At 54.4% G+C, this 115343-nt stretch carries 103 protein-coding genes and 6 tRNA genes (1 of these 109 running past the window's edge); 79 read left to right on the top strand and 30 right to left on the bottom strand.

The annotated features are described in order from the left end of the window. The 6 genes from radA to parE form a co-directional block, all read right to left on the bottom strand. Positions 1–869, bottom strand: the 5' portion of a protein-coding gene (radA, locus tag ACFO5Q_RS07675; protein ID WP_068149473.1) for a DNA repair protein RadA. Its footprint begins 508 nt before the window's first position; 869 of the gene's 1377 nt are visible here — the first part of the coding sequence; it begins with the start codon at positions 867–869; the stop codon falls past the left edge of the window. A 1-nt stretch (position 870) separates the two neighbouring features. Next, positions 871–1647: an ABC transporter ATP-binding protein gene (locus ACFO5Q_RS07670; RefSeq protein ID WP_068149471.1), complete on the bottom strand. Its 777-nt coding sequence runs from the start codon at positions 1645–1647 to the stop codon at positions 871–873. Then, on the bottom strand, positions 1644–2429 hold the full coding sequence (locus ACFO5Q_RS07665; protein WP_068149468.1) for an MlaE family ABC transporter permease: 786 nt from the start codon (positions 2427–2429) through the stop codon (positions 1644–1646). The genes ACFO5Q_RS07670 and ACFO5Q_RS07665 overlap by 4 nt, the downstream gene beginning before the upstream one ends. Before the next feature lie 113 nt (positions 2430–2542). After that, complete coding sequence (locus ACFO5Q_RS07660) at positions 2543–3328, bottom strand: enoyl-CoA hydratase-related protein (RefSeq protein WP_068149465.1); 786 nt, start codon at positions 3326–3328, stop codon at positions 2543–2545. A gap of 66 nt (positions 3329–3394) precedes the next feature. After that, positions 3395–4636: a DEAD/DEAH box helicase gene (locus ACFO5Q_RS07655; RefSeq protein WP_068149462.1), complete on the bottom strand. Its 1242-nt coding sequence runs from the start codon at positions 4634–4636 to the stop codon at positions 3395–3397. A 232-nt stretch (positions 4637–4868) separates the two neighbouring features. After that, positions 4869–6845 carry a DNA topoisomerase IV subunit B gene (parE, locus tag ACFO5Q_RS07650; protein WP_068149459.1) on the bottom strand — a complete coding sequence of 659 codons (1977 nt, stop codon included), beginning with the start codon at positions 6843–6845 and terminating at the stop codon, positions 4869–4871. A 211-nt stretch (positions 6846–7056) separates the two neighbouring features. Between parE and ACFO5Q_RS07645 the strand changes: the two genes are divergently transcribed. Then, a complete protein-coding gene (locus tag ACFO5Q_RS07645; RefSeq protein ID WP_068149456.1) occupies positions 7057–7320 on the top strand; it encodes a hypothetical protein in 264 nt (87 codons plus the stop codon). A gap of 126 nt (positions 7321–7446) precedes the next feature. Here the strand turns inward: ACFO5Q_RS07645 and ACFO5Q_RS07640 are convergent, their stop codons facing one another. The 3 genes from ACFO5Q_RS07640 to ACFO5Q_RS07630 all read right to left on the bottom strand — a co-directional run bounded on the left by ACFO5Q_RS07640 (position 7447) and on the right by ACFO5Q_RS07630 (position 10014). Then, positions 7447–7983 (bottom strand): hypothetical protein, encoded by a 537-nt coding sequence (locus tag ACFO5Q_RS07640; protein ID WP_068149453.1) that lies wholly within the window; start codon positions 7981–7983, stop codon positions 7447–7449. 172 nt (positions 7984–8155) lie between these two features. Next, positions 8156–9580 carry a type I glutamate--ammonia ligase gene (glnA, locus tag ACFO5Q_RS07635; RefSeq protein ID WP_068149557.1) on the bottom strand — a complete coding sequence of 475 codons (1425 nt, stop codon included), beginning with the start codon at positions 9578–9580 and terminating at the stop codon, positions 8156–8158. A gap of 95 nt (positions 9581–9675) precedes the next feature. Continuing rightward, positions 9676–10014, bottom strand: a complete 339-nt coding sequence (locus ACFO5Q_RS07630; protein WP_068149449.1) for a P-II family nitrogen regulator — start codon at positions 10012–10014, stop codon at positions 9676–9678. A 275-nt stretch (positions 10015–10289) separates the two neighbouring features. On the opposite strand from ACFO5Q_RS07630, the gene ACFO5Q_RS07625 reads away from it, so the two are divergent. The 8 genes from ACFO5Q_RS07625 to ACFO5Q_RS07590 all read left to right on the top strand — a co-directional run bounded on the left by ACFO5Q_RS07625 (position 10290) and on the right by ACFO5Q_RS07590 (position 19047). Continuing rightward, a tRNA-His gene (locus ACFO5Q_RS07625) sits at positions 10290–10366 on the top strand. A gap of 84 nt (positions 10367–10450) precedes the next feature. Next, positions 10451–11944, top strand: coding sequence for an NAD(P)H-hydrate dehydratase (locus tag ACFO5Q_RS07620; protein WP_082719950.1), 1494 nt, complete (start codon positions 10451–10453; stop codon positions 11942–11944). Between the two features lie 132 nt (positions 11945–12076). Then, positions 12077–12161 (top strand) — tRNA-Leu (locus ACFO5Q_RS07615). 49 nt (positions 12162–12210) lie between these two features. Further along, positions 12211–13773 (top strand): trigger factor, encoded by a 1563-nt coding sequence (gene tig / locus ACFO5Q_RS07610; RefSeq protein WP_068149445.1) that lies wholly within the window; start codon positions 12211–12213, stop codon positions 13771–13773. A 250-nt stretch (positions 13774–14023) separates the two neighbouring features. Then, the gene (gene clpP / locus ACFO5Q_RS07605; RefSeq protein ID WP_068149442.1) at positions 14024–14653 is read left to right on the top strand and encodes an ATP-dependent Clp endopeptidase proteolytic subunit ClpP; all 630 of its coding nucleotides are present in this window, start codon (positions 14024–14026) and stop codon (positions 14651–14653) included. Between the two features lie 99 nt (positions 14654–14752). Continuing rightward, positions 14753–16012, top strand: a complete 1260-nt coding sequence (gene clpX, locus ACFO5Q_RS07600; RefSeq protein ID WP_269448983.1) for an ATP-dependent Clp protease ATP-binding subunit ClpX — start codon at positions 14753–14755, stop codon at positions 16010–16012. Between the two features lie 180 nt (positions 16013–16192). Then, on the top strand, positions 16193–18610 hold the full coding sequence (lon, locus tag ACFO5Q_RS07595) for an endopeptidase La (protein ID WP_068149435.1): 2418 nt from the start codon (positions 16193–16195) through the stop codon (positions 18608–18610). Positions 18611–18771: 161 nt separating this feature from the next. Continuing rightward, entirely contained in the window at positions 18772–19047 is a 276-nt protein-coding gene (locus ACFO5Q_RS07590) for an HU family DNA-binding protein (RefSeq protein WP_068149431.1), read from the top strand. A gap of 78 nt (positions 19048–19125) precedes the next feature. On the opposite strand, the gene ACFO5Q_RS07585 is transcribed toward ACFO5Q_RS07590, so the two are convergent. Further along, positions 19126–20469: a DUF3703 domain-containing protein gene (locus ACFO5Q_RS07585; RefSeq protein ID WP_068149428.1), complete on the bottom strand. Its 1344-nt coding sequence runs from the start codon at positions 20467–20469 to the stop codon at positions 19126–19128. 107 nt (positions 20470–20576) lie between these two features. Here ACFO5Q_RS07585 and ACFO5Q_RS07580 point away from each other — a divergent pair, with 107 nt between their 5' ends. The 5 genes from ACFO5Q_RS07580 (at position 20577) to ACFO5Q_RS07560 (ending at position 22768) form a co-directional block, all read left to right on the top strand. Continuing rightward, positions 20577–21206 (top strand): TetR/AcrR family transcriptional regulator, encoded by a 630-nt coding sequence (locus ACFO5Q_RS07580; protein WP_068149425.1) that lies wholly within the window; start codon positions 20577–20579, stop codon positions 21204–21206. 98 nt (positions 21207–21304) lie between these two features. After that, positions 21305–21380 (top strand) — tRNA-Val (locus ACFO5Q_RS07575). Between the two features lie 64 nt (positions 21381–21444). Beyond that, positions 21445–21520, top strand: a tRNA-Val gene (locus ACFO5Q_RS07570). Between the two features lie 123 nt (positions 21521–21643). Beyond that, positions 21644–22486 carry an alpha/beta hydrolase gene (locus tag ACFO5Q_RS07565; protein WP_068149422.1) on the top strand — a complete coding sequence of 281 codons (843 nt, stop codon included), beginning with the start codon at positions 21644–21646 and terminating at the stop codon, positions 22484–22486. 9 nt (positions 22487–22495) lie between these two features. Continuing rightward, a complete protein-coding gene (locus ACFO5Q_RS07560; RefSeq protein WP_068149420.1) occupies positions 22496–22768 on the top strand; it encodes a hypothetical protein in 273 nt (90 codons plus the stop codon). A 10-nt stretch (positions 22769–22778) separates the two neighbouring features. Here ACFO5Q_RS07560 and ACFO5Q_RS07555 read toward each other — a convergent pair whose 3' ends face one another. Next, positions 22779–23327, bottom strand: coding sequence for a hypothetical protein (locus tag ACFO5Q_RS07555; protein ID WP_068149417.1), 549 nt, complete (start codon positions 23325–23327; stop codon positions 22779–22781). A gap of 226 nt (positions 23328–23553) precedes the next feature. Here ACFO5Q_RS07555 and ACFO5Q_RS07550 point away from each other — a divergent pair. From ACFO5Q_RS07550 to fabZ, 38 genes are all read left to right on the top strand, one after another. Further along, positions 23554–23630: transfer RNA gene (locus ACFO5Q_RS07550), tRNA-Asp, on the top strand. A 182-nt stretch (positions 23631–23812) separates the two neighbouring features. Beyond that, a tRNA-Asp gene (locus ACFO5Q_RS07545) sits at positions 23813–23889 on the top strand. 244 nt (positions 23890–24133) lie between these two features. Further along, positions 24134–24499 (top strand): NADH-quinone oxidoreductase subunit A, encoded by a 366-nt coding sequence (locus ACFO5Q_RS07540; protein WP_068149414.1) that lies wholly within the window; start codon positions 24134–24136, stop codon positions 24497–24499. Further along, positions 24490–25050 carry a NuoB/complex I 20 kDa subunit family protein gene (locus tag ACFO5Q_RS07535; RefSeq protein WP_156431992.1) on the top strand — a complete coding sequence of 187 codons (561 nt, stop codon included), beginning with the start codon at positions 24490–24492 and terminating at the stop codon, positions 25048–25050. Before ACFO5Q_RS07540 ends, ACFO5Q_RS07535 begins: the two co-directional genes overlap by 10 nt. Before the next feature lie 90 nt (positions 25051–25140). After that, positions 25141–25773, top strand: coding sequence for an NADH-quinone oxidoreductase subunit C (locus tag ACFO5Q_RS07530; RefSeq protein ID WP_068149412.1), 633 nt, complete (start codon positions 25141–25143; stop codon positions 25771–25773). After that, on the top strand, positions 25773–26951 hold the full coding sequence (locus ACFO5Q_RS07525; protein ID WP_068149409.1) for an NADH-quinone oxidoreductase subunit D: 1179 nt from the start codon (positions 25773–25775) through the stop codon (positions 26949–26951). Before ACFO5Q_RS07530 ends, ACFO5Q_RS07525 begins: the two co-directional genes overlap by 1 nt. Continuing rightward, complete coding sequence (nuoE, locus tag ACFO5Q_RS07520; protein ID WP_068149405.1) at positions 26948–27544, top strand: NADH-quinone oxidoreductase subunit NuoE; 597 nt, start codon at positions 26948–26950, stop codon at positions 27542–27544. The genes ACFO5Q_RS07525 and nuoE overlap by 4 nt, the downstream gene beginning before the upstream one ends. Next, on the top strand, positions 27544–28824 hold the full coding sequence (gene nuoF, locus ACFO5Q_RS07515) for an NADH-quinone oxidoreductase subunit NuoF (RefSeq protein WP_068149403.1): 1281 nt from the start codon (positions 27544–27546) through the stop codon (positions 28822–28824). Before nuoE ends, nuoF begins: the two co-directional genes overlap by 1 nt. Before the next feature lie 22 nt (positions 28825–28846). Beyond that, positions 28847–30898, top strand: a complete 2052-nt coding sequence (gene nuoG / locus ACFO5Q_RS07510) for an NADH-quinone oxidoreductase subunit NuoG (RefSeq protein ID WP_068149400.1) — start codon at positions 28847–28849, stop codon at positions 30896–30898. Then, on the top strand, positions 30891–31928 hold the full coding sequence (nuoH, locus tag ACFO5Q_RS07505; RefSeq protein ID WP_068149398.1) for an NADH-quinone oxidoreductase subunit NuoH: 1038 nt from the start codon (positions 30891–30893) through the stop codon (positions 31926–31928). The genes nuoG and nuoH overlap by 8 nt, the downstream gene beginning before the upstream one ends. Positions 31929–31942: 14 nt before the next feature. Next, a complete protein-coding gene (gene nuoI, locus ACFO5Q_RS07500; protein WP_068149395.1) occupies positions 31943–32431 on the top strand; it encodes an NADH-quinone oxidoreductase subunit NuoI in 489 nt (162 codons plus the stop codon). Between the two features lie 23 nt (positions 32432–32454). After that, positions 32455–33102 (top strand): NADH-quinone oxidoreductase subunit J, encoded by a 648-nt coding sequence (locus tag ACFO5Q_RS07495; RefSeq protein ID WP_197421174.1) that lies wholly within the window; start codon positions 32455–32457, stop codon positions 33100–33102. Positions 33103–33115: 13 nt separating this feature from the next. Then, positions 33116–33424 (top strand): NADH-quinone oxidoreductase subunit NuoK, encoded by a 309-nt coding sequence (gene nuoK, locus ACFO5Q_RS07490; RefSeq protein WP_068149391.1) that lies wholly within the window; start codon positions 33116–33118, stop codon positions 33422–33424. Between the two features lie 4 nt (positions 33425–33428). Then, a complete protein-coding gene (gene nuoL, locus ACFO5Q_RS07485; protein ID WP_068149388.1) occupies positions 33429–35546 on the top strand; it encodes an NADH-quinone oxidoreductase subunit L in 2118 nt (705 codons plus the stop codon). 18 nt (positions 35547–35564) lie between these two features. Further along, positions 35565–37094, top strand: coding sequence for an NADH-quinone oxidoreductase subunit M (locus ACFO5Q_RS07480; protein ID WP_068149385.1), 1530 nt, complete (start codon positions 35565–35567; stop codon positions 37092–37094). Positions 37095–37107: 13 nt separating this feature from the next. Continuing rightward, a complete protein-coding gene (gene nuoN / locus ACFO5Q_RS07475; RefSeq protein ID WP_068149382.1) occupies positions 37108–38562 on the top strand; it encodes an NADH-quinone oxidoreductase subunit NuoN in 1455 nt (484 codons plus the stop codon). Between the two features lie 35 nt (positions 38563–38597). After that, positions 38598–39347, top strand: coding sequence for a biotin--[acetyl-CoA-carboxylase] ligase (locus ACFO5Q_RS07470; RefSeq protein WP_068149377.1), 750 nt, complete (start codon positions 38598–38600; stop codon positions 39345–39347). 12 nt (positions 39348–39359) lie between these two features. Beyond that, a complete protein-coding gene (locus ACFO5Q_RS07465) occupies positions 39360–40148 on the top strand; it encodes a type III pantothenate kinase (protein WP_068149374.1) in 789 nt (262 codons plus the stop codon). Between the two features lie 10 nt (positions 40149–40158). Next, on the top strand, positions 40159–41829 hold the full coding sequence (locus ACFO5Q_RS07460) for a ribonuclease J (protein ID WP_068149545.1): 1671 nt from the start codon (positions 40159–40161) through the stop codon (positions 41827–41829). A gap of 10 nt (positions 41830–41839) precedes the next feature. Beyond that, a complete protein-coding gene (gene mce, locus ACFO5Q_RS07455; protein WP_068149370.1) occupies positions 41840–42244 on the top strand; it encodes a methylmalonyl-CoA epimerase in 405 nt (134 codons plus the stop codon). A gap of 3 nt (positions 42245–42247) precedes the next feature. After that, the gene (locus ACFO5Q_RS07450; RefSeq protein WP_082719948.1) at positions 42248–42502 is read left to right on the top strand and encodes a DUF1467 family protein; all 255 of its coding nucleotides are present in this window, start codon (positions 42248–42250) and stop codon (positions 42500–42502) included. 225 nt (positions 42503–42727) lie between these two features. After that, complete coding sequence (locus tag ACFO5Q_RS07445) at positions 42728–42910, top strand: hypothetical protein (RefSeq protein ID WP_197421172.1); 183 nt, start codon at positions 42728–42730, stop codon at positions 42908–42910. 30 nt (positions 42911–42940) lie between these two features. Next, the gene (gene proS / locus ACFO5Q_RS07440) at positions 42941–44251 is read left to right on the top strand and encodes a proline--tRNA ligase (protein WP_068149362.1); all 1311 of its coding nucleotides are present in this window, start codon (positions 42941–42943) and stop codon (positions 44249–44251) included. A gap of 26 nt (positions 44252–44277) precedes the next feature. Further along, the gene (locus ACFO5Q_RS07435; RefSeq protein WP_068149360.1) at positions 44278–45525 is read left to right on the top strand and encodes a lipoprotein-releasing ABC transporter permease subunit; all 1248 of its coding nucleotides are present in this window, start codon (positions 44278–44280) and stop codon (positions 45523–45525) included. Beyond that, on the top strand, positions 45518–46201 hold the full coding sequence (locus tag ACFO5Q_RS07430) for an ABC transporter ATP-binding protein (RefSeq protein ID WP_068149346.1): 684 nt from the start codon (positions 45518–45520) through the stop codon (positions 46199–46201). Before ACFO5Q_RS07435 ends, ACFO5Q_RS07430 begins: the two co-directional genes overlap by 8 nt. A gap of 103 nt (positions 46202–46304) precedes the next feature. Continuing rightward, entirely contained in the window at positions 46305–49817 is a 3513-nt protein-coding gene (gene dnaE / locus ACFO5Q_RS07425) for a DNA polymerase III subunit alpha (protein WP_068149343.1), read from the top strand. Position 49818: 1 nt separating this feature from the next. Continuing rightward, on the top strand, positions 49819–50589 hold the full coding sequence (locus tag ACFO5Q_RS07420; RefSeq protein ID WP_068149340.1) for an NUDIX hydrolase: 771 nt from the start codon (positions 49819–49821) through the stop codon (positions 50587–50589). A gap of 148 nt (positions 50590–50737) precedes the next feature. After that, complete coding sequence (gene rpsB / locus ACFO5Q_RS07415) at positions 50738–51637, top strand: 30S ribosomal protein S2 (RefSeq protein ID WP_082719947.1); 900 nt, start codon at positions 50738–50740, stop codon at positions 51635–51637. Positions 51638–51730: 93 nt separating this feature from the next. Further along, positions 51731–52657, top strand: a complete 927-nt coding sequence (tsf, locus tag ACFO5Q_RS07410) for a translation elongation factor Ts (RefSeq protein WP_068149330.1) — start codon at positions 51731–51733, stop codon at positions 52655–52657. 199 nt (positions 52658–52856) lie between these two features. Next, positions 52857–53579 (top strand): UMP kinase, encoded by a 723-nt coding sequence (gene pyrH, locus ACFO5Q_RS07405; RefSeq protein WP_068149328.1) that lies wholly within the window; start codon positions 52857–52859, stop codon positions 53577–53579. 2 nt (positions 53580–53581) lie between these two features. Next, entirely contained in the window at positions 53582–54145 is a 564-nt protein-coding gene (gene frr / locus ACFO5Q_RS07400) for a ribosome recycling factor (RefSeq protein WP_068149326.1), read from the top strand. 1 nt (position 54146) lies between these two features. Continuing rightward, on the top strand, positions 54147–54887 hold the full coding sequence (locus ACFO5Q_RS07395) for an isoprenyl transferase (protein WP_068149323.1): 741 nt from the start codon (positions 54147–54149) through the stop codon (positions 54885–54887). A 15-nt stretch (positions 54888–54902) separates the two neighbouring features. Then, the gene (locus ACFO5Q_RS07390) at positions 54903–55706 is read left to right on the top strand and encodes a phosphatidate cytidylyltransferase (protein WP_068149320.1); all 804 of its coding nucleotides are present in this window, start codon (positions 54903–54905) and stop codon (positions 55704–55706) included. Next, positions 55706–56878: a 1-deoxy-D-xylulose-5-phosphate reductoisomerase gene (locus ACFO5Q_RS07385; protein ID WP_068149317.1), complete on the top strand. Its 1173-nt coding sequence runs from the start codon at positions 55706–55708 to the stop codon at positions 56876–56878. Before ACFO5Q_RS07390 ends, ACFO5Q_RS07385 begins: the two co-directional genes overlap by 1 nt. A 10-nt stretch (positions 56879–56888) precedes the next feature. Next, a complete protein-coding gene (locus ACFO5Q_RS07380; protein ID WP_068149309.1) occupies positions 56889–58022 on the top strand; it encodes a M50 family metallopeptidase in 1134 nt (377 codons plus the stop codon). A 133-nt stretch (positions 58023–58155) separates the two neighbouring features. Beyond that, positions 58156–60654 carry an outer membrane protein assembly factor BamA gene (bamA, locus tag ACFO5Q_RS07375; RefSeq protein WP_197421170.1) on the top strand — a complete coding sequence of 833 codons (2499 nt, stop codon included), beginning with the start codon at positions 58156–58158 and terminating at the stop codon, positions 60652–60654. Between the two features lie 21 nt (positions 60655–60675). Further along, entirely contained in the window at positions 60676–61266 is a 591-nt protein-coding gene (locus ACFO5Q_RS07370; RefSeq protein ID WP_068149304.1) for an OmpH family outer membrane protein, read from the top strand. Between the two features lie 15 nt (positions 61267–61281). Next, entirely contained in the window at positions 61282–61719 is a 438-nt protein-coding gene (gene fabZ, locus ACFO5Q_RS07365; RefSeq protein ID WP_068149302.1) for a 3-hydroxyacyl-ACP dehydratase FabZ, read from the top strand. Between the two features lie 167 nt (positions 61720–61886). Here the strand turns inward: fabZ and gltA are convergent, their stop codons facing one another. After that, positions 61887–63173, bottom strand: a complete 1287-nt coding sequence (gene gltA, locus ACFO5Q_RS07360) for a citrate synthase (protein WP_068149300.1) — start codon at positions 63171–63173, stop codon at positions 61887–61889. 51 nt (positions 63174–63224) lie between these two features. Next, positions 63225–64631, bottom strand: a complete 1407-nt coding sequence (gltX, locus tag ACFO5Q_RS07355) for a glutamate--tRNA ligase (protein ID WP_068149298.1) — start codon at positions 64629–64631, stop codon at positions 63225–63227. Positions 64632–64819: 188 nt separating this feature from the next. Here gltX and ACFO5Q_RS07350 point away from each other — a divergent pair, with 188 nt between their 5' ends. Further along, positions 64820–66940 carry a ComEC/Rec2 family competence protein gene (locus ACFO5Q_RS07350; RefSeq protein ID WP_082719945.1) on the top strand — a complete coding sequence of 707 codons (2121 nt, stop codon included), beginning with the start codon at positions 64820–64822 and terminating at the stop codon, positions 66938–66940. 17 nt (positions 66941–66957) lie between these two features. Here ACFO5Q_RS07350 and lexA read toward each other — a convergent pair whose 3' ends face one another. From lexA to ACFO5Q_RS07320, 6 genes are all read right to left on the bottom strand, one after another. Next, on the bottom strand, positions 66958–67647 hold the full coding sequence (lexA, locus tag ACFO5Q_RS07345; RefSeq protein ID WP_068149292.1) for a transcriptional repressor LexA: 690 nt from the start codon (positions 67645–67647) through the stop codon (positions 66958–66960). An 81-nt stretch (positions 67648–67728) separates the two neighbouring features. Continuing rightward, complete coding sequence (locus ACFO5Q_RS07340; protein WP_068149290.1) at positions 67729–68925, bottom strand: molybdopterin molybdotransferase MoeA; 1197 nt, start codon at positions 68923–68925, stop codon at positions 67729–67731. Next, on the bottom strand, positions 68922–69395 hold the full coding sequence (gene moaC / locus ACFO5Q_RS07335; protein ID WP_068149286.1) for a cyclic pyranopterin monophosphate synthase MoaC: 474 nt from the start codon (positions 69393–69395) through the stop codon (positions 68922–68924). The genes ACFO5Q_RS07340 and moaC overlap by 4 nt, the downstream gene beginning before the upstream one ends. Before the next feature lie 24 nt (positions 69396–69419). Continuing rightward, on the bottom strand, positions 69420–70217 hold the full coding sequence (trpC, locus tag ACFO5Q_RS07330; RefSeq protein WP_068149283.1) for an indole-3-glycerol phosphate synthase TrpC: 798 nt from the start codon (positions 70215–70217) through the stop codon (positions 69420–69422). Continuing rightward, the gene (gene trpD, locus ACFO5Q_RS07325) at positions 70217–71248 is read right to left on the bottom strand and encodes an anthranilate phosphoribosyltransferase (RefSeq protein ID WP_068149281.1); all 1032 of its coding nucleotides are present in this window, start codon (positions 71246–71248) and stop codon (positions 70217–70219) included. Before trpD ends, trpC begins: the two co-directional genes overlap by 1 nt. Continuing rightward, positions 71245–71829: an anthranilate synthase component II gene (locus tag ACFO5Q_RS07320; RefSeq protein WP_068149276.1), complete on the bottom strand. Its 585-nt coding sequence runs from the start codon at positions 71827–71829 to the stop codon at positions 71245–71247. Before ACFO5Q_RS07320 ends, trpD begins: the two co-directional genes overlap by 4 nt. A gap of 175 nt (positions 71830–72004) precedes the next feature. Between ACFO5Q_RS07320 and ACFO5Q_RS07315 the strand changes: the two genes are divergently transcribed. Beyond that, positions 72005–73015, top strand: a complete 1011-nt coding sequence (locus tag ACFO5Q_RS07315; RefSeq protein ID WP_068149274.1) for a divergent polysaccharide deacetylase family protein — start codon at positions 72005–72007, stop codon at positions 73013–73015. A gap of 21 nt (positions 73016–73036) precedes the next feature. On the opposite strand, the gene trpE is transcribed toward ACFO5Q_RS07315, so the two are convergent. Together trpE and ACFO5Q_RS07305 are read right to left on the bottom strand one after the other, a co-directional pair. Continuing rightward, on the bottom strand, positions 73037–74554 hold the full coding sequence (gene trpE / locus ACFO5Q_RS07310) for an anthranilate synthase component I (RefSeq protein WP_380084317.1): 1518 nt from the start codon (positions 74552–74554) through the stop codon (positions 73037–73039). 23 nt (positions 74555–74577) lie between these two features. Continuing rightward, a complete protein-coding gene (locus ACFO5Q_RS07305) occupies positions 74578–76506 on the bottom strand; it encodes a SurA N-terminal domain-containing protein (RefSeq protein ID WP_068149272.1) in 1929 nt (642 codons plus the stop codon). Between the two features lie 242 nt (positions 76507–76748). Between ACFO5Q_RS07305 and tpiA the strand changes: the two genes are divergently transcribed. From tpiA to ACFO5Q_RS07240, 13 genes are all read left to right on the top strand, one after another. Then, entirely contained in the window at positions 76749–77501 is a 753-nt protein-coding gene (gene tpiA, locus ACFO5Q_RS07300) for a triose-phosphate isomerase (RefSeq protein ID WP_068149265.1), read from the top strand. A gap of 109 nt (positions 77502–77610) precedes the next feature. Then, positions 77611–77931 carry a preprotein translocase subunit SecG gene (gene secG, locus ACFO5Q_RS07295; protein WP_068149263.1) on the top strand — a complete coding sequence of 107 codons (321 nt, stop codon included), beginning with the start codon at positions 77611–77613 and terminating at the stop codon, positions 77929–77931. Positions 77932–78054: 123 nt separating this feature from the next. Continuing rightward, positions 78055–79686, top strand: coding sequence for a CTP synthase (locus ACFO5Q_RS07290; RefSeq protein ID WP_068149256.1), 1632 nt, complete (start codon positions 78055–78057; stop codon positions 79684–79686). Positions 79687–79798: 112 nt separating this feature from the next. Further along, the gene (locus ACFO5Q_RS07285) at positions 79799–80590 is read left to right on the top strand and encodes a hypothetical protein (RefSeq protein WP_068149254.1); all 792 of its coding nucleotides are present in this window, start codon (positions 79799–79801) and stop codon (positions 80588–80590) included. A gap of 141 nt (positions 80591–80731) precedes the next feature. Beyond that, positions 80732–82006 carry a phosphopyruvate hydratase gene (gene eno / locus ACFO5Q_RS07280; RefSeq protein WP_068149252.1) on the top strand — a complete coding sequence of 425 codons (1275 nt, stop codon included), beginning with the start codon at positions 80732–80734 and terminating at the stop codon, positions 82004–82006. Between the two features lie 210 nt (positions 82007–82216). Next, positions 82217–82474 (top strand): FtsB family cell division protein, encoded by a 258-nt coding sequence (locus tag ACFO5Q_RS07275; RefSeq protein WP_068149248.1) that lies wholly within the window; start codon positions 82217–82219, stop codon positions 82472–82474. 148 nt (positions 82475–82622) lie between these two features. After that, positions 82623–83654: a pyruvate dehydrogenase (acetyl-transferring) E1 component subunit alpha gene (pdhA, locus tag ACFO5Q_RS07270; RefSeq protein ID WP_068149244.1), complete on the top strand. Its 1032-nt coding sequence runs from the start codon at positions 82623–82625 to the stop codon at positions 83652–83654. A 14-nt stretch (positions 83655–83668) separates the two neighbouring features. Next, positions 83669–85057: a pyruvate dehydrogenase complex E1 component subunit beta gene (locus tag ACFO5Q_RS07265; protein WP_068149242.1), complete on the top strand. Its 1389-nt coding sequence runs from the start codon at positions 83669–83671 to the stop codon at positions 85055–85057. A gap of 237 nt (positions 85058–85294) precedes the next feature. Then, a complete protein-coding gene (locus tag ACFO5Q_RS07260; protein ID WP_068149237.1) occupies positions 85295–86626 on the top strand; it encodes a pyruvate dehydrogenase complex dihydrolipoamide acetyltransferase in 1332 nt (443 codons plus the stop codon). 19 nt (positions 86627–86645) lie between these two features. Then, positions 86646–88043, top strand: a complete 1398-nt coding sequence (gene lpdA / locus ACFO5Q_RS07255) for a dihydrolipoyl dehydrogenase (RefSeq protein ID WP_068149234.1) — start codon at positions 86646–86648, stop codon at positions 88041–88043. A 117-nt stretch (positions 88044–88160) separates the two neighbouring features. Further along, positions 88161–89090 carry a lipoyl synthase gene (lipA, locus tag ACFO5Q_RS07250; RefSeq protein WP_068149536.1) on the top strand — a complete coding sequence of 310 codons (930 nt, stop codon included), beginning with the start codon at positions 88161–88163 and terminating at the stop codon, positions 89088–89090. A 116-nt stretch (positions 89091–89206) separates the two neighbouring features. Then, on the top strand, positions 89207–89653 hold the full coding sequence (locus tag ACFO5Q_RS07245; protein ID WP_068149232.1) for a type II toxin-antitoxin system RatA family toxin: 447 nt from the start codon (positions 89207–89209) through the stop codon (positions 89651–89653). A 67-nt stretch (positions 89654–89720) separates the two neighbouring features. Next, positions 89721–89999, top strand: a complete 279-nt coding sequence (locus tag ACFO5Q_RS07240) for a hypothetical protein (RefSeq protein ID WP_068149230.1) — start codon at positions 89721–89723, stop codon at positions 89997–89999. Here ACFO5Q_RS07240 and ACFO5Q_RS07235 read toward each other — a convergent pair. The 4 genes from ACFO5Q_RS07235 to ACFO5Q_RS07220 are packed head-to-tail and all read right to left on the bottom strand — an operon-like array spanning position 89996 to position 93166. Beyond that, on the bottom strand, positions 89996–90496 hold the full coding sequence (locus ACFO5Q_RS07235; protein WP_068149533.1) for a CinA family protein: 501 nt from the start codon (positions 90494–90496) through the stop codon (positions 89996–89998). The genes ACFO5Q_RS07240 and ACFO5Q_RS07235 overlap by 4 nt on opposite strands. Continuing rightward, a complete protein-coding gene (locus tag ACFO5Q_RS07230) occupies positions 90493–91485 on the bottom strand; it encodes a YeiH family protein (protein ID WP_068149224.1) in 993 nt (330 codons plus the stop codon). Before ACFO5Q_RS07230 ends, ACFO5Q_RS07235 begins: the two co-directional genes overlap by 4 nt. Next, complete coding sequence (locus ACFO5Q_RS07225; protein ID WP_068149222.1) at positions 91485–92003, bottom strand: phosphatidylglycerophosphatase A family protein; 519 nt, start codon at positions 92001–92003, stop codon at positions 91485–91487. Before ACFO5Q_RS07225 ends, ACFO5Q_RS07230 begins: the two co-directional genes overlap by 1 nt. Further along, a complete protein-coding gene (locus ACFO5Q_RS07220; protein WP_068149531.1) occupies positions 92003–93166 on the bottom strand; it encodes a bifunctional 2-C-methyl-D-erythritol 4-phosphate cytidylyltransferase/2-C-methyl-D-erythritol 2,4-cyclodiphosphate synthase in 1164 nt (387 codons plus the stop codon). The genes ACFO5Q_RS07225 and ACFO5Q_RS07220 overlap by 1 nt, the downstream gene beginning before the upstream one ends. Positions 93167–93268: 102 nt before the next feature. Here ACFO5Q_RS07220 and dusB point away from each other — a divergent pair, with 102 nt between their 5' ends. The 9 genes from dusB (at position 93269) to hflX (ending at position 105310) form a co-directional block, all read left to right on the top strand. Further along, positions 93269–94255, top strand: coding sequence for a tRNA dihydrouridine synthase DusB (dusB, locus tag ACFO5Q_RS07215; protein ID WP_068149221.1), 987 nt, complete (start codon positions 93269–93271; stop codon positions 94253–94255). A 20-nt stretch (positions 94256–94275) separates the two neighbouring features. Next, positions 94276–95358 carry a two-component system sensor histidine kinase NtrB gene (locus ACFO5Q_RS07210; RefSeq protein ID WP_197421167.1) on the top strand — a complete coding sequence of 361 codons (1083 nt, stop codon included), beginning with the start codon at positions 94276–94278 and terminating at the stop codon, positions 95356–95358. Beyond that, the gene (gene ntrC, locus ACFO5Q_RS07205; protein ID WP_068149216.1) at positions 95358–96812 is read left to right on the top strand and encodes a nitrogen regulation protein NR(I); all 1455 of its coding nucleotides are present in this window, start codon (positions 95358–95360) and stop codon (positions 96810–96812) included. The genes ACFO5Q_RS07210 and ntrC overlap by 1 nt, the downstream gene beginning before the upstream one ends. Before the next feature lie 80 nt (positions 96813–96892). Further along, entirely contained in the window at positions 96893–99241 is a 2349-nt protein-coding gene (locus ACFO5Q_RS07200) for a sensor histidine kinase NtrY-like (protein ID WP_197421165.1), read from the top strand. A gap of 22 nt (positions 99242–99263) precedes the next feature. Further along, the gene (ntrX, locus tag ACFO5Q_RS07195) at positions 99264–100661 is read left to right on the top strand and encodes a nitrogen assimilation response regulator NtrX (RefSeq protein ID WP_068149208.1); all 1398 of its coding nucleotides are present in this window, start codon (positions 99264–99266) and stop codon (positions 100659–100661) included. A 36-nt stretch (positions 100662–100697) separates the two neighbouring features. After that, a complete protein-coding gene (gene trkA / locus ACFO5Q_RS07190) occupies positions 100698–102074 on the top strand; it encodes a Trk system potassium transporter TrkA (protein ID WP_068149204.1) in 1377 nt (458 codons plus the stop codon). A 9-nt stretch (positions 102075–102083) separates the two neighbouring features. After that, positions 102084–103526: a potassium transporter TrkG gene (locus ACFO5Q_RS07185; protein WP_068149201.1), complete on the top strand. Its 1443-nt coding sequence runs from the start codon at positions 102084–102086 to the stop codon at positions 103524–103526. Positions 103527–103690: 164 nt separating this feature from the next. Further along, a complete protein-coding gene (gene hfq, locus ACFO5Q_RS07180; RefSeq protein ID WP_068149198.1) occupies positions 103691–103936 on the top strand; it encodes an RNA chaperone Hfq in 246 nt (81 codons plus the stop codon). Continuing rightward, complete coding sequence (gene hflX / locus ACFO5Q_RS07175) at positions 103937–105310, top strand: GTPase HflX (protein WP_068149192.1); 1374 nt, start codon at positions 103937–103939, stop codon at positions 105308–105310. 10 nt (positions 105311–105320) lie between these two features. Here the strand turns inward: hflX and mazG are convergent, their stop codons facing one another. Beyond that, a complete protein-coding gene (gene mazG / locus ACFO5Q_RS07170) occupies positions 105321–106151 on the bottom strand; it encodes a nucleoside triphosphate pyrophosphohydrolase (protein ID WP_068149190.1) in 831 nt (276 codons plus the stop codon). 88 nt (positions 106152–106239) lie between these two features. Here mazG and ACFO5Q_RS07165 point away from each other — a divergent pair, with 88 nt between their 5' ends. From ACFO5Q_RS07165 to ACFO5Q_RS07155, 3 genes are all read left to right on the top strand, one after another. Beyond that, positions 106240–107193: a glycerophosphodiester phosphodiesterase family protein gene (locus tag ACFO5Q_RS07165; RefSeq protein ID WP_068149188.1), complete on the top strand. Its 954-nt coding sequence runs from the start codon at positions 106240–106242 to the stop codon at positions 107191–107193. Positions 107194–107223: 30 nt separating this feature from the next. Beyond that, positions 107224–107877, top strand: coding sequence for a phosphatase PAP2 family protein (locus ACFO5Q_RS07160; RefSeq protein ID WP_068149183.1), 654 nt, complete (start codon positions 107224–107226; stop codon positions 107875–107877). A gap of 191 nt (positions 107878–108068) precedes the next feature. After that, positions 108069–108986: an NTP transferase domain-containing protein gene (locus ACFO5Q_RS07155; RefSeq protein ID WP_068149180.1), complete on the top strand. Its 918-nt coding sequence runs from the start codon at positions 108069–108071 to the stop codon at positions 108984–108986. Positions 108987–109468: 482 nt separating this feature from the next. Here the strand turns inward: ACFO5Q_RS07155 and ACFO5Q_RS07150 are convergent, their stop codons facing one another. The 4 genes from ACFO5Q_RS07150 to ACFO5Q_RS07135 form a co-directional block, all read right to left on the bottom strand. Beyond that, positions 109469–112663 (bottom strand): error-prone DNA polymerase, encoded by a 3195-nt coding sequence (locus tag ACFO5Q_RS07150; protein WP_068149178.1) that lies wholly within the window; start codon positions 112661–112663, stop codon positions 109469–109471. Between the two features lie 8 nt (positions 112664–112671). Continuing rightward, positions 112672–114246, bottom strand: coding sequence for a Y-family DNA polymerase (locus ACFO5Q_RS07145; RefSeq protein ID WP_197421163.1), 1575 nt, complete (start codon positions 114244–114246; stop codon positions 112672–112674). Beyond that, a complete protein-coding gene (locus tag ACFO5Q_RS07140; RefSeq protein ID WP_068149172.1) occupies positions 114158–114955 on the bottom strand; it encodes an ImuA family protein in 798 nt (265 codons plus the stop codon). Before ACFO5Q_RS07140 ends, ACFO5Q_RS07145 begins: the two co-directional genes overlap by 89 nt. A 206-nt stretch (positions 114956–115161) precedes the next feature. Then, positions 115162–115343, bottom strand: a 182-nt coding sequence (locus ACFO5Q_RS07135) for a hypothetical protein (protein ID WP_380084314.1), incomplete at its 5' end; no start/stop codon positions are given.

The following is a 115343-nucleotide window of genomic DNA, read 5'->3' as shown; positions in this document are numbered from 1 at the left end:
CGGCTGTTGTGATCCGCAAGGAACAGGGCAGACGGATTGGTTACTTCATTGAGGCCCATGCCCGTCATCTCGAAGACGCCGATTTCGTCCGTGCCGCCAAAGCGGTTCTTTACCGCGCGCAGGATACGGAACTGGTGGCCGCGGTCACCTTCGAAATACAGCACAGTATCAACCATATGTTCGAGCACGCGTGGCCCGGCGATCTGGCCGTCTTTGGTAACGTGGCCGACAAGAAGCACAACGGTGCCCTTGCGCTTAGCGAAGCTGATCAGTTCATGGGCGCAGACGCGAACCTGGCTTACTGTGCCGGGCGCGCTTTCAACATTGTCGGCAAACAGCGTCTGTATACTGTCGATCACCACCACTTTGGGCGGCGTACCTTCATCCAGCGTTGTCAGGATATCACGCAGGCTGGTTTCACACCCCAGCTTCAGCGGCGCACCGGAAAGACCAAGGCGGTTCGCCCGCATCTGTACCTGTGCGGTTGCTTCCTCACCGGAAATATAGACACAGTCATGCCCCTTGAGCGCCAGTTGCCCCATGGCCTGCAACAGCAGCGTGGATTTGCCGATGCCCGGATCACCGCCAATCAGCACGGCGCTTCCGGCTACCATGCCGCCGCCAAGGGCGCGGTCAAGCTCGGCAATGCCGCTCATCAACCGCGGCTGTTCCTTGAGCGGCGTGTCAAGCGAGACAAGGTCGACCCGGCGGCCCTTCTTGCCGCTCAGGCCCTTTGGCGCGCCAGATGTGGTGCCACCCTTTGATTCCTCAATGGAGTTCCACTCGCCGCATTCGTCGCATTTGCCCTGCCAGCGGCGGTAAACAGCGCCGCAGTCGCGGCAATTATATGAGAGCTGAGCCTTTGCCATATCAGAGCTTCAACAATTCCATCTCAATTGGGCCCTGGGCGCGACCATGGATGAACTGGTCGACATGATCATTGCCTGAATGGTCGATCTGGTCTTTGGCGCCTTCCCAGATAATTTTGCCGTGATAGAGCATGGCGATGCGGTCCGCGATCTTGCGCGCGCTGGCCATATCGTGGGTGATTGAAAGCGTTGTTGCGCCAAGGTCCTTAACGCACTCCACGATCAGATCGTTGATCACATCCGCCATGATCGGGTCGAGGCCTGTGGTTGGCTCGTCGAAGAAGATGATTTCTGGCTCTGTCGCGATGGCACGCGCAAGGCCCACACGCTTCTGCATGCCGCCCGACAGTTCTGCTGGGGAAAGTACGCCTACGTCAGCACCAAGGCCAACGCGCCGCAGATTTTCGATCGCAATTTCCTTGGCGTCTTTCCGGTTCATGCCTTTACCCTGTATCAGGCCGAAGGCGACATTTTCCCAGACAGGCAGGCTATCGAACAAGGCACCGCCCTGAAATAGCATGCCGAATTTGCTCAATATCTTCTTGCGGGCACGGCCTGAGAATTTGGTGACATCCTCGCCGTCCACATATATTTCGCCCTGGTCCGGGTTCAGGATACCCAGAATGCATTTGAGCATTACAGACTTGCCTGTGCCCGAGCCGCCGATAATGACGACTGACTGGCCTTTTGGAACGTCCAGATTGATGCCCTGCAGGACCTTCTTTGGACCAAAGCCCTTATGTACGTTCTTCAGCTGGATCTTGAGGTCGGTACTCATACGCCGCGCCCCCCAAAGACAATCACTGTGATGATCAGGTTCGCAAGCAGGATGGCGATGAAGGCTGAGACCACGGCGTTTGTCGTGGCTTTACCCACGCCCTGGGCGCCGCCGCGGCTGTTGTATCCGTGATAGCTGCCCATCAGTGCGATGAAGAAGCCAAAGACAGCGGCCTTCACAAGCGACGAGATCACGTCTGCACGCTCAAGGAAGTCTACCGTGACCTGCAGGTAGGTGCCTTCATTTAGCCCCAGGCGGCCTGTACCGATCAGGTAACCGCCCAGCACGCCGATAATGTTGGCGATGATCACGAGTAAGGGCAGGGTGATGACCGCAGCGATCAGGCGCGGTGCCACCAGATATTTGAACGGGTCGGTCGAAAGGGTCACGAGTGCGTCGATCTGCTCTGTCACGCGCATGGTGCCAAGCTCGGCCGCCATGGCGGAAGAGACGCGCCCTGCCACCATCAGGCCGCCGAGCACAGGGCCCAGTTCACGCACGATGGCGATGACAACCACGCCAGGCACCACGGAAGCAGCATTGAAGCGGCTGCCGCCAACGTAAATTTGTTGTGCGAGCGCCGCGCCTGTGAAAAGAGCCGTAAGGCCAACAACGGGCAGGCTGTTATAGCCGATGAGCCACATTTGATTGAGGACGTGCCGCCAGTATACCGGGGGCATGACGATGCTGCTGATGGCGGTTGCCGAGAATTTCGACAGCCGACCGATTTCGGCCAGACTTGCCAAAACCACCTGACCAATGATCGCGAGCGGATTGCGCACGGATGCTCCCTTTGTTGCCTTTATGTTCTCAAACTACCAGAAGGATGTGTAGCGTCCTCTGATAGAAATGAAAAGTGGCGATTTAAGGATGCCGGATTTTGTGGCCGGATTGGCTATTTACCCTTGAAGGCAGCTTCGCGCTTCTCGATGAAGGCCATGACGCCCTCAATGCAGTCTTCCGTGCGGCCAGCGACACGCTGGGCGTTAGCTTCGGCTGCCAGTTGGCCGGGGTAGTCATTCGTCAAGGACTGTGCCAGCAGCTGCCGGATGGAGCCCAGCGCCACAGTGGGGCCGTTGGCCAGTTTCATCGCTTTGGCCTTGGCAGTGTCCAATAGTTTGTCATCGTCTACGACATCATAGACCAGTCCCCAATCAAGGGCGGTGTCAGCCGGGATAGGTTCGCCAAGCATCATCATGGCTCGGGCCCGGCTTAGGCCCACAAGGCGCGGTAAAATGAAGGTGCTGCCCGCATCCGGCACCAGCCCGATGTTGACAAATGCCTGCAGGAAGTAAGCGGATTTGGATGCAATGACGATATCCGCCGAGATTGCGATGCTCATGCCTGCGCCAGCAGCCACGCCGTTGACTGCGCTGATGACCGGAATTTTGAGGTTCGCGAGTTCTGTCAGGAACGGGTGGTAAGAGTCCGTCAGACTGGCGCCCATGTCTCGGTTCTCATTGCCGCCTTCAGCCAGATCAGCGCCAGAACAGAAGCCGCGCCCCGCGCCCGTGATCAAAAGGGCTCTGGCCTCGCTGTCTTCACGGTTAAGGGACCGTAGGGCGGTTAGAAACTCGGCTTTCAGCTTGGCGCTCAGAGCATTCAGCTGCTTTGGGCGATTGAAGGTGATGGTCGCCAGACCATTCTCTATGCTGAAGTCGATCGTCTCATATGTGGGCATGCTGGCCTCCCGCTTATTGTCCCCAGAAAGAAGACTTAGCGCAGGCCGGTGGTTTGGCAACCGCAATTAGCGGCTGCGCTTGATCTCTACTGGGCGTGCCAGGAAGGCCGGAACGTGTGGCCCCATGCCGACAAATGGCTTTTTCGGCATGTCATCCGCGGCAACCTTCGGCTTTGGTGGCGCGAGGTCGATCTTCTCGCCACGTGGGATTTTGTTGCCGATCATTTTTTCAATGGCTTCAACAAAGCGTGTGTCGGTCTTGCCGGTTGTGGTCAGCGTGAAGGCTTTGCCTTTGCGACCAGCGCGGCCAGTACGGCCGATGCGGTGAACATAGTCCTCAGCATGGCTTGGTACGTCGAAATTGAACACATGGCTTACGTCAGCAATGTCGAGACCGCGGGCTGCGACATCGGAAGCACAAAGAAGTTGAACTTCGTTGGCCTTGAACTGACGCAGTATTTCAAGGCGCTCGCTCTGCTCCATATCACCATGCAATTGGCCAACATTGAAACCATGACGCGCGAGGCTGTTATAAACCTCTTTTACGTCCTTCTTGCGGTTGCAGAAGATGATGCCGTTTTTCACGGGCTCATCCTTCAGAAGCTTACGCAGCGCTTTGCGCTTGTCGCGTGGGCCGACAACCACAAGCTTCTGTTCGATGGTCTGCGCTGTGCTGGATTTGCGCTCAACCGTGATCATCTTGGGATCGTCAAGGAAGCGTTTGGTCAGCTTTTCAATCACCGGCGGCATCGTGGCCGAAAAGAAAAGCGTCTGGTGGTTCTTGGTAATGCACTCGCAGATTTTCTCGACATCCGGGATAAAGCCCATGTCGAGCATCCGGTCAGCTTCATCAACCACGAGAATATCGATCCCGTTCAGGAGGAGCTTGCCGCGAGTGAAGTGGTCCAGCAGACGACCAGGGGTGGCAATCAGAACATCAACGCCGCGGTCCAGCAGCTTTTCCTGATCCGCGAAATTTACGCCGCCAATCAGAAGCGCCATCGTCAGCTTGTGCCCTTTGCCGTATTTTTCGAAGCTTTCAGCAACCTGTGCCGCCAGTTCGCGGGTGGGCTCAAGAATCAGGCACCGTGGCATCCGGGCGCGAGCGCGTCCTTCGGACAGAATATCGATAAGGGGCAAGGTGAAACCAGCCGTCTTGCCGGTACCGGTTTGGGCGATGCCCAGAACGTCGCGTCCCATTAAAACTTGCGGGATGGCTTGCGCCTGAATGGGCGTGGGCTCGGTATAACCGGCCTCACTTACAGCCTTTAATGTTGGTTCACTCAGTCCTAAGAGGTCGAAACCCATGCGTGTCCTACCAGTTGCTTCTTACATAATTTGCGCGCAGCATAGGAGGGCTTACGTCAATGTCAATGTTGGAAACGGGAATATGCCGCAGAAAACCCATGCTTTAGTCCCTTAACCGGCGCTTTTATGTGACAGTTGGCTTTCTGGCACCCGGATACAAGCGGCGGACGCCAGAAATCGATCGCACAGTTGATATTTGCGGTTTCCATCGTGGTTCGGCGACGTCGGAGTATTAGATGTCCAATTGATCAACACTTGCCGCATTATCGCGGATGAATTCGAAGCGTTTTTCAGGCTTTTTACCCATCAGGTCATCCACAAGCCGGTTGACCTCTGCCCGCTCGGCATACTCAGGCGGCAACGTGACGCGCTGAAGTGTACGGTTGGCTGGTGCCATGGTGGTTTCTTTCAGCTGTGCAGGGGGCATTTCACCCAGGCCCTTAAAGCGGCTGATCTCTACCTTCCCACGGCCTGAGAAATCAGTGGCCATCAGCTCGTCTTTGTGGGCGTCATCGCGTGCATAAGCGACTTTGCCTGACTGGGCCAGCCGGTAGAGCGGCGGCATGGCAAGATACAGGTGCCCGTCTTTAACCAGCCCAGGCATTTCCTGGAAGAAGAATGTCATGAGGAGCGTTGCGATATGGGCGCCGTCAACGTCCGCGTCACACATGATGACGACTTTCTCATAGCGAAGCGCATCGCCGTCATAGTGATCCCGCGTTCCGCAGCCCAGCGCCTGGATCAAATCTCGGATTTCCTGGTTGGCGGCTATCTTGTCACGCGTGGCGGAGGCCACGTTGAGGATTTTACCGCGGATCGGCAGGACAGCTTGCGTCTTCCGATCCCGCGCTTGTTTGGCGGAGCCACCTGCGGAGTCACCCTCCACGATATATATCTCAGTGCCTTCCGAAGAATCGCTGGAGCAATCGGTCAATTTGCCCGGCAAGCGGAGCTTACGTTTGCTGACAGCTGTTTTCCGGGTAATTTCGCGTTCCTGCTTGCGGCGCAGGCGATCTTCCAGCCGTTCCAGCGCCCAGGTCAGCAGGCTGCCGGCGCGGTCTGGGTGATCGCCCAGCCAATGGTCGAAGGCGTCACGGACAGCATTTTCGGTCAGGCGAAAGGCCTCGAGCGTTGACAGCTTGTCTTTTGTTTGCCCTTGGAACTGTGGGTCACGGATGAAGACCGAAAGCATGGCACAGAATGAGCCGCAGACATCGTCTGAAGTCAGCTGCGCTGCCTTCTTGTTATTTGTCAGTTCCCCGTAAGCCTTCAGGCCGCGGAGTATCGCACTGCGCATGCCATTTTCATGGGTGCCGCCCTGTGGTGTTGGGATGGTGTTACAGTAGCTGTTGCAGAAGCCGTCACCAAACTCAGGCCACTGAATGGCCCATTCCACCTGGCCGGCTTCATCCGGGAACTTCACAAAGCCGGAGAAGGGCTCATCGGTCACGCACGTGCGTTTCTTGAGTGTGTCCTTCAGGAAGTCCGCCAGGCCGCCAGGGAAGTGCAGGGTGGCTTCCTGTGGTGTATCGTCGCCTTCCACAATCAGCTCAGGTGCGCACTTGAACCGGATTTCAACACCGCGGAACAAGTATGCCTTTGAACGCGCCATCTTATACAGGCGGTTTGGCTTCAGTTTGGCGCTTTTGCCGAAGATTTCATGGTCAGGCAGGAAGGTTACCGTGGTGCCGCGTTTGTTCTGGACCGCGCCAAGGTCCTCAAGGCCTGTTGTGGTCTTGCCCCGGGCATAGCCTTGACGCCACATATTGCGGTCACGGGCGACTTCGATTGTCATCCATTCGCTGAGCGCGTTCACGACCGAAATACCAACACCATGCAAACCACCAGATGTTGCATAGGCATCGGACGAGAATTTACCGCCGGAGTGCAGCGTGGTGAGAATCACTTCAAGCGCCGATTTCCCGGGATATTTGGGGTGAGGGTCGGTTGGGATGCCGCGGCCATTGTCTGAAATGGTCAAGGAGCCATCTGCGTTGAGTGCCAGCGAGATACGGCTGGCATGGCCTGCAACGGCTTCGTCCATAGAGTTATCGAGAATTTCAGCGACCAGGTGATGGAGTGCACGCTCATCCGTTCCGCCGATATACATGCCCGGGCGCTGACGCACCGGTTCCAGGCCTTCAAGAACCTCAATGTCTTTTGCGGAATAGTCAGATTTAGTCTGTGTTACTTCAAACAGGTCGCTCATAACCCCACCCTATAAACTGGTCCAGATAACGGCGTAAACCAGGGATGACGCGGCGTCAAGCGATACAACATATTGTGCTAATTTTCACAAAAATTAGAAAATATAGTGGGCATTTCTGTTTTCTTCTTGTAAGTTTCATACTGGCTTAAAACTTATTTAAGGCCTTGTTGGTACCTTTTATGGGTGCATGTGTGCCTTTTGGAGAGAGCGAATGGCCAGTCAAAGTCGAAAAGGCTTGTTTAATTGGATGTTTAGCCCGGCACCGACCGGAGAATCACTGTCTGAGGTGACGATCGGTGATCGTTTTCAGCACCAGCATAGCCGCGCATCCGTTTGGGTGGTTGAGCGGATTAGCAAAGTAGGGTCAAGCAGCTATCCTCTTGTCAGTTTGGCAAGGGAGGGGCGACCAGACTTGAAGAAAATCGTCTCTATCGCTGTGCTGCAAGATGGTGAGGATTTCAAACCAGCGGCGTGACGCGCAGCGTTTGAATTGCCTTGGTTGCCCCTTGAGCTTGGGGGTTAGCAACAGCTTTTGTTGAATTGGTGGTGAAGGCGCAGCGAAGTGACGCGTAGCCGATTGCCGTCAGTTTTGATAGTCGACCTAATCGAACAGCTTGTCGATATCTTCCTGCGTCTGAGCGCTTTCGTCGGTTTTTTCTTCGACATCAGGCTGGTCTTCCGCGACCCATTTCCCGTGGATAATTTGGTTCAATTTCATCAACAGTTCCTGAACAGCTTCAATTCGCATGCGGATAAGCTGTTGAGCTTGCGGTGTAAAGCCGCGTTCCACAACATTTGTGGCCTTAAGCCCGTTCAGGGTTGATGTGATCAGGGAGTCCAATTCTGCGCAAATGCCCTCAAAGGGGGCTTTGAGTACTTCGGGAGCCATATCATAGGCTTCTATGGCGAGGTCTTTTGCCTGAAAGCCACTGTCTTCAAAATGCTGGATATAGCTCTTTGGTGCCCAGTCAAAAGCATCTTCAGCCAGCTCAGGCATATCCGGTACCATTTCCAGAAGCATGACAATCTCGTTGTAGTGATTGAGATAGTCCGTGGCCAGAAAGGTTTCAGGATGGATGTTTGCGCTTGCGAGAAGCGGGCGAAGGGCCGTTTGTTCTTTGGTGTATTCAATTTGCATCGGATGGCTGCCTGATTTTTCCTTGCGCGATGAAAACACGAGTTGGCTTACGACCGACCTTAAAGGCACCGGGTTGTTAAAACGTAAACAACTACAAATCTATAAAAATATTCGGCGCACAACAAAAAAGGGGGCGCTTAGGCCCCCTTTTCCAACATATTTGTCTTTGGAATTACGAGCTGTAGTACATCTCGAATTCAACCGGATGTGGCGCCAGCTCAAGACGGTTCACTTCTTCCATCTTCAGCTCAATGTAAGCGCTGATCTGGTCATCGGTGAACACATCGCCCTTTTTGAGGAACTCGCGGTCGTTATTGAGAGCTTCCAGGGCTTCGCGAAGCGAGCTTGCAACTGTTGGAACGCCGAGCAGTTCTTCCGCAGGCAGTGCATAAAGGTCTTTATCCATTGCATCGCCTGGGTGAATTTTGTTCTCGATACCGTCAAGGCCAGCCATCAGCATGGCTGCGAACGCAAGGTATGGGTTTGCAGTCGCATCAGGGAAGCGGATTTCAACACGCTTGGCTTTCGGGCTGGTGCCGTATGGAATACGACAGGACGCCGAACGGTTGCGTGCTGAGTAAGCCAGGAGAACAGGTGCCTCAAAGCCTGGCACCAGACGCTTGTAGCTGTTGGTGGACGGGTTTGAGAAGGCGTTGATCGCCTTGGCATGCTTGATGATACCGCCGATATAATAGAGAGCGGTTTCAGACAGGTCCGCGTAACCAGAGCCTGCGAACAGCGGTTTGCCGTCTTTCCAGATGGACTGGTGCACGTGCATACCCGAGCCGTTGTCCTGAGCAACCGGCTTTGGCATGAAGGTCGCGGTCTTGCCGTAAGTGTGCGCAACCTGGTGCACCGCATACTTGTAAACCTGTACGTTGTCGGCTGTGTCCACAAGAGTGGAGAACATCATGCCGAGTTCGTGCTGGGAAGCGGCCACTTCGTGGTGGTGCTTGTCCATTTTCAGGCCCATTTCCTTGGCAACTTTTACCATTTCGCCGCGGAGGTCGACACAGCTGTCAACCGGCGCCACTGGGAAGTAGCCGCCTTTTACGGCTGGGCGGTGACCATAGTTGCCTTCTTCGAAAGCCTTGTCGCTGTTGTAGGGGCCTTCGACATCATCGATGGAATACATGGCACCACGGTAGCCGCTGTTGAACTTTACGTCGTCGAAAACGAAGAACTCTGGCTCTGGGCCAAAGAACGCTGTGTCGCCAACGCCCGCGAACTTCACATAGGCTTCCGCCTTTTTGGCGATCGAGCGTGGGTCACGGTCGTAAGGCTGGCCAGTTGCAGGCTCAAGAATGTCACAGAAGACAATCGCTGTTACGTCGGCCGTAAATGGGTCGAAGGTAACACGGGAAAGGTCCGGCTTCAGGATCATGTCGGACTCGTTGATCGCTTTCCAACCAGAAATAGAGGAGCCGTCGAACATGAAGCCTTCGCTGATCATGTCTTCGTCAACAACATCTGCAGCCATGGTAAGGTGCTGCCATTTGCCTTTTGGGTCCGTAAAACGCAGATCGATCCATTCTGCGCCTTTCTCTTTTACCAGAGCGAGAAAGTCTTCAACACTCAGATCGGTATAATTGGACATTTCCATTTTTCCCTTCGAATTAAACGACTGTGTATGTTCCGGGGTTCCCGCCCGGATGAATGTTTGGCTGCGCTGCGGAGCAGGGCGGCCTGTGCCTAGATTGCGTCCTTACCGGTTTCGCCGGTACGGATGCGAATTGCTTCTTCAACGGCGCTGACAAAAATCTTGCCGTCTCCGATGCGCCCTGTGTGGGCTGCATTCTTGATTGCTTCAACAGCGCGCTCTGCGTCTGCTGAATCCACGACCACTTCCACTTTCACCTTCGGAACGAAGTCGACAACATACTCTGCGCCCCTATAGAGCTCGGTATGGCCTTTCTGACGTCCGAAGCCTTTGGCTTCAGTAACCGTAATCCCCGAAATCCCGACTTCGTGAAGGGCTTCCTTCACCTCATCAAGCTTGAAGGGTTTGATAATTGCTTCGATCTTCTTCATTTCCTGGTACCGTTTGTTATGGTTATTGCCCCTCTTTACGCACGGTTCATGCCAGAATCCTGTGTGGCGGATTCCCGCGGGTTTTCCCAATCAGTCAAAAGGGTTGACCGTTCTTTGTGCGCTGGAGTGCCTAATTATTGTGCAATTGCACGAGCTTTGGTCACTATTCGGAAAGGTCGGAAAAACATGAATTTGTAAGGGGGCAAAAAAAATGGCAAACTTCGGACTTGACGACTTGAAGTCTTGCGCATAAACAAGCGCCACATTCAGAGATGGCGGGTGTAGCTCAGTTGGTTAGAGCGCCAGTTTGTGGTACTGGATGTCGCCGGTTCAAATCCGGTCACTCGCCCCACTCTGAAGTTTTTTTGAATAAGCCCCTTCCGGGGCTTTTTTCTTTTGCTACACTGCGTCGATTCCTGAGGGGGAGCTTAAGACAGTGCAGACCAGTGGCAACACCCACATCCTTTTGACGCCGGAAGAGTCCAGGCAGGCTGATGCATGGGCTCTGAAAAACGGTACAAACGGCCTCACATTGATGGAGGCTGCCGGCAAGGCTGTTGCCGAAGTGATCGTTGATTATATTGGCACACCGCTTGAGGCGGGTGGTGAGATATTGATCCTTTGCGGCCCCGGCAACAATGGCGGCGATGGCTTCGTTGCGGCGCGCTATCTGGAAGAATGGGGCTATCCCGTTCGGGTGATGATGTCGGTTGAGACACGTGAGTTGAAAGGTGACGCAGCCATCATGGCGCGGCGTTGGCAGGGGGGTGTTGGCCCCATTGACCTTGCTCGCCTGAACGGGGCGACGGTCATAGTGGACGCCCTTTTTGGTACCGGGCTGACCCGAGCCATTGAGGGCGACATTGCCGATTTAATCGAAGCTGTGAACGAATTAGATGCGTTCCGCGTCGCAGTGGATATCCCAAGCGGTTTGGACGGCGATTCGGGCTTGCCCACCGGGCCATGCTTTCAGGCCGATATGACGGTGACATTCTTCACCAGAAAGCCTGGGCACTTGGTAGCACCCGGACGTTTCCTATGTGGCGGTGTGGAGCACATCCACGCTGTTGATATCGGTATTTCGAGCCGCTGCTTTGAAGAGATCAAACCAACGCTCTTTGAAAACACGCCTTCGCTTTGGGGCGGACATTACCCGTTTCCCGGGCCTGAGACGCATAAGTATCGTCGGGGCCACCTGCTGGTGCTGGGCGGCAAAGAACCGACATTGGGCGCCTGCCGGTTGGCGGCAACGGCTGGTTTGAGAGTGGGGGCCGGGCTGGTAACGCTGGCTGCCCCAAGCGAAACATATAGTATTCAGGCGACAGCACTGACTGATGTCATGGTGCGACGCTTCGACAGTGCGTTTGGTTTCCTGGGGATCATGGCCGATACCCGCATTAACACCATATTGCTTGGGCCGGGTGCCGGGGTTGGGGAGAAAACTGCTGAGCTTGTTCATGATGTAGCCCGCCGCGACAAGGCAATGGTGCTGGACGCTGATGCGTTGACGAGCCTTGTAGGGCGGCTGGATATATTCGCGCAGGAAGGGACAGACGACGTGGTGCTAACCCCCCACGAGGGCGAATTTGCGCGCCTGTTCCCTGGGCTGTCGAAAGAAGCCAACAAGATATCCGCAGCCAGATCAGCAGCTGTTTCATCAAAATGCCTGATTGTGCTGAAGGGTGTGTCTACCATTGTAGCCGCACCTGATGGGCGGGTTTCAATTGCCGCGAATGCGCCGGCTTGGTTGTCGGTCGCGGGCACCGGGGATGTGCTTTCCGGCGTGATTGCCGGATTGATGGCACAAGGCATGCCACCGTTTGAGGCTGCTTCAGCCGGTGTCTGGCTACATGGCGAGGCCGCAATGAAAGCGGGCAGGGGGCTGATTGCTTCAGACCTTGTCAGGACTTTGCCGCAAGTTTTGCTCTAGGAAAAATTGGGCTCGAAGTACAAAAATACTTGTACTCCGCAGTGCGCCTGTTATAAGCCCGTCAAATTCACGTTTTAATGAAACCGGACAGGTCGCGCGCCGCGCGGTTTTTCTAGTGTTTCCGAAGGTAACGCGGGCGTGGCGAAATTGGTAGACGCGCCAGATTTAGGTTCTGGTGTCTTCGGACGTGGGGGTTCAAGTCCCTCCGCCCGCACCACCTTCCGGAAAACCCTGTTTGGTAAAAGAAAAAGAGAGTTGGAAGACCCATGCAGATCGAAGAACTGCTGAATGAAGGACTGAAGCGCGAGTATAAGATTGTCGTGGCAGCGAAAGAGCTGGACGACCGTTTGGACGCGATCCTGGACGAATTCCGTGCCACTGCAAAAATCAAGGGTTTCCGCCCTGGTAAAGCTCCACTGTCGCTTCTGAAGCGTATGCATGGTGAGCGCGCTAAAGGGCAGGTTCTCTCCGAGACCATGCAGGAAACGTCTGCCAAGCTCTTTGAAGACAAGAATATCCGCCCGGCGACCCGTCCAGAAGTGGACATGGACGAATATGAAGACGGTAAGGACCTTGAGTACACGCTGAAGGTTGAGATTCTTCCTGAAATTTCTGTCGACGACTTTAAAGCGCCAGCGCTTGAGCGTTGGGTTGCAGAAGTTGACGACAAAACAGTTGAAGAATTCTGCGAGAAGATCGCTGCCCAACAGAAGACTTTCAAGAAAGCTGCGAAAACCACCAAGGCTGCTGAAGGCGACGCTGTCCTGATCGACTATGTTGGTTCCATCGACGGTGTTGAATTCGACGGCGGTAAGGGCGAAGACTTCCAGCTTGAGCTGGGCTCCGGCATGTTTATCCCAGGCTTTGAAGACCAACTGATTGGTTCCAAAGCAGGCGACGAGAAGACCGTAAAAGTTACCTTCCCTGAGCAGTATCAGGCGGATGACCTTGCCGGCAAAGAAGCTGAGTTCGCCGTAACGGTGAAAGAAGTCCGCAAGCCTGCTGAAGCCAAGGTTGATGAAGACATGGCCAAAAACATGGGCTTTGAAGACCTCGCGTCTCTCAAAGAGTCTGTGAAAGGCCAACTGGAAGCTGACAACAACAGCCTGACACGCGCTCATATGAAGCGTGGCCTGCTGGATGCGCTGGCTGACGAATACAGCTTTGATGTGCCAGCCGGCATGGTTGACATGGAATTCCGCCAGATCTGGGAACAGATCAAGCGTGATGCCGTGATGAGCGGTGAAGCCAAGGCTGAAGACTTCGAAGGCCAGGAAGGCCCCGAAGACGAAGCAGAAGCTGCTGAGTTCCGTGCAATTGCAGAGCGCCGCGTGCGCCTTGGTCTGCTGCTTTCCGAACTGGGTGTGAAAAACAACATCCAGGTCAACCAGGAAGAAGTGAACCGCAAGATCATCGAGGAAGCGCGTCGCTTCCCGGGTCAAGAAGCTCAGGTCTTCGAATTCTACCAGAAGAACGAAGAAGCCCGCGCTCAGCTGCGTGCTCCGATCTTTGAAGAGAAAGTCGTAGATTTCGTTCTCGAAATGGCTGACGTGACGGAAAAGACAGTTTCCCGTGACGAGCTGGAAGCTGCTGTTCGCGCAATCGACGAAGAAGAAGCCAACCCTGCCAAGGGCAAGAAGGCTGCTCCTAAGAAGAAAGCTGCTGCGAAAAAAGCGCCTGCGAAGAAAGCTGCACCTAAAAAGGCTGCCGCAAAAAAAGACGACGCAGAGAAGAAGGCCGAACCTAAAAAAGCGGCAGCGAAAAAAGCTCCAGCAAAGAAGGCTGCGCCTAAGAAAGCTGCTGCGAAAAAGCCAGCTGCCAAGAAATAGGCTGATAATGAATAATACCGGCATACAGTGCCGATAGAAAAGGGGCTTCCGGGCCCCTTTTTTTGTACCCCTCTTTAATTGATCTACCGAAGTCCTATCTAATTGCAGGAAGTGTTTCGTATTTCCTTGCCCGAGCCGACTTGGGTTTGCTACAGCTTCACAAAAGATAGAAACAAAAAGCCCTGAAATGCGGCCTGTCAGATATTCAGGCAGGTCCGTGGGCCACCCAGTACAACATTTGGAGTGCCTAATGCGCGATGATTTGATGGACCCTATCAGAGATGCTCTCGTCCCCATGGTTGTGGAGCAAACCAACAGGGGTGAACGGTCGTATGATATTTATTCCCGGCTTCTCAAGGAGCGCATCATCTTTTTGACGGGGGAAGTGAACGACCAGATTTCTAGCCTGATCGTTGCGCAACTTCTGTTCCTTGAGGCGGAAAACCCAAAGAAGGATATTTCCTTCTATATCAATTCGCCGGGCGGCATCGTGACCTCCGGGCTCGCGATGTATGACACGATGCAATATATCAAGCCGAAGGTGGCGACGATCTGTATCGGTCAGGCTTGCTCGATGGGGTCTCTCTTGCTGGCGGCAGGCGAACCCGGTATGCGTTACGCGCTTCCGAACGCCCGTATCATGATTCACCAGCCATCGGGCGGGGCCCGCGGCCAGGCTGCGGATATAGAAATTCAGGCGCGCGAGATTTTAAAGCTTCGTGAACGATTGAATAATATATATGTAAAACATACCGGCCAAAAGCTGGACAAAATTGAAGCGGCGATGGATCGCGACAACTTCATGGATGCGAATGAAGCCAAGAAGTTCGGTTTGATCGATCATGTGTATACCAGCCGCGAAGAGGCCGATGAGAAATAAGCAGGGTCGTATTATCCCGCAAATTTCTTGAAATTTGGGTGTACGAGCCATTTTAACCGGTCTACGATAGTAAGAAACGAGTTTATAGCGGTGACAGATTTGAGTAACAGCGATTCGAAAAACACGCTCTATTGTTCCTTTTGCGGCAAGAGCCAGCACGAGGTCAGAAAGCTTATCGCGGGGCCTACGGTCTTTATTTGCGATGAGTGCGTAGAGCTGTGTAACGACATCATCAAGGAAGAGAGCAAAAGTGCGCTTTCCAAGGGTACGGACGGCGTGCCTTCACCGCTTGAGATTCTTGAGGTGCTCAACGATTACGTGATCGGCCAGGGCTCTGCAAAGAAGGTGCTTTCGGTCGCCGTACACAACCACTATAAGCGCCTCAATCATGCGAATTCCAACGCTCCTGAAGTTGAACTGGCCAAGTCGAATATTCTGCTGGTTGGTCCGACCGGTTGCGGTAAGACGCTTCTGGCCCAGACACTGGCCCGCATTCTTGATGTGCCATTCACCATGGCTGATGCCACCACGCTGACTGAAGCTGGTTACGTGGGCGAGGACGTTGAAAACATTATCCTGAAACTCCTGCAGTCTGCTGACTATAATGTCGAACGCGCACAGCGCGGCATTGTCTATATTGACGAAGTCGACAAGATCAGCCGCAAGTCTGACAACCCGTCTATCACGCGTGATGTGTCGGGCGAAGGCGTCCAGCAGGCCCTTCTGAAGATCATGGAAGGCACGGTTGCAAGCGTACCGCCACAGGGTGGCCGCAAGCATCCACAGCAGGAATTTCTGCAGGTGGACACAACAAACATTCTGTTTATCTGTGGCGGTGCCTTTGCCGGTCTTGATAAAGTGATTGCCACCCGCCTGCAGGGCAAGTCTATCGGGTTTGGTGCGACGGTGAATTCACCTGATGATCGTAGCGCGGGGGAACTGTTCAAGGAAACAGAGCCAGAGGATCTGCTGAAGTTTGGCCTGATCCCGGAATTTGTTGGTCGCCTGCCTGTGATTGCCACGCTTGAGGATCTGGATGAGGATGCGCTGGTGCAAATCCTGTCCGAACCGAAGAATGCGCTTCTCAAGCAGTATCAGTGCCTGTTTGACATGGAAGATGTGAAGCTGACTTTCTCTGAAGACGCACTCTTTGCTGTCGCCAAGAAAGCCATCGAGCGCAAGACTGGCGCACGAGGCCTTCGTTCCATCATGGAAGACACGCTTCTTGATACCATGTTCGACTTGCCGAGCCTTGAGGGTGTCGAAGAGATCGTCATCAATGGTGAAGTGGTCGAAGGAAAGTCGAGTCCCTTGATGATTTATGCAGATCGGCGCGACGAAGCAGGGCAGCCAGCATAAAAAACCGATATTTGAGCTGAGTAAGGGTTGAAACGGAAGTTTCAGCCCTTATTTTTTATAGTGAAAGGCAGAAAAGTGCCTTTAAACCCTTTTTTCGACCTCTTTTCCTTTCTTGTCTCAACGGAAATGGCCTAAAATCAGGTCGATCAAGTAACACATTTAGTTCTGAAAGCTGTTCTCATGTCCGAATCCGCAGAAAACACGTCAAACATCGTTACTTTGCCAGTTTTGCCCCTCCGCGACATTGTGGTTTTCCCACATATGATCGTGCCGCTCTTTGTCGGTCGCGACAAATCCGTCCGGGCACTGGAAGAAGTGATGGCAAAAGACAAGCAAATCCTGCTTGTTGCGCAAAAGGAAGCGGGTGAAGACGATCCGAAGACAAAAGATGTTTTCGAGGTTGGCACGGTCGCTAGTGTGCTCCAGCTCCTGAAGCTGCCGGATGGAACCGTGAAAGTTCTTGTTGAAGGCTTCAACCGTGCAACAATCAAGAAATTCGTACGCGATGAAGATTATTTCGAAGCCGAAGCCGAACTGATGGCTGATGGGGAAGAAGACGATTCGGAGATTGAAGCGCTCAGCCGGTCTGTCATTGCCCAGTTCGAACAATATGTGAAGCTGAATAAGAAAATCCCTGCCGAAGTGTTGGTGACAGTCAACCAGATTGAAGAAGCCAGCAAACTTGCTGACACGGTTGCGAGCCACCTTGCGCTCAAGATCGATGATAAACAGGACCTTCTGGCGACAGTTTCCGTGGCTCAGCGGCTTGAGCGCATTTTCAGCTTCATGGAAGGCGAAATCGGCGTGCTGCAGGTCGAGAAAAAGATTCGCGGCCGCGTAAAACGTCAGATGGAGAAGACCCAGCGCGAATATTATCTGAACGAGCAACTCAAGGCTATTCAGAAGGAGTTGGGCGAGGGCGACGATGGTCGCGAGGAAATCCAGGAACTGGAAGACCGAATCGCCAAGACCAAGCTGACCAAGGAAGCCGAAGAAAAGTGCCTGGCTGAATTGAAGAAGCTGAAATCCATGAGCCCAATGTCTGCGGAAGCCACAGTTGTGCGGAACTTCCTCGATTGGATGCTGACCATTCCATGGGGCAAAAAAAGCCGCGTGAAGAAAGACATCAAGCTCGCACAGAAAATTCTGGATACCGACCACTATGGCCTTGAGAAGGTGAAAGAGCGGATTATCGAGTATCTTGCGGTGCAGCAGCGCGCGAAGAAACTCAAGGGTCCCATTCTTTGCCTGGTTGGCCCTCCTGGTGTTGGTAAAACATCCCTTGGCAAGTCGATCGCGAAGGCTACGGGCCGCGAATTTGTTCGCTTTTCGCTTGGCGGCGTGAGGGACGAAGCCGAGATTCGTGGTCACCGACGTACGTACATCGGTTCCATGCCTGGCAAGGTAATGCAGTCGATGAAAAAAGCGGGAACGACGAATCCACTGTTCCTGTTCGATGAAATCGACAAGATGGGTCAGGACTTCCGCGGTGATCCGGCGTCGGCACTTCTTGAAGTGTTGGACCCGGAACAAAACAGCAAGTTCAACGACCACTATCTCGAAGTGGACTATGATCTTTCAAACGTGATGTTCGTAACCACCGCCAACTCGCTTCGTATGCCGCGCCCACTTCTGGACCGGATGGAGATCATTCATCTGTCTGGCTATACCGAAGAAGAGAAGGTTGAGATCGCACGGCGTCACCTGATCCCGAAACAGGTGAAAGATCATGGCCTTAAGAAGGGTGAATGGTCGATTTCCGACGGCGCGCTCAAGGACGTGGTGCGTTATTACACTCGGGAGGCCGGTGTTCGGAGCCTGGAGCGTGAGATCGCCAAGCTGGTGCGTAAGGCGGTGAAAGAGATCGTTGAAGGGTCACGTGACAAGGTGGCCCTGACGTCTCGGAACCTCAATCAGTATGCCGGCGTGCGGAAATATCGCTACGGCCAGGCGGAAGAAACCGATCAGGTTGGCCTGACGACTGGGCTTGCCTGGACGGAAGTTGGCGGTGAGCTGTTGGCAATCGAGGCCGTGACCGTTGCGGGCAAAGGCCAGATCAAACAGACAGGCAAGCTTGGCGACGTGATGAAAGAATCGATTCAGGCGGCACGGTCTTATGTGCAGTCCCGCTGTGTTGAATTCGGCATTCATCCGAAAGTGTTTGAAAAGAAGGATATTCACATCCACGTGCCGGAAGGCGCAACACCGAAAGATGGCCCATCAGCCGGTGTAGCCATGTGTACGTCTATTGTTTCTGTCCTCACGGGAATCGCGGTGAGAAAAAATATCGCCATGACTGGCGAAGTGACACTGCGCGGCCGGGTGCTGCCGATTGGTGGCTTGAAGGAAAAACTGCTGGCGGCTCTCAGGGGCGGAATCACCAAGGTTCTCATCCCGAAAGATAACGAGAAAGACTTGGCTGAAATTCCTGACAATGTCACGAAAGGCCTTGAAATTGTTGCAGTTTCCAATGTGGATGAGGTGCTGGAGCATGCTCTCGCTGGTCCTATGGAACCAATCGAATGGCCGGACGAAGAAGAGCTCAACGAAGTGGCTTCTGCTGATGGTGCAGATGAGGCGGAACTTACGACTCATTAGCCCCTTTGAGCCTAATTGAATAAATTTCAAGGAAAAAAAAGCTCAAAACCGCAGTTTTCTGCGGTTTTTTGCTTTGACAAGCGGATTTTACCGTGCCTAAACTGCATTCGCATTTCGGAGCTAATAACGAAATCAAACTCTTCAACTCAGAGGGGGATACCTTGAATAAAAATGATCTGATCGCAAAGGTTGCTGAATCAGCAGACCTGTCCAAAGCTGACGCTGGTAAAGCAGTAGACGCTGTATTCGATTCCATCTCCGGCGCTCTCGCTGGCGGCGGCGAAGTTCGTCTCGTAGGCTTCGGTACTTTCGCAGTAGCACAGCGTGCTGCTACTAAAGGCCGTAACCCACGCACTGGCGAAGAAATTGACATCCCTGCTTCCAAGCAGCCTAAGTTCAAGGCTGGCAAGGGTCTCAAGGACGCTGTAAACAAGTAATCTGTTTACACTCTTGAAAAGAGAACGGCTGTGGATTTCCGCAGCCGTTTTTCTTTGGGCTGACTGCAGGTCAGTGGATCATTCGGTTAATTTGATTGTTTTACCGACTTCGACGCGTTGAAAACTGCCAGGAAATCTGCGAGCCGCCATTTCGAGAACGGTATCGCTTGTGTCGTGGCTACCCATGGCCAGTAGTTCCAGATCCAGCGATTGCAGCAGGTCGAAGTCTTCTTCGACGTCTGCCATTGTTAGTTGGGAAAAAAGCCCACCGCCAGATGCAAAAGTGCGCTGTAGATTGACGCCGGCCAAGGTCATTTGACCATCAGGCACCGGATAGTGAAGATCACCGACAATGGCGAAGATAGGGGCGTCAAAAACGGCTTTGGTACGGGATACTATCTTTCTCAGCGTCTGGTGGCCACACCCGATAACCAATAGTATTCCCTTGCCTTCGACATGAAGGGCCAATGCCTGCTCCTGAATCTGCCCCATCAGCAGCTGCCGCTTGATTGGGCCGATGCTGGCTATACCTGGGGCGATAACCTTCGGCGCGGTAATATGGGTTACCGGATGACCAGGGTACTCAAGCGGTATTGGGGCAAAAATTTCAATCTTTTCAGAAAGTTTCGGTTGGTGGACGCCGAATGAAAAAGTGTTCCGTGCCGCCCATTCTCGCCCGCCGACGTGATCGAAATGATGGTGGCTCAGAAATATTGAATCAATGGTGTCGACGGATATTTGAAACAAAGCCATATTTGCTTCCAGCGGGGAAGGGGCTTGTTTGCCTTTGTTGCTGCCCAAGTCGAACAAGATAGCTCTTCCGTCCGCTTGGAGCAGATAGGATACTCCTGCTTCGGTCGCATAGGTTGGGTCTGATGCGTGCCAGTTGACGAGAGGCTGGATCGTGACATCGCGAACAGCGCCGACATTGGCAAGCTGAGGCTCTTGCTGTTCTCGCCATTCCGCATCAATCAAAGCAACCTTCTGATTGTGGCGTAAAAGCCAGAGGGCAACGAATGCCAGGGAGGCAATCAGGGCAACAGCAATGATGCGGAATGCGAATCTGATCATGCTCGGGGCTCTTTCATCCTTCAGCAGACTTGCCAGATCATCCGGGATGGGCATTGGCTTGATAGGACTGACGTTTGCGCCGCCGGTGTTGCCTGCAGGCACCCAGCCCAGCAATGACCCCGCAGAGGCGATAATACGCATTAGTTGACCGAAGATTTCCCACAGGTCTGAACGCTTCAATCCGACCTTGAGCATCCACCAGTGACTGACAACATGAGGGACATAGAATCGTTGCCCCAGAATATGGGCGCGTTCAAGGTGATGGAAGGCAGCTGAAAGATCATCGGCACTATACAGGCGTTTTGCCTTTGTCATTTCCGATTCAAATGCCTCTCTAAGTTCTTTTTTCATAAATACCTCCCGACATCTGTTGGCGCCGTTTGACTTGGTGTTGTTGCCTTTTCTTAAAATATGAGAAATTATTCATATTTTCACCTCGCATTCGAAGGATAGGAAAAATGCCGCCTCAATTAAGCCAAAAGCCAAGAAAGCAGCCAAAACAGGCACGCTCTATTGCTACGGTAGAAGCCATCCTGGAGGCAGCAGCTCAGGTTTTTTGCGAGCAGGGATATACCGGCGGCACCACAGACAAGGTTGCGATTCGGGCAGGGGTATCGATAGGTTCACTATATCAATATTTTCCGAACAAGGAGGCCCTGCTGCTTGCTCTTGCGGAACGCCACATGGAAGAGGGGTTTTTGTTGATCCGTGAAAAACTGGCTGCCGCACTTATCACCCAACCGCCCCTCAAACAGCTTTTAAGACACTTTGTCGAGGCGCTGATTGCCCTTCACCAAGTTAACCCGGACTTGCACCGCGTGCTTTTCAATGAAGCGCCGCTACCCCCGTCATTCACTGCTGAAAAAGAGGCTGCAGAACGCAAATTTGCAGGGGAACTTGTCGCTCTTTTCCAGCAGTATCCGGAAGTAAAGGCTGAGGATATGAGCGTTTCCTGCTACCTTCTTGTGCAGGCAGTCGAAGGCTTGGTGCATGGCTATATCCTCTATCCGCCCAAGGATATTGAAGCTGACAAACTTGTGCATGAGATCGTCAGGATGCTTTATCGGTATCTTGTGCAAGAAAATTGAAAAAAAAGGGGTGGACAGAGGCTTCGTTTAATCTTAAAAGCGCGCTCACCACACTGNGGCTTCGTTTAATCTTAAAAGCGCGCTCACCACACTGGTATGGGCGATTAGCTCAGTTGGTAGAGCATCTCGTTTACACCGAGAGGGTCGGCAGTTCGAGCCTGTCATCGCCCACCATTCCTTCCAGTGTCGGTGCCTTTTGAGAGTGGGCGATTAGCTCAGTTGGTAGAGCATCTNGAGTGGGCGATTAGCTCAGTTGGTAGAGCATCTCGTTTACACCGAGAGGGTCGGCAGTTCGAGCCTGTCATCGCCCACCATTCTCACCTTCATTCCTTGAAAACCAGTTTCACCCAGGGCCCAAAGTCTTTCGTTTAGGGGGCTTGTATTTCCTTGGGGCAGGTCTTGCTGCTTGGTATCCTTATCGAAAAGGAGACAGGAATATGCGCTTGCTATGGATCGCCGTCGTACTTTTCGCAAATATTGACGTTTGGGCCGACGAACCTGCCAAACAACACTCCGTCCTGCATCCGCATGGCCTGAACGAGCCAGCTTACCATCTATTCCAGTCTGCCAGCCTTGCGCGGGATTTCCACATTCATGTGCGACTGCCCGTGGCCTATGGACAAGAAAAGAAAAAGTGGCCTGTGGCTTATTTGCTGGACGGAGGCCATACTTTTCCGATGCTGGCAGGCTATGGTTCATACCTAGTGTTCGCCAACGATATGCCGGACATGATAATTGTTGGAATTTCTTATGGCACCGATGATTGGCGACAAGGAAACCTGCGTAGTACAGACTTTACCGCCCCTGCAGAGAGTAGGGATCATTACGGGGGGGCTGGTCAGTTTTTGGAATTTCTGAAGCGGGAGCTCATCCCCTTTATTGAAAACAATTATGCGGCAGATGAAAACCAGCGGATATTATTTGGGCAATCGCTTGGCGGCCAATTTGTGTTATTTGCAGCGTTGCACGAGCCTGACCTGTTCTTTGGGTTAATAGCCAGCAATCCGGCGTTGCACCGGAATCTGGACTATTTTCTTTCTATGAAGGCGGCAGCAGGGCAAGGTAGCGCGCGGCTGTATGTTTCAAGCGGTACAGAAGACGATCCCCGTTTCCGCGTGCCGGCGGGCCGTTGGGGCGAAGCCTGGAAAGGCCGAAAGAATTTACCCTGGACATTGAAGGTTGCTGACCTGCCGGGGCAGAATCACTTTTCTGCGGCTCCAGAGGCTTATAGGCAAGGGATGCTTTGGATATTTAAGGAGGCCCGAGGCTCGGGCAGTTAGAGTGATCGAATGACCGAAGCAGTGAATTCCGAAAGTGGTAATCAAGACGGCGGAATAGTGGTTGAAGCCACTTGGGCGCCCAAAGATCCGCGCGACAAGCTCTATGACGAAGATGCGACCGCGCGTGAGCGCACCATGTCTTTGGTGAGGGTAATCGCGGCGTTTCATCCCGTGCTGAATGCGTTCCTGCTTGTATTTGAAATGACCCGTCGGCAACCTTTTTGGACTCTGACCATCGGAAGCGTGGTTGCAGCAGCTGCTTTTGCCTATTTTGCACTGTAACCCAGGCGCGTCAGGGAATATTTACGGGGATCGGAATCGTAGCTACATCTTCGTTCATCGGGGCATCAATGTTGGCGCACCAGCCATCATTTTCTGGATCATAGATATAGGCGGCGTACCCCAAGTCAAAATCATTGAAGTTCTGATCCAGATTGTTTTCTAGCTTGCCGACATCAGCGTTGACGCTTTCTGGTTGGAAGTCTGTCTTCAGTTCGAAAACGACATTGCGGGGGTCGTCATCATCATTATCGTAAGTGACCCAAATATCGGCTCTGTATGGGGTGTTTTGAGGCCCGCCACGATAAAAAATTTCCATTCTGATCAAATAGTGATCTTCGTTTTCATCATCACCTTGGGTCCATTCGTTCAAAACCAGAAACATGGCACCTTGCACAGTCGCTTCATTGAAATAATCAGGGTCAGGGTCCGGGCGCGGCGAGAAATAGTCTGCGACGTCGTGAAAGTTTGCGACTTTGTCATTGAGATAGGCAGCGACATCGGCAGCAAATCCGCCATCATCGGCGTTGTCCAGATAGTCGATCAATTCCTGATAGGGCATGACGCTCGAATCCTTCTTCTGCAATCCAAGCAAGACGGCTGAGCCTTTCTCGTGTGAAGTTTGAGATACTCGTTACAAAGAGACATCGTGAAGACAGGTATTTCTTGCTGAGGCCAACCGCTTTTAGCCAAATTCCGCCGGAAAAGCATTTGAAGGAAAAAATGTTTTAAAAAAGCCGTTGACAGGGGCAGGGGGTGGGCTTAAACACCCCTCACGCAAGAGACGCGCGGGTGTAGCTCAGTTGGTTAGAGTGTCGGCCTGTCACGCCGAAGGTCGCGGGTTCGAGCCCCGTCACTCGCGCCACTTGCGGCCCAAAGGGCCATGGTCCCTAGGGTAAAAGAAGAGACGCAGTTTGGTTCATCCAGCTGCGTCTTTTTTTGTGCCCGAGCGCCGGAATTTGGCGGTCAAAAAAAATCCAAAAAAGAAACATTCAGTGATTGACAAGGTAGGCATAAAAAGCCTAAACACCGTCCCGCAAGAGACGCGCGGGTGTAGCTCAGTTGGTTAGAGTGTCGGCCTGTCACGCCGAAGGTCGCGGGTTCGAGCCCCGTCACTCGCGCCACTTGCCTCCCTCCTAGAGGGCAGATCAGAAAACGCGTTCCGGTATCACCGGGCGCGTTTTTTTGTTGGCTCTGACAAAAATCCTGAAAATACGCCAAAAACCGCAGCGGATAAGCTTTTCATTAACCAAAAGCATGCCTATACTCACGCCCTCAGGCGCCTTGGGCAAATTCGCCCTTTACGGATCGAAAAACGGCCTTTAAAAGGGCGCTGTAATTAGGGCCAATAATCAAAAAGGGACTCCCATGGAGTCGTTGCTGATACAATATTTCCCGATCCTGATTTTCCTTGGGATCGCTATCGCTTTCTCACTGATTTTCGTTGGCGCAGCGATGCTGATCGCAAAGCAGCGCCCCGACAGTGAAAAACTGTCTGCGTACGAGTGTGGTTTTGAAGCATTTGAAGACAGCCGTCATCAATTCGACGTCCGCTTCTATCTCGTCGCTATCCTGTTCATTATCTTCGATCTTGAGATCGCCTTCCTCTTCCCTTGGGCCGTGTCCCTGGGCGAGATCGGCCTTTATGGTTTCTGGTCGATGATGATCTTCCTCGGCGTACTGACCGTAGGTTTTGTATACGAGTGGAATAAAGGAGCGCTGGAATGGGAGTAACACCTGCAAAAAATCCCGGTGCGTACAACACGCTGTCACCGATTCCGCCAGCAGGCGATGGGGACTTTCTCGAAGGCATCAACGAGGAGCTTACTGAAAAGGGCTTCGTTGTTACCAATCTTGAAGACCTGATCACCTGGGCCCGTACAGGGTCTCTGTGGTGGATGACGTTCGGTCTGGCATGTTGCGCCGTTGAAATGATGCATACCTCAATGCCGCGATACGACGTGGAGCGTTTTGGTTTTGCACCACGCGGCAGTCCGCGCCAGTCAGATGTGATGATTGTGGCAGGTACGCTTACGAACAAAATGGCGCCTGCCATGCGTAAGGTATATGACCAGATGTCAGAGCCTCGCTATGTGATCTCCATGGGGTCCTGCGCAAACGGCGGCGGTTATTACCACTATTCTTATTCGGTTGTTCGCGGCTGTGACCGCATTGTGCCGGTGGATATTTATATCCCTGGCTGTCCTCCTACGGCGGAAGCTCTTCTTTATGGTGTGCTGCAGTTGCAGCGCAAAATCCGCCGCACCGGGACCATCAACCGTTAGATCGAGTATGAGGCACCGCCACTTGTTGGGGGTGCTTCTCTGTGTGCCTGCGGCACCTCTGCCGCACATCAAAAAGGAGCGCGTCAGCGCATGACTGATAAGGCATTAAAGTCACTGGGCGAACACATCGCTACCAGTCTGGAAAATGAGGTCATTTCCACCAGTGTCGCTTTTGGCGAGCTGACGGTGGTAGCCCGCGCAGAGCATGTTCAGAAAGTGCTCACCTTCCTGCGCGATGACCAGGAATGTATGTTCAAGCAGCTGATCGACCTTTGCGGCGCCGACTATCCAGAGCGTATCCGCCGGTTCGATGTTGTGTATCACCTGCTGAGTGTGCAGCTGAACCAGCGTATCCGCGTGAAAGTGGAAACCGACGCTGACACACCGGTGCCATCGGCCATTGATGTGTTCCCGGCAGCAGGCTGGTTCGAGCGCGAGGCGTGGGACATGTATGGCATCTTCTTTGCGGATCACCCGGACCTTCGCCGCATGCTCACGGACTATGGCTTCCAAGGACATCCGCTCCGCAAGGACTTCCCGCTGACAGGCTTTGTTGAGTGCCGCTACTCCGAAGAAGAGAAGCGGATTGTCTATGAGCCTGTGAAGCTGAAGCAGGAATTCCGCAATTTCGATTTCATGAGCCCGTGGGAGAGCGCCAAGTACGTGCTGCCGGGTGATGAGAAAGCCGATGATGCCGCTGAGAGTAAAGAGGGGGCGAAATAATGGCTGAGGTTGATATCAAGAACTACTGCCTGAACTTCGGCCCGCAGCACCCTGCGGCACACGGCGTTCTGCGGATGGTGATGGAGCTGGACGGCGAGATCGTTGAGCGGGTAGACCCGCATATCGGTCTCTTGCACCGCGGCACCGAAAAGCTCATTGAAGCAAAACAATATTTGCAGGCGATGCCATATTTCGATCGTCTCGACTATGTGGCGCCGATGAACCAGGAACATGCCTTCGTGATGGCGATTGAGAAACTCGCTAATATCGAAGTGCCTGAGCGCGGCCAATATATCCGCGTTCTGTTTTCGGAAATCGGCCGGGTGCTGAACCACCTGCTGAACCTGACGACACATGCGATGGACGTTGGCGCACTGACCCCGATTCTGTGGGGCTTTGAAGAGCGCGAAATCCTGATGGAATTCTACGAGGCAGTATGCGGCGCGCGTCTGCACGCAGCTTACTTCCGTCCGGGTGGTGTGCACCAGGACCTGCCAGCAGGCCTTGCCGAACGCATCATGAAATGGACGGAAACATTCCCAAGCACGCTTGCGGATATGGAAGCATTGCTGATCGACAACCGTATCTTCAAGCAGCGTAACGTAGATATCGGCGTGTTTGACGCAGACGAGGCGCTGGCGTGGGGCTTTACCGGCCCGATGCTGCGCTCCACGGGCGTCGCCTGGGACCTGCGGAAGGCAGAGCCTTACGAGGTCTACGACAAGATGGACTTCCAGGTTGCCATCGGTAATTCCGGTGACTGCTATGATCGCTTCATGCTTCGAATCGCAGAGATTCGCGAGTCGCTGAAGATCATTCGCCAGTGCCTGAACGATATGCCGGAAGGCCCTGTGCTTTCCATGAATACGAAATTTGCGCCGCCACGCCGTGCCGAGATGAAGCGGTCAATGGAAGCGCTTATTCACCATTTCAAGCTCTACACTGAAGGTTTCAAAGTACCTGAAGGCGAAGTTTACGCCGCAGTGGAGGCGCCGAAGGGTGAATTTGGTGTGTATCTGGTATCCGACGGCTCAAACCGTCCGTACCGCTGTAAAATTCGGGCACCCGGGTTCGCACACCTTCAAGGCATGGATTATCTTCTTAAAGGTCACATGCTTGCTGACGCTCCGGCAGTTCTCGGGGCTATGGACATTGTATTTGGTGAGGTGGACCGATGAGTACGGCGCCAGAAAAATTTGTGTGGACCTCGGAAAACGAGAAAGCCGCGCAAGCGCACATCGCAAAATACCCGGACGGGCGGCAGCAAAGTGCTGTTATGCCACTTCTTGATCTGGCTCAGCGCCAGAACGGTGGCCATGTGACGCAGGAAATCATGGAATATATCGCTGACTATCTGGATATGCCGGCAATCCGGGTTCAGGAAGTTGCGACTTTCTACACCATGTATAACCACAAGCCGATCGGTAAGCACCATGTGCAAGTGTGTGGCACCACGCCATGCTGGTTGCGCGGTAGCGATGGCATCATGAAGGCTTGCAAGTCCAAGCTGGGCATCGAGAAGGGCCAGACCACGGAAGACGGCATGTTCACACTTTCTGAAGTGGAATGCGCTGGCGCCTGTGTAAACGCACCTGTGGTTGCCATTGATGACGATTACTTCGAGGACCTGACGCCTGAAACCATGACCGAGCTTTTAGAGAAGCTTGCGAAAGGAGAAGAGGTTAAGCCTGGTCCGCAGATCGATCGTCAAAACAGCGCACCGTTTGGTGGCCCAACCACGCTTAAGGGCGATAAAGGGGAGGATGCATAATGCTTGCAGATAAGGATCGCATCTTCACCAACCTTTATGGTTTTGAGAGCCCGGGCATTGAGGCCGCAATGAAGCGCGGTGACTGGGACGGTACCAAGGACATTATCGCCAAGGGTAAAGACTGGATCATCGGTGAGATGAAAGAGTCCGGCCTTCGCGGTCGCGGCGGCGCGGGCTTCCCAACTGGGCTTAAATGGTCCTTCATGCCGAAGGAAACTGATGGCCGCCCGTCTTACCTCGTGATCAATGCGGACGAGGGCGAACCCGGCACCTGTAAAGACCGCGACCTGATGCGCCACGATCCGCACAAGCTGATCGAAGGGTGCCTGATCGCCGGTTTCGCCATGAACGCTGTGGCTGCATACATCTATATTCGCGGTGAATTCTTCCGTGAGGCAGAAGCGCTGGAACGCGCCATCAAGGAAGCCTACGACAAAGGCTTCATTGGCAAGAACGCTTGCGGTACCGGCTATGATTTCGATGTTTATGTGCACCGCGGTGCTGGTGCCTACATCTGTGGCGAGGAAACAGCGCTTATTGAAAGCCTGGAAGGCAAGAAGGGCCAGCCACGCCTGAAACCACCGTTCCCTGCGAATGTTGGTGTCTGGGGCTGCCCAACTACGGTAAACAACGTAGAGTCGATTGCGGTTGCGCCAACCATCCTGCGCCGTGGCGGCGCATGGTTTGCTGGCCTTGGTCGTCCGAACAACACGGGTACTAAAGTCTTCTCCATCTCCGGTCACGTGAACAACCCATGTAACGTGGAAGAAGAGATGGGCATTCCGCTTAAGGAACTCATCGAAAAGCATGCCGGCGGCGTTCGCGGCGGTTGGGACAACCTGCTGGCCGTGATCCCGGGCGGATCTTCGGTGCCGGTTCTGCCGAAAGAGATTTGTGACACCGTGCTGATGGATTTCGACAGCCTTCGCGAAGTGCAATCCGGTCTTGGGACCGCTGCTGTTATCGTGATGGATAAGTCGACTGACATCGTAAAGGCGATTGCTCGTCTTTCCGAGTTCTACAAGCACGAAAGCTGCGGCCAGTGTACGCCGTGCCGTGAAGGTACAGGCTGGATGTGGCGCGTGATGGAGCGTCTGGTCGAAGGCCGGGCCGAGAAGTCCGAAATCGACACGCTTCTCGATGTCACGAAACAGATTGAAGGCCACACCATCTGCGCGCTTGGTGACGCAGCAGCTTGGCCGATCCAGGGTTTGATGCGCCACTTCCGCCATGAAGTGGAAGCGCGTATCGATGCATATCATGCCAAAGCGGCTGAATAGAGCGCATGGCAAGGAGAGTTAGATGCCCACGCTAACCATTGATGGAAAAGAAGTAACGGTAGAGCCGGGAACAACGGTTCTGCAGGCGTGTGAGGAAGTCGGCGTTGAAGTGCCGCGCTTCTGTTATCACGAGCGCCTGTCGATTGCCGGTAACTGCCGTATGTGTCTGGTAGACATGGAAAAAGCACCGAAGCCGATCGCAAGCTGCGCAATGCCTGCGGGTGACGGCATGGTGATACACACCAACACCGAGCGTGTGAAGAAAGCACGTGAAGGGGTGATGGAATTCCTGTTGATCAACCACCCGCTGGATTGCCCGATCTGCGACCAGGGCGGTGAATGTGATCTTCAGGACCAGGCGATGGCGTTTGGTGGCGGCGACAGCCGCTACGACGAAAACAAGCGCGCGGTCGAAGACAAATATATGGGGCCGCTGATTTCTACAACCATGACACGCTGCATTCACTGCATGCGTTGTGTGCGCTTCTCTTCTGAAGTTGCGGGTGTGGACGACATGGGCGCTTTGTGGCGCGGCGAACATACCGAGGTAACAACTTACCTTGAGAAATCGCTCGACAGCGAAATGTCCGGCAACGTGATTGACCTGTGTCCGGTTGGCGCGCTGACGAGCAAGCCTTATGCCTTCACGGCGCGCAGCTGGGAACTGAAGCACACCGAAAGCATCGATGTGATGGACGCCCTTGGCTCCAACATCAATGTGGATACACGCGGTGCTGCCGTGATGCGCATTCTGCCACGCCTCAATGAAGACGTGAACGAAGAGTGGATTTCGGACAAGACACGCTTTGTCTATGACGGCCTGAAGAAGCGCCGCCTGGACCGCCCATACGTTCGCAAGAACAAGAAGCTTGAAGAAGCGACTTGGGCTGAAGCGTTCGAGGCGATCAAGAAAAAGCTCAAGGGCGTTAAAGGCGATCAGATCGCAGGTATCGCTGGTGATCTTGCCGACATGGAAAGCATGCTGGCCCTGAAGGACCTTCTGGGCACGCTGGGTAGCACTCGCGTTGAAGGCCGCCAGGATGGTGCCGCGCTCGACGCCAGCGTTCGGGCAGGCTACCTGATGAACAGTGGCATCGCAGGCGTTGAAGAAGCCGATTACCTCCTGCTGGTAGGCTGTGACCCACGCGCCGAAGCGCCAGTGTTCAACAGCCGTATACGGAAGGCGGTTCGTCACATGGGCCTGAAGGTTGGCCGTATCGGTGCTGAAGCAGACCTGACATACAAGGTTGAAGACTTTGGTGACGATGCAAAGATCCTCAAGTCAGCTTCTACTGGCCGTCATGACGCTGCAAAAGCGCTTAAGGCCGCAGAAAAGCCGATGATCATTGTTGGCCAGGCTGCGCTTGCCCGTGAAGACGGCGCAGCGATCCTGAAAGCCGCGCGCGATATTGCAGACAAATACTGCATCAAGGAAGGCTGGAATGGCTTCAACGTGCTGCATACGGCGGCAAGCCGCGTTGGCGCGCTGGACCTGGGCCTGACCACTGAAGGCGGTGTGAATGCCATTCTGGATGACGCAGAAGCTGGCGCGCTGAAGGCTGTGTTCCTGTTGGGCGCAGACGAGATCGACAGTGCGAAGCTGAAGAAAGCTTTCACGGTGTATATTGGCACGCACGGGGACGAGGGCGTGAAGAACGCCGACGTGATCCTGCCGGCCGCTGCATATACTGAAAAGTCAGGTACTTACATCAACACTGAAGGCCGCGTGCAGCGTACCGAAAAGGCAGTCTTCGCACCGGGTGATGCCCGTGAGGATTGGACGATCCTGCGGGCGCTGTCGGACGTTGTTGGTGAAACGCTGCCATATAATACGCTTGGTGAACTGCGTGGCCGTCTGGCCGAAGTTGCACCAGCCACGGCAACGATTGACGAGGTGCCGACCGAAGCATGGGGCGACTTTGGTACCAAGGGCGACATCGCTGAAGGTGCTATCAAGCCAATTATCGATAATTTCTACATGACCAACCCGATCGCCCGTGCCAGCCAGATTATGGCTGACTGCGTTGCAGCCCGGGAAGGTGTAGCTGAGGAGGCGACAGGAACCCATGGTTGAGGCGCTTTACACACTGTTCGGCGGTGAGGGTCCTTTCCTCTATTTCCTTGCGATCCTCGCCTCCATCTTCGCGATTGTGCTGCCGCTTCTGATTGCGGTTGCCTTCGCTGTTTATTTCGATCGGAAAATCTGGGCTGCGGTTCAGATGCGTCGCGGCCCGAACGTGGTTGGCCCCTTTGGCCTGCTGCAATCCTTCGCTGACGGCCTGAAGCTGTTCCTGAAGGAAACCGTGATCCCGGCGGGCGCGAACAAGGTTATCTTCCTGATCGCCCCGATGATCACCTTCACGCTGGCGCTGATCAGTTGGGCTGTCGTGCCCTTCGCTGAAGGCGTGGCGATTGCAGACCTGAATGTGGGGATCCTTTACCTGCTGGCGATCTCAAGCCTGGGCGTTTACGGCATCATCATGTCCGGTTGGGCATCAAACAGCCGCTACGCGTTCCTGGGTGCGCTCCGTTCTGCAGCACAGATGGTATCCTATGAGGTATCCATCGGCTTCGTATTGGTGTGTATCCTGGTGTCTGTGGGAAGCTTGAACCTGAGTGACATTGTGGTGGCGCAAGCCGGTGGCATTCTGGATTGGAACATGTGGGTGTTCGCGCCAGTGTTCGTAATCTTCTTTATCTCGGCGCTTGCGGAAACCAACCGCCCACCGTTCGACCTTCCTGAAGCGGAAGCAGAACTTGTGGCCGGTTACCAGGTTGAATATTCATCCATGGCCTTCGCGCTGTTCTTCCTGGGTGAATATGCAAACATCCTGTTGATGTCCGCTGTAATGGCGATCCTCTTCATGGGTGGCTGGTATGCACCGTTCCCAGCGCTTGATGCCTATATTCCGGGCTTTGTTTGGCTGTTTATCAAAATCGCCTTCATGTTCTGGATGTTCGCGATGGTGAAGGCGTTCGTGCCGCGTTACCGCTACGACCAACTGATGCGTCTGGGCTGGAAAGTGTTCCTGCCGCTGTCGCTCGTGTTCGTGATCATTTACTCGGGCCTCGCCGTTTACGGCGTTATCGGCAACATCGGATAGGAAGGGCTTGAAGCATGAGTACATTTAAGCAAGCTGCCAAGACCTGGCTCCTTTGGGAGTTCGTTCAGGCGCTTATTCTGTCGGTGAGATATTTCTTCCGGCCGAAGGTAACGATCAACTATCCGTACGAAAAAGGCCCGTTGAGCCCGCGTTTCCGTGGGGAGCACGCGCTGCGCCGCTATCCCAACGGGGAAGAGCGCTGCATCGCCTGTAAACTTTGCGAAGCCATTTGCCCGGCGCAGGCCATCACGATTGAGGCTGAGCCACGCGAAGATGGCTCCCGCCGCACGACACGCTACGACATTGACATGACCAAATGCATCTACTGCGGGTTCTGTCAGGAAGCGTGCCCGGTGGATGCGATTGTTGAGGGGCCGAACTTCGAGTTCGCGACCGAAACACGTGAAGAACTGATGTACGACAAGAACAAGCTGCTTGCCAACGGTGAGCGCTGGGAGCGCGAAATAGCGGCGAACATCGCTGCTGACGCGCAGTATCGTTAAACGAAGGGCAGGGGACGATAATCATGGACTTTAGCTCAATGCTTCCAGTCGCCGCCTTCTGGCTGTTCGCTGGTATTACCATTCTATCGGGGTTGTTGGTCATTCTGGCCAAAAACCCGGTGCATTCCGTGCTGTGGCTCATCCTGGCCTTCTTCAGCGCTGCTGGCCTCTTTGTGCTCATGGGCGCAGAGTTCCTCGCGATGCTTCTGGTCATCGTTTATGTTGGCGCGGTTGCGGTGCTGTTCCTCTTTGTCGTGATGATGCTCGATATCAACTTTGTCGAACTGCGGCAGGGGATCATGCAGAACGCGCCGATCGGTGTTGTTGTCGGCCTGGTGCTTCTTGTTGAGCTGGGCACGCTGGGCGCCACCTGGCACTTTGGTGAAGACGTTGGCAAGAATGCCGCGGCACCGATGCCGGTTGCCGAGCAGGTTGAAAACACTGCAGCACTCGGGAACGTGATTTACACCGACTATATTTTCATCTTCCAGATGTCTGGCCTTATTCTCTTGGTTGCGATGATTGGTGCGATTGTACTGACTCACCGCACGCGTCCTGGTGTTCGTCGCCAGAATGTTTCCAAGCAGAATGCGCGCCGTCCGGAAGAAGCATATGAACTCGTAGATGTAGAAGTTGGCAAGGGCGTCGCTCTGCCAACGAAGAAAGGCTAGGGGACGATAGTCCATGACTATTGGGTTAGGACATTATCTGACGGTTGCCGCGATCCTCTTCGTATTTGGGGTTATCGGTATCTTCCTCAACCGGAAGAACGTCATCATCATTCTTATGTCGGTCGAACTGATGCTTCTGGCCGTCAACATCAACCTCGTGGCCTTCTCTACCTACCTGCAAGACATGGTAGGCCAGGTGTTCGCCATGTTCGTGTTGACGGTTGCTGCTGCTGAAGCAGCGATCGGTCTTGCGATCCTCGTGGTTTATTTCCGCGGCCGTGGTTCCATCGCGGTTGAAGACATCAACCAGATGAAGGGGTAGGAAAATGGAAACAGCTGCTAAGTTTATTGTATTCCTGCCGCTGGTCGGTTTCCTGATCGCAGGTATGTTCGGACGCCAGATTGGCGACCGCTTCAGCCAGGTCCTGACGGCCTCGCTTGTGACCATCGGCGCGATCCTCTCGTGGCTCGTGTTCGTTGATGTGGCGCTTGCGGGTAACAAATTCGTCGTGACGCTTCTTGACTGGGTAAAGTCCGGTGACCTCGAGTTCGCTTGGGCGCTCAAGGTTGATACGCTGACTGCGGTGATGCTGGTTGTGGTCAACTCTGTGTCCGCGCTCGTTCACTGGTATTCCATGGGCTACATGGAAGAAGACCCAGACAAGCCACGCTTCTTTGCCTACCTGTCGCTCTTCACGTTTGCGATGTTGATGCTGGTGACCTCCGATAACCTGGTTCAGATGTTCTTCGGTTGGGAAGGTGTTGGTCTGGCGTCCTATCTGCTGATCGGTTTCTGGTTCAAGAAACCAAGCGCGAACGCGGCGGCCATCAAGGCCTTCGTTGTGAACCGCGTGGGTGACTTCGGCTTTGCCCTTGGCATCTATGCTGTGTTCCTGCTGACCGGTTCGGTACAGTTTGACGTAATCTTCGGCTCGATTGGTAACTATCAGGAAGCGACGCTGAGCTTCCTTGGTCATGATTATCACGCGATTACAGTTGTTTGCCTGCTGTTGTTCGTGGGTGCCATGGGTAAATCCGCCCAGCTTGGCCTCCACACCTGGCTGCCAGATGCAATGGAAGGCCCGACGCCAGTGTCTGCGCTGATCCACGCTGCGACCATGGTAACAGCGGGCGTGTTCCTTGTGGCACGCTTCAGCCCGGTCTTCGAATATTCCGAATATGCGCTGCAGGTTGTTGCCATTGTTGGCGCGACAACCGCATTCTTCGCCGCAAGCGTGGGCCTGGTGCAGAATGATATCAAGCGTGTGATCGCTTATTCGACCTGTTCGCAGCTTGGCTACATGTTCTTCGCGCTGGGCATGGGGGCCTATGGCGGTGCGATCTTCCACCTGTTCACGCACGCTTTCTTCAAGGCACTGTTGTTCCTTGGCGCTGGTTCCGTGATCCATGCCCTGCATCACGAGCAGGACATGCGCAACATGGGTGGGCTCTTCAAGAAGATCCCGATGACCGGCACAGTTATGCTGATTGGTACATTGGCGATTACAGGCTTCCCGCTGCTGTCAGGTTACTATTCAAAAGACCTGATCATCGAAGCAGCCTTCGCCTCCGATAGTTCGGTTGCACAGTATGCCTTCGTTATGGGTGTGGCTGCGGCGCTGATGACCAGCTTCTATAGCTGGCGCCTGGTGTGGCTGACATTCTTCGGCGAGACCCGCGCGAAGCAGAAATACTTTGATGCGGCGCATGAAGGCCCGATCTTTATCAAGGCTCCGCTTGTGATCCTGGCACTTGGCGCAGTGTTCGCTGGTGCGGTCTTCAAAGAGTATTTCGTGGGCCATGAACGCGTCGCCTTCTGGAACGGTTCGCTTGTAACCCAAATGGGTGACGTGATCGATGCCGCACACAACGTGCCTATGGGCGTGACGTTGGCGCCGTTCGTTGTGATGGTATTGGGCTTCTTCATCTCCATGATGTTCTATGCCCCGCGGATTGCACTTCCGAAGCTTCCAGCGGCCGGGCTTGCCGTTCTGACACTTGCGCTCTTTATCGCAGCCAAGTTCACGGACCTGCACCATGTTGCCGGCATGACCTATGTGGGCTACTTCTCGGGCTTTGCATTCGCGATCTTCTTCTACGCATATCTCTATGCGGCTGGGAAGGTTACGAACGACCTGCCACAACGTACAGCTACGATGTGGAGCGGGCTATATGCCTTCCTGCTGAACAAATGGTACTGGGATGAGCTTTACGACTTCCTGTTCGTGCGCCCGGCCTTCTGGCTTGGTCGTGTGTTCTGGAAGCGCGGTGACGAGCAGACCATTGACGGCTTTGGCCCGAATGGTGTGTCGGCCACGGTTGCCCTTGTGGCAGCCAAGGCGCGCAAGCTTCAGACTGGTTACGTTTACCACTATGCCTTTGCCATGATCATTGGCCTGGCGCTCGTGGTGACATGGTTTATGGCCCAAAGTGGCGCACACTAAGGGCAGGGGATAAGTAAAATGGAATTTTTCTCGAATAACCTGCTCAGCCTGATGATGCTGATCCCGCTCTTGGGGTCCGCTCTTATTCTGATCATTCGGCATCAGGACAAAGAGATCGAAAAACGGAACATCCGTCAGGTTGCGCTTTTGGCAACAATCTCCACCTTTATCCTCAGCATTTTCCTGTGGGTCGGTTTCGACAGCTCCAGCGCGGACTTCCAGTTCGAGGAGCGTTACAACTGGGTAGGGGACATCAGCTACTATGTTGGCGTGGACGGTATTTCCATGCTGTTCGTGGTGCTGACGGCCTTCCTGATGCCAATCGTGATCCTGTCTAGCTGGGAAAGCATTGAGACGCGCGTGAAGGAATATATGATTGCCTTCCTGCTGCTTGAGACGCTGATGATCGGTGTGTTTACCGCACTCGACATCTTCCTCTTCTATGTCTTCTTCGAAGGCGGCTTGATCCCGATGTATCTGCTGATCGGTGTGTGGGGTGGTTTGAACCGGATTTATGCTGCGTTCAAGTTCTTCCTCTATACGCTTCTGGGCTCCGTTCTGATGCTGGTGGCTGTGTTCTACATGTATGTAGAAACCGGTACGACCGACATTCCGATGCTGATGAACCACGAGTTCGCAGCCGATGTTCAGAACTGGCTATGGCTTGCGTTCTTCGCGTCCTTCGCAGTGAAAATGCCGATGTGGCCGGTTCACACCTGGCTGCCGGACGCGCACGTACAGGCACCAACCGGTGGTTCTGTGATCCTGGCTGGTGTTCTTCTGAAGATGGGCGGATACGGCTTCCTGCGGTTCAGCCTCCCGATGTTCCCTGAGGCAAGCGAGCATTTCGCATGGCTTGTGTTTGCCCTGTCGATTGTTGCCATCGTCTACACATCGCTGGTGGCACTGGTGCAGGAAGACATCAAAAAGCTGATCGCTTACTCTTCAGTTGCTCATATGGGCTTTGTGACGATCGGTATCTTCATCCTGAATGCCAACGGCATTGAAGGCGCGATCTTCACCATGCTGAGCCACGGTATTGTGTCTGGTGCATTGTTCCTTTGTGTGGGCGTGATTTATGACCGCCTGCATACCCGCGAAATCAGCCGGTATGGCGGCCTGTCGGTCAATATGAAGATTTACGCCACGATTTTTGTGATCTTCTCGATGGCGTCTGTCGGCCTGCCTGGCACAAGCGGCTTCATTGGCGAATTCCTGGTGCTGAACGGGGCATATGCGTACAACAGCTGGGTTGCCTTTGGCGCTGCCACAGGCGTTGTGCTCGGCGCTGCCTATATGCTTTACCTGGTTCGCCGCCTTGTATTCGGTGAGTTGGACAAAGACGATGTGAAGGCTATGCCCGACCTGACGCTGCGGGAGAAATTGATCTTCCTGCCGCTTCTGATTGTGGTGTTCTGGATGGGTATTTACCCGAACAGCTTCCTGGAGCCGATCCACGCGTCTGTCGAGCACCTCATCCAAACTGATTTTTCATCTGCAGCCGAGCATGCGGAAGGTGTGACCACCTCTGCTGCTGCAGCACGTTAAGGAGTACAAACCGATGACCGGTGAAATTCCAACCCTCGTACCCGTGATGCCGGAAATTCTGCTGGCAATTGGCGCGATGGTGCTGCTGATGCTTGGCGTGTTTCAGGGCGACAAAAGCTATGGCCAGGTCTCTAACCTCGCCATCCTGCTTCTGGTGGCTGCGGCAGCAGTGATGCTGACCCAGGTTGGTGGTGAACGCCAACTGACATTCGGCGGTATGTTTGTGACTGACAGCTTCGCTGTGTTCACCAAGCTATTGGTGTTGGCAGGTTCAGTCGTCGCGATCCTGATGTCTGGCGGCTTCATGAAGAGCCACAACATCGCCAAGTTCGAGTATCCGATCCTGATCCTTCTTGCCACGCTTGGCATGATGGTGATGATCTCCTCGAATAACATGATGACGCTTTATGTTGGCCTAGAGCTTCAGAGCCTGTCGCTTTATGTGCTGGCGGCGATGAACAGGGACCGCACGCGGTCGACCGAGGCTGGCCTGAAGTATTTCGTGCTGGGCGCGTTGTCATCTGGCATGCTGCTTTATGGCGTATCGCTGGTATATGGCTTTGCTGGCACCGTGGACTTCGACCTTCTCGCATCCACCCTCAAGGGCCAGGAAAGCACGTCTATGGGCGTGGTTGTCGGCATGGTGTTCCTGATGGCGGGCCTTGCCTTCAAGATTTCCGCAGTGCCGTTCCATATGTGGACGCCAGATGTATATGAAGGGTCGCCAACGCCTGTAACTGCCTTCTTTGCCGCCGCACCAAAAGTTGCCGCGCTCGCACTGCTTGTTCGCGTGCTGATTGGCGCGTTCCCTGGTATGGTTCAGGAATGGCAGCAGGTGATTGTTTTCATCTCCATCGCTTCCATGCTGGTGGGTGCCTTCGTTGCGCTTGTTCAAACCAACATCAAACGCCTGATGGCTTACTCAAGCATTGGTCACGTTGGATATGCACTTGTTGGTCTGGCCGCTGGCACCCAGGCGGGTGTTGAAGCACTGCTGATCTATATCGCCATCTACCTGACCATGACGCTGGGCACCTTCGGGGCGATCCTGTGCATGCGCCGTTCCAACGGCATGGTGGAAGATATTTCTGATCTGTCTGGCTTGAGCCAGAGCAATCTGCCGCTGGCGATTGGTATTGCGATCTTCATGTTCTCGCTGGCCGGTATTCCGCTTCTGGCAGGTTTCTGGGGCAAGTGGTATGTGTTCCTGGCAGCCGTAGAGGCAGGCCTTGTACCGCTTGCCATCATTGGTGTGCTCACCAGTGTTGTTGGCGCTTTTTATTATATCCGCATCATCAAGGTGATGTTCTTTGACGACCCTGCGCCTGCGTTCGAAGGCGGGCAGGGCAGCGGCATCAGCCTGGTGATTGGTGTTAGCGCGCTGATCAACTCGCCCGTCAGCTATTTTGTGCTGATTGCACCTTTGGTAACTGCAGCGGGCTGGGCCGCCCAGTCCCTGCTGTTTTAGTGGCACTTAGCGACTATCAAGATTGGGGGGCCTCGATGCCGAATGGCGTCGGGGCCTTCTTCTATGAAGCGTGCGACAGCACAAATGCGCGTGCTGCTGAGCTTGCATCTGCCGGCGAGCAGGGCCCGCTGTGGGTAATAGCCGGAGAACAAACCGCCGGCCGCGGCCGACGCGGGCGTTCCTGGACTTCAAAAAGTGGGAACCTCTATGCGTCCCTTTTGTTTCGGCCAAGCATTCAGCCCCAGGATATGGCGGCACTGCCGTTTATCGTTGCGCTAGCGGTTCGCGATACATTTGTCGGTCTGGGCGCGCCGGCGGACCTCGTTCAGTGCAAGTGGCCAAACGACATCCTGATCGGTGAGCGCAAAGCCAGTGGCGTGCTGATAGAAAGCAGTGCCAAGCATGGCGGCGCTCTGGACTATGTCATTATCGGCATCGGGATGAATCTGGTGCATTTCCCGGATGACGCTGCCTTTGGGGCAACATCGCTTCTGGATGCCACGGGCCGCGAGGTTGCGGTGAAGGAAGCAATTTCACTCCTCGCGGAAAAGTTATGTGCCCGCATCGATGCCTGGAAGGTGAACGATTTCGCAGCCGTTGCGCGCGAATGGACTGAGCATTCCTGGGGTTTGGGGCAAAAGCGGGAGCTCAGGACTCATGATGAGACCTTCACCGCGACACTGATCGGGCTATCTGATGACGGTGCATTGATTGCCAGACTGGACGACGGCAGTGAAAAACGCCTATATGCAGGGGATGTTTTTCCGGTCGAGCGGGTGGAATAGAGGAATTTCCTTATGCTTTTAACCATTGACGCAGGCAACACCAATACGGTTTTCGCGCTGATAGACGGCCACGACATTGTCGAACAGTGGCGGATATCGACAGGAGATCAGCGTACCGTTGACGAATATATGGTTTGGATTTCCAATCTGATGGCGCTTTCGGGCAGGTCTCCGGAAACCGTTTCTGGTGCGATTATTGCCAGCGTCGTGCCGCAGGTTGTTTGGCCGTTGACCCAGCTTTGCAAGAAATATTTTGGCTGCGAGCCGCTGGTTGTTGGGGATGAGAATGTTGACCTGGGCGTCGATATCCAGGTCACTAATCCGCGCGAAGTGGGGGCTGACCGCTTGGTGAATGCCGTAGCTGGCCATGCGCTTTACGGCGGCCCCTTGATTGTGGTGGATTTTGGAACGGCAACGACCTTCGATATTGTGGGGGCTGATGGCGCTTATCTGGGGGGTGTGATCTGCCCGGGCATCAACCTAAGCCTTCGTGCTCTTCACCTGGCCGCAGCAAAACTGCCGCGTATCGCCGTTGAAGCGCCCAAGGAAGGCAAGGCTGTGACCGGCAAGACCACGCAGGAGGCGATGCAATCCGGCGTGTTCTGGGGCTATGTCAGCATGATTGAAGGATTGGTCGCGCGCCTGAAGGCCGAACATGGCGGCAATATGAAAGTATTGGCCACAGGCGGCCTTGCGCCTGTGTTTGCAAACCGGACCAACGCTATTGATGAGGTGGCAGGCGAGATGACGCTGCAGGGCTTACGCCTGATTTTCGAACGCAACAGACCGGACGCAGGCTGATATGGGATATATGCGCAAAAGCGACGAACGGCTGCTGTTCCTGCCTCTAGGCGGCTCTGGCGAAATCGGCATGAACCTGAACCTTTATGGCCATAAAGGCAAATGGTTGATGGTGGATTGCGGCATGAGCTTCGCCGACAATTTCCTGCCCGGCGTTGACCTTGTGTTCCCTGACCCTGAGTTTATCGAAGACGAACAGGATGATCTTGTGGGCTTGGTGCTGACGCATGGGCATGAAGATCATATTGGCGCCGTGCCTTACCTATGGGAAAGGTTCCAGTGCCCCGTTTATGCAACACCGTTTACCGCTGAACTTGTGAAAGGCAAGCTTGCCGAAGCTGGCCTTCTTGACCAGGTGCCGCTTTATGTGGTCGATGGCCTTGACCCCATCAATCTTGACCCATTCGAGGTTCAGTATGTGCCACTGGCGCACTCCATCGCAGAAGGGCATGGCCTGTCGATCAAAACATCCGTGGGTACGATATTTCATACTGGCGATTGGAAGCTTGATGACAGACCGCTGATTGGCCCTGCCTGCCCAAGCCCCGTGCTATCCGCTATGGGCGAAGAGGGGGTACTGGCCCTTGTGGGAGACAGCACGAATGTTTTCAATCCTACCGAGTCAGGATCTGAGGCAGCCGTTCGTGAAAGCCTCAAGCAAATTGTGGCCGGGCTTAAGAACAGGGTTGTTGTCACGACATTTGCATCCAATGTAGCGCGGCTGGAGACCATCGGCGAAGTGGCCAAAGCCACCGGCCGACGCTTGGTGCTACTGGGCCGCTCCATGGAGCGTGTGGTCAAGGCCGCTAAGGCCACTGGTTACCTTCAGGACTTCCCACCCCTCGTGGACGAAGAAGATGCAGATTATCTGCCCAAGGACGAAGTGTTGATTGCATGCACGGGATGTCAGGGCGAACCGCGCGCCGCTATTGCTCGCATCGCGCGCGATGATCACAAGCACTTGCAGCTTAGTCCTGATGACAATGTAATCTTTTCCTCAAAGATCATTCCGGGCAACGAGTTGGTTCTTGGCCAGCTTTTTAATCAGTTGGCCACCAAGGGCGTCAATGTGATTACCGAAAAGGATGCCTTTGTTCACGTGTCCGGGCACCCGGGGCGGGCTGAGCTTGCCAAGATGTATGAATGGACGAAGCCTCATACTGCGATTCCAGTCCACGGTGAGGCACGGCATTTGCTGCGTCACGCCAAGCTGGCGCGCGAACTGGGCGTCAAGCACACGATTGTGCCCAAGAACGGTGATGTCATCGAGATAAGCAGAAAGGGTGTCAAGCTGGTTGACGAAGCGCCTTTTGGCCGCCTTGTACTGGATGGCACTGAAGTGGTGTCTTTCGAGGATGCCGCAATCGCAGACCGCAGGCGCGCATCCCATAATGGATTTGTATCCGTCAGCCTTGTGTTCGCCGATGATGGTGGGTTAGCGGCCGAACCGCTAATGGCGCCTCTTGGTCTGCCGCGGGCGGATGACGAAAGTTTCTATGACGGCATGGTAGATGCCGTTGAAACCGCGATTGAGCGCATGAAGCGGGCAGACCGCCAGAGCGATATGTTCGTGGAAGAGGTGGTGCGGATCGGTATCCGGCGGTTTTGCCGACGTGAAATTGGTAAGAATCCCGGCGTTGCAGTTCTGATCAACCGCCAGGACGAGTTAGAGTTCAGTTAGGGAGAGAAGCATGATTGGTCGTTTGAACCATGTGGCCATTGTGGTGCCGGACCTTGCAGCAGCAGCGGGCACTTATCGCAATACTTTGGGGGCGACGGTATCGGAGGCTGTAGACCTGCCGGATCACGGTGTGACCACCGTGTTTGTGGAACTGCCGAATACGAAGATCGAGCTGTTGCATCCGCTGGGAAGCGACTCGCCGATTGCCAAGTTTCTCGAAAAGAACGCTGCCGGTGGCATGCACCATGTTTGCTATGAAGTCGAAGATATCATTGCTGCTCGTGACAAGCTGGTTGCTGAAGGTGCTAGAATTCTTGGGGACGGCGAACCCAAAACAGGTGCGCACGGCAAACCTGTCCTGTTTCTGCATCCCAAGGACTTCTGCGGCACACTTGTGGAACTTGAGGAGGTTTGAGGCATGGGTATCCCAACGATCATTCTGGTATATGTAGTTGCCTGGTGGCTGGTGTTTTTCGCAGTGCTGCCATGGGGCGTCCGCTCTCAGCACGAGACGGAAGAAGGCGTTACGGAAGGGACTGAACCGGGCGCACCTGCCAACCCCAACCTCAAGAAGAAGATCATTGTTACATCTCTGATCGCAGCCGCTCTGACAGTAGGCTACTATTTTGTCGCCACATCTGGATGGATTTCATTCCGAGATCAAGTGCGCTGACGTCGCTCCATCAATCAGCCAATAAAAAAGCAAGGCCGCTAAGCCTTGCTTTTCTTTAATATATGAACGAGCGATTTTTTTAGAGCCCGTTTCTAATATATATGCGCAAAGTCCTCCCTGAGCATGGACCACATAATGCGTGAACCGTTCAGCTCTGCGTCTGAGAGAAGCTATGGAAACATTTGATGATTGTCATCAATTGAACGCGTGTGTGGCTACTAGATATTGTGTTTCTTTCTGCTCTATGTTGCATGGCTGCAACAATTGGGGCGAGACACTGCCTTAGGTGGTGAGAAATTACTTCCTCAAGGCGCTTGCTGGCGCAAAAAAATGAAAGAAACCATTGCTATTCCGCAGGCTGAACGGCAAAAGAAACAAAGACTTTCGGTGCTGCCGCAGCGCCATTAACCTCGTTTCAAACAAGAGATAAAAGCCACCATGCGTTTAAGCCGTTATTTTTTGCCCACTCTTAAAGAAACCCCTGCTGATGCGCAGATTGCGTCGCACCGACTGATGCTGCGTGCTGGTATGATCCGTCAAGGCGCTGCGGGTATCTATAGCTGGCTGCCGCTGGGGCTTAAGGTTCTCAAAAAGATTGAGCAGATCGTTCGTGAAGAACAGGATGCGGCAGGCGCGCAGGAAGTGCTGATGCCGACTATCCAGGCGGCAGACCTGTGGGTGGAAAGTGGGCGTTATGACGACTACGGCGACGAGATGCTGCGCATCGAAGACCGCCATGGTCGCAAGATGCTGTATGGCCCGACCAACGAGGAAATGATCACGGATATTTTCCGCCGTGAAATCAAATCCTATCGCGATCTGCCGAAGAATCTCTACCACATCCAATGGAAATTCCGCGACGAGCGCCGTCCACGCTTTGGCGTGATGCGCGGTCGTGAATTCCTGATGAAGGATGCTTACAGCTTTGACCTGACGCCGGAAGATGGCCAGAAGTCCTATAACGCTATGTTCGTGGCCTACCTGCGCACATTCGCACGTTTGGGCCTGAAGGCGATCCCCATGCGTGCTGATACCGGCCCGATTGGCGGTGACCTGAGCCACGAGTTTATTGTGCTTGCAGAAACTGGCGAAAGCGAAGTCTTCTTCGACAAGGCGTTTGATAAGCTCGATCCGATGGTCGAAGTAACTGACGGCGCAGACTTGCAGCCGATTGTTGACGAATGGACCAGCCACTATGCGGCTACTGACGAAATTCACGATGCTGAAAACTGCCCTGTGGATGCCAGTGGCCTGGTGACAGGTCGCGGCATCGAAGTAGGGCACATCTTCTTCTTCGGCGAGAAATATTCCAAGCCGATGAACGCAACGGTCCAGGGACCGGATGGCGAAACCGTGCCTGTGCAGATGGGGTCATACGGTGTTGGCGTATCCCGCCTTGTTGGTGCCATCATTGAAGCGTGTCATGACGAAAATGGCATCATATGGCCGGAGGCCGTTGCCCCGTTCAAAGTAGGCTTGATGAACCTGCGCACCAAGGATGACGACTGCACGGCGGCGTGTGACAGGCTTTACAAGGACCTGACAGCCGCGGGTATTGATGTTCTGTATGACGATACAGATGGCGGTGCGGGCGCCAAGTTCGCGAACATGGACCTGGTTGGTCTACCATACCAACTGGCAGTTGGGCCGCGCGGCCTCAAGAATGGTGTGGTGGAGTTGAAGAACCGCAAGAGCGGTGAGCGCGTGGAATTGACGCCAGAAGAGGCCGTCGCCAAGCTGACGGCATAATAAAGCCGAAAAAAAGGGGGAGACGGGTGATAGCACGAGGATTTGAATGGTCGGTAGCGCGCCGCTATATCTTGGGTGGCAAGCGCGATCTGGTCATCTCTGTCACGGCGCTTTTGTCTGTCACAGCGATTGCTCTTGGGGTGATGCTGCTACTGGTTGTCATGTCAGTGATGAACGGCTTTCGCGCTGAACTCATGGACAAAATCCTCGGTTATCACGGTCATGTTCTTATTCAAGGATACGGCGGGAAACTTCAGAATTATCAGGATGTTATCCGGGATATTGAAGGTGTTGATGGCATCGTTAAGATTATGCCTTTCAGTGAGTCCCAGGTTATGGTCACCAAGGAAGGTGAAGCCTGGGGCGCGATTGTCCGCGGATTACCGGATGAGTATTTCAGCGCCGAAAAACTGAACATTGCACACACCGTTACTGGCAGCATCGAAAATGCCCCTGAAATTGGCGGTCTGGTACTTGGAAAGCAGCTGGCAAACCGGCTGCGGGTTACGGCTGGAGACAGTGTCACGATCGTCAGCCCCAGCTCGGTGGCCACGCCATTCGGGTCAACGCTGAGGCATCTCTCCTATCCAGTGGCGGCGGTTGTCGAGATCGGCGTTTATCAATTCGACGAGAGCTTTATCGGCATGCCACTTGAGGAAGCCCAGCGCTTCTTCCGGTTGGGAGACACGGTCAGCAACATTGAATTGATGCTGACATCGCCCGATGATGTGGATGCATTATTGCCTGTCCTGACCGAAAAAGTGGGTTCTCGTGGCTATGTTCGGACCTGGCGGTCCTTGAACCAGAGCTTGGTTGGAGCCTTGCAGACCGAACGGGTTACAATGTTCGTGGTAATGACCTTTATCATCATTGTGGCCGTGTTCAATATATCCTCCAGCCTTTTCATGCTTGTGAAGGACAAGGCAGCGGATATCGCGATCCTGCGTACGATGGGCGCTACAGCAAAGTCCATCAACCGTATTTTCATAACTGTAGGCCTGATGGTCGGTATGACAGGTATTGGTCTTGGAATATTGCTTTCGGTGGCGGTTATTGGCGGCTTTGACAGCCTGCTTGCATTCGTTGAGTGGATTTTCAATATCCAGGTGTTCGACCCGGCGGCGCGCTATATCTCGTCACTGGATCCGGTCGTGGATTATTTGGAGGCTGGACTAACAGTGGTGATAGCGACAGGATTGACACTGGTGGCGGCCTATTTCCCGGCGCGCCGGGCCGCAAAGCTCGATCCCGTGGAGGTGCTTCGCTATGAGTAAGGCACCAGCACTGAAGCTTCAGGGGATCTGCAAAAGCTTTCATCAGGGCCACAAGGCCTTGCATGTGCTTAAGGGCATTGATCTCGAAGTAAAGCAAGGCGAACTGGTGGCCCTTATAGGTGCTTCGGGGTCTGGTAAGAGTACCTTGCTGCAGGTTGCGGGGCTCCTGGACCGGCCAACTTCAGGCACAATTGCTATTGCAGGCGCGGAAGTGCATGACCTTAAGGATGAGGCACGCAGCGACATTCGTCGCAACCGACTGGGTTTTGTCTATCAGTTTCATCATTTGCTGCCGGATTTCACGGCGCTTGAAAATGTGGAACTCGCGCTTCGCATTTCCGGGGTTTCGAGCGTGGATGCCACGGCCCAGGCAAAAGCTGTTCTGGAAGAAATCGGCCTTGCAGAGCGCTTGAACCACACGCCGTCTGAACTGTCGGGTGGCGAGCAACAGCGCGTGGCAATAGCGCGTGCCATCGTGACCAATCCGTCGCTGCTTCTGGCGGATGAGCCCACTGGCAACTTGGATGAGGAAACGGCAGCGCGCGTGTTCAAGCTTCTCGTGTCTATGGTGCGGGATCGCGGATTGGCGGCAGTGATTGCGACGCACGATGCGTCGCTGGCGGCCCAAATGGACCGGCAGCTTCATCTGTCAGCAGGGGTGCTTCACGAATCTTGAGGAGGCTGGCCATCAGCGCTAGCCTTAGCATCAGACACAGGCTAACCTTGCCTGGGAATATTTTTGGACAAGCGCCCACCGAAGTGGGCTGGAGTAGGGATTTATGAGCCACGCTGGCTTTGTGCATTTGCGCGTTCACACGGCCTATTCGCTCTCGGAAGGAGCGATTCACGTCAAAGATCTGGTGAAACAGTGCGTTGGGCACAAGATGCCCGCCGTGGCCATGACAGACACGGACAATATGTTCGCGGCGCTTGAGTTTTCCTCATACGCGACTGACGCAGGCGTCCAGCCCATCGTCGGCGTAACACTGCATGTCAAAAACCCTTACAAAGATCATCAGGCCAAAGGCAAGAAAACGGCCAAGCCGGATCAGCTGGTACTTCTGGCGCAGTCGGAAAAGGGCTATCAGAACCTGATGAAGATCGTCTCCAAGGCACACCTTGAAAGCGACCCACAGCTCGGTGTGCAGTTCCCGTTTGAGGACTTCAAAGGCCTTACAGACGATATAATATGCCTTACTGGCGGCGTATCTGGGCCGGTTGGGGCGCTTCTCCTTGAAGGTAAGAAGGAAGAGGCGGATCTGTGTGTGCGGTCCCTCAAGACCCTTTTTGGTGACCGGCTCTATATGGAGATACAGCGGCACGGCATGCCAGCCGAAGAGCAGACAGAGGAAGATTTCCTCGATCTCGCGTACGATCACAATATCCCTATCGTTGCAACCAACCAGCCCTTCTTTGTGGGGCCGGATATGTACGAGCCGCATGACGCGCTTCTATGCATGGCGGAAAGCACTTATGTGGCCGTGCAGGACCGGCGCAGGCTGAACCCTGAATATCGCTTCAAGGAATCAGAAGAGATGATAAATCTCTTTAAAGACCTTCCTGAAGCGATTGAAAATACGATGAATATCGCGCATCGCTGCTCTTACAAAGTGGATAAGATTGCGCCTCTTTTGCCCAACTTTACCCGCGGCATGGACGTCTCCGAAGCGGACATGCTTCGGGAAGAGTCCGAGAAAGGCCTGCGAGAGCGACTGGATTTTAAGGCCAAGGAAGAAGGACTGACACCAGGCAAGGACCAAGAGTGGGAGAATGAATATTGGGAGCGGCTTGACTATGAGCTGGGCATCATCAACCAGATGGGCTTCCCAGGCTACTTCCTGATCGTTGCCGACTTTATCCAATGGGCAAAGGACCACGATATTCCGGTTGGGCCGGGCCGTGGCTCTGGCGCCGGATCAGTGGTCGCGTGGGTGTTGAAGATTACAGATCTGGACCCGCTCCGCTTCTCGCTACTGTTCGAGCGTTTTCTGAACCCGGAACGCGTGTCCATGCCTGACTTTGACGTCGACTTCTGCCAGGACAAGCGGGAGAAGGTGATCAGGTATGTGCAGGACAAATATGGCTATGATCACGTAGCCCAGATTATCACCTTCGGTAAGCTGCAGGCGCGGGCTGTTGTGAAGGCCTGTGGCCGGGTGATGCAGCAGCCGCATGGCCAGACAGATCGTCTGTCGAAGATGATCCCGAACGATCCGGGTAACGCCATGACCCTGCAGGAGGCGATTGATAGCGAACCCCGGCTACAGGCGGAAATCAACAATGATGAGCTGACGCGCAGTGTGATGGACCGTGCCTTGAAGCTGGAGGGCTTCTATGCGCATTCGTCTACCCACGCAGCGGGGGTGGTGATTGGCGACAGGCCACTTGACCAGCTTGTGCCGCTGTACCGCGACCCGAAATCAGACATGCCGGTAACCCAGTTCAACATGAAGTGGGTGGAGCTGGCAGGCCTTGTGAAGTTTGACTTCCTGGGCCTCAAGACCCTTACCGTACTTGACCGCGCTGTTCATTATATCCGCGACCGCGGCATTGAAGTTGATTTGCCGGCAGTGCCGCTCGATGACGGTCCCGCCTATGAATTGCTGGCAAAAGGCGACACGGCTGGCGTGTTCCAGCTCGAGAGTACTGGGATGCGGTCGGTCCTCAAGGGGCTGAGGCCGGATAAATTCGAGGATATCATCGCAATTGTGGCCCTGTACCGTCCGGGGCCCATGGAAAATATCCCAACCTATATCGACCGCAAACACGGTCGCATGGAAGTGGAATACCCCCATCCAATCCTTGAAGAAATTCTGGGAGAAACCTACGGCGTGATCATCTACCAGGAACAGGTGATGCAGATCGCGCAGGTGATGTCTGGCTACAGCCTTGGCGAAGCAGACATCCTGCGCCGGGCCATGGGTAAAAAGATCAAGGAAGAGATGGACAAGCAGCGCGGCCGTTTCTGCGACGGTGCTGTCGAACGCGGTATTGATGCGGAAAAAGCCAGCTATATCTTTGATCTTGTTACAAAGTTCGCATCATACGGGTTTAACAAGTCTCATGCGGCAGCCTATGCGCTTGTGGCCTATCACACGGCCTATCTGAAGGCAAATTTCCCGGTTGAGTTCATGGCAGCTATCATGACGCTTGATCTTGGAAATACAGACAAGCTGGCTGCGTTCAAACAGGAATTGCAGCGTATGGAAGTGCCGCTGCTGCTGCCTGACATCAACAAGTCTTTCGTGCCGTTTGTGGTTGAGGGCGTTGAAGACCCATATTGTGAGGAAGATGATGATCCGCGTCACAATCTGGGGGTTCGCTATGCACTGGGGGCGATCAAAGGGGTTGGCGAAAAGGCCATGGAATCCATCATCGATGAGCGGGAGAAGAACGGCCCGTTCAAGGATATTTTCGATTTCGCCGAACGCGTAGACCCGAAATACCTCAACAAACGGCAGATTGAGCGTCTGGCGGCCGCTGGTGCATTCGACTGCCTGGAGCCGGACCGGGCGAAGGCCTATGCCGCCGCTGAGATGATCATGCGGGTGGCACAGATGGAGGCCAAGGAGCGCGAAAGCGACCAGGTCAGCCTCTTCGGTGGAGAAATGGCCAAAACGGTGGATCGGCCAACGCTACCTCAAGTTCGGAGCTGGACCGACACAGAAGCGCTTGAAAACGAGAAAAATGCCGTGGGCTTCTATATTTCGGCTCATCCACTGGACTCATACGACACGATCCTTCAGCGCGAACGCATCATTCCCGCGAAGGAAGTCTATAATGATCCTGGCCTGATCGGGCAGACCGTTCGTATGGCCGGCGCCATTGCTGGCTACCGCGAGGGCAACACCAAACGTGGCAGCAAGTTTGGCCGGCTGACGCTGTCTGACCGGTCCGATGCATTTGAAATTATGGCATTTGAAGATGACCTAGATGCCATTCGGGCGCGAGTGGAGGAGGGGGCACCTGTTGTAGTCTCTGTCCAAATCCGCAAACGGGATGATGACGACAGTATTGGCCTGTCGTGCCGGGGCATTGAAAGCCTGGAGCATGTAGCATCCCAATCATCCAAGGGCCTGTTTGTCGAAGTGGATTCGGAAAAATCCTTTACCGGCATCAAAGCCGCCCTAGATCGTAAAGTCGGAGGCAAGGGCCGCGTGACCATACGTGTGCCCGTGGCTGAGAACAGTCGCTACGCCGAGTTCAAGCTGCCTGGCCGCTTCAAGGTAACGCCTGAGCTAAAACAGGCAGTTGCCGCCGAAATGGGCGTTCTTTCTGTTGAGGAGGTGTAAGTTGGATCATCACCGCAAAATCGCAATGCCCAAGCCGGCGTCTTCCATCATGGTGATCCGGGATGGGCAAGGTGGCCTTGAGGTTCTGATGATCGAGCGGGCCAAGACCATGAGATTTGCGCCGGGAGCCTTTGTCTTTCCAGGCGGTAAGGTGGACCGATCAGACATGCAGAACTGGCGCTGGCAGGGCATGACGACCGGCCGTGGCGCGATGCGTGATTTTGCCTTTCGGGTAGCCGCACTCAGAGAGCTTTATGAGGAAGCGGGTATTTTCCTAAGCGATAAGGCACCACGGCGCACTCTGACAGCAGCAGCGCCATTTGCGACCATGGTCCGAAATGCCGGGGTGAAACTGGATATCGCAAGTCTCGTGCCCTTTGCGCACTGGGTGACGCCTGAGCCGATGCCTCGGCGGTTTGATACCTATTTCTATCTTGCGCCCCATAATGGTGAAGAAGCCATTCATGACGGCAATGAAGCGATTTCCTTCCGCTGGGTCAGTCCCCGAAAAATGCTCTCTGACTGGGAGGAAGACCGAATACCTCTCATGTTCCCCACCAGGCTCAACCTCATGAAACTGGCGCGAGCAGCCACGGTTAACGAAGCTCTTCGACATGCGCGGCGTGCGAGGGTCGTGCGTACGCTCCCTGTGGTCGACATGACCAAGGAAGGCGTGAAATTGACCATAGACCCGGCCACTGGTTTTGGTGTTACGGCGGCCACGCCGAAAGAACTTTCCGTTGAAGCTGCCGGATTGGCAAAAAAAGCTTGATCTACCCCGATTAAAGGCCTATACGACGCGCGACTTCACACGTGGGTGAAGGCTTCCTGCTGTGTTGGCAGGCCGCCATCCGGTGTTTCGGGAAATGGTTTTCCGATACGCACGCCCACGGAGGCTTAACCGGAAAAGGAGTAGTATTATGGCGATGCCAGTAGTCGACATGCGCGCCCTCTTGGAAGCAGGCGTACACTTTGGTCACCAGACCCACCGTTGGAACCCGAAAATGGCGCCGTTTATCTTCGGCGAACGTAACGGCGTTCACATCATTGACCTGTCCCAAACCGTTCCATACTTTCAGCGTGCCCTGCAGGCTGTTCGTGACGTTGTTGCCGGTGGCGGCCGCGTTCTGTTCGTTGGTACGAAGCGTCAGGCGTCCCCAATCATTGCTGAAGCAGCTAAGCGTTGCGGCCAGTATTATGTAAACCACCGTTGGCTCGGCGGCATGATGACCAACTGGCAGACGATCAGCCAGTCCATCAAGCGCCTGAAGCAGCTCAACGAGCAACTCGGCCAAGAGCATACTGGTCTGACCAAAAAAGAAACTCTGCAGCTGACGCGTCTGCGCGACAAGCTCGAGCTTTCCCTGGGCGGTATCCAGGACATGGGCGGTCTGCCAGATATTATTGTTGCTGTTGACGTAATCGGTGACGACCTCGCGATTGCTGAAGCCAACCGTCTGCACATCCCTGTTGTTGGCGTTATCGACACCAACTCCAAGCCAGAAGGCGTTGATTACCCAATCCCAGGAAACGACGATGCGACCCGCGCGCTGCGTCTTTACTGCGACCTGCTTGCTGAAGCGGCTCTGGACGGTATTCAGGCTGAGCTGGCTGCTCAAGGTGTTGACCTTGGTGCTCAGGAAGCTCCAGTTGAAGAAGCTGTTGCTGAAGAAGCTCCAGCCGAGGAAGCTGCTGCACCTGCTGAAGCTCCAGCTGAAGAGAAAAAGCCAGCTAAGAAAGCTGCTGCGAAAAAAGCTCCTGCAAAAAAAGCCGCTCCAAAAAAAGCAGCTAAAGACGCTGACGCTGACAAAGCAGAGTAACAATTTTCATTTATTGCTCCCGAAGGCCTCGGCTTTCGGGGGCAAAATCATATCTACACTTTAAGATCTCCAGAGATCGTAAGGGGAATTCCGATGGCACAAATCACTGCCGCACTTGTTAAAGAACTGCGCGAGACTTCCGGCGCAGGCATGATGGATTGCAAAAAAGCGCTTGCAGAAACTGACGGCAACCTTGAAGCCGCTGTTGACTGGCTGCGCACGAAAGGTCTTGCTGCTGCTGCCAAGAAATCCGGCCGCGTTGCTGCTGAGGGCCTTGTTGGCGTTAAATCTGCAGGCAATAAAGCTGCTGTAATCGAAGTAAACTCCGAAACTGACTTCGTTGCTCGCAACGAGAAATTCCAGAAGTTCGTTGGCGACCTCGCTGGCGTTGCCCTGGAAGTTGGTACCGACGTTGAAGCAATCGCTGCTGCAACATACCCAGGTTCCTCGAAGCCAGTTTCCGAAGTTCTGACCGACAATATCGCAACAATCGGCGAAAACATGACAATTCGTCGTGCGGCTGTTGCTGAAGTGGACAAGGGCCTTGTTGCTTCTTACATCCACGGCGCTGTTACCGACGGCATGGGCAAAATCGCTGTTCTCGTCGCTCTGAAATCAGACGCTGGCGAAGACGTTCTGGCACCTCTCGGTAAGCAACTGGCAATGCATATTGCTGCTGCAAATCCAGCGTCGCTTTCTGAAGCTGACCTGGATCAGGAAATCGTAGAGCGCGAGAAGCAGGTTCAGATCGAAAAAGCCAAGGAATCCGGCAAGCCAATGGAAATCATCGAGAAGATGATCGTTGGCCGTATGCGTAAGTTCCTCGAGGAAATCGTTCTGCTGAAGCAGACGTTTGTAATCGATGGCGAAAGCAAGATCGAAGACGTGATTGCAAAAGCTGCGAAAGATGCTGGCACTGCAATTGAGCTGGTAAGCTATGTTCGCATGGAAATGGGCGAAGGTCTCGAGAAGAAAGAAGACGACTTCGCTGCGGAAGTGGCTGCTGCTGCAGGCGTTTAAGGCGCACCGCTAGACAAGTTGGAAAGCCCAGGAGATTTCTCCTGGGCTTTTTTATGAAGTTTTCTACGAGCTAATGTAGAGCGTTGAAGACCTAAGTATTTTTATTTAAAACTTCGGTAGCCTTGTCCGGTTCAAGCGGATAAGCTGCAGCGGGCAAAATAAACACCAGATTTCAAGGTGTAAGGGGAGATACTGGCTGATGTCCAATGAGCCAAGATTTAAACGTGTATTGCTGAAACTTTCGGGTGAAGCCCTGATGGGCGACGGTAGTTACGGGATTGATCCGGTCACCGCAAATCGCGTGTCACTTGAGATAAAGCGTGCCCGGGAAATCGGCACAGAAGTATGTGTGGTAGTCGGTGGTGGCAATATCTTCCGCGGCATCAAAGGGGCTGCAGAAGGGCTGGACCGGTCGACAGCAGACCATATGGGTATGCTGGCGACTGTGATGAATGCGTTGGCTCTTCAGAACGCGCTTGAGAAGGTTGGTGTAGACACGCGTGTCCTGTCCGCCATTCCGATGGCGAGCGTAAGCGAGCCATATATTCGCCGTCGGGCGATCAGGCATCTTGAAAAGGGCCGTGTTGTTATTTTCGCCGCAGGCACAGGTAACCCGTTCTTCACGACGGACACCGCAGCAGCCCTGAGAGCGGCTGAGATGAACTGTAATGCGCTGCTTAAGGGTACGCAGGTTGATGGCGTTTATAACGCCGACCCCAAAAAGGACCCGACGGCTGTCCGCTACGACCGCCTGTCCTACATGGATGTGTTGAAGCAGGATCTGAAGGTGATGGACGCATCGGCTATTTCATTGAGCCGCGAAAACAATATTCCAATTGTTGTCTTTTCTATTCAAACGCAAGATGAGCTAGTGAGGGTCCTCCAAGGTGAGGGCACTTGCACAATCGTGGGTGAGGAATAAACATGAGTGATGAAGAACTTGATCTGCAGGATATCGAGCGCCGCATGAAAGGCGCTGTTGAAGCGCTGAAGCATGAATACGCGGGCCTGCGCTCCGGTCGGGCGACGACCAGTCTTCTGGACCCGGTAACGGTAGACGTTTACGGTGCCAATATGCCACTGAACCAAGTTGGTACGGTTGGTGTACCAGAGCCGCGCATGCTGTCTGTTCAGGTTTGGGACAAGGGCAATGTCTCCGCCGTTGAAAAGGCGATCCGCAACTCTGGTCTCGGCCTGAATCCTATGATTGATGGCCAGCTGGTCCGTATCCCGATCCCTGAGCTTAATGAAGAGCGCCGGGCTGAGCTCGCCAAGGTTGCTGCAAAATATGCAGAGACTGCGCGTATCGCGATCCGAAATGTGCGTCGCGACGGCATGGATCAGCTCAAGAAGATGGAAAAAGATAAGTCCATTAGCGAAGACGATCACAAGATGTATGCCGATGAGGTTCAGGACCTGACTAACAAGTTTGTTGGCGAGGTGGATGAACTTCTGCAGGCCAAAGAAAAAGAAATCATGCAGGTCTAACATGGTAGCTCAGGCCCAGCCTATCCAAGAGGCGTCAGCAATGGTGCCTCCAAAACATGTTGCCATAATCATGGACGGCAATGGCAGGTGGGCGGCCCAAAAAGGCAAGGCAAGGTCCGCAGGCCACAAACAGGGGGCCGAGGCAGTCCGCGAGGCAATTGAAGGCGCTTTGAATGCAGGCGTCAAATACCTGACCTTATACGCTTTTTCTTCGGAAAACTGGAATCGTCCAGAGGAAGAAGTTCGGGACCTTATGGGCCTGCTAAAGCTTTACCTGAACCGTGAAGTTAAAACCTTACACAAGCAAAATATCCGATTACGTGTGATTGGCCGCAGGGACAGGCTGTCTCCAGATATTCAAAAGATGATCGACCGTGCCGAGGAAATGACGGCCAACAACGATCGAATGACATTGGTTATCGCCCTGAGCTACGGTAGTCGCGATGAGATGCTGGACGCAGCGCAAAAGCTTGCGCGTGCAGTAGCAAAAGGTGAGATGACCGCGGATGATATCACTGAAGCAGTCTTCGCTGATTCTTTGACGACCCGCGGCTTACCAGACCCTGACCTGATTATTAGAACAAGCGGTGAGCAGCGGCTGTCAAATTTCCTGTTGTGGCAGGCTGCTTACTCGGAATTCTTGTTCCTCGATATCTTGTGGCCGGATTTCACCAAAGAGGCATTTGCCAAGGCAGTGTCCGATTTTCAAACTCGCGACCGCCGCTTTGGTGTGCGCCCATAAGAGATAGGGTGCCGTATGCCTTTTGGGATTTCGGATAATCTTTTCAAACGCATAGTATCTGCAGTGTTGCTTTTGCCGGTCGTTTTATGGCCGATCTATGCGGGCGGCTGGTGGTTCGCTGGTCTTTTGGCGCTTGGTGGCGCCCTTATGATTATTGAATGGTGCGGCTTGACGAAGGTTGAGCCAAGGCTTTTACACGGTCTGTCTGCCGCCCTGCTGGCTTTGCTGGTACCTGTTCTGCTTGCTACAGGCTTTGGCGCTGTGGCTCTGCTTATTATTGGGCTAACGGGGCTTGCCTTGCTTGGCAGGATGCTGGTCAAGACGTCACCGTCCCTTGGCTGGTGGTTGACTGGTTTAGGCTATGTGGCGTTGCCGCTTGTCGCGCTTTTTTATATCCGCGAGGCAAGTGCGCTCGTGGTTTTCTGGGTTTTCCTTGTTGTTTGGGCCACGGATGTAGGGGGCTATTTTGCCGGAAAGGGCATCGGTGGGCCAAAACTGGCACCAAAGATTAGCCCAAAGAAGACCTGGGCGGGCCTGTTAGGTGGCATGGCGCTGAGTAGCGCAGTCAGTGTCGCATTTGCGGCATTTTTTGAATTCGACATTAATTATTGGTGGGTAGCAGGTCTTTTGGCTGCCTGGGCGCAAGTGGGAGACCTGCTGGAAAGCGGCATCAAGCGGTCGTTTGGTGTCAAGGACTCGGGCGGACTTATCCCTGGCCACGGCGGTTTGCTGGACCGCGTGGACGGTCTTGTGTTTGTGGCGCCTGCTGTTGCTCTCCTTATGACATTTTACCCCCTGTTTGGTTTTGAGTTATCGTGATGGTGGATACAATCCAGAAAAGCGTGACAGTTCTAGGCGCCACCGGTTCGGTCGGGCAGAGTACGCTCGACCTGATTTCCAGAAATAGAAATAAATTCAATGTTTTGGCGCTCACAGCTTACAGCCGGGTTGAAGAGCTGGCAAAGGCTGCGATCAGCTTTAACGCCCAACTGGCGGTCATTGGCGACGAAAGCAAACTGGGAACGCTTAAGGCGTTGCTTGCGGGCACAGGGGTTGAGGCCGCTGCGGGCGATGAAGCCCTGATTGAAGCCGCCGCTAGGCCATCCGATATCGTGATGGCGGCCATCGTTGGTGCTGCAGGCCTGAGGCCTACTATGGCCGCTGTCCGGCGCGGTGCGACGGTAGCGCTTGCCAATAAGGAATGCCTTGTATGTGCGGGCGACTTGCTGATGGCAGAAGTGGCCGAACATGGAGCGACTTTGTTGCCGGTCGATTCTGAACATAATGCCATCTATCAAGTGTTTGATTTTGGCGCAGCGAAGGCCGTTGACCGGTTGATCCTGACCGCCTCTGGCGGGCCTTTCCTGGGCCGTAGTCGTCACGACCTGCTGGATGTCACGCCTGCGCAAGCCGTCGCACACCCCAACTGGGACATGGGCGCCAAGATTTCGGTCGATTCCGCCACCATGATGAACAAGGGCCTTGAAGTAATTGAGGCGTTTCATCTGTTCCCTGTTTCCAAGGACCAGATTGAAGTTCTGGTGCATCCGCAGTCTGTCATTCATTCGATGGTGGAATATCAGGATGGCAGCGTATTGGCTCAGCTTGGCTCACCTGATATGCGAACGCCGATCGCCTATAGCCTGGCATGGCCGGAGCGCATGGAAGCCCCGGTGAAGCGGCTATCGCTCGCTGAAATTGGGTCACTGACCTTTCAAGCCCCTGATTATGAGGCCTTTCGCTGCCTTGCGCTGGCTAAAGAAGCCCTTGACGCGGGTGGGGCGGCCCCGGCAGTGTTGAATGCTGCGAATGAGGTTGCTGTCGGTGGGTTCTTGTCGGGACAGATCGGCTTCATGGATATCCCAGCACTGGTCGAGGAAACTCTTGCCCAAATCGACATGAAAGCGCCACAATCGCTAACGAATGTGTTTGAAATTGATCAAGAGGCGCGGCGCCTAGCCGGGCTACAGTTGGAAAGCCGGAAGAAGTAAGGATTACTCCATGGAGACCGAAGGCCCAGGACTGTTTTTCACCATTGCCGCATTTATCGGGGGCTTCAGCCTGCTCGTGTTTATTCACGAGTGGGGACACTATATCGTTGGCAGGATTTTCGGCGTGAAAATCGAGACCTTTTCGATTGGTATGGGGAAGGAGCTTTTTGGTCGCACTGACAAGCGGGGCACGCGTTGGAAAATCAGCCTGATACCGCTTGGTGGCTATGTTAGATTCTTTGGCGATGCGTCTGCGGCCAGCAATCCTGGTGATATTCCTGAAGGTTTGACCGAAGAAGAAAAGAAGGTTTGCTATCATTTCAAGCCTCTGTGGCAGCGGGCCCTGATTGTTTTCGCCGGTCCCGCCGTTAATTTGATTGCTGCGGTTCTTGTTTTCGGCGCCTTTGTGTATCTGCACGGCGTCGCGATTACTGAACCCGTAGCGGTCTCTGTTGGGGCCGAGGATCCGGCAGGTGTTGCTGGCTTCCAAAGCCATGACCGCATTACGCAGATCAACGGCCAGGAAGTGGACCGTTTCTCTGATATCGCACGTATTGTCAGGCTGCGCCCAGGGCACACACTTGATGTAGTTGTAGAGCGTGAGGGCAGGGAAGTGATCCTTCGCCCAACCATTGGGACCAAGTATTTCGAAGACCGCTTTGGTAATCGCTATCCTTATGGATATCTGGGGGTTGGCAATTCAGACGAAGACGGTCGGACGCCATACACGCAGGTTATTGAGCACCCTGGCTTCTGGCTTTCCATGTCTGAAGGCAGCCGCCAGATGGTCTCAACCACTAAAATGATTTTCACTACACTGGGCCAGATGATCCTTGGGGTTCGTTCTGTGAAGGAATTGGGAGGGCCCGTGCGGATTGCCACTGCAATCGGCGAGGCCGCCCACGATGGCCTTGAATCACTGGTATGGCTTCTAGCCATGCTGTCACTTAATCTTGGTATTGTGAATTTGCTGCCAATCCCGGTGTTGGATGGTGGGCATTTGCTGTTTTATGGGCTTGAGGCAATCAAGGGCTCACCCATCAGCAAGAAGGCTCAGGAAGCCGGTTTTGTGGCTGGATTTGCGCTAATGTTGATTTTTATGTTGCTTGTGACATTGAATGACTTGCAATCCTTGCCGCTCTAGGCCAATTTCACCGCCATTGTCGCTAAAAAAATTATGAATGGGCAGGAAAAAGTTGCGTTTATTTAAGATGTGCGTGATGTGGCGCTTTGTTATAGCGCTTACGATCGGGGGAGCTTCGCTAACGGTGCCGGCAATGGCGCAACAGCAGCCAGCTGCCCAGCAGATTCCTATTATCCGTCAGATCAGTGTGATCGGCAACGAACGGGTGGAGCCGGAGACCATTGCGTCTTATCTGGCTGTCCAGCCCGGTCAGCCTTTCGATGCGGAGCGGCTGGACATCAGCCTTAAGAATCTGTTTGCAACAGGCCTGTTTTCCGATGTGGAGTTGTCGGAAAACCAAGGGGCCTTGATCGTCCGGGTTGTTGAAAACCCGATCATCAACCGCATTATCTTTGAAGGTAACAAACGGCTTGATCGCGATGAACTGATTGAAGAGGCCCGTTTGAGGCCCCGTCAGGTCTTTACTCGTGCGAAGGTTCGCGCTGATGTTCAGCGGATGTTGGAACTGTATCGTCGCTCTGGTCGCTTCGCTGCGATCATCGAGCCAAAGGTGGTTCAGCTTGAACAAAACCGCGTCGATCTTATTTATGAAATTCAGGAAGGCCCGAAAACAAAAGTCAGCCGTATCAATTTTATCGGTAACCATGTTTTCAGCGATGGAGATCTGCGGGACGTCCTGGCGACGAAAGAATCCCGCTGGTGGAAAATCTTCACATCGAACGATACTTTCGATCCTGATCGTCTAGCCTATGACCAGCAGGTCTTGCGCCAGCATTATCTGAATGAAGGCTATGCTGACTTCCGGACTGTGTCGGCAATTTCTGAGCTCACCCCTGACCGGGAAGACTTCTTCATTACATTCACGGTGGAAGAAGGCGAGATTTACGAATTCGGCGAAATCGATGTGGAGAGCGAAATCCGTGATGTAGATGCCAGCCTGTTCCGCGCGTTCCTTCTGATGCGTGAAGGGATGACCTATAATGCGGAAGCTATCGAGAAAACGGTTGAATCGCTCTCGAACGCTGCAGGCCTTCTGGGCTATGCATTTGTGGATGTTCGCCCACAGATCAGCCGGGACCGTGATGCGCGTAAAATCAACATTACCTTCCGCGTTCTTGACGCGCCACGCGTGTATGTGGAACGGATCAACATCAGTGGCAATGTTGTGACGCTTGACCGGGTGATCCGCCGCGAATTTCGTTTGCAGGAAGGCGACGCGTTCAACTCTGCTCTTGTTAGCCGGTCGGAAACTCGCCTCAAGCGACTGGACTTCTTCCGGGAGGTGACGATTGAGCAGCTTCAGGGGTCAGACCCTGACCGCATGGTGCTGGACGTGAATGTCGAGGAGCAAGCAACAGGCCAGTTGAACCTTGGTGCCGGTTTCTCGAGCCTTGAAAACTTCATTTTCGATTTCTCGATCCAGCAACGGAACTTCCGCGGTATGGCGCAGGATCTGCGTCTGGGCCTTCGCCTGTCCGGAAGGCGGCAGGAAATTGATCTCGGTTTCACTGAGCCATACTTTATGGGGCGCCGGGTCGCTGCAGGCTTTGACATTTTCGCACGCAAAGTAGATTCAAGCTCGTTCGGGTCCTTCTTCGATACGAAATCGATTGGCTTCTCTCTGCGAGCTGGGATGGCGATCAGTGAATATTGGACACTTTCCACCCGCTATACATTGCGTCGGGATAATGTGAATATTCTGGATGGCTTCCTTAATAGCTTCTTCCAGAGTTATTATGGTACCCAGACCACTGAAGGTGTGACCGATGAAGACGAAATCGCGCGCCGGGTAGGCCTTTATGATGTAAACGGTGATGGCGCGGTAACCCTTGCTGATTATGACGTCAATGGTAGTGGTGCTGACAGCATTGCCGAGCTGGATTTTGACGAAAAAACCGTAGCGCTATCTACCGGTATCCAGGATTCTCTTGGCAATCGCTTCCAATCCATTTTGGGCTACACGGTTGGATTCAACACGCTGAACAGTGTTATCCGTCCAACACGTGGTCACAGTTTCTACTTCAGCCAGGACTTTGCCGGTTTGGGTGGTGATGTGCGTTATCTGCGGTCGTCTCTGAACTTTGACAACTACTGGACACCGTGGCAGGGCTGGACCTTCCGGGCCGGCGGTGAGGCAGGGATTATCCACGGCCTGGGCCAAGATATTCGTCTGTCAGACAAGTTCTTTATCGGCGGTCCGCGTATGCGTGGCTTTGATGTGGCAGGTATGGGGCCTCGTGATTTCGCCAGCGAACAATCATTGGGCGGCACGGCCTATTATATCGGTCGCGGTGAGCTCTTCTTCCCGCTAGGCGATGCCGCTCTTGAATCGGGCATCCAGGCCTCGGCATTTGTTGACGTAGGGTCATTGTTCCGCGCGCAGGAAGATAGCCGACTGGAATGTACCTTCACTCAGGCTGAATTTGACGCGGCAAATGCTGACAACACGCTTTCCAGCCTGAACACAAACTGTCTTGCAGGTAATTCGCCAGCGCCACGGATTTCCGTGGGTATCGGCTTCTCCTGGCAGTCGCCATTCGGGCCATTCCGGATCGATCTGTCTAAGACATTGAAAAAACAATTGGGTGACCGGACGCAAACTCTGCAGTTTAACGTCGGGACGGCCTTCTAAGGGTAAACTAGGGAAAAAATAATGGGTAACATGTTTAAATCATTGAAACTGGCTGTTGTGGGTGCGCTCGCCGCACTAACCATCACAACTATGGCCACGGCACAGATCCTGACTGTGGATGACGAACGCGTTGAGCGTGAGGCAGCTGCATACAAGGATTTCAACCTGCAGACAGCAGAACTGCGTCAGAACATCCTGCAGCTTCGTCAATTCATCACGCGCGGCGGTGTGGTAGAGCAACAGCTCGCAGACCTTGAAAAGCGTAAAGCCATCATCGGCAACGATAAGTATGAAGAAGAGAAGCGCAAGCTGGAAAGCCAGTATGTTCAGGCGCAGCAAGCCCTTAGCCAGCTTGAGTATACCTTCGACAAGCTGCGCCAGGAAGCTATGGTACAAGTAGAGCGTGCGCGCCAACCTGTAATCCGCAGCCTCCTTTCTGACCGCAAGGCCCAAATCATCATGCTGAAGCGCTTGGTACTGGGTTCTGCCGCAGGTATCGATGTAACCACAGAATTTATCGAAAAGCTCGATGCTGAACTGCCAACTGTCTCGCTGAACATGCCGCAGAAAGCTGATGAAGCAGCACCTGCCGCAAATGGCGAAGGCCAGTAACCAGGGTTCCTGAACATGGAATTTGATATCCAGAAAATTATGGAATCGATACCGCACCGGTATCCATTCCTTCTGGTCGACAAGGTTGTTGACGTTGTGTCGGGAGAAAGCGCTACCGGTATCAAGAATGTCACGATCAACGAGCCATTTTTTCCAGGCCATTTCCCGCAGAAACCGGTGATGCCGGGCGTTCTGATTCTTGAGGCTATGGCCCAGACAGCAGGCGTTCTTGCGGTCGATTTTCTGGGTGACGATGCCAAAGGCAAGGTTGTCTACTTCATGGGTATTGATGGCGCCAAATTCCGTAAGCCAGTCGGTCCTGGAGATCGCCTGGAGATGAAGGTCCAGAAGACCCGGGGGGGCGGGGCCGTGTGGAAATTTGACGCTCAGGCATTCGTTGACGGTGAACTGGTAACAGAGGCCAAGCTGACGGCAATGCTGGGCGGCGAATAGGCCCTGAACTATATAAAGTGCTTATAATGAAGGCGGTCCAAGCGGGCCGCCTTTTTTATGTGGTTACGCGAAAGAGCGGCTTTGGCTAGGAAGCGGAGAGGGCCTGTGTATTGGTAATAAAAAAAGCCAGCTCCTGGGAGCTGGCTTCCTTTGTCACTGGATTCGTTCTAGCGCTTGTCGAGCGGAACGTAGTCGCGTTTTGGTGAACCCGTATAGAGCTGCCGAGGACGACCGATCTTCTGGGTCGGGTCTTCGATCATCTCTTTCCACTGAGCAATCCAGCCGCTGGTACGGGCCAGGGCAAACAGAACGGTGAACATCTCGGTTGGGAAGCCCATGGCTTTCAGGATAATACCGGAATAGAAGTCTACGTTAGGATAGAGCTTCTTCTCAACGAAGTAAGGGTCTTCAAGCGCAATCTTCTCGAGTTCCATCGCAACGTCAAAGAGTGGATCGTCGACGCCAAGCTCTTTAAGAACCTTGTGTGCGGTTTCCCGCATTACAGTCGCACGCGGGTCAAAGTTCTTATATACGCGGTGACCGAAGCCCATCAGGCGGAACGGGTCGTTGCGGTCTTTTGCGCGCGCCACAAACTCTGGAATGCGGTCAACGGTACCGATTTCCGAGAGCATGTTCAGGCATGCTTCGTTTGCACCGCCGTGGGCAGGGCCCCAAAGGCATGCAATACCGGCAGCGATACAGGCGAATGGATTGGCGCCAGAGGAGCCAGCCAGACGGACTGTCGACGTAGATGCGTTTTGCTCGTGGTCTGCATGCAGAATGAAGATCAGGTCCATGGCTTTTTCAAGCGTTGGGCTGACCTTGTATTCCTCAGCAGGTACAGAGAACATCATGTGCAAGAAGTTGCCAGCATATGACAGGTCATTGCGTGGATATACGAAAGGCTGGCCAATCGTATATTTGTACGCCATGGCAGCAATGGTTGGAATCTTGGCGATCAAACGGTAGCTCGCAACCATACGCTGGTGTGGGTCATTGATGTCGGTGCTGTCATGATAAAAGGCAGACAAGGCGCCCACTACACCAACCATCACAGCCATTGGGTGTGCGTCGCGGCGGAAACCAAGGAACAAGCGGTGAAGCTGCTCATGCACCATGGTGTGGTGCGTGATGTCCCACACAAATTTTTCTTTTTCCGCTTTGGTTGGCAGTTCACCAAACAGCAGCAGGTAGCAGACTTCCATAAAGTCGCTGTCGGCTGCCAGTTGTTCGATCGGATACCCGCGGTACTGCAGTTCGCCTTTTTCACCATCAATATAGGTGATTTTAGACTCACAGCTTGCTGTAGATGTAAAGCCAGGGTCAAAGGTAAACATGCCCGTCTGCGCGTAAAGCTTGCGGATGTCCAATACCTTCGGACCTACAGACCCCTCCATTACAGGAAGGTCGACGTCTTCGCCGGCGCCGGCCAGTTTAAGGGGATCATTTGTCATGGTCCAAACTCCTTCTTAAAAAATACAGTCTGCCTGCGCAGACCTACAAGGCTAAGCGGCAATGAGGTCCCTCAAGCGGCCGATCGTTTCTTCCTGGCCCAAAATCTCCAGGGTTTCCACTAGGTCGCCGCACTGCTTTCCACCAGTTACGGCAGCCCTGATCGGCTGCATCACCTTGCCTAGTTTTAATTCTTTCGCTTCCGCGAAAGAGAAAATGGCAGCTTTAATAACCGACGCTTCCCAGTCAGTCACCGCTTCCAATTCGGTTGCCACTTGTCCCATCAGGTCGGACGTGTCCTCGCCTGACAGGGCTTTGGCAGCATTCTCGGTTAGGCTTAGCGGGCGAACATTACAGAAAAGAGACGCATTCTCTGTAATATCTGGCATCCGCTTCGCGCGTTCCGCCAAGGCAGGCAATCCTCTAATCAGGCGCTCTTCCTCAGCGGCAACAAGTGAGTGACCCACTTCCTGTTCTAGATCGTTTCTGATCAGCGACAAGAGTGCGTCAGCCTTTAAATTACGAATATAGTGGCCATTCAGATTATCGAGCTTGTCGAAATCGAAACGTGCAGCACCCTTGCCGACATTTTCCAGGTTAAACCACTCGATTGCCTGTTCGGTAGAGATTATTTCATCATCGCCGTGGCTCCAACCCAGTCGCAGCAGGTAGTTGCGCATGGCTGAAGGCAAATAGCCCATGTCCCGGTAGGCCTCAACACCAAGAGCGCCATGGCGTTTTGACAGTTTTTTGCCATCTGGCCCGTGAATAAGCGGGATATGTGCCAGAACAGGCGGTGTCCAGCCCATGGCTTCATAAATCTGATGCTGACGGAAGGCGTTGTTCAGGTGGTCATCCCCGCGCACGATGTGGGTAACGCCCATGTCATGGTCGTCAACAACTACAGCCAGCATATATGTGGGTGTACCGTCGGATCTGAGGATGATCATATCGTCTAGATTGCTGTTTTGGACAGTAACCGGGCCTTGAACGGCATCTTCGATGGTGGTCTCCCCTTCACGCGGCATACGGATGCGGATCGAATAGGGTGCGCCCCCGGGGGCTTCGCTCTCATCCCGGTCACGCCAGAGATCGCCACGGAAGTTACCACCATTGGCGCGTGCTGTTTCGCGGGCCTCGGTCAGCTCCTCACTGGTAGCGAAGCATTTATACGCCATGCCTTTTTCAAGTAGCTCCAGCGCGACTTCTGCATGCCGCTCAGCCCGACCTGCCTGGCTGACGGCATCACCATCCCAGTCCAGCTCCAGCCATTTCATGCCGTTAAGAATGGCCTCGATGGCTTCGTCGGTAGATCGTTTCTTGTCAGTATCTTCGATACGAAGGAGAAACTTCCCGCCGAAATGGCGAGCCAGAAGCCAATTGTACAAGGCTGTACGAGCCCCGCCGATATGGAGAAACCCAGTCGGAGAAGGCGCAAATCGTGTAACCACTGTGGGCATGTCAGTTTGCATGCTCAGGAACTAAACCCTTGTTGTTTATAACAAATATAGGACGCTGGAAAAGTGAGGGAGCGGCCTAAAAGAAAATTTGATTGGCTTGTATCACATGTTTCTTCACAACACAAATTGCAGTGCAGCATTTTTTTGTGTTCCGAGACAAAAATCCGGGCGCTACTATACCCTAAATAGTGTCAAATCACCTCAGGATAGGCAGTACAGTGCACTCTCCCATTCTTCTTGCGCGCTTGAAGGGCTCATTGCGTACTTATGACGCACTGCAACACGTGCATGGTGAATGGAGGCTGTTTTCCTTGGTTACAGGTTTCGCGCTGGGCAGTGTCCTGCAGATTGTGCCCAATACGATATACCTAAGCCTTCATGTGTTATTACCTGTCCTTGCCTCGCTCATAATTTTGGCCCTTTTTCTGGGAAATATGCAGCGCTTCCTAGTGCAATTACCGCTGGCCGTATTGCTGGGGATGACCTTTGCCGCGGGCCGCATCGAGTACCTGAGTGGCCCACGCCTGGACAGTGAGCGCTACGCGAGCCTTGAAGGTGAAGTGAAAACCGTGGAAGAGCGCGCGGGGAAGGGGACTCGGCTGATCATAAGGCCTACTGCACTTGATGGCAGGTCTGGTGCGATGCCCGGAAGTATACGGCTTTTGGTTCGCACGGAGGTGCAGGGCGACTTGATGCCCGGTGTGCTCATTCGAACCAGGGCCTTGCTGCACGCGCCCAGGGGCGCCATCACGCCAGACGGTTTCAACTTTGCCCGCAAGGCTTTTTTCGACGGTATTGGCGCGGAAGGGTTTGCTGCAGCCCCGGTTGAAATACTACCGCCTCAAACGGGACAAGAACCGGGACTACGGGAAAAACTCGAAAGACTTCGAAGGGCGGTTGCAGAACGTATCATGGCGGGCCAACCCGATCAGTCAGGAGCTGTCGCTGTCGCGCTGTTGGTTGGTTACCGTCACTATTTGACAGAAGAAACAGTCGAGAACTTTCGTGATGCTGGGCTGGCACACCTGATGGCCATTTCAGGATTGCACATGGGACTTATCACCACGGCAGCTTTCTTTCTGTTTGAGTTTCTGTTCGCTGCTTTTCCTGCTGTCGCGCTCAGGGTGCCGCCCCGCAAGCTGGCTGCACTGCTGGCTTGGGCTGTCGCATTCGGGTACCTGCTGCTTTCGGGTATGGGCGTGGCCACTGTGCGTGCCTTCATCATGGTCTCTATCGGGCTGCTTGCAGTATTGCTTGACCGTAGGGTCCTGTCATTACGGAATGTGGCAATAGCAGCCGGACTGATTTTGAGCATCTGGCCGGAAGCGATCCTTTCGGTGGGCTTCCAGATGTCATTTGGCGCCACGGCAGCCCTGGTTGTCGCCTATGAGCGTTTGTATCGGTCAGGCATAAAGCTGCCGACTGGCAAGGGAGTCCGCAGCAAGGTCCTGAATTTCCTGATTATGACAGCTTTCACGACGATCGTTGCCGAAGTGGCTGTGGCGCCATTTGCACTCTATCACTTTCAGGCCACACCGCTTGTAGGGTTGGGTGCTAACCTTCTGGCTGTCCCTTTGGTTAGTCTGATTGTCATGCCACTGGCGCTATTAGCCTTGTTAACTATGCCCTTGGGGTTTGACGGGCCCATACTGCATGCCATGGGGGCGGTAATTGACATGGTCAGGCAGGTCGCGGCTTTTTTTGGCGCGCCCAGTTTTGGTGTCGCGCATATCCCGCAGCAATCCGGCGCTTTCATTTGTGTCGCCAGCGGCATTTTCATTTTTCTGTTGATCCTGCGAGGACGGGTTGCCTGGATACCGGCACTAGCTGGACTATTATTGATGCCTTTCCTGTATCAGGGGCCACGCAATGATTTGCTGATCGACAGCGGCGGGAATATTGTCGCGGTTTATGATCAGGATGCAGACAGGTTCGCCATCTCAGGGGGGCGGCGGGGCGGCTTTCGTGACGACGCCTGGGCCCGATACTGGGGTCTCTCGCCAGACGAAGCACCAAAAAAACTTGACCGCCAGTGTGACAGCGATGGTTGCCACACGAATATCGGAGACAGATTGCTGGTTGCCAGAGCACGTTCATTAGAGGGTATGCGGCGTGATTGCGCTAAGGCTGACATTGTAATCATGCCTGTTCGTTGGCGCCGCTATTGCCGCGGCGACGCCGTAAAGCTGTCAGAAGAAGGACTGGAGAGATACGGGCCTGTAGCCTATGAGCCGAAAACCGGCACGGTCCGATGGAGCAGGGAGCGGGGCGACAGGCCCTGGCATATAGGGGCAGTCAGAGCCGACTAGCCCCTTCATCAGTGGTGTTAATGATATTGGCGCAAAAGCCCGACAAGACGACCTTGGACCTGAACCCTGCCAGCCTCTAAAACCTGGGTCTGATAGTCTCGGTTGGCGGGCACCAGTTCAACAAATTTTCCATTACGTCGCAATGTCTTAAGTGTAGCTTCTTCACGGTCTACCAGAGCGACGACCACTTCGCCGTCCCGCGCAGTATCGGCGCTTTCAATCACGACTGTGTCACCATCGAGAATACCCATCTCAACCATGGAATCGCCTGATACTTCAAGCGCAAAGCAGTTGCCGCGCCCCATCATTGCGCCAGGGATAGAGACAAAACTATCGCGGTTCTCCAGCGCTTCAATCGGCGTACCTGCCGCAATCTTGCCATGCAGGGGAATTTCAAACGTGTCATCTCCAGCCGAGGGCTGTACAGCCGGTGCTTGGTTTTGCCCGAAGGGTGCACTGACAACATTGTCGCCACCTTGTCTGGTGGGCATATTGTCCGGAGTTTTGAGTATTTCAATCGCACGTGCCCTGTTGGCCATGCGGCGAATGAAGCCGCGCTCTTCAAGAGCGTTAATCAACCGGTGGACGCCGGATTTTGACTTAAGCCCCAACGCGTCCTTCATTTCGTCGAAGGAAGGCGAAACACCGGAACTGGCCAGTCGCTCCTGAATGAAAAGCAGCAGCTGGTTTTGTTTGGCGGTTAACATGGCTCCCTCCGGTTTTGTTTTCGGTATGTTCTCTTTTAGTTCACCTTTTGGATGATTGTCAAGGCCTTCGGGTGATGCACGCTAAAATGGGAGGAAGGGCACCAGGGTACCCGCTTTGACCGCAGGTGCATTGGGCTCTCGGATGATCAGGCCGTCGCATTGCGCCAGGACTGAAACAAGGCTGCTGTCCTGGGCAATAGCAGGGTCAAGGTGGCGGCTGCCCGGCTCCCCCACAAGCCGCGCACGCATATAGTGCTGTCGCGGGCCATTCTCGGCGAGGTCTGTCGCCAGCGGTAACGGTACGCCGGTTGGCATGGGGGCGGGGCGTCCCATCATCTGGTCAACAAGGGGGCGTGCGAACAAAAGGGCACATACGAAGGCAGATACCGGATTTCCAGGTAGTCCCAGAACTTTGGTTTGGCTCATGGTCCCGAAAATCAGCGGCTTACCCGGGCGCATGGCCACTTTCCAGAAGTCGAGCGCCATACCTTCAGCAGAGAGCGCCTCTTGCATCATGTCTTTGTCGCCTACCGATGCGCCGCCGATCGTGATAAGAATGTCTGCACCAGCTGCTTTTTTTACAGCAGCCTTAAGGGCTTTCAGGTCATCTCCCGCCTGTTCGAGGATGCGGACGTTCGCGCCAGCGTCGGTCAGTAAGGCCGAAATCTGTGGGGCGGTACTATTGACGGTCTCGTGCGGCGCGAAATCCTTCTTGCCTGGGGGCACCAGTTCGTCGCCTGTTGCCAGGATCGCAATCTTTGGTGCACGGTGGACCATCAGGTGGTCATAGCCCGCGCTGGCAGCAAGCCCGATGGATTTCGGGCTGATGTATGTACCTTGGTCGAGTACGATCTGGTTCCGCGCAAAATCGATACCGGCGAGGCGGATATGACGGCCGATTTCAGGTCCAATCGTAGTCGTGACCATATCGCCGTTCGCGGTGCAGTCTTCCTGGACCACCACCTGATTTGCGCCTTCTGGTACAATACCACCGGTAAAAATTCTAACGGCTTCACCTGCACCACAGGTGCCGCCAAACGGGCTGCCCGCCGCACTTTCGCCAACCAGCTTCAGTGTAATGGGGTTGCCGGTCAGGCTGGCGCTGTTGACCGCGTAGCCGTCCATGGCAGACATGTCAGCGCCAGGCTGTGTGCGTCGGGCCGTCAGCGGGGCGGCAAGAACGCGACCTGAGGCATTTTCTAGCGGCAGTTTTTCAGTTGTCAGCGGCTTTGCGGTTTCAACGATGCGTTTGAACGCTTCTTCAACAGAAATCATCATTCAGCCTCATAGGTTCCGGATTTGCCGCCTTCCTTACGCAGGAGGCGGATGCCTTCGATGCGCATGGCCTTGTCGGCTGCCTTGGCCATGTCATAGATCGTAAGCGCGGTGACTGATGCGGCCGTAAGCGCTTCCATTTCCACGCCCGTCTGGCCGGTGACTTTCACATAGGTCTCAATGCGCAGGCGCGTTTCGGATTCGGGCTCGATCTCCACCTTCACGCTGGTGATGGAGAGGGGATGGCAAAGCGGGATCAGGTCGCTGGTTTTTTTGGCGGCCATGATACCGGCGAGACGCGCAGTTCCAAGGACATCGCCTTTCGGCAGGTCGCCTGCTTGTATGAGCTTGAGTGTCTCAGGTTTCATCTCAACAAAGGCTTCAGCGGTAGCAACGCGATGCGTTGGCGCCTTGTTCCCCACGTCAACCATGTGCGCTGCACCGGTTTCATCAATATGGGAAAGCTTGCTCATAAAATATCCTTTTATAGAAAAGGGTTAGGATGCTTTCTGAAGGTCGCGCACCGCTTGTTCAACGTCCGCCTGGCGCATGAAGGTCTCGCCAATGAGGAAACAGTGTGCCCCGACTGCGGCACAGGCTGCAAGGTCCTCTTGCGTGCGAAGGCCGGATTCCGCAACCGCTATTTTACCTTCTGGGAAGTTAGGCACCAGGGAAAGCGTGGTATTGAGCGACACATCCATGGTTTTTAGGTTACGGTTATTCACGCCGACAAGTGGGCTCTTGAGCTTGAGCGCTCGCTCCAGCTCTGGCGCGTCATGCACTTCGATCAACACGTCCATACCCCAAGCATGGGCTTCGGTCTCAAGCTCAGCTGCGAGCGAATCGTCCAAGGCCGCCATGATCAAGAGGATACAGTCCGCCCCCAACCCACGGGCTTCGGCTACCTGGTATGGGTCGACCATGAAATCTTTCCTAAGGCATGGCAGTGAAACGGCAGCGCGTGCCTGCTTCAGGTAATCATCATGGCCCTGGAAATAGGGTTCGTCTGTCAAGACAGACAGGCACGAGGCTCCACCGCGTTCATAGGCGCTGGCAAGCGTCGCTGGGTCAAAGTCATCAGGACGGATCAAGCCTTTGGATGGGCTGGCTTTCTTGATCTCACAGATAAAGCCGTAACGGCCGTCGGCCATAGATGACTGCAGGGACCGGATAAAGCCGCGCGGTGCGGAAGCTTCCTTGGCACGTGTTTCCTGTTCCGCGTGGCTCACCTTGACTTTCATGGCGGCGACATGGTCACGCTTGCGGTCGCAGATTTCCTTGAGGATATCGGCCATCAGCCTTTCTCCGGCGCGTTAGCTTGAGTGAAGGCTACCCATTTCTCAAGCGCTGCTGCCGCTTTGCCGCTATCAATTGTTCCAGCTGCGATCTCGACGCCTTCCTTGAGGGTATCAGCCTTACCAGCCACCACGAGCGCCGCACCCGCGTTCATCAGTACGATGTCGCGGTAGGCGGAAGGTTTACCCGAAAGAAGGTCCCGGATCGCTTGCGCATTCACGTCAGCGTCGCCACCCTTGAGATCCTCGATATCGGAAACCTCAAGGCCCACGGACTGGGGCGTGACCTCAAATTCTGTGATCTTGCCGTCCTTCAGTTCCGCCACATAGGTTGCCCCTGTGGTGGTGACCTCATCAAGGCCGTCACTGCCATGCACGACCCATACATGTTCACTGCCCAACTTCTGCAGAACTTCGGCCATCGGCCGCAGCCACTTGCGGTCAAATACGCCCAAGACTTGGCGCTTTGCCTGTGCAGGGTTTGCGAGTGGCCCAAGTAAGTTGAAGATGGTCCTGAGCTGTAGCGAACCACGGGCCGGGGCCACGTGGCGCATGGCTTTATGGTGCGCGGGAGCGAACAGGAAGGCGAAATTGTTCTCTATAAGGCTTCGCTCATTGGCTTCCTGAGGAATTTCAAGCTCGGCTCCCAATGACATTAAGACGTCGGCCGAACCGGATTTGGAAGAGACAGAGCGGTTGCCGTGCTTCGCCACCGGTACGCCCACCGCTGCCGTGACAATGGCAGCAGCTGTGGAAATATTGTATGTGCCGAGACCGTCGCCGCCGGTGCCACACGTGTCTACTATGCCTTCCGGCGCCTTGATTTGCGTCGCTTTTGACCGCAGCACACGGGCACCACCCACGATTTCGTCCACTTGTTCGCCCCGAAGGCGCAGCGCCATGATAAAGGCAGCCATCTGCGCAAGATCGGCTGCCCCGGACATGATGATGTTGAAGGCTTCCCGGGATTGTTCCGCAGTCAGCGTTTCACCGTCTGCCAGTTTGGCCAGTATTGGTCTGAGGTCGCTCATGCTTCCTGATCCCCTTCGCAGATATCGATAAAGTTCTTCAGAAGCGCGTGACCATGCTCTGAAGCGATGCTTTCCGGGTGGAACTGCACGCCATAGAGCGGCAGCGTCTTGTGCTGCAGTCCCATGATCAAGCCGTCCGCAGTTTCGGCCGTCACCTCAAGACAGTCGGGCAGGGTACTGCGTTCCACGATCAGGGAATGATAGCGCGTCGCCTGATAGGGGCTTGGCAGGCCTTTGAACACGCCTTGGCCCGTATGGGTGATCTCACTAATCTTGCCATGCATCACATAGGGCGCACGCACCACGTCGCCGCCGAAGGCTTGGCCGATGCTTTGAAAGCCAAGGCATACGCCAAATACCGGGACTTTCCCCGCAGCTGCTTCGATCAGTTCAAGGCAGATGCCAGCCTCTGTTGGCGAACAGGGGCCTGGGCTGATGATGATACCTTTGGGTTTTTTCGCGAGCACATCAGCGACAGATATCTGATCGTTCCGCCAGACTTCAACTTTTGCCCCCAATTCCATCACATAATGGTACAAATTGTAGGTAAAGCTGTCGTAGTTATCGATCAGAATATACATTGAAACCGCTCGCTGATTCATAAACTAGTTGGACATTGCGGCTTTCAGATTGAATGTCAATGGCGGACTGGTCAATTTCGCGGCATTTGCAAAAGACTTTGAGTGTGCGGGCTTAAGAAAAATTGAAACGAGAGGGATACGCCACCTATATGGCGAGCCAGGGAACCGAAATTGTATGAGTAAGCGGCTGAAAAAGCTGGTAATTGGTATCTACAGCCTTGTTATCGTCCTCATTGGGGCGGGGCTTTATATGGTCCTGCAACAGGACAAGCCGCTACCTGCAGCAGTTCCAGAAGAGGTGGTCGGGGCTGAGTTAGACCCGGATGTCTTGGCCGTGCTCTCCGATATGGATGGCGGTAGTGATGTCACTGTGCCGATACAGGACCTGGAGAAGCTACTGCCCGAGAAGGTTGATCCTGCCTGGCGTCAATATGCTGTTGCATGGAAAGACACCAATCTGCCGCGTATCGCTATCGTGATTGACGATCTTGGGCTGAATTACCAGGCCACGGAAGAATTGGCGGAAATGCCGGGCCCCTACACGCTGGCGTATTTGCCCTATGCCGAGCATCTGGAGTATCAGACGGGCAGGGTTCATGCCGCAGGGCATGAGTTGATGGTTCACCTGCCCATGCAGCCAAAAGGCAGTGCAGCGGACCCGGGCACGAACGCACTTCTGGCCGGGCTTGGGCCTGACGAGTTCCAAAGGCGACTGATCTGGAACCTAAGCAGGTTTGATGGGTTTGTTGGGGTTAATAACCATATGGGTAGCCTGCTAACAGAAGACGCAGGCCACATGGTACAGGTGATGACCTACCTGAAAGCCGATGGCTATCTTTTCCTTGATAGCCTGACGTCCCCGAAAAGTGTGGGAATGAGTGCCGCCAAGGCGACCGGGGTGCCTACAATCGCCCGCGATATCTTCCTTGATAACATACAGCACCGGGATGCTATTGAGGCTCAGTTGGCGAAGGCAGAACGGATCGCGCGGGTCCGCGGCTATTCGATTGCGATTGGTCACCCATATCAGGTAACGCTGGAAACCCTTAAGGAATGGCAGAAGACTCTGCGGGCAAAAGGAATCGCGTTGGTACCCATCAGCCAGCTCGTTGGGACGTTGGAGGCAAGACGTCAGCACGCGGAGGTAATGACGGAAGATGCCATGGGTGGGCAAGCGCGTGACTAGGAGGTCACGATACCTCGAACCTTATCCTCGATTTGATTTGGCGAAGCGAACGGCTTCCCTGGCGGCCGTTACGAGTGCGCGGGCCTTGTTCTGACATTCCTGATGCTCTGATTCCGGATCGCTATCCGCTACCACGCCTGCACCGGCTTGCACGTGCATCTGTCCGTCTTTGACGATCGCGGTCCTGAGTACGATGCATGTATCCATACTGCCGTTGGCACTGAAATAGCCGACGCTGCCTGCATAAGGTCCGCGTGCGTCCACCTCAAGTTCATCAATGATTTCCATGGCCCGTACCTTGGGCGCGCCGGAGACGGTCCCGGCCGGGAAACCGGCGGCAAGGGCATCAATCGCGTCAAACTGTGGGTCAATTTCGCCAATCACGTTTGAAACGATATGCATGACATGGGAATAATATTCGATGGTATTACGGGCTGTCACCTCAACGGTGCCGGGTTTTGCCACGCGACCAACATCGTTTCGGCCCAGGTCAAGGAGCATCAGATGTTCTGAAAGTTCTTTCGGGTCTGCCAGCAGGTCTGCGGCCAGGACGGCATCTTCGTCCGGCGTCGCACCGCGTTTGCGGGTGCCGGCAATTGGCCTGATGGTGATTTCCTCGTCACGCAGGCGAACAAGGATTTCCGGGCTGGAGCCCACGATCGCGAAATCCTCAAAGGCAAGATGATACATGAAAGGAGAGGGGTTGGTGCGCCTCAGTGCCCGGTAGAGGGCAAAAGGTGGCAGGTCAAACGGCATGGAAAAGCGCTGGCTCAAGACCACCTGGAAGATGTCTCCGGCTAGGATATATTCCTGCGCCTTTTTGACCATCTCATGGAAGCGCCGCTGTCCCGTGTTGGAAACAGGTTCTTCAAAAACAGCGCTGGTCGGGACGGTGGAATGTGGCAAAGGCGCATCCAGCCGTTCAAGCATGGTCTCCAACCGTTGGTCTGCTGCAGCAAGCGCGTCTTCAGCAGAAACTCCTTCTTTGGGCCGAACCGGTGTAACCAGTGTGATCAGGTTTGTGACACTGTCGAAGATGGCCATAACGGTCGGGCGTACGAAAATGGAGGTCGCCAGCCCCAAAGGATCAGGCTTGGCGTCTGGAAGGATTTCCATCTGGCGAACCATGTCATAGCCCATATAGCCCACAAGGCCTGCTGCCATGGGGGGCAGGTTGTGCGGCAGATCGATCAGGCTTTCCTGCTGCAACCTTCGCAGGCTTTCCAGCGGCGCTTCCTGAAGCTGCTGGAATGCGGCGCCTTTTGTACCGTAATCGCGACAGATTTCGACACTTTTTCCATCAAAGCGCCAGACTATGTCTGGCTGCAGCCCTATGATGGAGTAACGACCCCGAGTATCGCCGCCTTCAACGGACTCCAGCAGGCAGGAATAGGTTTCGCCCTGTGCAAGCTTCAGATACGCGGACACGGGTGTGTCCAGGTCAGCCACTAGAGTAGTGGATACGACCTGGGCATTCCCATTCCGATAGCACGCAAGCTGTGCCTCAAGCGTTTCCGGCTGTGTCACCGATGCGTTCACTGGCTCACTCAATGGTCAACTTGTCATTCGTCCGCGTCGCGGCGGAACAGTTGATTGACGAGGTTATAGTTGATTTCTGGCGAGTAGCTGTCCAGAAGCTGATTTTGATACTGCAGGAACAGCTCCTCGCTGAACTGATTTTTCAGTTCCGCATGAAGGGCGTCCACATTGACGGCATCCCGCGTTGGATCGCCGGCTGTAATGTCATCGACCCGAACCACAACGTAACCGTTGCCGTCAGCAGCACGTTCGGTTTCGATCTGGCCAATACCGAGCTCGAAAATCAAGCCGCGAATATTGGGGGAAAGGCCGGACGTGCCTTCAGCGGTACGCGCGACATTCTTGGCGTCATAGGATGTACCGCCAAGGTCCTCGGCAATGGCTTCCGCCTCTTCGCCCGCTTCAAGGCGTGCTTTTGCGGCCTCGGCAATTTCGCCAGCTTGCTCCTGACGACGCTGGGTCATCCATGTGTCTTTGAGTTCCGCTCGGACATTCTCAAATGAGCGCTCAGCAGGCTCCTGAACCTCGGTAACCTCGACGAAGAACACGCCTTTGGTACTGTCGCTCGGATCCAGGTCCTTCATTTCTGGCTCGACACCCAGCTCAGTGCGGAAAGCTTCCGCAAGAACGGCACCTTCTTCCTGCAGGGTGATTTTCTGGGCGCCGTCTGGGCCCTGGCCGCGACCGTCAACCTGAGATACGGTTGCAAGCTGCAGGTTCAGCTTGGTAGCTGCCGCTGTCAGAGTGCCATCTTCTGCGATTGCATCTTCAAGATCAGGCAGGAAATCGAACATCAGATCAACCGCATGCTCTGCCTTGAGTGATTCTTCAAGTTCGGTGCGCACTTCATCCAGCGTTCTTTCTTCACCAGCAGTGATGCTTTTGACCTTGAAGACATTCCAGCCCGCCAGGCCTTCGACCGGCGCGCTCATATCGCCCTCAGTCAGTGCGAATACGGCATCAGCGGTCGGCGCGTCAAAATCGGTCTGTAGGTCGTTATAAGAGTTCGCACCCAATTCCAGCTCTTCGGCTGTAAATTCGGACATGTCTGCACCAGCAGCTATGAAATCTTCGCCTGCAGCCACCCTTGCAATGAAGGCCTCTGCATCAGCCTGTTCAGAAAAGCTAACCATCTGCAGGTCACGTGTTTCATCACGGACATATTCGCTGCGGCGATAGTCATACGCCTGAAGCAGGTCTTCTTCGGTGATCTGCACGTCGTCAGTGAACTGGGCGGGCGTCAGCATGATGTAATTATAGCTGCGGCGTTCCGGCGTCATGTAATTGGATTTGGAATCCTCATAATAGCTCTGGAGCTCTTCTTCTGTCGGCTCTGTTACCTCTGCGATGTCTGAGGCCGCGAAATTGATCATGGTCGCGCGGCGACGCTCTGCCTGCCAGACATACAGACGTTCAGCAAGAGAGCGCGGCACGGTGGCGCCGGAAACCAGGCTGTCCATCAACTGAGACCTGGCTGCTTCCCGGCGCAAGCTGGTGAACAGCTCTTTCTGGGTAAGATTAGCCTGATTGAGGGCCTGAGCCATCATCTGCGGGCTGAAGCTACCATCAGGTGATTTGAACGCTTCGAATTCACGAATTTCGGCAGCCAGCTGTGCATCGGTGATGCGCATGCCAAGCTCGCTTGTGTTTTCGGCGATGGCGGCTTCCTGAACCATTTGGTTCAAAACCTGACGGTCCAGCTGCATCATCTGGATGATACGGTCCGCTGTGAACTGCCCGCCGAACTGGGCCTGCAGCTGCTGAGCGCGGCGCTGTACAGCGTTGGCATATTGTGCAGTTGGCACGGTGGTATCGCCGACTGTCGCTACAGACTGTGTATTACCAGCAAGCATGCCGGGGCCAATGCCCCAGATTGCGAACGCTGCAATCAGAACGCCCAGAAGAAGAGTTACAAAAAAGGAATCCAGTCCCCCGCGAAGTTTGAGCAGCATGCGCCCGAGCTCCCGTCGATTAATCATTACGTAATTTGGGTGGTATAGCCCACCAGATTGGCCGCGCATCATAAGCACGCTTTCGGTGCGCTGCAACAGCCGATTTGCTGCGGGATAGCGAAGGTAGCTCCGTGTCGCTGCACCAAGTGCTTATTGGGGTAACAGGAAGCTGGTCATGGCGGCATTAATTTGCTAACCACCGGCGTATAAAAATTTCAAAAGAAACCATATGAGGCCCCAATATGAAACCGACTGCCCTGGTTGCAGGAAACTGGAAGATGAACGGCCTGGCGTCCAGTCAGGCTGAACTTGAAGCGCTTGGCAATTATCTCCGCGACGGTGATACCGCCGACTGTGGTGTTCTGATCTGCCCACCGTTTACGCTGGTGGCATCTTTTGCTGCTAATGCCCCCGAAGGGGTCGCGATTGGTGCGCAGGATTGCCACACGAACAAGAGTGGGGCCCATACGGGTGATATCTCAGCAGAGATGCTTCGCGATGCGGGCGCAGCCTTTATTATTGTGGGTCATTCAGAGCGTCGGGCTGATCATGGCGAAGACAGCGCGCTGGTGTGCGCAAAAGCTGAGGCCGTGTTGGCAGAGGGTCTGACTGCGATTGTCTGTGTTGGTGAAACCGAGGCAGAACGCGATGCGGGCAAGACGCTTGATATCGTGCTAGGCCAGGTTGCGGCTTCGGTGCCTGCGGAAAGCACTCCGGAAAACACAGTAGTGGCCTATGAGCCGGTGTGGGCTATTGGTACAGGCCGCACGCCAACGGTTGAAGATGTTGCTGAAGTGCATACAGCGATCCGTGGCGCTCTTGTGGAGCGGTTCGGTGAGGCTGGCAATGGCTTCCGCATTCTTTATGGTGGGTCGGTGAAACCGTCAAATGCGTCCGAACTGATGGCTGCCGATAACGTCAATGGAGCCCTTGTTGGCGGCGCAAGCCTGAAGGCCGCTGATTTCAATGGTATTATCGACGCGTACCGGAAATAAAAATTTAGGGTTGGCAAACCCGATAAAGAAGTCTAGAAACCGCGCTTTGAATCCCGGCCAAGATTTGTATAATCGGCATGGGCAGGCCAACGTTAGGTAGGACAGGTAAATGGAAACCGTATTGCTGAGCATTCATTTGATTGTAGCCATTGCTATGGTCGTTGCTATCCTGTTGCAACGCTCCGAAGGTGGTGCGCTTGGCATCGGCGGCAGCCAAGGTGGCATGATGACCGCACGCGGCGCCGGTGATCTCCTGACAAAGACTACAAAGTGGCTGGCGATTGTCTTTCTTGCTAATTCCCTTCTGCTTGGATGGTTCGCAGCGCAGCAGCGTGGCGACGACAGCATTGTCCAGGAAGTGATCCAGCAGGAACAGGAAGATGGCGGAAGCCAACTCCCTGAAATACCAACCGTTCCTGAGGACGGCTAGGACAAGAGACTTCAAAGCGGGGGCCAAGAGCCCCCGCTTCTCTTTGTGTAGAAAGTATTTTTTGAGTTGCCGGGCAGGGTGCCTGCCAGGCGGTGGTGTGCTTTTTGAGATTTGAGAGGCTCCATGACGCGCTATATTTTTATTACTGGTGGTGTTGTTAGTTCCCTGGGCAAGGGTCTGTTGTCCGCTTCGCTCGGTGCGCTTTTGCAGGCTCGCGGCTATTCGGTTCGCTTGCGCAAACTTGATCCATATTTGAACGTGGACCCGGGCACGATGAGCCCATACCAGCACGGCGAAGTATTTGTTACCGACGACGGTGCGGAAACAGATCTCGATCTTGGCCATTATGAGCGCTTCACCGGTGTTGCGTCACGCCAGAGCGATAACATCACGTCTGGCCGCATTTACCAGCAGATTATCGCCAAGGAACGTCGCGGCGACTATCTGGGCGGCACAGTGCAGGTGATCCCGCATGTGACGGATGCAATCAAGGAATTCGCCCTTGCAGAACAGGACGGCATCGATTTCATGCTTTGTGAAATTGGTGGCACGGCTGGTGACATTGAGGCTGCACCTTTCATGGAGGCTATTCGTCAGCTTTCGATTGATCTGGGCAAGGGGCGGTCGATTTTCGTTCACCTGACGCTTGTGCCTTATCTGGCAGCAGCCGGGGAACTCAAGACCAAGCCAACGCAGCACAGTGTGCGCGACTTGCGGTCTATCGGTATCCAGCCGGATATTCTGGTATGCCGCTCAGAGCATCCGATTCCGGATGGTGAGCGTCGTAAGATGTCGCTTTACTGTAACGTGGCTGAAACCGCTGTCATTCCTGCACTCGATGTAAGGTCGATTTATGAGGTGCCGATTTCCTACCATAAGGAAGGCTTGGACACCGAAGTGTTGAAAGCCTTTGGCCTGGCACACAGCCAGAAGCCTGACCTGACCGTTTGGGAAGACATCATGGACCGGGTGCAGAACCCGGAAGGTGAAGTGACAATCGCCGTGGTTGGTAAGTACACTGGCCTCAAGGATGCTTACAAGTCCCTTAATGAAGCCATCATTCATGGTGGGATCGCCAACCGTGTGAAGGTGAACATTGAGTGGATCGAATCCGAAGTTTTCGAGCGGGATGACGCTATCAGCCGCCTTGAAAATGTTCACGCGATTCTGGTGCCTGGTGGTTTTGGCAAGCGTGGTACGGAAGGCAAGATCGCGGCCGCACGCTTTGCCCGTGAGCGCAAAATTCCATACTTTGGTATCTGCCTTGGTATGCAGATGGCCACGGTTGAAGCTGCGCGGCATCTGGCGGGTATCAAGGGCGCTGGCTCCACCGAGTTCGGTGAGCAGAAAGAGCCAGTTGTCGGGCTGATCACCGAATGGGTGAAGGAAGACGGCAGCATCGAGCAGCGCACTGAAGATACCGATCTCGGCGGTACCATGCGCCTGGGCGCTTATCCTGCGGTTCTCAAGGAAGGCTCCCATGTTGCAGATGTATACGGCAAGACCGAGATCGAGGAACGCCACCGTCACCGCTATGAAGTGAATATTGGTTATGTGGAGCGCCTTGAAGAAGCCGGTGTTCTGTTCTCTGGCATGTCACCAGACGGCGAGCTGCCGGAGATCATGGAAATTCCAGGCCACCCTTGGTTCATTGGGGTTCAGTATCACCCTGAACTCAAATCCAAGCCGTTTGATCCGCATCCGCTTTTCGCCAGCTTTGTAGAGGCAGCGCTCAAGCAATCGCGGTTGGTATAAAGCCAATACAATATGAATTCAGGGAAGGGGGCTTTTCGGCCCCCTTTTTGCATATATAGTTCCCAATTATGTCTGATGCGGTAAAATCTGCCGTACAGTAGAGGAAGTGCGCATGCTGAAGAACCTGTTGATTTTCGTGATGATCTCTTGTCTGACAACAAGTGTCCTGGCGGCGAAAACGCCTGAAGAGGAAGCTGCTGAGACCATGCAGGCCGTCGGTTATTATCTGGAAACCTTTGCGTCGTTGGAAGACGAGCAAGCACTGGCAAAGGCCTATTCCGGTATTGCACGCGCCTGGGAACACTTTATTCAGATTGTAGATCCTGGGGAGCCTGCTGTTGGACAGTTCGCTGTCTTGCGTGCTCAGGCTGCAACGGCTGCACGTGACCGCAAGCGAGTTGTTGCCGCTTGGCATGCCGCTATCAAATATAACCAGGGTGTAAACAATGCACAGCGGCTGATGGCGCTGAATGTGCAGGCAGCACATGCGTCTGCAAAGGTTAAGGAATTTGAAGCTGCGCGGCAATTCTTTGCCGCCGCAAGGGCCTATACCTTTACTCGGGGCGACAATGCTGACAGCTCGCGCCTCTTTTTGCGGATTCAGGAACTTAGCCTGCTTGGCGGGTCGATGCGCTGGCGTAACCTGAAGGACGCGCTTGCTGACCTTCGTGTGTTTTCCGAGAAGTTCCCAATGTGGTCATTGTCCCGGCTTGAAGCTGTGTTGTCGGAGACTGAAATTCGGCTCGCATTTCAGCCTGAAGAGGCGGACAAGCGTGCTGACCTCTCGCGCTTGAAGGCGGAGATTACCCTAATCGCCGATGGTTTGGCCGAGCAACTGCCATCAGGCTATCTCTCCCGTGTGAGAGAGGTCTATTACACGCTTGAGGATAACTACCGGCTATAGCGCGGGCTTTTCTTATCCGTTTTTTCAGCTAAATTCATGGGCTTTGTTGGCGGTTCCCCTTGCGACACGTTGCGTGAAAGGGTAACAATCGCGCCGCAAACTATTAATCCTTTCCCATCTTGAGCGATTAAGGAACAGCCCATGAGTGCGATTATCGATATCATTGGCCGCGAAATTCTGGACAGCCGCGGCAATCCAACAGTTGAAGTTGACATCTACCTGGAAGACGGCGGCTTTGGCCGCGCTGCAGTGCCATCAGGCGCATCTACCGGCGCACACGAGGCTGTGGAGCTTCGCGACGGTGGCGGCCGTTACCGTGGTAAGGGCGTTCTGAAGGCTGTTGAAGCCGTTAACGGTGAACTGTTCGATGCTCTCGTGGGCCTTGATAGCGAAGATCAGCTTGCAATCGACCAAGCCATGCGTGACCTGGATGGGACGGAAAACAAAGGCCGCTTGGGTGCAAACGCAATCCTTGGCGTGTCGCTTGCGATCGCCAAAGCCAGTGCAGACAGCCTTGGCCTTCCGCTCTACCGCTACCTTGGCGGTCCTGCCGCCCATATCCTGCCAGTTCCAATGATGAACATCATCAACGGCGGCGAGCATGCCGATAACCCGATCGACGTGCAGGAATTCATGATCATGCCTGTGAATGCCGACAGCGTGACAGACGCCATCCGTATTGGTGCAGAGATATTCCACGAACTGAAGGCAAAGCTGCACGAAGCTGGCCACAATACTGCAGTTGGTGACGAAGGTGGTTTCGCACCCAACCTGAACGGCACTGTTGATGCGCTTGATTTCATCATGAATGCAATTGAGAGCGCAGGCTACAAGCCAGGCGAAGACGTGTATCTTGCCCTGGATGCGGCCTCCACCGAATTTTTCCATGACGGTAAATACATCCTCAAGGGCGAGGGCAAGGAACTGGATAGCGCAGGTCTTGTTGATTATTACGCTGATCTGGTTGCCAAATACCCGATCATCTCCATCGAAGACGGCATGGCCGAAGACGATTGGGACGGCTGGAAAATGCTGACCGACCGTATCGGTGACAAGGTGCAACTGGTTGGTGATGACCTGTTTGTGACCAATCCGGCGCGCCTGGCTGAAGGCATCGAAAAGGGCGTGGCTAACTCGATCCTCGTGAAGGTTAACCAGATCGGTACGCTTGCTGAAACCATGCAGGCAGTTGAGATGGCACATCGCGCACGTTACACCAGCGTGATGTCGCACCGCTCAGGGGAGACCGAAGACGCAACAATCGCTGACCTCGCGGTTGCCATGAACTGCGGCCAGATCAAAACCGGCTCGCTGGCGCGTTCTGACCGGCTCGCAAAATATAATCAGCTCATCCGCATCGAGGAAGAGCTGGGCAGCACAGCTGTGTATGCTGGTCGCGCGATCCTGAAGGGCTAAACAGCCCAAATCATCCAAGCGCCTCTGCCTGAAAAAGACTCGGGTAGGGGCGTTTCTTTACTATCCTGATTCCACTCGAAAAAATCGTATTTTCGGGTGTTTTTTCCCTTGCGTGCCCGATTCGCTTATGAGATGATTCGAATCATGAAGCGAGTCGGAAAAATATCACGTCATTTGAGCCAGGCTTGGTTGGCTGGAGTATGGATCTTTTTGGTCGCATATTTTGCCTATCATGCTTTTCAGGGCGATAACAGTCTGGCTGCTCTCAAGCGCCTGGAGGCGCAGGAGGCAGACCTTACCGTGCTTGCGCAGGACGTTGGGGCTGAGCGCGCCGCGCTTGAGCTTAGCACCTCCCGCTTGAATAACCGTAGCATTGATCCTGACATGCTCGAGGAGCAGGTGCGGCAGCGCCTTGGTTTCACGCATCCGGACGAAGTGGTGGTGTTCCTTTCTGATGCATCGCATTAATTAACTTATTTCCAGTTAATTATTTTTTTTCTATAAAAAACAACAAGTTAAGCCCTATTGCAAATAGCGCAAAACGGGGGTATCCATAGGCCTCACATGCATTGAGTGTCAGGCGTTCCTGCCTGCGACCTTTTTCTGGAAGGCCGAGATGACTACGAAAAAATCCACCACCAAGTCGGGCGCACCTGCGCGCCGTCGCACGACGAAGCCTCAACAATATAAGGCTTCCAACGAAGAACTGCTTGAATTCTATGAGGAAATGCTGCTGATCCGGCGTTTCGAAGAGAAGGCCGGTCAGATGTACGGCATGGGCCTGATCGGCGGTTTCTGTCACCTTTACATCGGCCAGGAAGCGGTTGTTGTTGGGATTCAGACAGCCCTGAAAGAAGGCGACTCAGTTATCACTGGTTACCGTGAGCACGGTCACATGATCGCTGCTGGCGCTGACCCGAAGGCTGTTATGGCTGAACTGACCGGCCGATCCGGCGGTTGTTCGCAAGGCAAGGGCGGCTCGATGCACATGTTTGCGCCTGACCGTGGCTTTTATGGCGGTCACGGCATCGTGGGGGCGCAGGTCTCTCTTGGTACCGGCCTCGGCTTTGCTGCCAAATACCGCAAAACGGATAATGTGTCGGTTGCCTATTTCGGTGATGGCGCAGCCAACCAGGGTCAGGTGTATGAAAGCTTCAATATGGCGCGCATCTGGAACCTGCCGGTGATCTATATCATCGAAAATAACCAGTATGCGATGGGTACCAGCGTGAGCCGTTCTTCTTCAGAAGTAGAGCTTTACCGCCGCGGGGAAAGCTTCCGCATCCCAGGTAAGCAGGTTGACGGCATGAATGTGCTGGAGGTTCGCGCCGCCATGGATGAAGCTGTGAAGCACTGCCGTGCAGGCGAGGGGCCGTTCGTTCTTGAGATGAAGACCTATCGTTATCGCGGGCACTCCATGTCCGACCCGGCGAAGTACCGGTCCAAGGAAGAAGTGCAGAAGATGCGCGCAGAGCATGATGCAATCGATCAGGTGAAGCAGCGCATTCTGGATGCCGGCTTCAAGGATGAAGCAGAGCTCAAGGAAATCGACAAGAAGGTTAAGGCAATTGTGGCTGAAGCCGCGACGTTCGCGCAGGAAAGCCCTGAGCCTGACCTTTCTGAACTCTATACTGATGTGCTGGCGTAAGGGGGAGACACCCGATGGCGATTGAAATTACGATGCCGGCCCTCTCTCCCACCATGGAAAAGGGCACACTGGCGAAATGGCTGGTTAAAGAAGGCGACAAGGTTGAAAGCGGCGACGTAATCGCTGAGATCGAAACCGATAAGGCGACGATGGAAGTCGAATCCGTGGATGACGGCACCGTGGCCAAGATCCTTGTTGCGGAAGGCACAGACGATGTGCCGGTTGGTGAGCTGATTGCAATTTTGGCTGAGGAAGACGAGGACGCGAGTGCGGTTGAAGCGCCAGCGGCTAAGGCTGAGGAGGCACCTGCGGCTCCACCAGCGCCAAAAGAAAATCCAGACGATCAAGTTACGGCGTTTGCCGGTGCTGTGAAATCTTCAGAAGATTTGCGTGATCCCGATGTTCCAGAGGGCACCAAGATGGTGAAACTGACAGTGCGTGAAGCGCTCAGGGATGCCATGGCCGAAGAAATGCGCAAGGACGGAGACGTTTTTGTGATGGGTGAAGAGGTTGCCGAATATCAGGGCGCCTACAAGGTAACTCAGGGCTTGCTGGACGAATTCGGCCCAGAGCGTGTGATCGATACCCCGATTACAGAGCATGGCTTCGCGGGCCTTGGTGCGGGGGCTGCCTTCGCCGGCCTTAAGCCAGTGATTGAGTTCATGACCTTCAACTTCGCCATGCAGGCGATTGACCACATCATCAACTCCGCCGCCAAGACGCGCTATATGTCTGGGGGCTTGGTATCCTGCCCGATTGTGTTCCGCGGGCCAAACGGCGCCGCAAGTCGCGTGGGCGCGCAGCACAGCCAGAACTATGCCGCGTGGTATGCTAACGTACCTGGGCTGAAGGTTGTAGCCCCATATGATTCGGCTGATGCAAAAGGCCTCCTGAAGGCAGCTATCCAAGACCCGAACCCGGTTGTTTTCCTTGAGAACGAGCTGATGTACGGCGAAAGTTTCGAAGTGCCTGATCTGGAAGATTACACCCTGCCTATCGGCAAGGCCCGTGTCTTCCGCGAAGGTACAGACGTGACGATCGTCTCCTACTCCATCACGGTCGGTGAAGCGCTGAAGGCCGCCGACAAGCTGGCGGAAGAGGGCATCAAGGCAGAGGTAATCGACCTCCGGACCATTCGTCCGCTTGATATGGATACGCTGATCGAGAGCGTGAAGAAAACCAATCGCTGCGTGGTGGCGGAAGAAGGCTGGCCGCAGTGTTCTGTGGCCTCTGACGTTTCCGCACAGTTGATGGAGCAAGCCTTTGACTGGCTCGATGCGCCGGTGACACGCGTGAACAGTGCGGACGTGCCGCTGCCTTATGCCAACAACCTGGAAAAGGCTGCGGTTGTCAGCGCGGATGATATCGTCAAAGCCGCCAAAGCGGTCTGCTACGCGGGGTAAAACCGGAGGTTAGATGAGACGAAGAAAATCACGACGCCTTGTGAACCGGTATGGTCTCAAGTCCATGTTTCAGAGTGTTCGAGTGAAACTGGATTATCGGGACCCGACACTGGGTGGTGAACATGGTGATAAATGGGAAGGTAGGATCCTTCTTCTGATCGTTGCGTTTTTCATTTTTGTCTTCTTCGACGTTGCTCTTGAAGAGCTTAGAAAGTTTTTTTGAATAGGGATACTCCCATGGCTATTGAAATTTTTATGCCTGCATTGTCGCCAACCATGGAAAAAGGCACGCTTGCCAAATGGCTGGTGATAGAAGGCGATACAGTGGAATCAGGCGATGTGATCGCAGAAATCGAAACCGATAAGGCGACGATGGAAGTCGAAAGCATTGACGATGGCACTGTAGCGAAAATTCTGGTGGAGGAAGGCACGGACGATGTGCCTGTCGGCAAACTGATTGCGCTTCTGGCTGAAGAAGGTGAAGACGCAAAAGACGTTGAAGTGCCGTCCGACGCGCCAAAAGCTGAAGCTCCACAGCCTGAAGTCAAGGCAGAGGCGGCGTCCGAGGTTGCAGCGAAAAAAGAGGCTGCACCAGTGACTGAAAAGGTAGCTTCAACGCCCGTGAACGGCCAGATTACCGACGCCGACACTAGCGACCGCATCAAGGCCTCACCGCTTGCCAAGCGCATAGCCAAGCAGGAAGGGCTCGACCTTTCAGCTGTTGCTGGTTCAGGCCCGCATGGCCGGATCGTAAAGCGTGACGTTGAAGCTGCACTGGAAGGTGGGGCTGCAGCGATGCCAGCTCCTGCAGCTGCCGCACCAGCCGCCGCAGCGTCTGCTGCACCAGTTGCTGCCGCTGAATACGGCCCTCACGACGATATTCCATACCGGGAAGAGCGCCTGTCGAACATGCGCAAGACCATCGCCAAGCGCCTGACGGAATCCAAAACCACCGTGCCGCATTTCTATCTGACGATTGACTGTGAGATGGACAAGCTGATGGCCCAGCGCAAAGACCTGAATGCCAAACTTGCCGATAGCGGTGTGAAGCTTTCCGTGAATGATTTCATTATCCGGGCTGTTGCGCTTGCGCTCAAGAAAGTGCCTGCCGCCAATGTTCAGTATGCTGGTGACAAGATGTATTGGTATGAGCGTGCGGATATCTCCGTTGCTGTTGCAATTGATGGCGGCTTGGTGACGCCTGTTGTGCGCGGCGCGGACAACATGGGCCTCGCCGAAATCTCGAGCACTGTGAAGGATCTCGCCACACGCGCCCGTGACGGCAAGCTGATGCCAGAGGATTATGCAGGCGGTACATTCTCCATCTCCAACCTCGGGATGTACGGCATCAAGGAATTTGGCGCCGTGATCAACCCGCCACAAGGCGCGATCCTGGCCATTGGTGCTGGGGAACAACGCCCCGTCGTCAAAGATGGCGCGTTGGCAGTTGCTACTGTCATGAGCTGCACAATGTCCTGTGATCACCGTGCAATTGACGGTGCTGTTGGTGCCGAATTCCTTGCAGCCTTCAAGGGTTACATCGAAGACCCGATCACCATGCTGCTATAACGCCGACGGAGAAGTAGAAATGTCTGAGAGTTTTGATCTTGTTGTCGTTGGTGGTGGCCCGGGCGGTTATGTGGCTGCTATTCGTGGCGCGCAGTTGGGCATGAAAGTGGCTTGCGTTGAGCGCGAACACCTTGGCGGTATTTGCCTGAACTGGGGCTGTATCCCAACCAAAGCATTGCTGCGGTCTGCGGAAGTGCTGCACCTTGCAAAACACGGCGCTGATTTTGGCCTGAAGATCGGCCAGATCGACTATGACCTGGAAGCTATCGTCAAGCGAAGCCGGGGTGTTGCCAAGCAGATGAATGGCGGTATCAAGTCGCTGTTGAAGAAAAACAAGGTCACCCACATTGAGGGTGAGGCCAAGATTTCCGGCAAAGGCAAGGTCTCTGTCAAAGGGGCTGACGGCAAGACCACCGAGCTTGCCGGTAAGGATATTATCCTGGCCACCGGCGCACGGGCACGCGAACTGCCGCACCTCAAGGCTGATGGTGAACTGGTATGGACCTACAAGCACGCCCTTGCACCCAATACCATGCCGAAGAAGCTGCTGGTGATTGGGTCCGGTGCGATCGGTATTGAATTTGCCTCCTTCTTTAATGAGTTGGGCTCTGACGTCACTGTTGTCGAGATGATGGATCGCGTACTTCCGGTTGAAGATGCGGATATTTCCAAGTTCGCTGAGAAATCCTTCAAGAAGCAGGGCATGACCATCAAGACGAACGCCTCTGTGACCGAGCTGAAAAAAGGCAAGAGCGATGTCACCTGCGTTGTGGAAACCAAGGGCAAGAAAGAAGAGATCACCGTTGACCGTGTGATCGTGGCCATTGGTATCACCGGCAACGTCGAGAACCTGGGCCTTGAAGAAGTAGGCATCAAGGTGGATCGTGGCCATATCGTGACAGACGAATGGGGCCACACGGGTGTTGAAGGCTTTTGGGCGATTGGCGATGTGGCTGGAGCGCCTTGGCTGGCGCACAAAGCATCCCACGAAGGTATCGTTGCCGTCGAAAAGATTGCAGGCGTCAAGGGTGTCCATCCGATGGACAAGGGCAACATCCCGGGCTGCACCTATTGCCGCCCACAGGTGGCAAGCGTTGGCCTGACAGAAGCCAAGGCCAAGGAAGAAGGCTATGACGTGCGCGTCGGCAACTTCCCCTTCATTGGCAATGGCAAGGCCGTGGCGCTTGGCGAGCCGGAAGGCATGGTAAAAACCGTATTCGACAAGAAAACCGGAGAGCTTCTGGGTGCCCACATGGTCGGCGCCGAGGTGACCGAGATGATCCAGGGCTATGTAGTGGCCCGTACACTTGAAAGCACGGAAGCAGAGCTGATGCACACGGTGTTTCCGCATCCTACGCTTTCCGAGATGATGCATGAAAGCGTGCTGGATGCATACGACAAGGCTATTCACTTCTAGGCGAGCGCATAGCTGATCTGCACAATTTGGTGGATGTCAGCTTCATAAATGCACTATAAGGTCGCCAAAATGGCGGCCTTATGCCGTTTCAATGTTAGCAAAGATGGTGTTTCGAGCATGACGACAGAGCAGAAGACAGCTGGGCAGAAGTCGACCGGGTACCAGCGCAAGCCTGATTGGCTGCGCGTCAAGGCACCAACGAGCAAGCAGGCGATGGAAACCCGCCGCATGATGCGCTCGAAAAACCTGCATACAGTGTGCGAGGAAGCGGCTTGCCCGAACCTGGGCGAATGCTGGCAGCAAAAGCATGCCACCATCATGATTTTAGGCGACACCTGCACCCGCGCCTGTGCTTTCTGTAACGTCAAGACAGGTCGCCCGATGCAGGTTGATCCGCTTGAGCCCATGAATACGGCAGAGGCCTGTGCGGAAATGGGCCTGGAGCACATTGTGATCACGTCTGTGGACCGTGACGATCTTGACGACGGCGGCGCAATGCAGTTTGTCAAAGTTATCCGCGCGATCCGCGACCGCTGCCCGGACACGACGATTGAAATCCTGACGCCAGATTTCCGCAATAAGCCGGGCTCGATTGAAATGGTTGCCGAAGCCAAGCCTGATGTGTTCAACCACAACCTGGAAACTGTACCGCGGAACTATCCAAAAATCCGCCCGGGTGCGCGCTATTATCATTCGCTGCGTCTCCTGGAGTCAGTGAAGAAGGTTGACCCATCCATCTTCACAAAATCCGGTATCATGGTGGGCCTTGGCGAAGAACGCCTGGAAGTGAGTCAGGTGATGGATGATATGCGCATGGCCGATATCGATTTCATGACCATTGGCCAATATCTTCAGCCGACCCCGCGGCATGCAAAAGTGGAGCGTTTTGTCACTCCCGCCGAGTTCAAGGCCTATGAGCGCATGGCCAAGGGCAAGGGCTTCCTGATGATCTCCGCCACGCCGCTGACGCGGTCAAGCTATTTGGCAGGTGACGACTTTGCGAAGCTTAAAGCGGCCCGTGACAAGCAGCTTAAGGCAGCTGAATAGTTGGTTGGCGTTTGTTTTTTGGTGAGGGGGCGTCTCTAGCAGCTTGGATGGCGCAGGGCTTTACGAATGCAGCAATTCAAGTTAGGACAGGCGAGCCTGAAAAGTTGAGTAGCCCTATGCACCATTTTGTTGAGAAGAAAATCCTTCCCTATTCAGACAAGCAGCTATTTGATCTTGTGTCTGATGTTGGGAAATATCCGGAGTTTCTGCCTTGGTGCATGGGTGCGCGGGTCTATAACCGAAAGCCGGATCAGTTTGATGCTGATGTTATTATCGGTTTCAAGATGTTTCGGGAACGCTTTACCTCAAGGGTTACCCTGGTAACCAATCGCAAAGTGGATGTGGATTACATCAAGGGGCCGATGAAGCGGCTTTATAATCACTGGCGTTTTATCCCGCAGGAAAACGGCCACTGTCTGGTAGACTTTGAAGTGGATTTTGAATTTTCCAGCAAGATTCTCAATCAAGTGATAGGCCCTCTTTTCGGCGAGGCTTGTAAGCGCATGATGCACGCGTTTGAAGAGCGTGCAGCCAAGCTTTACGGTCCATTTTTGGAAAATTGACAAGCATTAATTGGTAGGCGCAATTAATCATTGTATAGTTCCCCAAATTAACACGAAGGAGGGACTGATGACGGGATTTATGCACAAGCTTGCTGAGGAGCTGAGGGCGCGCGAACAGTATCTGGAAGAGCATTCCGAGCATCCAATTTTCGACAATGACGAAAACGGCGCCTACAAGCAGGAATATGACAAGCTGGTCAGCGAACTGAAAGCTTTCAGCGACCGGATTGAGCAAGCCCAGGAAAAGGGCGAAGACTTTGACGAGAAGTTCGAGCGGGAAATCAAGGACGAGCATAACCATCTGAAAGTCAAAGTGGAATCCTGGTCCAAAAAGATCGATAGCTAATCCTCTAGCGCTTCAAGAAGCATTTCAAGGGCGGTTTGAACAGTCTGGCGCCGAACCTTCGTGCGCCCGACATCGCCGAATTCGACGCTTTTGGCTGTGGGGGATTCGCCAATTTGGCAAAGCCCAAAGCATACCAGACCAACTGGTTTTTCTGCAGACCCACCGCCGGGGCCTGCAATGCCGGTCACGGACACGCTAACGTCCGCACGGGAGGCGACAATGGCCCCGTAAGCCATCTCTTTTGCCACGGCTTCGGAAACTGCGCCAAAACGTGCCAGGCTTTCGGAGCTCACGTCCAGCATCTGGTTCTTGGCTTCATTCGAATAGGTGATAAAGCCGCGATCGACCACATCTGATGAGCCGGCAATTTCGGTGAGCGCGCCAGCGATCAGGCCGCCGGTGCATGATTCTGCTGTGGCTATCATCTGTCCGCGTGCCCTTGCGGCATCCAGCACTTTTTCTGCCAATGTCAGAATCTGAGGGTCGAACATGCTTATCCAATCATGGGCAGGCACAGCAGAATCAATCCCGCGAGCCATGCAGTTTCCGCAACCATCAGGATGACTGGCTTAAGGCCAACCTGCATAACCTTCCTAAGGTCAGACTTGAGCCCGATGGCAGCGATTGCTGTAATCAGACAAACTCTTGAGAAGGCCGTCAAGTTTTCCGTGACAAGATCGGGCAGAGGCACAAAGCTGTTGATTAGTACGAACAGGACAAAGGCAGCCAGGAACGGCGGCAGGATTGGTGGCTTTTTACCTTCGCTTGGGCTTTTGCGGAACACTAGGATAAACATGAAAACGACCGGCAGCAGCAATGCAACGCGCATTAGTTTCGTCAAGGTGGCCAAGTCACCGGCTTCGGGCGAGATGGAATAGCCCGCCCCGACAACCTGCGCCACATCATGAATTGTTGCGCCAATGAAAATCCCAGCCTCAGCTTCGCTCAGGTCCAAAAAGCCGCTGATCATCGGGTAGATGATCATGGCCAACGTCGACAGTGTGGTTACACCAACCACAGTGAAGATAGTGTCCTGATCCTGCCCTTTGTGCTTTGGCAGGACTGCAGATATCGCGAGGGCCGCCGATGCACCGCAAATCGCCACAGCACCACCGGTCAAGCCGCCGAAACGGTGGCTCATACCCAGGAGCCGAGAGACAACCACACCGAAAAGAATGGTGCTTCCGACGCCAAGGGCAACCATGCTCACTGTGGGCCAGCCAAGCGCCATGACATCGGAAAAGGCAATCCGGAATCCGAGGAGCGCGACACCGATCCGCAGAACTGTAGATCCGGTAAATTCAATGCCGGGGCGAGACTTTGGGTCTTCGAACAGGAAGCTCATGGCCATGCCGAGCAGCAGCGCAAACAGCATCGCTGGGGCGCCGTAATGCTCGCTTAAAAAATTAGCCGCCAGGCCGATGGTCAAGCTTATTATAAATCCGGGAATTTTTGTGGAGAATTGTTCTTTAAAAGTCGAAACCATTAAATCGCCCAGTCTAACAAATCGAGTGTTAGAAGGAGCCATATAACAATTGCTGCCATAATGCCAGCGACCAAATCGTCCACCATGACGCCAAAGCCACCGTCCACATGCCGATCAAGCCAGCCAATGGGCCATGGCTTGATAATGTCGAACAGGCGGAACAGCAGGAACGCGATACCAAACAGGATAGGTGACCCAGTTAGCCCAACAAGCGGGATCAAGGCGATCCACTGGCCAGCAACCTCGTCGATGACAATTTCCGGTGCGTCATGGATGCCAGTGATAGTCTCAATGCTGCCGATCAGTTTGGTGGAGAGCAGAGTGATGCCAATCACCCATGCTGCCATCTCTATCTGGTCGACGCCTGCTTTCAGCATGAAGTATCCGGCGATGACCGCCACAAGTGAACCCCACGTACCAGGAGCAGGTTTGAGCATGCCGGAACCGAAGGCTGTCACCCACCAGAATGAGAAGCTTTTGGTGCGGCCATCCCAGGTGCGAAGCGATACTTTCGCCATCAGTTATCCCCCATCGGCAGGCGCAGGGTGGCCGTTGCCTGTGCGGCTATGCCTTCCTCACGGCCAGTAAAGCCAAGTTTTTCGGTCGTTGTGGCCTGTACACTCACGCGACTTGCGGGAATGGCCAGAAGTTCGGCGATGCGGTCGCGCATGGCGTCCTTGTGTGGCCCGATCTTGGGCTTTTCGCAAACAAGGCAGACACCGACATGGCTAATCTGACCGCCACGCGCCAAGACCCGGTCGCGGGCGAAGGCCAGGAAAACGTCGCTTGGGGCTCCGCGCCACTGATCATCTGACGGTGGGAAATGGGTGCCGATATCGCCGTCACACAGCGCGGCCAGAATGGCGTCTGTCAGCGCATGCAGGCCGACGTCAGCGTCGGAATGGCCCTTCAGGGCTTTGGTGAATGGTAATTTGACGCCGCAGAGCCAGACATGGTCGCCTTCCTCGAAACGGTGTACGTCATACCCGCTACCGGTTCTGATATCGCCCAGGGCCATCATGGTCTGTTGCTCCGCCTTCTTGAAATCATCGGGTGTGGTGAGTTTGAAATTGCCGCTGTCGCCCTTTGATATGGCTACATGGGCGCCAAATGCTTCCATAACGGCCCCATCATCCGTGAGTTCCCGACCTAAAGCAGCCTCGTGCGCCGCAATCAGATTGGCGTAGGGAAACCCTTGCGGTGTCTGGACAGCATAAAGGCCGCTTCGGTCCACAGTATGCTTGATAGTGCCGTCCTGAACCTTCTTTAGCGTGTCGGCCACGGGAACGCCTGGAACCACAGCTTCTGCACCTGCATCCAGTGCCTTGATGACATCCATCACCACCTCGTGGGTCACAAAGGGACGCGCCGCGTCATGCACCAGCACATAGTCTGTGTCCTGTTCAAGCGCCTTCAGCCCGTTAAAGACACTTTCCTGCCGGGTAGCGCCGCCAAAAACCGGCGCAAACAGGTTCAGGCCTGCAGTGGCTTCCTCATAAAGGGCCTTGTCATCCGGATGGATCACGCAGCGAATGTCAAAGCCGGGATCAATCGCAAGAAATGATTCGATGGTGCGTCTGAGCACAGCCTTGCCACCCAGCTTACGATATTGCTTCGGCAGGCCTTCACCGGCCCTGCTGCCACGCCCTGCGGCGACTATCACGATAGAAACTTGCGTCATATGAGGCCTTTCAATCTCGGGCTGGCTTTTTACCAAAACTTCTGGCATAAGCAGTGCCCAATATTTAGGCAGTGCGTATTAGCGTAAGTGTAGGTTTGTAAAATGGCTCTTAACATTGGTCCGGTCGAAATCAAAGACCCTGTGATCCTCGCGCCCATGTCCGGCGTTACCGACTTGCCGTTCCGTCGACTGGTAAAGCGTTACGGAGCAGGCCTTGTTGTGTCTGAAATGATTGCGTCTGAAGCCATGATCCGCGCCAGCGAACGGAGCCAGAAAATGGCTACAAGTTGCGCGGAAGAATTTCCAATGTCAGTCCAGCTTGCAGGCTGTGAGGGCGCGCGCATGGCAGAAGCCGCTAAACTCAATGAAGATCGCGGCGCCGCCATCATCGACATCAACATGGGCTGCCCAGTAAAGAAGGTGGTGAACGGCCACGCCGGTTCCGCCCTGATGCGGGACCTGGATCACGCTGGTGAACTGATCCATGCAACCGTGAACGCGGTGAACCTGCCGGTAACGCTGAAGATGCGCCTTGGCTGGGACGACAGCAGTTTCAACGCGCCTGAGCTTGCGAAAATCGCGCAGGAAGCCGGCGTGAAGATGATCACGGTTCATGGCCGTACGCGCTGCCAGATGTATCGCGGCCATGCTGACTGGAAGAAGGTCGGCATCGTCAAGGAGGCCGTTGACCTCCCAGTAATTGTGAACGGCGACATCAACACATTTGAAGATGTGGACCAGGCGCTGGCCGATTCCGGCGCTGACGGTGTCATGATTGGCCGAGGCACTTACGGGAAGCCATGGCTTGTAGGCCAGGTGATGCATTATCTCCGTACCGGCGAGAAGATTGATGAGCCAGCGCTTGAAGAGCAGCTTCAGCTGGTTCTTGAGCATTATGACGACATCTTGACCCACTATGGTGTCGAAGGGGGCGTGCGCATCGCACGCAAGCATTTGGGATGGTACACAAAAGGGCTTCATAGCTCTGCGGAATTCCGCAACGAGGTGAACCGCATTGAGGAACCTGAAAAGGTAAAGGCAGCTCTCAAGGAATTCTATTTGCCTTTGTGCGAGCAGGCAGCCGCCTGATGACAAGCACGGGGGAGGGCTTGGATCAAGGACCGCTGGCGGAGATTGTCGCCCAGGACATCCTGCACAGCTTGTCGCAGGCCGTGTTTGTGGTCGGGGCCGACGATTGCATCCTGGAGGTTTATGCCCAGGCAGAGGCCATTTTTGAGCGCAGCCGTGAAAGCCTGATTGGCAGCCCGATCAACCATATCCGCGGCATCGGCGGCGAGGCACTTAACATTGTTACCCGGTCGCGTGAGGAAAATACGCCACTCAATAGCTATGACGTTTCCGTGGTGCCTCCCATTGGGGATATTGAACTGATGGACCTGCACGCACACCCCTACGGGACTGAAGGGGTAGTGCTGTTGACCGCGCAACCGCGCAGGATTACCGCCTTTCTGGAAAAACGCGATCATATGGAAGCCGCCGCACGGTCTGTGGGTGGCCTTGCATCTATGCTGGCCCATGAAATCAAGAACCCGCTCTCAGGTATTCGTGGGGCGGCCCAGCTTATGGGGCGGGCGCTTGATGACAAGAATATCAAGCTGACGGAACTGATCTGCAAGGAAGTGGACCGTATCAAAGGCCTGGTGGATGAGCTGGAGACTTTCAGCAACCCATCCCAGGCCGTACTGGAGCCAGTCAATATCCATGAAGTGCTTGATCATGTGCTGAATGTCGCAGTCGCTGGGTTTGGGGCAAAATGTATTTTCAGGCCAAGATTTGACCCATCACTGCCGCCCGTTGCCGGGCTCTATGACCGCTTGGTCCAGATTTTCCTGAACCTGATCAAGAATGCCGTGGAGGCTGCAGGGCCAGAGGCGGACATTACGATCAGCACGTCATACCGGCATGGCATCTGGATTACTGGGCGCTCAGGCGAGCGAATCCGCTTGCCTATCGAGATCGCGATACATGACAGTGGCCCAGGTATTCCCGAGCACCTTAAGGGGCATCTGTTCGATCCTTTTGTCAGTGGCAAGGAAGGCGGTACCGGCCTGGGCCTTGCCCTGGTCGCGCGCTATGTCAGCGAAATGGGTGGCACCGTGACCTGCGATAACCACCCGCACGGCGGTGCGGTATTTAAAATTCAGCTCGCTCTGTATGAGGATGCAAAATAATGGCACAGGCAAAACCGACGATTATCGTCGCCGACGATGACATGACAATCCGCCTCGTGGTGAGCGAGGCGCTGCGCCAGGAAGGTTGGATTGTACTGGAAGCCGAAGATATCCCGGAACTGAAGCGTTTGGTCCTGGGCGGTCAGGGCAATGTTGTTATATCTGATGTTATCATGCCGTCTGGCAGTGGGCTGGATGCCATGCCTGAGTTGATTGAAGCACGCCCGGAACTGCCATTCATTATCATGAGCGCGCAGAACACCCTGTCTACTGCCATGGCCGCGACCGGCAAAGGGGCGTATGAATATCTACCGAAGCCATTTGACATCGACGAGCTAGTTTCCACGGTTAAGAAAGCTCTTAAAGAACGTGGCGCAACTGCATATACTGCAATCGAAAAAGATGACAGCTTGATCATTGGTCGCTCGACTGCGATGCAGGAGATCTACCGTACGATGGCGCGTGTGGTGAACACAGACCTGACGGTGATGGTGACAGGCGAAAGTGGCACAGGCAAGGAGCTTGTTGCACGCGCAATCCATAACCACGGACCGCGGGCGGACAATCCCTTTGTGCCGGTAAATATGGCGGCAATCCCGAAGGAGCTGATTGAAAGTGAGCTTTTCGGCCACGAACGTGGGGCCTTTACGGGAGCAGAGACACGCACGTTGGGCCGTTTCGGCCAGGCAAAGGGCGGAACGCTGTTCCTTGACGAGATTGGTGATATGCCGCTTGAGGCCCAGACGCGGCTTTTGCGCGTGCTGCAGGAAGGCGAATACCGGACGGTAGGTGGCCAGGCCAGCATCAAGGCAAACGTACGTATAGTAGCGGCAACCAACCGTAATCTAAGGAATATGGTGCGCTCCGGCGACTTCCGGGAAGACCTGTTCTTCCGCCTTAACGTAGTCCCCCTTAACCTGCCGCCGCTTCGTGACAGGGCTGACGATATCCCTGATTTGGCCGAACATTTCCTCCGAAAAGCCGCAGACAATGGCTTGCCGCTCAAAAAACTAACAGAGGGCGCCAAGAAGGTCCTGAAGTCGTTTGACTGGCCTGGCAACGTGCGTGAGCTGGAAAACCTGCTGCACCGGATTTGCGCCCTTTACCCAGGAAATGAAATTTCCGGCACGATCATCCAGAGCGAGTTTGAACGCTCGACCTCCGAGTTGGCCGGTGCCCCAATGGGGATGATGGCCAATATCAGCGGGGGAAACCTGTCGCAGACTGTTCGCCAGCATCTGGATCAGTATTTCGATTACCATGACGACGACCTGCCGCCCGCCGGGCTCTACCAGCGCATTTTGCGGGAGGTGGAACGGCCCCTCATCCAGAAAGTTCTGGCTGTCACGCAGGGGAATCAGGTGAAAGCTGCAGAGCTTCTGGGCCTGAACCGCAATACGCTTCGAAAAAAGATCCGGGAATTGGACATCTCCATGCCGGCCAAAGGCAGCTAGGCTCTTCGAGTTCAGTGCTTTTTTGATTTCTGTGTGTGATATTTCTGGAACAATAGTGGCAAATATGCATCATGGGCGCTATGTCTAAGATCAGTTCGCCAGATGCGCCAAAAATACCGAAGCTGCCCAACCGTCGTTGGGCCCGCTTTATGCTTTGGGCCCGTCGTTTCAATCTGGGCGGTCGGATCGAGATTCTTCTTTCCATCCTGGCGGTGATTGCGGCGATCGCAACCTATATCACCATGTCTCGCAAGTCAGCGCCGTTCGAAGTGACGTCAGGCCGGACGATGCGCGTGCTTCTGGCAATCAATCTGGCGCTTCTGATGGCACTTGGTGTATCGATCGGGCGCTGGTTTGTGCGTATTTGGAGCGCCAAGAAGGGTAAGGCTGCAGGCTCGCGGCTGCAGACCAAAATGACTGGCTTCTTCATTGCCATTGCTATCATTCCGCCAATCATCATGACGGTTTTCTCAGCCTTGTTTCTTGAATTTGGCATTCAAGGCTGGTTCAGCGAAAAGGTGCGCTCCACCATCAACAATTCGCTTGAGGTTGCTGAAGCCTATATGGTCGAACACCGCGCGACGATCGAGAAGGATATGCAAGCCATTGCGCTTGCTTTCAACCGAATGACCCCGTTGCAGCAGGCTGATCAATTGGCGCTTAGGCAGGTGGCATACGGTGCATTGAATACCAGGCTCCTTTCTGAAGTCTTGGTTATTGAGTACAGCGATACCGATACAGAAGGCGCCGTTTTGGCCCGTGCCAGTCAGGGGCTTGAGTTGGCAACGATCCGCCTAAAGGATGATATGATCGCCAGGGTTCGACATGATGGCATGTTTGTCGCCTCCAACCGTGCGGACAACACAGTAGTTGGGATGATCCGGCTGACTTCCTTTTTCAAGCCGACCTATCTTTATGTGGCGCGGGACCTGAACCCCCAGGTTCTGGCGTATCTGGAAGCGACCCGAAGTGCAGTGGCCGACTATGAAAACCTCGAGGGGCAGCGCAGCGACATTCAGTTGCAGTTCAATGTTGTTTTCATCATCGTTGCACTTCTGATACTCCTTGCTGCCATATGGGTTGGCCTTTGGTTTTCAAGTCGACTTGTCACCCCGCTTTCCAACCTGGTGGATGCAGCAGAGCGGGTAGGTAAAGGCGAATTGGACGCCAGGGTGCCCAGCGTTCCTACCAGTGATGAAGTCGGCACCCTTAGTCGCGCCTTCAACCGCATGACAGACCAGCTGGCAAAGCAACAAGACGCGTTGCTTGTTGCCAACCAGGAACTGGACGAACGCCGGCGCTTCCTTGAAGAGGTGCTGGAAGGTGTATCCGCAGGCGTCATAGGCATGCAGCAGGACGGGACCATCTTCCTGCCAAACCGGTCTGCTTCCAGCCTTCTGGGGCGCACCCACGACGAGTTGGTCGGGGAACGCTTGCATGATGTTGTGCCTGAGTTTCGTGAGCTGCTGGCGCAGGCTGAGGGTTCAAATGCCGGTGAGGCCAAGGGCCAGGTACAGGTGGAGGTTGGGGAAGAGGGGCGGACACTTCTGGTTCGCGTGTTTGTCGAAAAATCCGAAAATGACAATATCGCCGGCTACGTGGTGACGTTTGACGATCTGACTGAACAGTTGGCAGACCAACGGACGGCAGCTTGGGCTGATGTGGCGCGCCGGATCGCCCATGAAATCAAGAATCCGCTGACGCCGATCCAGCTTTCGGCCGAGCGCTTGAGGCGTAAATACACAAAGGAAATCACCACTGACGTAAAGGTGTTTTCCCAGTGTACAGATACTATTATCCGTCAAGTCGGAGACCTGCGCCGAATGGTGGATGAATTCTCATCTTTTGCTCGCATGCCGGCTCCAATTTTCAAGGAAAATGACTTGGTGGATGTTGTGAAACAGGCCGTGTTCTTGCAGGACGTGGCTGCGGCCAAGATTCAATTTACGACAGACCTTCCGAAAGATAGCCGGCTGTTGCCATGTGATGGACGACTGATCGGGCAAGCGCTGACAAACATCCTCAAGAATGCATCTGAGTCGGTTCAGGCAAGGACGGCCACTGATATGCAGAATATCAACGATACCGTTGAGCCGGGTTTGATCAAGGTGACCATGACACAAGATGACGACCGGACTGAAATCAGGGTCGACGACAATGGCCTTGGCCTGCCACAGGAGCAAAAAAACCGCCTAATGGAGCCGTATGTGACGACGCGCGCGAAAGGGACAGGCCTTGGGCTTGCCATAGTGCGCCGCATCGTTGAGGAGCATGGCGGGACCGTTAAGATTGTGGACAGGAAACCAGTTGGCGCACGGGCCATTTTGACATTCTCACACGCAGCGCTGCATCAGCGTGCTGAAACAACCCATTCGAATGAAACCAAGCAGCAGCTTGCGCTGAAAAACAGCGCAAGCGCGGCAGAGTGACAACCAGGGAGTAAGCCCAAAGATGGCTCTTGATATCCTTATCATCGACGACGAAGAAGATATCCGTGAACTGATTTCCGGTATTCTGGAAGATGAGGGCTACAACACGCGTACAGCCCGAGACAGTGATACTGGCCTCGCTGAAATTGAAGCGCGCCTACCATCATTGATGGTTCTGGATATCTGGCTGCAAGGCAGCAAACTTGACGGCCTTGAGATATTAGAGCTCGTGAAATCCCGTCATCGGGAGTTGCCGGTGGTTGTCATCAGCGGACATGGGAACATTGAAACAGCAGTCGCCGCGATCAAGAAGGGGGCTTACGACTTCATAGAAAAGCCTTTCGAGGCGGACCATTTGCTGCTGACTGTACAACGTGCGACCGAAGCGGAGCGCCTTCGTCGCGAGAATGAAGAGCTGAAAAAGCGATCTGTCTTCACGGTTGATATCACTGGAAAGTCAAATGCTATCAATGGTTTGCGCCAGAGTATTGAGAAGGTCGCTGCTACCAACAGCCGCGTATTGATTCATGGCCCATCGGGTTCCGGCAAGGAAGTCGCAGCGCGGCAGATTCATAACCGGTCGCACCGTGTTGGCAGTTCGTTTGTTGTTGTAAGTGCAGCTTCTATGGAGCCGCACCGCATGGAACAGGAGCTGTTCGGTGTCGAACAAAACGGTGGAGTTGTGAAGACCGGCCTTTTTGAGCGCGCGCACGGCGGTACGCTTTTCATAGATGAAGTGGGCGATATGCCGCTGCCCACACAAGCAAAAATTCTTCGGGTTCTGACAGATCAAGCCTTTGAGAGAGTTGGCGGCAATACAGGCGTAAAGGTTGATGTGCGCGTGATCTCCGCGACCAGCAAGGATCTCGTTTCAGAGATCGCCGAAGGCCGTTTTCGCGAAGATCTGTTTCACCGGCTGAATGTCGTGCCCCTGAAAATGGCCGCACTTTCAGAGCGACGCGAGGACATACCGGTCTTGGCTCAGAGTTTTCTTGATGCCCTTGCCGAAGCAACGGGGCGGCCAAAGGTATATCTGGCGGATGATGCGGTCGCCGCGTTGCAGTCCTATGACTGGCCGGGTAATGTCCGCCAGTTGAAGAATATCATGGAACGGGTCGTGATTATGGGCTCTGACGAGCTGGACGGGGAAATTACAGCCGACCAGTTGCCACCAGAAATTCAAAGCGGCTCGGGTGACTTGTTGCACTCTGGTAGTAATGGGGCCATTATGACGACGCCGCTGAGGGAGGCCAGAGAGGCCTTTGAGCGGGAATATCTGAAGGTTCAGATAAACCGGTTCAGTGGAAATATATCACGGACGGCCGCTTTCATAGGTATGGAGCGTTCCGCCCTGCATAGAAAACTGAAGTCACTGGGCCTGACCGGTTCTGCCAGAAACGGCGACGGTTCTGATAGTTAATCCAGCGACCAGAGCGATTAGGCGTTACGGGGAAATATGAAAGTCATTGTTTGTGGCGCTGGCCAGGTAGGCTTCAATATTGCCAAACACCTGGCAGACCAGCAGAATGATGTGACGGTGATCGACCGATCACCAGACCTCATCAGAAAAATCAGTGAGTCCTTGGACGTTCAAGCCCTTGTAGGGCACGCGTCGGACCCATCCATGTTGGACCGTGCTGGCGCAGGGGACGCTGAACTGCTTATTGCTGTTACCTGGTCCGATGAGGTGAACATGGTAGCCTGTCAGGTGGCTAGTTCTCTTTTCAGCGTGCCGACAAAGGTAGCGCGTATACGGAACCAAACATATCTCAAGCCTACCTGGGGCGACTTGTTCTCACGTGATAACATGCCGATTGATGTAATCATCTCACCAGAGCTTGAAGTGGCGGAAGCCCTTCGGCGGCGGCTTGAAGTGCCTGGCGCGTTCAATATGGTGCCCTTCGTGGATGGCCGTGTTCGCATGATTGGCCTGGTGCTTGATGAGAATTGCCCGGTGGTGGACACGCCGCTTCGTCAGTTGACCGAATTGTTCCCGAACCTGCAGACAACAGTTACTGCTGTGGTTCGGGGAGAGCGTATTTTCGTGCCCCGGAGCGATGACCAGTTACAGGCGGGTGATGCCGTCTATATCGCTGTTGAGACGGGTACGACCGAACGGGCGATGGCTGTGTTCGGTCATGAAGAAAAAACAGCGCAGCGTATTGTAATTGTCGGGGGTGGTAACATCGGCTTGTTCCTGGCAAAGCAGCTGGAGGATAATCCTTCGGTCAGCAATCTCAAGATCATTGAATACGACAAGAAGCGCGCTGAACTTATCGCTGAAAAGCTCGGCAGGACGGTGGTCATCAATGGTGATGCGCTTGATCGGGAAATCCTGCAGGAAGCGAATATCGCTCAGACGGACACGATCGTATCTGTGGCCAACGATGACGAGGTTAATATCCTGTCATCGCTTTTGGCAAAGCAGCAGGGATGCCCAAGGGCCATTACGCTGATGAACAACCCGATTTACGGCAGCCTAGTGGGCTCGCTTGGAATCGATGTTGCTCTTGACCCGCGCGAAACAACAGTTTCGTCGATCGTGCGGCATATCCGGCGCGGCCGGATTCGCGATCTTTACAGTATCTTTGAGGGCAAAGCAGAGATTATCGAAGCCGAAGTGCTTGAGGGTTCTGAGGTCGCAGGCAAATCAATCGGCGAGCTCAGGCTGCATGGTGATGTGAAGTTCGGCATGATTGTTCGCGGTGACGAGGCTATCACCCCTAGCGCCGACACCGTCCTGATGGGCGAAGACCGTGTGGTCATCCTGGCGCTTTCGGAAGCCGTGAAGAAAATCGAGCAGCTCTTCTCTGCGCGGGCAGATATTTTTTAGGGCCTTTTCATGTGGCGAAGCCGGCTTTTTTACCTGATCGGGTGTTGGATATTGTTGCTGAGCGCAACACAGGCAGTCCCGTTCACAATTGCTGCGGCACTTGGTGAATTACACGCTGCAAGCGGATTTCTGGCTTCCATAATGGTTATGTCGGTTATTGGCGGCTCGCTCTTTCTGGGGTTTCGCTCGACACCAAAAATAAAGGTAACCCGCCTAACCATCCTGTTGCCCGTGGTAGGCGGAATGGCTCTTGCGGCTGTGGCTGGCATGCCTTTCTTTTTCGTGTTTCCAGATCAAGGGCTAATTCCCGCCTTTTTTGAAGGCATGTCTCTTATTACTACAACTGGAAGCAGTGCTTACGAGGGCGCATTTGAAGAAATCGTATCCATCAGTTTCTGGCGGATACAGGCTGCCTGGACTGGGGGCTTTCTCGCGATCTGCATGACATTATCCATCCTTACGGCCGTGAATAGCGGTGGCGTCCAGTTGCACCGGTCACCGTTGCCCTATGGCGATAGTGAGACAGGATATCCTCGCTTGCGAGCCGTAGGCGTGTCAGTGGCTCCGATTTATGGTTTGGTTACAGTGCTTTGCTGCGCATTCCTGATGCTGACAGGCTTGCCGTTGTTCGACGCGCTCCAATTTGCCATGAGTACCGTCAGCACCACCGGGATTGGGCCTGATGGGTCAAACAAAATAGAGAGTGTAAGTACGCAAGTGGTTCTCGCCGTCTTTATGGTTGTTGCCATGCTGAACTGGGATATCATGAGGGCGCGACTATTGCGGGTTAAAGCAAAACACCCGCAAGGCCTGGAAAGCAAGAGCGTCTTGATGTTGGTCGGGTGCGGTGCAGCGGCCTTATACCTTCTGGCGTTTCCAGGTGATCTGGATGGTTTCTGGCATAGTGTTTTTGCAGCAATCTCTGCTATGTCCACCACCGGTTTTATGCCGTCGGAGCTCGGGTTTTCAGTGCAGGGGGCCGACGCCGGCGCCATTATCCTGATCGTCCTGGCCTGCCTGGGCGGCGCTGTGGCCAGTACCACAGGCGGCATGAAGCAACTGCGGTTGATTGTTATCTATCTGTTGGCGCGAAAAGAAGTTGACCGGCTGGCCCATCCGCACGGTGTAAAATCATTGCGGTTTCAGGCGTTTACGATTGAACGCAGGGATATTGAGGCGGTCTGGCTGCTGGTGGGGGCTTTTGTTCTGATGCTGGGCCTTGGAAGTCTGTCTCTATCGATACTGGGTATCGATTTTCAGGCTGCCACTGCTATGGCCGTTTCTGCCCTGACATTGTCTGGGCCGCTGATTACGATGTTCGATCCATACTTCAGTGGGTTTTCCGGGCTGACAGAGGCGGATTATATGATCCTTTCCGGCCTCATGCTGCTGGGCAGAATAGAGGCGTCATTGTTTCTTGCCCTGATCACAAGAAGTTTTTGGCGCGGATAATTGTACGAAGCCTGTTGACCGACAGCGAGAGTGTCTGACATATATGTACGCGCAGCCGATATGTGACGGGGAAGGTGTTTATCGGCACCGGATCAAACGGGTCGGCAGCGGCACTATGCTCTAAAGGCGAAATGATTATAACTTAAAAAACAAACGGACAGTCCATGTCAGAAAAAAATCAAAACCTCCAGGACGTCTTTCTTAACGCCGTTCGCAAAACCAAAACGCCGGTAACGGTATTTTTAGTCAACGGTGTTAAACTGCAGGGAGTAATCACTTGGTTCGACAACTTCTGTGTCTTGTTGCGCCGTGATGGCCATTCCCAACTGGTATACAAACACGCAATCTCTACGGTGATGCCATCTGGCCCAGTGCAGTTGTTTGAGCCGGAAAAAGATATTGAGGACTAATTGACCGACCGAACCGATGACCGCTCGGCCGATCAGCCGGGCGACGGCTGGTCAACCGAAGGATTAGGCTACCTCCAGGACGAGGCAGCTCGGCAGCGTGTATTCGTTGTCCATCCTTATGTGAAGGATTCCCGTAAAGCTGACGCGCTTGTTCGCTCTCCTGAGGCCCGCCTCGAGGAAGCCAAGGGGCTCGCCCTCGCCATCGACATTGACCTCGTCGGTGGGGAATGCATACCGCTGCGCGGTGTGCGCCCGGCAACCTACTTGGGCGTAGGCAAGCTTGATGACCTCAAAGCGTTCGTAAAGGCCGAGGAAATCGATCTTGTTATCTTCGATTGCGAGCTAAGCCCTATCCAACAACGGAACCTTGAACGCGAAATTGGCACCAAGGTAATTGACCGCACAGCCTTGATTCTTGAAATCTTCGGCAATCGCGCCAGCACGAAAGAGGGCGAGTTGCAGGTAGAGCTTGCACACCTCAACTATCAGAGAAGCCGACTGGTGCGGTCATGGACCCACCTTGAACGCCAGCGCGGCGGCGCAGGCTTTATGGGTGGGCCCGGGGAAACACAGATCGAAGCTGACCGCCGGATCATTGCTGACCGTATTACCCGAATCAAACGCCAGTTGGAGAATGTCACGCGCACGCGCACGCTCCACCGGGCACAGCGGCAAAAGACGCCGTATCCGATTGTGGCGCTTGTGGGCTATACCAACGCCGGCAAGTCGACGCTCTTTAACAAGCTGACGAATGCCGAAGTGCTGGCGGAAGATATGCTGTTCGCAACCCTTGATCCCACCATGCGGTCCATCGACTTGCCAAGCGGAAGGAAGATCATCCTCTCGGATACTGTGGGGTTCGTTTCTGAACTACCCACTATGCTCGTGGCGGCGTTCCGGGCGACCCTTGAGGAGGTGCTGGAGGCGGACGTAATTGTGCATGTACGCGACGCGGCACACCCCGATAGCGAGGTGCAGAAGAAAGACGTGGAAGATGTTCTTTCCGACTTAGGCGTGGATTTCGAGAGCGAAGCTGACGGAACCCCAATAATTGAAGCCCTGAATAAAGCGGATTTGCTGTCCGAGGAAAAACGCGAAGCCGCCATGAACAAGGCCGACAGGCAGGACCGCGTTGTCGCACTGTCTGGCCTGACGGGCGAGGGCTGTGAAACCCTCATCACGGCAATAGACGAGATCCTGAGTGCACAGGATCACCGGGTGGAGCTTACTGTGCCCTACAGTGACGGTGCGACTCAGGCGTGGCTTCATGCAAACGCCAAAATCCTGAGCGAAGAGCACGGAGAGCAGGGCGTTAGCTACTGCTTTACCGTGGACCCGGTTGCCTGGGCAAAATTCACCGCGAAAACAAAATAAGGGCGACGGGCTAGGCCCGCTGCTTTTCTTCAGCCTTGGCCTGGTCCCACAGCCGGTCCATTTCTTCCAGCGATGACTGTGATGGCTCTTTGCCCGCTTCTGCCAGCAAGGCCTCAATGCGGTGAAAACGACGTTCGAATTTGGCGTTGCCGTCCCTAAGAGCTTCTTCGGGATCAATGTCCATATGGCGGGCTAGGTTTGCCATCACGAACAGTAGATCACCGAATTCTTCCTTTAGGCGTTCTTTGTCGGTGCCTTTTTTGTATTCTTCGACGAGCTCAGCGGCTTCTTCTTGCATCTTGTCCAGGACACAAGCCGTTTCAGGCCAATCAAAACCCACGCGGGCGGCACGTTTCTGTAGCTTCACGGCCCGAAGGAGGGACGGCAGGCTGATAGATACACCGTCCAAAACTGAAGCCGTCTTGCCGTGCTTGTCAGCCTTTTTCTGCCGCTCTTTTGCCTTTTGGGTTTCCCAGGCGGCGATCTGGGCGTCTGCTGTCTCAATCGTTGCATCACCAAAAACATGAGGGTGACGCCGTACCATTTTGCCTGAAATCGCGTTGATTACATCGGCGAAAGTAAAATGGTTGGCCTCCTTCGCCATTTGGGCATGAAAGACCACTTGGAACATCAGGTCGCCGAGCTCGTCCTTGAGTGATTCCATATCGCCATGGCGGATGGCTTCATCCACCTCGTAGGCTTCTTCAATCGTATGAGGCACGATGGTGTCAAACGTTTGCTCAAGGTCCCAAGGGCACCCGCCTTCGGGATCACGCAGCTTGCGCATGATCTCCAGAAGGTCGTCTACCGAATAGTCGGGATTTGATGCATCTCTTGACATAATTGGCCTACCCTTGAACTGTTTGTTGCAGCCCGCACACATTCGTGGCTTGGGCGCTGAAGGTCAACCCTTTGAAGGACGGTGATTGATGATTAAACGGCTTCTTGCGCTTGTGTTTCTGAGTGCAGTCTTCTGGCCATCGCTGTTGGCGCGGGCCGAGGATGTGCCATCCCCTGACGGTGACAGCTATTATTATCTGGAAGTTCCGCCCGGTGGACTTGCCGAGTTCTTTCGTTGGCACCCACTTCGGATACCGCTTGTCAGCCATCATCGTGGTGGTCCAGCGCCGGGCTTTGCTGAAAATTCGATTGAAGCGATGCAGAACGCGCTACGCTATGGCCCCGGGTTGATGGAGGTGGATGTTGCCCAGCTTGCCGATGGCACCCTTATCCTAATGCATGACAATACACTGGACCGCACCACAACGGGTACGGGCGATGTCGCTGATACAAGTTGGTCGGATGTCCAATCGTTGACGCTTGTAGATGCCGAGGGGAAACAGACAGGTCATAAAGTCCCACGACTGTCAGATGCACTCCGCTGGGCAACGGGCAGGGCGATTTTGACGCTTGATATCAAAGTTGGTACCGATTTCTCAGCCGTCGTTCGCGAAATAGAAACCGCAGGCGCCACAGATTATGCCGTTGCTATCACATATTCACTTGAACAGGCCTTGGAGTATCAGGAAATTGCGCCAGATATGATGATGACAGTCACCATGCGCAATACGGAAGAGTTGGCCGCAGTTGAGGCCAGCGAGCTTAACAAAGACACGATCGTAGCCTGGACTGGCACAAGACTGACGTCCAAGGATTTCTACCAGATGCTTCACAACAGAGGGTGGCGAGTCATTGTGGGAACACTCGGCAATCCAGCATACTCGATTGATAGCCAGATCCGGCAAGCCGGACAGGATAGCAGGTATCTGGATATCTTGAATTTGGGCGCTGATATCATTGCGACGGATCGTTTCTGGGCCGTTCAGTCTCAGATTTTGAACCCGAATATCTTTGTTTTTACCAGGAGCAAGCTCTATAGATAGTGGCGCTGACTGGACCGGGAAGGGAGTTTTATGATCACGCAACCAAAGGCTTCTTTGTTTCACACTTATCGCTGGCCTTGTGTGCTCTTGTTGCTTGCAGCCCTTTGTGTTGTCCTGACTTTCTCAGGGTTTCTTGATGGCATCGACAAAGCAGGGGTGATGCTGTTTCGCACCGATGCGGCGGGGTCAGACCCGGTTGGTCCTTATTGGGCCGAGAAAGCAGTGCTGGGCCTTACCCACCTTGGTGACACCATTACGTTGATCATTTTTTCGCTACTGACCATATCATGGCTTTTGCTGCGGAAACAGAAGGCCGCTGCGATCTATTTCCTTGTGATGGCTGGGGGCTCGTTTCTTCTGTCAGCGGTTTTAAAGGCGATTTTTGGTCGCGCTCGCCCAGATATTGTCGAACATGTGGTCCATGCTTCTAGCGCCAGCTTCCCAAGTGGACACACTTTACGGTCTGCGGCCGTCTTTTTGTCGCTGCTTTTGCTTGCGCGGCTCTATAGTCAGGCGCTTCGGGGCTTTGGTTTTGCCCTTGCCGTTTTCGTTCTGTTTATGGGTATCGGTGTTAGCCGGATTTATCTTGGGGTGCACTGGCCTTCGGATATCATATTTGGTTGGCTAGTCGCAGGCTTCTGGGTGTCTTTGTGGGCGCCAAAATTGTCCGCTTCAAAAGTCTGAATATGCCAAGCCGGTTTGGCATTTAGCCGGTCGATTATGTCAGGTTTTCGTCTGAATCATTGCTTTTGTATGACAGCTCCTATAGATATAAAGCTTGGCTTGGCGACAGGCCATCGGTTTGGGAGGATCGAGAGACGTGACCAGAATTGGTCGCTAAGATTAAGATGGGGGCTACAGGGGACTGACCGGGCATGAAAGAAATGGCCATGTATGAGTTTGCGGCTGCACACCAACCCAATCATTCCAATACATTAACCAGATTGTCTGAAGCCACCGCATCTGAGCGGTCGTTTGCAGCGGTTGTGTTGGCGGGTGCGCGGTGCAGCAACGATCCGGTTGCCTCTATCTTCGGTGGTCAATACAAGGCGCTGGTGCCGATTTGCGGCAAGCCCATGGTTGAGCGGGTCATCGATGCGCTGGCCTCATCCAATTCTGTGAAGAGAGTGGTCGTTGTGTTTGACGACGCAGAGGTGTTGCATAAAAGTTGCCCTAATATAGGCGAGAACTACAATATCCCGGTTGAGGTTATTCCTTGTCGTGAGAGCATTTGCCGGAGCGTGGCTGGTGCACTCGAAAGTACTGGCGATGAATGGCCGTTTCTTGTGACAACCGCAGACCACGCATTGTTGACACCGGCTATGGTCGACCGCTTTTGCAGTGAGGCTTTAAATGGCGGTTCACTGTCAGTCGGTTTTGTTGAAAAGAAGCATCTGGATGCTGAGCATCCGGGATCGAAACGGACATATTTGCCGTTTCGGGAAACCCAGCTTTCGGGAGCAAACTTATTTGCCTTTACCAACAAAGGGGCTCTGCCGGTTCTTGATTTCTGGCGCCAGATTGAGATGAAGCGGAAGAAGCCATGGCAGCTGTTCAAGGCGTTTGGGTATCGCAATCTTCTGGGGCTGCTGTTTAAGCGCTATACGGTAGATGAGGCTTTTGCGCGTGCGTCAACTGTGCTGGGTGTGGAAGCCAGTGCGGTACGTCTGCCATTTGCGGAGGCAGCGATCGATGTCGACACGCCAAAGGATTACCATCAGGTAACGCAAATATTGCAAGACCGCACAGACGCGCTGCATTCTTTCGAAGCGCAACTCCAGCCTGTTTCCTGAATAGTTCAGTTGTCTGATTAATAGTGAGACAAGTTTGACCAGCGCTTGTGCTTTTTGCAATGCGGGCAGCAGAAAGAGCTTTTGGCCAAAGCGATATAGTCTTTCAGACCAAATGTGAAAATATGCCCACAGCTGTTACAGCGGTGTCTGGTTGTTACGATATACCGGTAGGTATAGGCGAATGCCACTAACGATACTACTCCCAAGCTCAGACCCGTGGGGGCGAGGATGAGGAGTAACGGGGCGCACAGGAAGAAAAACAGGCCGCCGATCAGTTTTTCAGACATTGACATAAGGCACAGGCTTCACTTGAAATCGTTGATGGAATACTAATAGTCAATGGTTAACGAAGTTACAAATCTATGTGTTTTTTTTATAAAAATTTTATCTTTTGCGAAGCTGGTTAACCAATTAGATAATTTAAATCAACAGGTTAAAAGGCCTAAGGCAAATCCCGCATGGCGTGTATCTTTTGCAACCAATTAATGGAAGTCCCTGCTTTTAGGGATCAGGTTTTTAACATCTCTGGGGTGGGATGCACCGCGATAGGCGGGAAGACTTTCCGCTGATGCATTTTTGTCTGACAAGTTGAGTAAGTCCGAGGATATATCTGTAAGCTTATCTGCAATCAGGTGCGTAACGCCGTCTTCATGCTGCAGTTGTCCATCCACCAATAAAAGTCGGCTGGACATCAATACGGCTCGTTGTTTTTTAAACAGACGTTTCCAGACAATCACGTTCGCAACGCCTGTTTCATCTTCCAGTGTTATGAAAACGACGTTGCCTTTGCCGGGACGCTGACGCACTAACACCAGGCCAGCTATTCTGACCTTGGCACCATTGCCAAGGTCGGGAAGGTCAGTGTTTTGAATGACACCTCGTGCGTGCAGACTGCTTCTCAGGAAGTCCAGTGGGTGCGCCTTAAGGGATAAGCGCATGGTCTGGTAGTCATTGACCACATGTTCGGAGAGAGGCATGTGTGGCAGTGTCACGCTTTCATTTTCTGCGTGTTCCCTAACATCGGCATGTTGGAAGAGGGGAAGGTCAGGGGCATCAATTAGCCCACGTACCTGCCACAAGGCCTGTCGTCGGTCCAGGCGGCAGGACCTGAAGGCATCCGCTTCCGCCAGTTTTTCAAGCTGGCTGACCGACAGCCGGGTACGGGTATGCAGGTCAGCCACATCGGCATAGGGGCGGGTTCGGGCACTAGTCAGGATATCGGCCGTTGACTTGGCGATGCCCTTTATCTGCCTCAGCCCCAACCGGATAGCCCACTTCCACTTGCTGTTTGGTTCAGGCTCCAGATGGCTGTCCCAGTTACTTATATTCACGTCTGCTGGATGCACTTTCACGCCATGATCGCGTGCATCACGCACAATTTGGGCTGGGGCATAAAATCCCATAGGCTGGGAATTGAGGAGGGCTGCGGCAAAAGCATGTGGATAATGACATTTGAGCCAAGCTGAAGCATAGGCAAGCATCGCGAACGCAGCAGCGTGGCTTTCCGGGAAGCCGTAATCGGCAAACCCCTTGATCTGGTTGAAACAACGTTCGGCATAATCCCGTCTGTAGCCACGGTTGGTCATGCCCGTGATGAACTTTTCCTCAAACTTGTGGATGGTGCCATGGTTGCGGAAAGACGCCATCGAGCGCCTGAGCTGGTCGGCCTCGGCGGGCGTAAAGCCGGCCGCGACGATTGCGATTTTCATCGCCTGCTCCTGAAAGAGTGGCACACCATAAGTGGCCTTCAGAACGTCGTTCAGCTCATCCGGTGTGCCGAACGCAGGGTCGCGCCACGGCAGCTCATGTTCTTCTTTGCCCTGGCGCCGCCTTAGGTAAGGGTGAACCATATCACCCTGGATGGGGCCAGGGCGGACGATAGCTACCTGAACGACAAGGTCATAAAACTTTCTGGGCTTCAGGCGGGGCAGCATGCTCATCTGCGCACGGCTTTCGACTTGGAAGACGCCGATGGTATCCGCTTTCTCCAGCATGTCATAGGTGGCGCAGTCGTCCTTCGGCAGGCTTGCAAGCGTATAGGGTAGTCCGTGGTGGAACCTGATCATGTCGAACGCCTTGCGGATGCAGGTAAGCATACCCAGCGACAGCACGTCTACCTTCAGGATATCCAAGGCATCCAGGTCATCCTTGTTCCATTCAATCACTGTCCGGTCTTTCATCGCAGCATTCTGTATGGGGACGACCTCGTGAAGCGGGGCTTCAGTTAGCACAAAACCGCCCACATGCTGCGACAGGTGCCGGGGAAAGCCCATGATTTCATGCGCGAGCGAGAGCGTTTGTTTCAGGCGCTTGTCCATGGGGTCGAAACCGGCCTCGCGAACCTGTTCATCGGGGATATCGCGACCGTAAGAGCCCCAAACCGTACCTGATAGTGCGCCGATTGTGTCTTCAGACAAGCCCATGACCTTGCCGACCTCGCGGATGGCGCTGCGTGGACGGTATGTAATCAGTGTGGCGGCAAGACCGGCCCGGTGCCTGCCATAGCGCCTGTAAATATACTGGATTACCTCCTCTCGCCGTTCATGTTCGAAATCCACATCAATATCGGGTGGCTCATCCCGTTCGTCGGAGATGAAACGGTCGAACAGCAGGTCAATTTCTGTTGGGTCAACGTCAGTGATGCCAAGGGCAAAACAGATTATGGAATTGGCTGCAGACCCGCGTCCTTGGCATAGGATATTCAAGCTGCGGGCATAAGTGACAATGTCATAAACCGTTAGAAAGTAGGGAGCATAGCCCTTCCTCCCCACAATCTTCAACTCACGCTCCAGCGTATCGGATACGGGGCTGGGGACACCGGCAGGGAACCGACCCTTGATCATCCTACGGGATATCTGTTCCAGATAAGCTTGCGGTGTCAAGCCGTCAGGAACGGGCTCAGTTGGGTAATTATATCGCAGTTCATCCAGGGAGAACTGACAGCGTTCGGCGATTTCGAGCGTGTTTTTGATGGCATCCGGGTAATCTGTGAACAGCCGGGCCATCTCCTGCGCTGATTTAAGGTATCGTTCGGCATTGGCTGCCAGCAGGTATCCCGCTTCCTCAATCCTCTGGTGGGTGCGGATGCAGGTTAGGGTATCCGTCAGCTCCCGCCGCTGTGGGCTGTGGTACAGCACGTCTCCGGTGGCAACGATCGGGATATTTGCCTGGTGTGCTATGCTTGCCAGTGCGCCAATCCGTTGCCGGTCATCTCCCCGGTAATGGTGACAGGCAGCCAAGTAGAGCGGGGCATCCAGCTTTTCCCGCAGTTTGGGCAGGGCATCTGGCAGGTTTTTCCCCAAGCTTTCTGGCAGCAATGCGAAGATATGCCCTTTGGAAAAGGCTGCGACATCTTCGAGCGCCAGGTCACAGGCGCCTTTTTCCGTCCGGCGGTTGCCGACGGTTAACAATTCGGTCAGACGGGCATAGGCCGCGCGGTCTGTGGGGTAGGCAAGCAGGCTGGTGCCGCAGCGCAGGTTCAGGCGGCAGGCGGGTATATAGCCAATATCATGGGCTTTTGCGGCGATATGGCCGCGCACAATGCCGCACAGGGTATTATGGTCTGTGATCGCCACGGCCTTCAGTCCCAGCGCCTTGGCCGTAATGACCAATTCGTCAGGATGAGAGGCGCCTCTTAAGAAGCTGTAATTACTGGTTATTTGCAGTTCAGAATACATGGTTGATCTCAGGCGAAAAAGCCATGCATGTACCAATCTGGCCGTTCTCCCTGATGGGCGTGAGAGTCAGGCATTGTGTAAAGACCATAGCGGAACAGCCAGAAACGGGCCCCGGATGACACTTCCACCTTATAATAGTCGCGGGTGCGGTCTTCCTCGCACAGCCACCATTCGGGGGCGATCCGTTCAGGGCCTGCCGCCCGGACGACCCGATGCTCCATCCGGCGCCAGCAGAAACGCTTTGGGGCACCTTCCGGAACCTCTGCCAGTACATCGATGGTTTCAGGGCGGCACAAGAGGCGCAGGGGCCTCTCGGGCAGGTTTTCAGGCAGGCTGCCCCAGTCAGGTGCCCCAGTTCCCACAGGCATGAAACTTTGCATGCGTTCGGGCAGATGGCTATGACGGTGCTTCAGGTGTCTGACTGTGCCGGTGCCAAGGCGGGTGCTCAGCCTGTCCAGTACTTCGGAAGCTGTTTGCTCCTGCGTATCCTGGCTTGATGCCAGTTGGGCAGGGGCAAGGCGCTCGGTCTCATAGGCCTTCAAGATCAACAGGTCAAAACCGAACTCAGCCTCAAGCAGCGGAATTTTCTCTACCAAAAGGCGCATAAGGTGTTTTCTGTCGCGGCTTGGCTTGTTGGTGCCGATCGTGAGCTGCTGGACACTGCCGTCCACGCGAAAAGCATAAAGCCCCAGGCGGGATAGTCCCAGTTCTGCACGTGCTAGCGCAACGGCCAGCTCTGTCAGAAGCTTGTCGCATGCAATTTTAATGGTTTCCAAGTGCACGACGGGTTCACTGAAGGCTTGCCGGACCTGCCAGTTGGGCAATGCCTCCAGGGGGGATATCGGTGCTTCCCGGCTGCCAGAAGCCATGTCTAGCCGTGTCAGGAGATCAGCCACCATTTTCGAGGGTTTGCCCCGGAAGCGGCGCGCGAGAGCAGGGCGCGGCAGTGAGAACAAGCTTCCGGCTGTCTTGAGGCCAAGGCGCACAAGGGTTTGCACACTGGAGCTATCCAGCCTGAGGGCCGAGACGGGCAGGGGCGCGAGCAGCTCCTGAGTGTTGGCCGCATCCCGGCTGATTGTGCCGTCCCGGTAGTGCGAAAGGGCCCAGGCTGCTGCCTGGTTTTCGGCCATCGCGAGACGGCTATTAATTCCGGCTTTTTCAAGCCTGTGACGGATATTGTCCAGCATGGCGCGTTCGCCGCCGAACAGGTGCGGGCAACCGGTGACGTCGAGCAGAATGCCATCTTGCCCATCGAGCGCCACAAGGGGGCTGTAGCGCCCCAGCCAGCGGGCGAGCGCCTCAAGGTCTTGGGTGTCCTTCTGCTTATCCGCCTGATGCACATCAATGTCCGGTTTGATGGCGCGTGCTTCCGCAAGCGTCATACCCGGCGCAAGGCCAAGGGCGGCAGCAGCCGGGCATACGGCATAAAGCTTCTGGGTCTGGTTTTCAGATTCCGTCAGGACAAGTGGCCTATCCGCCGAGCTATCCGTCAGGCTATCCAGTGGCGTGCACGGGCTCGCCTGCGCGCGGTGCCACCGATCGATCGGCCACCTCGGAAGCCATAGAGAGATAATCCTGCGCATGAGAGGGCCACTCCATCGTGATAGAGAAAGGGCGTTCACCACCCCTGTGTTTGACAAGGTTGATCGTGCCGCGGGCATCGCCTGGAGCTTTGGCGTCAAAAAGCGCATTAAGGCTGGCGGCGGGGGCGATACGAAAGCGGCTGTGGGCCCCGCTTGACGGGGCTTCAGGCGACCGTATAAGGAGCAGGCAGCGACTGCCGTGTGTTTGGGCCGCGAGGGTCAGGCGGCGGCTGGCCGTCAGGTCCACCGGGTCGCATTCGCCCACCACGGTCGCGAACGCATCGGTCTTGAGACCTTCCTCCACGGCCCAGAGGGCATCGATGGCCTTGTGCGCCTGAACCAATATGATGCGTTCGGGGGCGATGTCATACTGTTTGAGCCCGGGGCCATAAGGCAGGCCGTGATCCAGCGCCACAGCGCGGCTCGTCACCCACAGGATGGGCTTGTCGCTGTCCCTGACCGCCATCAGCAGGCAGGCCATGGCGGCGGTATAGTCTACTATCGTTTCAGCCCACAGCTCATGCACTTCGCCATAGGCAAGGGATGTCAGCATCTCTGTGCGGTCCGCTGCGTCGGTCACATCAGGCCCAAGGGCAGGGAGCGTCACCCCCGCGCTACCAAGCTGTGCCTGAAGACCCTTCAGTGTCGCCTGCTTGTGCGCGGAAACCTGCGTTTTTTCAGGGTTGTCATTTTCTGCGACAGGAAACACAGGCCATATCCTCACTCTCATCACTCGCTCATATGTTCACTATTTGTTCTCATTTTATACAGCTAATGTCAAGGTTGTTCTCAGTCGATCTAAGGTCTGTTCGCTTCGAATTCGATCAGAAATAAATAGCATTGTGCTTTTCCTGCACGCCCAGAGGAGGCAGGCGATTGGCCTGCCTCGCTGGGCGAAGGGCTCTCCCTCTTGGCTTACTCCAGCCCAAGGAGCGTGGCGAGCTTCGTTCCGAACATATAGTCTTTGTCCGTGACCGCTTCGTGCACGCCCTGCATCATTTTGGTATAGCAGCGCTGTTCCCCGTCAGGGCTTATGGGGCCAAAGAAGGCAATTGCATAAGAGAGGATTTTGATTTCATTTGAAGTGACGTAAGGAA

It is taken from the genome of Kordiimonas lipolytica, from assembly GCF_042651265.1.
Lineage (GTDB): Bacteria > Pseudomonadota > Alphaproteobacteria > Sphingomonadales > Kordiimonadaceae > Kordiimonas > Kordiimonas lipolytica.
Note: the sequence above shows the minus strand (reverse complement) of the source record. Positions and strands in the feature narration are given on the sequence as shown.

What these genes read in the sequence shown, in the direction of transcription:
- ACFO5Q_RS07265 (WP_068149242.1), top strand. Translation starts at nt 83,669, where the DNA reads ATGGCGATTGAAATTACGATGCCGGCCCTCTCTCCCACCATGGAAAAG.
- trpC (WP_068149283.1), bottom strand. Translation starts at nt 70,217, where the DNA reads ATGGCCGATATCCTCAAGGAAATCTGCGACCGCAAGCGTGACCATGTC.
- ACFO5Q_RS07320 (WP_068149276.1), bottom strand. Translation starts at nt 71,829, where the DNA reads ATGTATATTCTGATCGATAACTACGACAGCTTTACCTACAATTTGTAC.
- ACFO5Q_RS07540 (WP_068149414.1), top strand. Translation starts at nt 24,134, where the DNA reads ATGGAGTCGTTGCTGATACAATATTTCCCGATCCTGATTTTCCTTGGG.
- clpP (WP_068149442.1), top strand. Translation starts at nt 14,024, where the DNA reads ATGCGCGATGATTTGATGGACCCTATCAGAGATGCTCTCGTCCCCATG.
- ACFO5Q_RS07155 (WP_068149180.1), top strand. Translation starts at nt 108,069, where the DNA reads ATGAAAGAAATGGCCATGTATGAGTTTGCGGCTGCACACCAACCCAAT.
- trkA (WP_068149204.1), top strand. Translation starts at nt 100,698, where the DNA reads ATGAAAGTCATTGTTTGTGGCGCTGGCCAGGTAGGCTTCAATATTGCC.
- tpiA (WP_068149265.1), top strand. Translation starts at nt 76,749, where the DNA reads ATGAAACCGACTGCCCTGGTTGCAGGAAACTGGAAGATGAACGGCCTG.
- ACFO5Q_RS07230 (WP_068149224.1), bottom strand. Translation starts at nt 91,485, where the DNA reads ATGGTTTCGACTTTTAAAGAACAATTCTCCACAAAAATTCCCGGATTT.
- secG (WP_068149263.1), top strand. Translation starts at nt 77,611, where the DNA reads ATGGAAACCGTATTGCTGAGCATTCATTTGATTGTAGCCATTGCTATG.
- ACFO5Q_RS07660 (WP_068149465.1), bottom strand. Translation starts at nt 3,328, where the DNA reads ATGCCCACATATGAGACGATCGACTTCAGCATAGAGAATGGTCTGGCG.
- pdhA (WP_068149244.1), top strand. Translation starts at nt 82,623, where the DNA reads ATGACTACGAAAAAATCCACCACCAAGTCGGGCGCACCTGCGCGCCGT.
- trpD (WP_068149281.1), bottom strand. Translation starts at nt 71,248, where the DNA reads ATGAGCGACCTCAGACCAATACTGGCCAAACTGGCAGACGGTGAAACG.
- ACFO5Q_RS07260 (WP_068149237.1), top strand. Translation starts at nt 85,295, where the DNA reads ATGGCTATTGAAATTTTTATGCCTGCATTGTCGCCAACCATGGAAAAA.
- ACFO5Q_RS07470 (WP_068149377.1), top strand. Translation starts at nt 38,598, where the DNA reads ATGCCGAATGGCGTCGGGGCCTTCTTCTATGAAGCGTGCGACAGCACA.
- ACFO5Q_RS07495 (WP_197421174.1), top strand. Translation starts at nt 32,455, where the DNA reads ATGGACTTTAGCTCAATGCTTCCAGTCGCCGCCTTCTGGCTGTTCGCT.
- nuoL (WP_068149388.1), top strand. Translation starts at nt 33,429, where the DNA reads ATGGAAACAGCTGCTAAGTTTATTGTATTCCTGCCGCTGGTCGGTTTC.
- ACFO5Q_RS07460 (WP_068149545.1), top strand. Translation starts at nt 40,159, where the DNA reads ATGCGCAAAAGCGACGAACGGCTGCTGTTCCTGCCTCTAGGCGGCTCT.
- lipA (WP_068149536.1), top strand. Translation starts at nt 88,161, where the DNA reads ATGACGACAGAGCAGAAGACAGCTGGGCAGAAGTCGACCGGGTACCAG.
- ACFO5Q_RS07535 (WP_156431992.1), top strand. Translation starts at nt 24,490, where the DNA reads ATGGGAGTAACACCTGCAAAAAATCCCGGTGCGTACAACACGCTGTCA.
- nuoI (WP_068149395.1), top strand. Translation starts at nt 31,943, where the DNA reads ATGAGTACATTTAAGCAAGCTGCCAAGACCTGGCTCCTTTGGGAGTTC.
- ACFO5Q_RS07385 (WP_068149317.1), top strand. Translation starts at nt 55,706, where the DNA reads ATGGTGGATACAATCCAGAAAAGCGTGACAGTTCTAGGCGCCACCGGT.
- nuoG (WP_068149400.1), top strand. Translation starts at nt 28,847, where the DNA reads ATGCCCACGCTAACCATTGATGGAAAAGAAGTAACGGTAGAGCCGGGA.
- nuoN (WP_068149382.1), top strand. Translation starts at nt 37,108, where the DNA reads ATGACCGGTGAAATTCCAACCCTCGTACCCGTGATGCCGGAAATTCTG.
- dusB (WP_068149221.1), top strand. Translation starts at nt 93,269, where the DNA reads ATGGCTCTTAACATTGGTCCGGTCGAAATCAAAGACCCTGTGATCCTC.
- ACFO5Q_RS07225 (WP_068149222.1), bottom strand. Translation starts at nt 92,003, where the DNA reads ATGGCGAAAGTATCGCTTCGCACCTGGGATGGCCGCACCAAAAGCTTC.
- ACFO5Q_RS07160 (WP_068149183.1), top strand. Translation starts at nt 107,224, where the DNA reads ATGATCACGCAACCAAAGGCTTCTTTGTTTCACACTTATCGCTGGCCT.
- ACFO5Q_RS07285 (WP_068149254.1), top strand. Translation starts at nt 79,799, where the DNA reads ATGCTGAAGAACCTGTTGATTTTCGTGATGATCTCTTGTCTGACAACA.
- ACFO5Q_RS07645 (WP_068149456.1), top strand. Translation starts at nt 7,057, where the DNA reads ATGGCCAGTCAAAGTCGAAAAGGCTTGTTTAATTGGATGTTTAGCCCG.
- lpdA (WP_068149234.1), top strand. Translation starts at nt 86,646, where the DNA reads ATGTCTGAGAGTTTTGATCTTGTTGTCGTTGGTGGTGGCCCGGGCGGT.
- ACFO5Q_RS07655 (WP_068149462.1), bottom strand. Translation starts at nt 4,636, where the DNA reads ATGGGTTTCGACCTCTTAGGACTGAGTGAACCAACATTAAAGGCTGTA.
- ntrC (WP_068149216.1), top strand. Translation starts at nt 95,358, where the DNA reads ATGGCACAGGCAAAACCGACGATTATCGTCGCCGACGATGACATGACA.
- nuoK (WP_068149391.1), top strand. Translation starts at nt 33,116, where the DNA reads ATGACTATTGGGTTAGGACATTATCTGACGGTTGCCGCGATCCTCTTC.
- ACFO5Q_RS07185 (WP_068149201.1), top strand. Translation starts at nt 102,084, where the DNA reads ATGTGGCGAAGCCGGCTTTTTTACCTGATCGGGTGTTGGATATTGTTG.
- mazG (WP_068149190.1), bottom strand. Translation starts at nt 106,151, where the DNA reads ATGTCAAGAGATGCATCAAATCCCGACTATTCGGTAGACGACCTTCTG.
- lexA (WP_068149292.1), bottom strand. Translation starts at nt 67,647, where the DNA reads ATGTTAACCGCCAAACAAAACCAGCTGCTGCTTTTCATTCAGGAGCGA.
- nuoE (WP_068149405.1), top strand. Translation starts at nt 26,948, where the DNA reads ATGAGTACGGCGCCAGAAAAATTTGTGTGGACCTCGGAAAACGAGAAA.
- ACFO5Q_RS07370 (WP_068149304.1), top strand. Translation starts at nt 60,676, where the DNA reads ATGGGTAACATGTTTAAATCATTGAAACTGGCTGTTGTGGGTGCGCTC.
- ACFO5Q_RS07565 (WP_068149422.1), top strand. Translation starts at nt 21,644, where the DNA reads ATGCGCTTGCTATGGATCGCCGTCGTACTTTTCGCAAATATTGACGTT.
- proS (WP_068149362.1), top strand. Translation starts at nt 42,941, where the DNA reads ATGCGTTTAAGCCGTTATTTTTTGCCCACTCTTAAAGAAACCCCTGCT.
- ACFO5Q_RS07555 (WP_068149417.1), bottom strand. Translation starts at nt 23,327, where the DNA reads ATGCCCTATCAGGAATTGATCGACTATCTGGACAACGCCGATGATGGC.
- fabZ (WP_068149302.1), top strand. Translation starts at nt 61,282, where the DNA reads ATGGAATTTGATATCCAGAAAATTATGGAATCGATACCGCACCGGTAT.
- ACFO5Q_RS07480 (WP_068149385.1), top strand. Translation starts at nt 35,565, where the DNA reads ATGGAATTTTTCTCGAATAACCTGCTCAGCCTGATGATGCTGATCCCG.
- ACFO5Q_RS07200 (WP_197421165.1), top strand. Translation starts at nt 96,893, where the DNA reads ATGTCTAAGATCAGTTCGCCAGATGCGCCAAAAATACCGAAGCTGCCC.
- ACFO5Q_RS07670 (WP_068149471.1), bottom strand. Translation starts at nt 1,647, where the DNA reads ATGAGTACCGACCTCAAGATCCAGCTGAAGAACGTACATAAGGGCTTT.
- eno (WP_068149252.1), top strand. Translation starts at nt 80,732, where the DNA reads ATGAGTGCGATTATCGATATCATTGGCCGCGAAATTCTGGACAGCCGC.
- ACFO5Q_RS07240 (WP_068149230.1), top strand. Translation starts at nt 89,721, where the DNA reads ATGACGGGATTTATGCACAAGCTTGCTGAGGAGCTGAGGGCGCGCGAA.
- ACFO5Q_RS07340 (WP_068149290.1), bottom strand. Translation starts at nt 68,925, where the DNA reads ATGATGATTTCTGTTGAAGAAGCGTTCAAACGCATCGTTGAAACCGCA.
- ACFO5Q_RS07165 (WP_068149188.1), top strand. Translation starts at nt 106,240, where the DNA reads ATGATTAAACGGCTTCTTGCGCTTGTGTTTCTGAGTGCAGTCTTCTGG.
- ACFO5Q_RS07560 (WP_068149420.1), top strand. Translation starts at nt 22,496, where the DNA reads ATGACCGAAGCAGTGAATTCCGAAAGTGGTAATCAAGACGGCGGAATA.
- ACFO5Q_RS07395 (WP_068149323.1), top strand. Translation starts at nt 54,147, where the DNA reads ATGGTAGCTCAGGCCCAGCCTATCCAAGAGGCGTCAGCAATGGTGCCT.
- nuoH (WP_068149398.1), top strand. Translation starts at nt 30,891, where the DNA reads ATGGTTGAGGCGCTTTACACACTGTTCGGCGGTGAGGGTCCTTTCCTC.
- ACFO5Q_RS07245 (WP_068149232.1), top strand. Translation starts at nt 89,207, where the DNA reads ATGCACCATTTTGTTGAGAAGAAAATCCTTCCCTATTCAGACAAGCAG.
- pyrH (WP_068149328.1), top strand. Translation starts at nt 52,857, where the DNA reads ATGTCCAATGAGCCAAGATTTAAACGTGTATTGCTGAAACTTTCGGGT.
- ACFO5Q_RS07525 (WP_068149409.1), top strand. Translation starts at nt 25,773, where the DNA reads ATGGCTGAGGTTGATATCAAGAACTACTGCCTGAACTTCGGCCCGCAG.
- gltX (WP_068149298.1), bottom strand. Translation starts at nt 64,631, where the DNA reads ATGCCCACAGTGGTTACACGATTTGCGCCTTCTCCGACTGGGTTTCTC.
- moaC (WP_068149286.1), bottom strand. Translation starts at nt 69,395, where the DNA reads ATGAGCAAGCTTTCCCATATTGATGAAACCGGTGCAGCGCACATGGTT.
- lon (WP_068149435.1), top strand. Translation starts at nt 16,193, where the DNA reads ATGTCCGAATCCGCAGAAAACACGTCAAACATCGTTACTTTGCCAGTT.
- dnaE (WP_068149343.1), top strand. Translation starts at nt 46,305, where the DNA reads ATGAGCCACGCTGGCTTTGTGCATTTGCGCGTTCACACGGCCTATTCG.
- ACFO5Q_RS07630 (WP_068149449.1), bottom strand. Translation starts at nt 10,014, where the DNA reads ATGAAGAAGATCGAAGCAATTATCAAACCCTTCAAGCTTGATGAGGTG.
- ACFO5Q_RS07580 (WP_068149425.1), top strand. Translation starts at nt 20,577, where the DNA reads ATGCCGCCTCAATTAAGCCAAAAGCCAAGAAAGCAGCCAAAACAGGCA.
- frr (WP_068149326.1), top strand. Translation starts at nt 53,582, where the DNA reads ATGAGTGATGAAGAACTTGATCTGCAGGATATCGAGCGCCGCATGAAA.
- gltA (WP_068149300.1), bottom strand. Translation starts at nt 63,173, where the DNA reads ATGACAAATGATCCCCTTAAACTGGCCGGCGCCGGCGAAGACGTCGAC.
- ACFO5Q_RS07290 (WP_068149256.1), top strand. Translation starts at nt 78,055, where the DNA reads ATGACGCGCTATATTTTTATTACTGGTGGTGTTGTTAGTTCCCTGGGC.
- mce (WP_068149370.1), top strand. Translation starts at nt 41,840, where the DNA reads ATGATTGGTCGTTTGAACCATGTGGCCATTGTGGTGCCGGACCTTGCA.
- ACFO5Q_RS07390 (WP_068149320.1), top strand. Translation starts at nt 54,903, where the DNA reads ATGCCTTTTGGGATTTCGGATAATCTTTTCAAACGCATAGTATCTGCA.
- ACFO5Q_RS07380 (WP_068149309.1), top strand. Translation starts at nt 56,889, where the DNA reads ATGGAGACCGAAGGCCCAGGACTGTTTTTCACCATTGCCGCATTTATC.
- ACFO5Q_RS07530 (WP_068149412.1), top strand. Translation starts at nt 25,141, where the DNA reads ATGACTGATAAGGCATTAAAGTCACTGGGCGAACACATCGCTACCAGT.
- ACFO5Q_RS07465 (WP_068149374.1), top strand. Translation starts at nt 39,360, where the DNA reads ATGCTTTTAACCATTGACGCAGGCAACACCAATACGGTTTTCGCGCTG.
- ntrX (WP_068149208.1), top strand. Translation starts at nt 99,264, where the DNA reads ATGGCTCTTGATATCCTTATCATCGACGACGAAGAAGATATCCGTGAA.
- ACFO5Q_RS07220 (WP_068149531.1), bottom strand. Translation starts at nt 93,166, where the DNA reads ATGACGCAAGTTTCTATCGTGATAGTCGCCGCAGGGCGTGGCAGCAGG.
- ACFO5Q_RS07150 (WP_068149178.1), bottom strand. Translation starts at nt 112,663, where the DNA reads ATGTATTCTGAACTGCAAATAACCAGTAATTACAGCTTCTTAAGAGGC.
- tsf (WP_068149330.1), top strand. Translation starts at nt 51,731, where the DNA reads ATGGCACAAATCACTGCCGCACTTGTTAAAGAACTGCGCGAGACTTCC.
- rpsB (WP_082719947.1), top strand. Translation starts at nt 50,738, where the DNA reads ATGGCGATGCCAGTAGTCGACATGCGCGCCCTCTTGGAAGCAGGCGTA.
- ACFO5Q_RS07450 (WP_082719948.1), top strand. Translation starts at nt 42,248, where the DNA reads ATGGGTATCCCAACGATCATTCTGGTATATGTAGTTGCCTGGTGGCTG.
- nuoF (WP_068149403.1), top strand. Translation starts at nt 27,544, where the DNA reads ATGCTTGCAGATAAGGATCGCATCTTCACCAACCTTTATGGTTTTGAG.
- ACFO5Q_RS07305 (WP_068149272.1), bottom strand. Translation starts at nt 76,506, where the DNA reads ATGCTGCTCAAACTTCGCGGGGGACTGGATTCCTTTTTTGTAACTCTT.
- ACFO5Q_RS07585 (WP_068149428.1), bottom strand. Translation starts at nt 20,469, where the DNA reads ATGAAAAAAGAACTTAGAGAGGCATTTGAATCGGAAATGACAAAGGCA.
- bamA (WP_197421170.1), top strand. Translation starts at nt 58,156, where the DNA reads ATGGCGCAACAGCAGCCAGCTGCCCAGCAGATTCCTATTATCCGTCAG.
- ACFO5Q_RS07145 (WP_197421163.1), bottom strand. Translation starts at nt 114,246, where the DNA reads ATGCGCAGGATTATCTCTCTATGGCTTCCGAGGTGGCCGATCGATCGG.
- tig (WP_068149445.1), top strand. Translation starts at nt 12,211, where the DNA reads ATGCAGATCGAAGAACTGCTGAATGAAGGACTGAAGCGCGAGTATAAG.
- ACFO5Q_RS07315 (WP_068149274.1), top strand. Translation starts at nt 72,005, where the DNA reads ATGAGTAAGCGGCTGAAAAAGCTGGTAATTGGTATCTACAGCCTTGTT.
- parE (WP_068149459.1), bottom strand. Translation starts at nt 6,845, where the DNA reads ATGAGCGACCTGTTTGAAGTAACACAGACTAAATCTGACTATTCCGCA.
- glnA (WP_068149557.1), bottom strand. Translation starts at nt 9,580, where the DNA reads ATGTCCAATTATACCGATCTGAGTGTTGAAGACTTTCTCGCTCTGGTA.
- hfq (WP_068149198.1), top strand. Translation starts at nt 103,691, where the DNA reads ATGTCAGAAAAAAATCAAAACCTCCAGGACGTCTTTCTTAACGCCGTT.
- ACFO5Q_RS07640 (WP_068149453.1), bottom strand. Translation starts at nt 7,983, where the DNA reads ATGCAAATTGAATACACCAAAGAACAAACGGCCCTTCGCCCGCTTCTC.
- ACFO5Q_RS07430 (WP_068149346.1), top strand. Translation starts at nt 45,518, where the DNA reads ATGAGTAAGGCACCAGCACTGAAGCTTCAGGGGATCTGCAAAAGCTTT.